Annotated in this window: 105 protein-coding genes (2 of these 105 running past the window's edge); 33 read left to right on the forward strand and 72 right to left on the reverse strand. The window is 68.4% G+C overall.

Annotation, left to right across the window (positions count from 1 at the left end; genetic code table 11):
* The 3 genes from pdxA to ACFIMZ_RS16480 form a co-directional block, all read right to left on the reverse strand.
* A protein-coding gene (gene pdxA / locus ACFIMZ_RS16470) for a 4-hydroxythreonine-4-phosphate dehydrogenase PdxA (protein ID WP_431820431.1) crosses the window boundary here: on the reverse strand, positions 1-806 show its 5' portion. Its footprint begins 199 nt before the window's first position; the window shows 806 of its 1,005 coding nt (coding positions 1-806); it begins with the start codon at positions 804-806; the stop codon falls past the left edge of the window.
* 11 nt (positions 807-817) lie between these two features.
* Positions 818-2,176: a peptidylprolyl isomerase gene (locus ACFIMZ_RS16475; protein ID WP_431820432.1), complete on the reverse strand. Its 1,359-nt coding sequence runs from the start codon at positions 2,174-2,176 to the stop codon at positions 818-820.
* Positions 2,177-2,248: 72 nt separating this feature from the next.
* A complete protein-coding gene (locus tag ACFIMZ_RS16480) occupies positions 2,249-4,612 on the reverse strand; it encodes an LPS-assembly protein LptD (RefSeq protein WP_431820433.1) in 2,364 nt (787 codons plus the stop codon).
* 207 nt (positions 4,613-4,819) lie between these two features.
* On the opposite strand from ACFIMZ_RS16480, the gene ACFIMZ_RS16485 reads away from it, so the two are divergent.
* Together ACFIMZ_RS16485 and murU are read left to right on the forward strand one after the other, a co-directional pair.
* Positions 4,820-5,854, forward strand: a complete 1,035-nt coding sequence (locus ACFIMZ_RS16485; RefSeq protein ID WP_431820434.1) for an aminoglycoside phosphotransferase family protein — start codon at positions 4,820-4,822, stop codon at positions 5,852-5,854.
* Positions 5,855-5,856: 2 nt separating this feature from the next.
* Positions 5,857-6,576 carry an N-acetylmuramate alpha-1-phosphate uridylyltransferase MurU gene (gene murU, locus ACFIMZ_RS16490; RefSeq protein ID WP_431820435.1) on the forward strand — a complete coding sequence of 240 codons (720 nt, stop codon included), beginning with the start codon at positions 5,857-5,859 and terminating at the stop codon, positions 6,574-6,576.
* Between the two features lie 33 nt (positions 6,577-6,609).
* On the opposite strand, the gene ACFIMZ_RS16495 is transcribed toward murU, so the two are convergent.
* Positions 6,610-8,481, reverse strand: coding sequence for an ABCB family ABC transporter ATP-binding protein/permease (locus tag ACFIMZ_RS16495; protein ID WP_431820436.1), 1,872 nt, complete (start codon positions 8,479-8,481; stop codon positions 6,610-6,612).
* A gap of 174 nt (positions 8,482-8,655) precedes the next feature.
* Between ACFIMZ_RS16495 and ACFIMZ_RS16500 the strand changes: the two genes are divergently transcribed.
* Positions 8,656-9,054 carry an acyl-CoA thioesterase gene (locus ACFIMZ_RS16500; protein ID WP_010090728.1) on the forward strand — a complete coding sequence of 133 codons (399 nt, stop codon included), beginning with the start codon at positions 8,656-8,658 and terminating at the stop codon, positions 9,052-9,054.
* A gap of 63 nt (positions 9,055-9,117) precedes the next feature.
* Here ACFIMZ_RS16500 and ACFIMZ_RS16505 read toward each other — a convergent pair whose 3' ends face one another.
* Positions 9,118-9,600, reverse strand: coding sequence for a nitrate reductase associated protein (locus tag ACFIMZ_RS16505; protein ID WP_431820437.1), 483 nt, complete (start codon positions 9,598-9,600; stop codon positions 9,118-9,120).
* A 125-nt stretch (positions 9,601-9,725) separates the two neighbouring features.
* On the opposite strand from ACFIMZ_RS16505, the gene fdhD reads away from it, so the two are divergent.
* A complete protein-coding gene (gene fdhD, locus ACFIMZ_RS16510) occupies positions 9,726-10,550 on the forward strand; it encodes a formate dehydrogenase accessory sulfurtransferase FdhD (RefSeq protein WP_431820438.1) in 825 nt (274 codons plus the stop codon).
* On the opposite strand, the gene ACFIMZ_RS16515 is transcribed toward fdhD, so the two are convergent.
* The 23 genes from ACFIMZ_RS16515 to ACFIMZ_RS16625 form a co-directional block, all read right to left on the reverse strand.
* Complete coding sequence (locus ACFIMZ_RS16515; protein ID WP_431820439.1) at positions 10,535-11,710, reverse strand: fatty acid desaturase; 1,176 nt, start codon at positions 11,708-11,710, stop codon at positions 10,535-10,537. The genes fdhD and ACFIMZ_RS16515 overlap by 16 nt on opposite strands.
* An 87-nt stretch (positions 11,711-11,797) precedes the next feature.
* Entirely contained in the window at positions 11,798-12,130 is a 333-nt protein-coding gene (gene cyoD / locus ACFIMZ_RS16520) for a cytochrome o ubiquinol oxidase subunit IV (protein ID WP_431820440.1), read from the reverse strand.
* Positions 12,131-12,742, reverse strand: a complete 612-nt coding sequence (gene cyoC, locus ACFIMZ_RS16525) for a cytochrome o ubiquinol oxidase subunit III (RefSeq protein ID WP_431820441.1) — start codon at positions 12,740-12,742, stop codon at positions 12,131-12,133.
* Positions 12,742-14,754 (reverse strand): cytochrome o ubiquinol oxidase subunit I, encoded by a 2,013-nt coding sequence (gene cyoB, locus ACFIMZ_RS16530; protein ID WP_431820442.1) that lies wholly within the window; start codon positions 14,752-14,754, stop codon positions 12,742-12,744. The genes cyoC and cyoB overlap by 1 nt, the downstream gene beginning before the upstream one ends.
* Before the next feature lie 3 nt (positions 14,755-14,757).
* Entirely contained in the window at positions 14,758-15,648 is an 891-nt protein-coding gene (gene cyoA / locus ACFIMZ_RS16535) for a ubiquinol oxidase subunit II (RefSeq protein ID WP_431820443.1), read from the reverse strand.
* Positions 15,649-16,020: 372 nt separating this feature from the next.
* A complete protein-coding gene (locus tag ACFIMZ_RS16540; RefSeq protein WP_431820444.1) occupies positions 16,021-16,788 on the reverse strand; it encodes an enoyl-CoA hydratase in 768 nt (255 codons plus the stop codon).
* A gap of 90 nt (positions 16,789-16,878) precedes the next feature.
* Complete coding sequence (locus tag ACFIMZ_RS16545) at positions 16,879-18,078, reverse strand: acetyl-CoA C-acyltransferase (protein ID WP_431820445.1); 1,200 nt, start codon at positions 18,076-18,078, stop codon at positions 16,879-16,881.
* A 26-nt stretch (positions 18,079-18,104) separates the two neighbouring features.
* On the reverse strand, positions 18,105-20,540 hold the full coding sequence (locus ACFIMZ_RS16550) for a 3-hydroxyacyl-CoA dehydrogenase/enoyl-CoA hydratase family protein (RefSeq protein ID WP_431820446.1): 2,436 nt from the start codon (positions 20,538-20,540) through the stop codon (positions 18,105-18,107).
* Between the two features lie 114 nt (positions 20,541-20,654).
* Positions 20,655-22,442, reverse strand: coding sequence for an acyl-CoA dehydrogenase C-terminal domain-containing protein (locus ACFIMZ_RS16555; protein ID WP_431820447.1), 1,788 nt, complete (start codon positions 22,440-22,442; stop codon positions 20,655-20,657).
* 57 nt (positions 22,443-22,499) lie between these two features.
* Positions 22,500-23,099, reverse strand: a complete 600-nt coding sequence (locus tag ACFIMZ_RS16560) for a TetR/AcrR family transcriptional regulator (protein WP_431820448.1) — start codon at positions 23,097-23,099, stop codon at positions 22,500-22,502.
* A 187-nt stretch (positions 23,100-23,286) separates the two neighbouring features.
* Complete coding sequence (clsB, locus tag ACFIMZ_RS16565) at positions 23,287-24,561, reverse strand: cardiolipin synthase ClsB (RefSeq protein ID WP_431820449.1); 1,275 nt, start codon at positions 24,559-24,561, stop codon at positions 23,287-23,289.
* Positions 24,558-25,034 (reverse strand): dihydroneopterin triphosphate diphosphatase, encoded by a 477-nt coding sequence (gene nudB, locus ACFIMZ_RS16570; RefSeq protein WP_431820450.1) that lies wholly within the window; start codon positions 25,032-25,034, stop codon positions 24,558-24,560. Before nudB ends, clsB begins: the two co-directional genes overlap by 4 nt.
* 156 nt (positions 25,035-25,190) lie before the next feature.
* Positions 25,191-26,993 (reverse strand): aspartate--tRNA ligase, encoded by a 1,803-nt coding sequence (gene aspS / locus ACFIMZ_RS16575; protein WP_431820451.1) that lies wholly within the window; start codon positions 26,991-26,993, stop codon positions 25,191-25,193.
* A gap of 61 nt (positions 26,994-27,054) precedes the next feature.
* Positions 27,055-27,705, reverse strand: a complete 651-nt coding sequence (locus ACFIMZ_RS16580) for a DUF502 domain-containing protein (RefSeq protein WP_010090712.1) — start codon at positions 27,703-27,705, stop codon at positions 27,055-27,057.
* Positions 27,706-27,766: 61 nt separating this feature from the next.
* Positions 27,767-28,099, reverse strand: coding sequence for an FmdB family zinc ribbon protein (locus ACFIMZ_RS16585; RefSeq protein WP_431820452.1), 333 nt, complete (start codon positions 28,097-28,099; stop codon positions 27,767-27,769).
* Between the two features lie 107 nt (positions 28,100-28,206).
* On the reverse strand, positions 28,207-28,842 hold the full coding sequence (locus tag ACFIMZ_RS16590; RefSeq protein WP_431820453.1) for a methyltransferase domain-containing protein: 636 nt from the start codon (positions 28,840-28,842) through the stop codon (positions 28,207-28,209).
* A 21-nt stretch (positions 28,843-28,863) separates the two neighbouring features.
* Positions 28,864-30,441 (reverse strand): ubiquinone biosynthesis regulatory protein kinase UbiB, encoded by a 1,578-nt coding sequence (gene ubiB / locus ACFIMZ_RS16595; RefSeq protein WP_431820454.1) that lies wholly within the window; start codon positions 30,439-30,441, stop codon positions 28,864-28,866.
* A 12-nt stretch (positions 30,442-30,453) separates the two neighbouring features.
* Positions 30,454-31,080 carry a ubiquinone biosynthesis accessory factor UbiJ gene (locus ACFIMZ_RS16600; protein ID WP_059612112.1) on the reverse strand — a complete coding sequence of 209 codons (627 nt, stop codon included), beginning with the start codon at positions 31,078-31,080 and terminating at the stop codon, positions 30,454-30,456.
* 137 nt (positions 31,081-31,217) lie between these two features.
* The gene (locus ACFIMZ_RS16605) at positions 31,218-32,222 is read right to left on the reverse strand and encodes a Tim44 domain-containing protein (protein WP_431820455.1); all 1,005 of its coding nucleotides are present in this window, start codon (positions 32,220-32,222) and stop codon (positions 31,218-31,220) included.
* A 41-nt stretch (positions 32,223-32,263) separates the two neighbouring features.
* On the reverse strand, positions 32,264-32,995 hold the full coding sequence (gene ubiE / locus ACFIMZ_RS16610) for a bifunctional demethylmenaquinone methyltransferase/2-methoxy-6-polyprenyl-1,4-benzoquinol methylase UbiE (protein WP_431822518.1): 732 nt from the start codon (positions 32,993-32,995) through the stop codon (positions 32,264-32,266).
* Between the two features lie 52 nt (positions 32,996-33,047).
* Entirely contained in the window at positions 33,048-33,461 is a 414-nt protein-coding gene (locus tag ACFIMZ_RS16615; RefSeq protein ID WP_431820456.1) for a gamma-butyrobetaine hydroxylase-like domain-containing protein, read from the reverse strand.
* Positions 33,458-33,901, reverse strand: coding sequence for an HIT family protein (locus ACFIMZ_RS16620; RefSeq protein ID WP_431820457.1), 444 nt, complete (start codon positions 33,899-33,901; stop codon positions 33,458-33,460). Before ACFIMZ_RS16620 ends, ACFIMZ_RS16615 begins: the two co-directional genes overlap by 4 nt.
* 36 nt (positions 33,902-33,937) lie before the next feature.
* Positions 33,938-37,957, reverse strand: coding sequence for a DUF3683 domain-containing protein (locus ACFIMZ_RS16625; RefSeq protein WP_431820458.1), 4,020 nt, complete (start codon positions 37,955-37,957; stop codon positions 33,938-33,940).
* 500 nt (positions 37,958-38,457) lie between these two features.
* Here ACFIMZ_RS16625 and ilvA point away from each other — a divergent pair, with 500 nt between their 5' ends.
* Both ilvA and queF read left to right on the forward strand, forming a co-directional pair.
* A complete protein-coding gene (gene ilvA / locus ACFIMZ_RS16630; protein WP_431820459.1) occupies positions 38,458-39,981 on the forward strand; it encodes a threonine ammonia-lyase, biosynthetic in 1,524 nt (507 codons plus the stop codon).
* An 11-nt stretch (positions 39,982-39,992) separates the two neighbouring features.
* The gene (queF, locus tag ACFIMZ_RS16635; protein WP_431820460.1) at positions 39,993-40,817 is read left to right on the forward strand and encodes an NADPH-dependent 7-cyano-7-deazaguanine reductase QueF; all 825 of its coding nucleotides are present in this window, start codon (positions 39,993-39,995) and stop codon (positions 40,815-40,817) included.
* 107 nt (positions 40,818-40,924) lie between these two features.
* Here the strand turns inward: queF and ACFIMZ_RS16640 are convergent, their stop codons facing one another.
* The 3 genes from ACFIMZ_RS16640 to ACFIMZ_RS16650 all read right to left on the reverse strand — a co-directional run bounded on the left by ACFIMZ_RS16640 (position 40,925) and on the right by ACFIMZ_RS16650 (position 43,806).
* Complete coding sequence (locus ACFIMZ_RS16640; protein WP_006751946.1) at positions 40,925-41,311, reverse strand: RidA family protein; 387 nt, start codon at positions 41,309-41,311, stop codon at positions 40,925-40,927.
* A gap of 81 nt (positions 41,312-41,392) precedes the next feature.
* Positions 41,393-42,874: an N-acyl-D-amino-acid deacylase family protein gene (locus ACFIMZ_RS16645; RefSeq protein ID WP_431820461.1), complete on the reverse strand. Its 1,482-nt coding sequence runs from the start codon at positions 42,872-42,874 to the stop codon at positions 41,393-41,395.
* Between the two features lie 2 nt (positions 42,875-42,876).
* Positions 42,877-43,806: a MurR/RpiR family transcriptional regulator gene (locus tag ACFIMZ_RS16650; protein WP_431820462.1), complete on the reverse strand. Its 930-nt coding sequence runs from the start codon at positions 43,804-43,806 to the stop codon at positions 42,877-42,879.
* A 119-nt stretch (positions 43,807-43,925) separates the two neighbouring features.
* Here ACFIMZ_RS16650 and ACFIMZ_RS16655 point away from each other — a divergent pair, with 119 nt between their 5' ends.
* A complete protein-coding gene (locus tag ACFIMZ_RS16655) occupies positions 43,926-45,206 on the forward strand; it encodes an amino acid deaminase (RefSeq protein WP_431820463.1) in 1,281 nt (426 codons plus the stop codon).
* 141 nt (positions 45,207-45,347) lie between these two features.
* Positions 45,348-45,929 carry a DJ-1/PfpI family protein gene (locus tag ACFIMZ_RS16660; protein WP_431820464.1) on the forward strand — a complete coding sequence of 194 codons (582 nt, stop codon included), beginning with the start codon at positions 45,348-45,350 and terminating at the stop codon, positions 45,927-45,929.
* Positions 45,930-45,972: 43 nt separating this feature from the next.
* Here ACFIMZ_RS16660 and ACFIMZ_RS16665 read toward each other — a convergent pair whose 3' ends face one another.
* The gene (locus ACFIMZ_RS16665; RefSeq protein WP_431820465.1) at positions 45,973-46,419 is read right to left on the reverse strand and encodes a MarR family winged helix-turn-helix transcriptional regulator; all 447 of its coding nucleotides are present in this window, start codon (positions 46,417-46,419) and stop codon (positions 45,973-45,975) included.
* Positions 46,420-46,453: 34 nt separating this feature from the next.
* Entirely contained in the window at positions 46,454-48,049 is a 1,596-nt protein-coding gene (locus ACFIMZ_RS16670; protein ID WP_431820466.1) for an MDR family MFS transporter, read from the reverse strand.
* Between the two features lie 106 nt (positions 48,050-48,155).
* On the opposite strand from ACFIMZ_RS16670, the gene ACFIMZ_RS16675 reads away from it, so the two are divergent.
* The gene (locus tag ACFIMZ_RS16675; RefSeq protein WP_431820467.1) at positions 48,156-49,001 is read left to right on the forward strand and encodes an EcsC family protein; all 846 of its coding nucleotides are present in this window, start codon (positions 48,156-48,158) and stop codon (positions 48,999-49,001) included.
* On the opposite strand, the gene ACFIMZ_RS16680 is transcribed toward ACFIMZ_RS16675, so the two are convergent.
* The 5 genes from ACFIMZ_RS16680 to ACFIMZ_RS16700 form a co-directional block, all read right to left on the reverse strand.
* Positions 48,968-49,933, reverse strand: coding sequence for an alpha/beta hydrolase (locus ACFIMZ_RS16680; RefSeq protein ID WP_431820468.1), 966 nt, complete (start codon positions 49,931-49,933; stop codon positions 48,968-48,970). The two genes, ACFIMZ_RS16675 and ACFIMZ_RS16680, sit on opposite strands and share 34 nt — an antisense overlap.
* Positions 49,934-50,029: 96 nt before the next feature.
* Positions 50,030-50,464, reverse strand: a complete 435-nt coding sequence (locus ACFIMZ_RS16685; protein WP_431820469.1) for a CHRD domain-containing protein — start codon at positions 50,462-50,464, stop codon at positions 50,030-50,032.
* Between the two features lie 305 nt (positions 50,465-50,769).
* Entirely contained in the window at positions 50,770-51,543 is a 774-nt protein-coding gene (locus ACFIMZ_RS16690) for a class II aldolase/adducin family protein (protein ID WP_431820470.1), read from the reverse strand.
* A gap of 249 nt (positions 51,544-51,792) precedes the next feature.
* Positions 51,793-53,418: a phospholipase D family protein gene (locus tag ACFIMZ_RS16695; RefSeq protein ID WP_431820471.1), complete on the reverse strand. Its 1,626-nt coding sequence runs from the start codon at positions 53,416-53,418 to the stop codon at positions 51,793-51,795.
* 219 nt (positions 53,419-53,637) lie between these two features.
* Positions 53,638-54,354, reverse strand: a complete 717-nt coding sequence (locus ACFIMZ_RS16700) for a FadR/GntR family transcriptional regulator (RefSeq protein WP_059845152.1) — start codon at positions 54,352-54,354, stop codon at positions 53,638-53,640.
* A 123-nt stretch (positions 54,355-54,477) separates the two neighbouring features.
* On the opposite strand from ACFIMZ_RS16700, the gene ACFIMZ_RS16705 reads away from it, so the two are divergent.
* From ACFIMZ_RS16705 to ACFIMZ_RS16720, 4 genes are read left to right on the forward strand one after another with little or no spacing between them, the layout of a single operon-like run.
* Positions 54,478-55,278 (forward strand): (Fe-S)-binding protein, encoded by an 801-nt coding sequence (locus ACFIMZ_RS16705; protein ID WP_431820472.1) that lies wholly within the window; start codon positions 54,478-54,480, stop codon positions 55,276-55,278.
* Positions 55,275-56,015, forward strand: a complete 741-nt coding sequence (locus ACFIMZ_RS16710; RefSeq protein ID WP_431820473.1) for a LutC/YkgG family protein — start codon at positions 55,275-55,277, stop codon at positions 56,013-56,015. The genes ACFIMZ_RS16705 and ACFIMZ_RS16710 overlap by 4 nt, the downstream gene beginning before the upstream one ends.
* A complete protein-coding gene (locus ACFIMZ_RS16715) occupies positions 56,012-57,457 on the forward strand; it encodes a LutB/LldF family L-lactate oxidation iron-sulfur protein (protein ID WP_431820474.1) in 1,446 nt (481 codons plus the stop codon). Before ACFIMZ_RS16710 ends, ACFIMZ_RS16715 begins: the two co-directional genes overlap by 4 nt.
* A 57-nt stretch (positions 57,458-57,514) precedes the next feature.
* Entirely contained in the window at positions 57,515-59,224 is a 1,710-nt protein-coding gene (locus tag ACFIMZ_RS16720; RefSeq protein WP_431820475.1) for a lactate permease LctP family transporter, read from the forward strand.
* Positions 59,225-59,305: 81 nt separating this feature from the next.
* Here ACFIMZ_RS16720 and ACFIMZ_RS16725 read toward each other — a convergent pair whose 3' ends face one another.
* The 8 genes from ACFIMZ_RS16725 to ACFIMZ_RS16760 all read right to left on the reverse strand — a co-directional run bounded on the left by ACFIMZ_RS16725 (position 59,306) and on the right by ACFIMZ_RS16760 (position 66,202).
* The gene (locus ACFIMZ_RS16725; protein ID WP_431820476.1) at positions 59,306-60,067 is read right to left on the reverse strand and encodes a M48 family metallopeptidase; all 762 of its coding nucleotides are present in this window, start codon (positions 60,065-60,067) and stop codon (positions 59,306-59,308) included.
* 178 nt (positions 60,068-60,245) lie between these two features.
* Positions 60,246-61,358: a dihydrolipoamide acetyltransferase family protein gene (locus ACFIMZ_RS16730; RefSeq protein ID WP_431820477.1), complete on the reverse strand. Its 1,113-nt coding sequence runs from the start codon at positions 61,356-61,358 to the stop codon at positions 60,246-60,248.
* Positions 61,359-61,360: 2 nt separating this feature from the next.
* Complete coding sequence (locus ACFIMZ_RS16735; protein ID WP_431820478.1) at positions 61,361-62,341, reverse strand: alpha-ketoacid dehydrogenase subunit beta; 981 nt, start codon at positions 62,339-62,341, stop codon at positions 61,361-61,363.
* Entirely contained in the window at positions 62,334-63,422 is a 1,089-nt protein-coding gene (gene pdhA, locus ACFIMZ_RS16740; protein ID WP_431820479.1) for a pyruvate dehydrogenase (acetyl-transferring) E1 component subunit alpha, read from the reverse strand. Before pdhA ends, ACFIMZ_RS16735 begins: the two co-directional genes overlap by 8 nt.
* Positions 63,423-63,799: 377 nt before the next feature.
* Positions 63,800-64,090, reverse strand: a complete 291-nt coding sequence (locus tag ACFIMZ_RS16745) for a GYD domain-containing protein (RefSeq protein ID WP_431820480.1) — start codon at positions 64,088-64,090, stop codon at positions 63,800-63,802.
* A gap of 143 nt (positions 64,091-64,233) precedes the next feature.
* Positions 64,234-65,019: a glycosyltransferase family 2 protein gene (locus ACFIMZ_RS16750; protein WP_431820481.1), complete on the reverse strand. Its 786-nt coding sequence runs from the start codon at positions 65,017-65,019 to the stop codon at positions 64,234-64,236.
* Between the two features lie 89 nt (positions 65,020-65,108).
* Positions 65,109-65,825 carry a 3-oxoacyl-ACP reductase FabG gene (gene fabG, locus ACFIMZ_RS16755; protein WP_431820482.1) on the reverse strand — a complete coding sequence of 239 codons (717 nt, stop codon included), beginning with the start codon at positions 65,823-65,825 and terminating at the stop codon, positions 65,109-65,111.
* Positions 65,826-65,941: 116 nt separating this feature from the next.
* Entirely contained in the window at positions 65,942-66,202 is a 261-nt protein-coding gene (locus tag ACFIMZ_RS16760) for a phosphopantetheine-binding protein (protein ID WP_029226252.1), read from the reverse strand.
* Between the two features lie 576 nt (positions 66,203-66,778).
* Between ACFIMZ_RS16760 and ACFIMZ_RS16765 the strand changes: the two genes are divergently transcribed.
* From ACFIMZ_RS16765 to ACFIMZ_RS16810, 10 genes are all read left to right on the forward strand, one after another.
* Positions 66,779-67,435 carry a hypothetical protein gene (locus ACFIMZ_RS16765; RefSeq protein ID WP_431820483.1) on the forward strand — a complete coding sequence of 219 codons (657 nt, stop codon included), beginning with the start codon at positions 66,779-66,781 and terminating at the stop codon, positions 67,433-67,435.
* 58 nt (positions 67,436-67,493) lie between these two features.
* A complete protein-coding gene (locus ACFIMZ_RS16770) occupies positions 67,494-69,242 on the forward strand; it encodes an AMP-binding protein (RefSeq protein WP_431820484.1) in 1,749 nt (582 codons plus the stop codon).
* Positions 69,239-70,210, forward strand: coding sequence for an acyl-CoA synthetase (locus ACFIMZ_RS16775; RefSeq protein WP_431820485.1), 972 nt, complete (start codon positions 69,239-69,241; stop codon positions 70,208-70,210). The genes ACFIMZ_RS16770 and ACFIMZ_RS16775 overlap by 4 nt, the downstream gene beginning before the upstream one ends.
* 3 nt (positions 70,211-70,213) lie before the next feature.
* Positions 70,214-70,822 carry an outer membrane lipoprotein carrier protein LolA gene (locus tag ACFIMZ_RS16780; protein WP_431820486.1) on the forward strand — a complete coding sequence of 203 codons (609 nt, stop codon included), beginning with the start codon at positions 70,214-70,216 and terminating at the stop codon, positions 70,820-70,822.
* Positions 70,822-73,305: an MMPL family transporter gene (locus ACFIMZ_RS16785; protein ID WP_431820487.1), complete on the forward strand. Its 2,484-nt coding sequence runs from the start codon at positions 70,822-70,824 to the stop codon at positions 73,303-73,305. Before ACFIMZ_RS16780 ends, ACFIMZ_RS16785 begins: the two co-directional genes overlap by 1 nt.
* Positions 73,302-74,168: a polysaccharide deacetylase family protein gene (locus ACFIMZ_RS16790; RefSeq protein ID WP_431820488.1), complete on the forward strand. Its 867-nt coding sequence runs from the start codon at positions 73,302-73,304 to the stop codon at positions 74,166-74,168. Before ACFIMZ_RS16785 ends, ACFIMZ_RS16790 begins: the two co-directional genes overlap by 4 nt.
* Positions 74,169-74,248: 80 nt before the next feature.
* Positions 74,249-75,460, forward strand: coding sequence for a beta-ketoacyl-[acyl-carrier-protein] synthase family protein (locus ACFIMZ_RS16795; RefSeq protein ID WP_431820489.1), 1,212 nt, complete (start codon positions 74,249-74,251; stop codon positions 75,458-75,460).
* An 8-nt stretch (positions 75,461-75,468) separates the two neighbouring features.
* On the forward strand, positions 75,469-76,287 hold the full coding sequence (locus ACFIMZ_RS16800; protein WP_431820490.1) for a beta-ketoacyl synthase chain length factor: 819 nt from the start codon (positions 75,469-75,471) through the stop codon (positions 76,285-76,287).
* Positions 76,284-76,775: a hotdog family protein gene (locus tag ACFIMZ_RS16805; protein WP_431820491.1), complete on the forward strand. Its 492-nt coding sequence runs from the start codon at positions 76,284-76,286 to the stop codon at positions 76,773-76,775. The genes ACFIMZ_RS16800 and ACFIMZ_RS16805 overlap by 4 nt, the downstream gene beginning before the upstream one ends.
* A 22-nt stretch (positions 76,776-76,797) precedes the next feature.
* Positions 76,798-77,100: a hypothetical protein gene (locus ACFIMZ_RS16810; protein ID WP_431820492.1), complete on the forward strand. Its 303-nt coding sequence runs from the start codon at positions 76,798-76,800 to the stop codon at positions 77,098-77,100.
* Between the two features lie 48 nt (positions 77,101-77,148).
* On the opposite strand, the gene ACFIMZ_RS16815 is transcribed toward ACFIMZ_RS16810, so the two are convergent.
* The 15 genes from ACFIMZ_RS16815 to ACFIMZ_RS16885 all read right to left on the reverse strand — a co-directional run bounded on the left by ACFIMZ_RS16815 (position 77,149) and on the right by ACFIMZ_RS16885 (position 93,708).
* Positions 77,149-77,343 carry a hypothetical protein gene (locus ACFIMZ_RS16815; protein ID WP_431820493.1) on the reverse strand — a complete coding sequence of 65 codons (195 nt, stop codon included), beginning with the start codon at positions 77,341-77,343 and terminating at the stop codon, positions 77,149-77,151.
* A gap of 181 nt (positions 77,344-77,524) precedes the next feature.
* Complete coding sequence (phbB, locus tag ACFIMZ_RS16820) at positions 77,525-78,268, reverse strand: acetoacetyl-CoA reductase (protein WP_431820494.1); 744 nt, start codon at positions 78,266-78,268, stop codon at positions 77,525-77,527.
* A gap of 223 nt (positions 78,269-78,491) precedes the next feature.
* On the reverse strand, positions 78,492-79,673 hold the full coding sequence (locus ACFIMZ_RS16825; protein ID WP_431820495.1) for an acetyl-CoA C-acetyltransferase: 1,182 nt from the start codon (positions 79,671-79,673) through the stop codon (positions 78,492-78,494).
* A gap of 188 nt (positions 79,674-79,861) precedes the next feature.
* Entirely contained in the window at positions 79,862-80,437 is a 576-nt protein-coding gene (phaP, locus tag ACFIMZ_RS16830; protein ID WP_431820496.1) for a TIGR01841 family phasin, read from the reverse strand.
* A 538-nt stretch (positions 80,438-80,975) separates the two neighbouring features.
* A complete protein-coding gene (locus ACFIMZ_RS16835) occupies positions 80,976-81,740 on the reverse strand; it encodes a ParA family protein (protein WP_431820497.1) in 765 nt (254 codons plus the stop codon).
* 144 nt (positions 81,741-81,884) lie between these two features.
* Positions 81,885-83,147, reverse strand: a complete 1,263-nt coding sequence (locus ACFIMZ_RS16840; RefSeq protein ID WP_431820498.1) for an MFS transporter — start codon at positions 83,145-83,147, stop codon at positions 81,885-81,887.
* 15 nt (positions 83,148-83,162) lie between these two features.
* The gene (locus ACFIMZ_RS16845; RefSeq protein WP_431820499.1) at positions 83,163-83,948 is read right to left on the reverse strand and encodes a peptidylprolyl isomerase; all 786 of its coding nucleotides are present in this window, start codon (positions 83,946-83,948) and stop codon (positions 83,163-83,165) included.
* A gap of 12 nt (positions 83,949-83,960) precedes the next feature.
* Positions 83,961-84,644, reverse strand: coding sequence for a respiratory nitrate reductase subunit gamma (narI, locus tag ACFIMZ_RS16850; RefSeq protein WP_431820500.1), 684 nt, complete (start codon positions 84,642-84,644; stop codon positions 83,961-83,963).
* Between the two features lie 27 nt (positions 84,645-84,671).
* A complete protein-coding gene (narJ, locus tag ACFIMZ_RS16855; RefSeq protein ID WP_431820501.1) occupies positions 84,672-85,367 on the reverse strand; it encodes a nitrate reductase molybdenum cofactor assembly chaperone in 696 nt (231 codons plus the stop codon).
* Entirely contained in the window at positions 85,367-86,893 is a 1,527-nt protein-coding gene (narH, locus tag ACFIMZ_RS16860; protein ID WP_431820502.1) for a nitrate reductase subunit beta, read from the reverse strand. The genes narJ and narH overlap by 1 nt, the downstream gene beginning before the upstream one ends.
* Positions 86,890-90,657, reverse strand: a complete 3,768-nt coding sequence (locus tag ACFIMZ_RS16865; protein WP_431820503.1) for a nitrate reductase subunit alpha — start codon at positions 90,655-90,657, stop codon at positions 86,890-86,892. Before ACFIMZ_RS16865 ends, narH begins: the two co-directional genes overlap by 4 nt.
* A gap of 407 nt (positions 90,658-91,064) precedes the next feature.
* The gene (locus ACFIMZ_RS16870; RefSeq protein ID WP_431820504.1) at positions 91,065-91,508 is read right to left on the reverse strand and encodes a hypothetical protein; all 444 of its coding nucleotides are present in this window, start codon (positions 91,506-91,508) and stop codon (positions 91,065-91,067) included.
* A gap of 550 nt (positions 91,509-92,058) precedes the next feature.
* The gene (locus tag ACFIMZ_RS16875; RefSeq protein ID WP_431820505.1) at positions 92,059-92,682 is read right to left on the reverse strand and encodes a hypothetical protein; all 624 of its coding nucleotides are present in this window, start codon (positions 92,680-92,682) and stop codon (positions 92,059-92,061) included.
* A 30-nt stretch (positions 92,683-92,712) separates the two neighbouring features.
* Positions 92,713-93,036 (reverse strand): RebB family R body protein, encoded by a 324-nt coding sequence (locus ACFIMZ_RS16880; protein ID WP_431820506.1) that lies wholly within the window; start codon positions 93,034-93,036, stop codon positions 92,713-92,715.
* Between the two features lie 114 nt (positions 93,037-93,150).
* Positions 93,151-93,708 (reverse strand): RNA polymerase sigma factor, encoded by a 558-nt coding sequence (locus ACFIMZ_RS16885; protein ID WP_431820507.1) that lies wholly within the window; start codon positions 93,706-93,708, stop codon positions 93,151-93,153.
* A gap of 296 nt (positions 93,709-94,004) precedes the next feature.
* On the opposite strand from ACFIMZ_RS16885, the gene ACFIMZ_RS16890 reads away from it, so the two are divergent.
* Complete coding sequence (locus ACFIMZ_RS16890) at positions 94,005-94,679, forward strand: Crp/Fnr family transcriptional regulator (RefSeq protein WP_431820508.1); 675 nt, start codon at positions 94,005-94,007, stop codon at positions 94,677-94,679.
* 160 nt (positions 94,680-94,839) lie between these two features.
* Here the strand turns inward: ACFIMZ_RS16890 and ACFIMZ_RS16895 are convergent, their stop codons facing one another.
* From ACFIMZ_RS16895 to ACFIMZ_RS16910, 4 genes are all read right to left on the reverse strand, one after another.
* Positions 94,840-95,163 (reverse strand): RebB family R body protein, encoded by a 324-nt coding sequence (locus ACFIMZ_RS16895; RefSeq protein ID WP_431820509.1) that lies wholly within the window; start codon positions 95,161-95,163, stop codon positions 94,840-94,842.
* Positions 95,164-95,358: 195 nt separating this feature from the next.
* Positions 95,359-95,730 carry a RebB family R body protein gene (locus ACFIMZ_RS16900; RefSeq protein WP_431820510.1) on the reverse strand — a complete coding sequence of 124 codons (372 nt, stop codon included), beginning with the start codon at positions 95,728-95,730 and terminating at the stop codon, positions 95,359-95,361.
* 150 nt (positions 95,731-95,880) lie between these two features.
* Complete coding sequence (locus tag ACFIMZ_RS16905; RefSeq protein WP_431820511.1) at positions 95,881-96,210, reverse strand: RebB family R body protein; 330 nt, start codon at positions 96,208-96,210, stop codon at positions 95,881-95,883.
* Between the two features lie 102 nt (positions 96,211-96,312).
* Positions 96,313-97,107 carry a hypothetical protein gene (locus tag ACFIMZ_RS16910; protein WP_431820512.1) on the reverse strand — a complete coding sequence of 265 codons (795 nt, stop codon included), beginning with the start codon at positions 97,105-97,107 and terminating at the stop codon, positions 96,313-96,315.
* A gap of 307 nt (positions 97,108-97,414) precedes the next feature.
* On the opposite strand from ACFIMZ_RS16910, the gene bamE reads away from it, so the two are divergent.
* Complete coding sequence (bamE, locus tag ACFIMZ_RS16915) at positions 97,415-97,762, forward strand: outer membrane protein assembly factor BamE domain-containing protein (RefSeq protein WP_431820513.1); 348 nt, start codon at positions 97,415-97,417, stop codon at positions 97,760-97,762.
* Between the two features lie 93 nt (positions 97,763-97,855).
* On the opposite strand, the gene ACFIMZ_RS16920 is transcribed toward bamE, so the two are convergent.
* Both ACFIMZ_RS16920 and ACFIMZ_RS16925 read right to left on the reverse strand, forming a co-directional pair.
* A complete protein-coding gene (locus ACFIMZ_RS16920) occupies positions 97,856-98,404 on the reverse strand; it encodes a single-stranded DNA-binding protein (RefSeq protein WP_431820514.1) in 549 nt (182 codons plus the stop codon).
* A gap of 102 nt (positions 98,405-98,506) precedes the next feature.
* Entirely contained in the window at positions 98,507-99,694 is a 1,188-nt protein-coding gene (locus ACFIMZ_RS16925) for an MFS transporter (RefSeq protein ID WP_431820515.1), read from the reverse strand.
* 261 nt (positions 99,695-99,955) lie between these two features.
* On the opposite strand from ACFIMZ_RS16925, the gene uvrA reads away from it, so the two are divergent.
* Both uvrA and ACFIMZ_RS16935 read left to right on the forward strand, forming a co-directional pair.
* Complete coding sequence (uvrA, locus tag ACFIMZ_RS16930) at positions 99,956-102,841, forward strand: excinuclease ABC subunit UvrA (protein WP_431820516.1); 2,886 nt, start codon at positions 99,956-99,958, stop codon at positions 102,839-102,841.
* 215 nt (positions 102,842-103,056) lie between these two features.
* Complete coding sequence (locus tag ACFIMZ_RS16935) at positions 103,057-104,142, forward strand: AI-2E family transporter (RefSeq protein WP_431820517.1); 1,086 nt, start codon at positions 103,057-103,059, stop codon at positions 104,140-104,142.
* Positions 104,143-104,231: 89 nt separating this feature from the next.
* On the opposite strand, the gene purU is transcribed toward ACFIMZ_RS16935, so the two are convergent.
* From purU to ACFIMZ_RS16960, 5 genes are all read right to left on the reverse strand, one after another.
* Entirely contained in the window at positions 104,232-105,116 is an 885-nt protein-coding gene (gene purU, locus ACFIMZ_RS16940) for a formyltetrahydrofolate deformylase (protein WP_431820518.1), read from the reverse strand.
* Positions 105,117-105,194: 78 nt separating this feature from the next.
* Complete coding sequence (locus tag ACFIMZ_RS16945) at positions 105,195-106,052, reverse strand: NUDIX hydrolase (protein WP_431820519.1); 858 nt, start codon at positions 106,050-106,052, stop codon at positions 105,195-105,197.
* A 10-nt stretch (positions 106,053-106,062) separates the two neighbouring features.
* Positions 106,063-106,677, reverse strand: coding sequence for a LysE family translocator (locus ACFIMZ_RS16950; protein WP_431820520.1), 615 nt, complete (start codon positions 106,675-106,677; stop codon positions 106,063-106,065).
* A gap of 26 nt (positions 106,678-106,703) precedes the next feature.
* Positions 106,704-107,270: an adenine phosphoribosyltransferase gene (locus ACFIMZ_RS16955; protein WP_431820521.1), complete on the reverse strand. Its 567-nt coding sequence runs from the start codon at positions 107,268-107,270 to the stop codon at positions 106,704-106,706.
* A gap of 76 nt (positions 107,271-107,346) precedes the next feature.
* Positions 107,347-109,353, reverse strand: coding sequence for a cation:proton antiporter (locus ACFIMZ_RS16960; RefSeq protein ID WP_431820522.1), 2,007 nt, complete (start codon positions 109,351-109,353; stop codon positions 107,347-107,349).
* Between the two features lie 126 nt (positions 109,354-109,479).
* Between ACFIMZ_RS16960 and kdsD the strand changes: the two genes are divergently transcribed.
* From kdsD to ACFIMZ_RS16990, 6 genes are all read left to right on the forward strand, one after another.
* Positions 109,480-110,463, forward strand: coding sequence for an arabinose 5-phosphate isomerase KdsD (kdsD, locus tag ACFIMZ_RS16965; RefSeq protein WP_431820523.1), 984 nt, complete (start codon positions 109,480-109,482; stop codon positions 110,461-110,463).
* Positions 110,463-110,999, forward strand: coding sequence for a KdsC family phosphatase (locus tag ACFIMZ_RS16970; RefSeq protein WP_431820524.1), 537 nt, complete (start codon positions 110,463-110,465; stop codon positions 110,997-110,999). Before kdsD ends, ACFIMZ_RS16970 begins: the two co-directional genes overlap by 1 nt.
* A gap of 3 nt (positions 111,000-111,002) precedes the next feature.
* Complete coding sequence (lptC, locus tag ACFIMZ_RS16975) at positions 111,003-111,617, forward strand: LPS export ABC transporter periplasmic protein LptC (RefSeq protein ID WP_431820525.1); 615 nt, start codon at positions 111,003-111,005, stop codon at positions 111,615-111,617.
* 20 nt (positions 111,618-111,637) lie between these two features.
* A complete protein-coding gene (lptA, locus tag ACFIMZ_RS16980) occupies positions 111,638-112,303 on the forward strand; it encodes a lipopolysaccharide transport periplasmic protein LptA (RefSeq protein ID WP_431820526.1) in 666 nt (221 codons plus the stop codon).
* The gene (gene lptB, locus ACFIMZ_RS16985) at positions 112,300-113,076 is read left to right on the forward strand and encodes an LPS export ABC transporter ATP-binding protein (protein ID WP_010090668.1); all 777 of its coding nucleotides are present in this window, start codon (positions 112,300-112,302) and stop codon (positions 113,074-113,076) included. Before lptA ends, lptB begins: the two co-directional genes overlap by 4 nt.
* Before the next feature lie 165 nt (positions 113,077-113,241).
* Positions 113,242-113,289, forward strand: the beginning of a protein-coding gene (locus tag ACFIMZ_RS16990) for an RNA polymerase factor sigma-54 (protein WP_431820527.1). 1,458 nt of this gene lie beyond the right edge of the window; only the first 48 of its 1,506 coding nucleotides appear in the window; it begins with the start codon at positions 113,242-113,244; its stop codon lies beyond the right edge, outside the window.

Here is a 113,289-nt window from a genome sequence, read left to right on the forward strand (position 1 = left end):
GGCAGGCCCTGATCGTGAAACATCGCGAGCACGCAGTCCGCATCGGCAAGGTAGCGCGGCTGGAACAGCGTGTCGGCCGGATACGGGCCGCGCGCGTCGATGCCCTGCGCCTTCACGCGCGCGAGCGCGGGCTCGATCACGTCGATCTCCTCGCGGCCGAGATAGCCGTTCTCGCCCGCGTGCGGGTTGAGCCCCGTGACGAGGATGCGCGGCGCGGCGAGACCGAAGTCGCGCCGCAGGTCGTGGTCGACGATCGTCAGCGTCTCGACCAGCCCGTCGATCGTCAGCGCGGCGGACACGTCCTTCAGCGGCAGGTGCGTCGTCGCGAGCGCGACGCGCAGCGGCTTGTCGCCCGTGCCCGCCAGCATCATCACGACGCGCGGCGTACCGGTGCGCTCCGCCAGGTATTCGGTGTGGCCGGTGAACGGGACGCCGGCATCGTTGATCGTGCTCTTCTGCAGCGGCGCGGTGACGATCGCGTCATATTCGCGCGCGAGCGCGCCGTCGATCGCCGCGTCGAGCAGCGCGAGCACGTAGCGGCCGTTGGCCGCGTTCAGCTCGCCCGCGCGCGCGGGCGCGGCGAGCGGGCGGTGCGCGACGGCAACCTGCCCCGCCGCGACGAGCGCCGCCCAGTCCACGCCGACCGCCGCGGCGCGCGCGGCGACCAGCGCCGCGTCGCCGAGCACCGTGAAGCGCGCGTCGGGCCAGCGTTCGCCGGCGTCGCGCAGCGCCTGCGCGGTCAGCTCCGGACCGACGCCCGCGGGCTCGCCGGTCGTGATCGCGATATGCAGCGCGGGCGTCGTCATCGTCGGCTCGCTCAGTTCGCCGCGCCGAAGTCGCCGAGCTTGAACTGCACGTACGACGAATCGCGCAGCTCGCGCAGCCAGTCGGCATACGCCTGTTCGGCCTTGCGCTGGCCGATCGCCTGGCGCGCGATGTCCATCTGCTGCTGCACCGAACCTTCCGATTCGCGGCGTTCGAGCACCTGGATCAGGTGATAGCCGTACTCGGTGCGCACCGGGATGCTGACCTGGCCGTCCTGCAGGTTGTTCATCGCGCGCTCGAACTCGGGCACCGTCTCGCCCGGGCTGATCCAGCCCAGGTCGCCGCCCTGCGACGCCGAGCCGTCCTGCGAATAGGTGCGCGCGAACTTCGCGAAATCGCCGCCGGCCTCGACCTGCTTGCGGATGTCGATCAGTTGCTGGCGCGCCTGGCCTTCGGACTTGCCTTCGCCGACGCGCAGCAGGATATGGCGCACGTGCGTCTGCACGATCTTCGGCGCGGCGGCCGACGCGCCCTGGCTCTGGCGACGGTCGACGAGACGCACGATCTCGAAGCCGTCCGGCACGCGGATCAGCGTCGGATTGACCTGGCCCGGGCGCAGCTGCGACGCGGCCGCGACGACGTCGGCCGGCAGCGCGCCGGGCGACTTGAAGCCGAGGTCGCCGCCCTTCTTCGCGTCATTCGCTTCCGAATTGTTCTTCGCGAGGCGCTCGAAATCCGCGCCCGACTGCGCCTGCTTCAGCAGCGCGTCGGCCTTCTTCTGCGCGGCCTCGATGTCGGCCTGCGGCGCGCTGGTCGGCGCCTTCACGAAGATGTGCTGGAAGCGCAGGTCCTGCTGCTGCGACGCGCTCGGCCCGCGCTGGCTCGCGATGTAGCTCGCGACCTCGGCGTCCGACACGGTGATCTTGCTGTCGACCTCGCGCTCGCGCAGCTTCGACAGCATCAGCTCGGTGCGCGCGTCGCCCGTGAAGATGCTCCACGGCACGCCTTGCGCCTCGATCCGCGCACGATACTGGTCGAGCGTCATGCCGTTTGCCTGCGCGAGCCGCTGCAGCGTCGACTGCACGGCCGCGTCGTCGATCCGGATCCCGTCGTCCTTGGCCTTCTGCACCTGGATGCGTTCGAGCACCATCTGGTTCAGCACCTGCGCGCGCATCTGGCCGAGCGGCGGCACCGGCGCGTTCTGCTGCTGCAGGCGGCGCGAGATCAGGCCGACGCGCTGGTCGAGCTCGCGGCCCGTGATCACGTCGTTGTTGACGACCGCGACGACTTCATCGGTGAGCTGAGCGCCACGCGAGCCGAGCGCCTGCGCCGCAGCCGGCGCGGCGACGAGCAGCGCGGCGGACGCGGCGAGGCTGGAGACGACTGCCGCGAAGCGAAGGGTTTTCTTCATTGCCACTGATACTCCATTGAATTCGGGCTGGTCCGGCGCCGGCGCCTTCGGCCGCTCGCGGGCGCCCCGGCGTTACTCGTAGTTGCTGAAGCGGGACAACGGCGGCGGCGCGGGCGGCAGCGGCGTGTAGCCCTGCACCCCGGCGCGGAACGCACTCACGAGGCCGTTGTCGATCGTCGACAACCCCTTGAGCGTAAGCTGCGCCATGATCCGCGACGACGAATTCCGCTGTCCCGACGGATTCACGCCGTTCGCGTACCGCTGGATACCGACCCCGAGCGCCCAGCAATCCGCGTCGTATTGTAAGCCGACCACGCTGTCGATCATCCGGTTGCCGGCGAAGTCGTAGTTGAAGCGGCCGACCGCGTACAGGCGGCGGGTCAGCGGCCACTGCCCGGACACCAGGAACTGGTTGATCGGCCGGCCGTCCAGCGTCGCGGTCGCCCGCGTGTAGCGATAGCCGACGTTGATCACCTTGCGCACCTCGGGGCTGTACGCGAAACCGATGCTCGACTTCGCGAGCTGGTTGTTGTTCTGGTTGTACTGGAACGCCGTTTCCGACGCGAAGCCGGCGCCCAGCTTGATCGCGGCGCCCGCGATCAGGTCCGAGTGCCGCGCCTGCGCGGCCGCCTGCGTCGGGGTGAGCGTCACGCGCTGGTCGGCGAAATAGTACTGCTGCGCGACCACGAAGCGCGCGCGCTCGTCGCCGGTGCGCGGATCGATGAAGCGCGACGTCAGCCCGGCCGTCAGGCGGTTCGCGTCGGCAATCCGGTCGTTGCCGACGAACGTGTTCGGCTGGTAGATCTCGGCGAGGCCGAAGTCCGATTCCCCGGTGTCGAACAGCGGCGCGCTCGACTGGTTGCGGTACGGCGTGTACACGTAGTAAAGGCGCGGCTCGAGCGTCTGGATGAAGTCCTGGCCGAACAGGCGCACCGAGCGGTCGAAGATCAGGCCCGTGTCGAAGCTCACGGTCGGGATCGATTCGGTGAAGCGCTTCGGATTGTTCGGCGTGCTCGTCGACAGGTAGTTCAGGTCGTACGACGCGATGTGGTACTGGACCTTCGGCACCGCGAAATAGCCAGGGCCGTAGACCCCGTACGCGATGTACGGGTTGAAGACGATCCGGTCGCCCTGCGTCGCGTCGGCCGTCGTGATGCGAAAGCGCGAATAGTCGGCTTCCGCACCGAAGTCGAAGCCGCCGACGTTGTACTTCGCGTACTTCACGTTCAACTGCGGCGCGCGGCTGTACGGCGCGATCGACGGCGGCATCGTCTGCCAGTGCTGGTAGCGCGCGAGCACCGACCACGGGCCGTTGTTGTACGTGAGGCCGGCCTCCTGCTGGTACAGCATCTGCGTACCGTTGACGAACTGGTTCGAGGCCGCCCCGAGGTTCTCGGAATACTGGCTGTCCGAGACCTTGTTGTAGGAGACGTAGCCGCCGAAGCCGCTGCCGAAGTTCTGCTGATGCTGCCAGTAGATCGCGTAGCGGTTGCGGTGCGCGAGCCGGTCGTCCGGCAGGAACTCGCCGGTGAACACGCCCGAATAGCTCGTCGACAGGTAGCGGAACGTCATCTGCGTCTGCACCCCGCGCTTCGCGAGAATCCGCGGCGTGAGCAACATGTCGCGGTTCGGCGCGATGTTGAAGTAGTACGGCAGCGACAGCTCGAACCCGTTGTCCGTGCCCGTCGAAAATGTCGGCGGCAGCAGGCCGCTGCGCCGGTCGCCCGACAGCGGGAACGTCATCCACGGGCTCGCGAAGATCGGCACGCCCTGGAAGAACAGCACGCTGTTGCGGGCCGTGCCCTCGTCGGCGCCGGTGTCGAAGTCGAAACGGCTGCCCTTGATGTACCACGCGGGATGCGCCGCGCACTGGCAAGCGGTGTAGGTGCCGTTGACGAACACCGAGCGCTCGGCGTCGAGCATGTCGACGCGCTCCGCGCTGCCCGACCCGCCCGTCATGTTGAAGTGGTACTTCGGCGCCGTCATGAAGCCCTGGTTCGATTCGACCTTCAGGTGCGCCTCGGGACCGGCGAACGACGTGTCGCCGTTGACCACCTTGACCTGGCCGTACGCATCGGCCATGTCCGTATCCTGATCGTAGTGGAGCGCATCGGCCTTCACGACCGCATTGCCGCGGCGGAGCTCGGCCGAGCCCTTCGCGGCCAGGTCCTGGTCGGTCGTGCCGCTCGTGTGGTCGGCGATCACGAAGGTGGCCGGCTTCGCCCCTTCCTTCAGCGACTGATCCTGGAGCTGGGGCGCGAGACGCAGATCCCACGGCGAATCGAGCGGCTGCGGCTGCGCGGCCGCGCCTGTCAGCTGCGCGTGCGACACCGCCGGCACGAGGCCCGGCACGGCCAGGAGCGCGAGCGCGAGCCGCCGTTTGCGCGGCGCCCCGTCACCGGGGAAAACAATCGGGAATAGCGGTTTGGGCGGCATCTATCGTTTGGCGAATCGCCCCTCGTCAACCCGTGCGGTCGCACATCGCGGCCCGCGCAATCGGACCCGGCTGAGCGCAACCCAGGGGAGGTGATCGGGCGAACGGCGCGACAGGCGGCGGGCCTGCACGGCGGATGCTGACGCGGGGCGCGTCAAAAAAGTCGTGGGGTATTATATGGCAAGACGTTCCCCCCTCCTCCGAGTTTCATGACGCCCCCATCCGACGATTCCCGCCTCGACGCGCTCACCGCCTGGCTGCACCCGCTCGCCGCGCGCCACGCCCTCGATCTCGCCACCCTCGCGCCCGCGTCCACGGACGCCGGCTTTCGCCGCTACTTCCGCGTCGCGTCGTCCGCAAGCCCCGGCGGCTCGCTGATCGCCGTCGACGCGCCGCCGCCCGAGAAGTGCCGCGAGTTCGTCCAGGTCGCGCAGATGCTCGCCGCCGCGGGCGTCCACGCGCCGCAGGTGCTCGAGCACGATTTCGACGACGGCTTCATGCTCGTGACGGACCTCGGCCGCACGTCGTACCTGTCGGCGCTCGACCCGGCCGCCCCGCTCGCCGCGCGGCCGCTGATGCGCGCCGCGCTCGACGCGCTGATCCGCTTCCAGCTGACGTCCGCGCCCGGCGTGCTGCCGGCGTTCGACGACGCGTTCCTGCGCCGCGAAATGGAGCTGATGCCCGAGTGGTACATCGGCCGGCACCTCGACAAGACGGTCACCGACGCGATGCGCGGCACGCTCGAGCGCACCTTCGCGCTGCTGATCGCGAGCGCCCGCGCGCAGCCGCAGAGTTTCATGCTGCGCGATTTCATGCCGCGCAACCTGATGGTCTGCGAGCCGAACCCGGGCGTGCTCGACTTCCAGGACGCGGTCGAAGGGCCGCTGACCTACGACGTCGTGTCGCTGCTGCGCGACGCGTTCGTCAGCTGGGACGAGGAATTCGAGCTCGACTGCTTCGCGTATTACTGGGAGAAGGCGAAGAAGGCCGGCCTGCCGGTCGATCCGGACTTCGGCGAGTTCTACCGCCAGCTCGAATGGATCGGCCTGCAGCGGCACATCAAGATCCTCGGCCTGTTCGCGCGCCTCAACTATCGCGACGGCAAGCCGCAGTACCTCGCCGACCTGCCGCGCTTCGTCGCGTATGCGCGCAAGGTCGCGCTGCGCTACCGCCCGCTCGCGCCGTTCGCGAAGCTGCTCGACGAGCTCGAAGGCGCCACCCCCGACGTCGGCTATACGTTCTGAAGATGAGCCCATCCCTCACCACGGCGATGATCTTCGCCGCCGGGCGCGGCGAACGGATGCGCCCGCTCACCGACACCTGCCCGAAGCCGCTGCTCGAGGCGGGCGGCAAGCCGCTGATCGTCTGGCAGATCGAGCGGCTCGCGCAGGCGGGCATCGAGACGATCGTGATCAACCACGCGTGGCTCGGCGCGCAGATCGAAGCCGCGCTCGGCGACGGTTCGCGCTGGGGCGTGCGGCTCGCGTACTCGGCCGAGGGCGACGCGCTCGAAACCGCGGGCGGCATCGCGCAGGCGCTGCCGCTGCTTGCACGCGACGGCCGGCCGACGGTGTTCGTCGCGGTCAGCGGCGACGTGTTCTGCGAATTCGATTACCGCACGCTCGCCGCGCGCGCGGCGCAGATGGCCGCGCTCGACGCGCCCGCGATGCATCTGGTGATGGTGCCGAACCCGCCGTTCCATCCGGCCGGCGATTTCGCGCTCGACACCGACGGCCGCCTGTCGCTCGACGGCGCCCGGCGTTTCACGTTCGGCAACATCGGCCTGTACGACACGCGGATGTTCGCCGATCTCGCGCCCGGCACGCGGCGCGCGCTGACGCCGTACTACCGCGCGGCGATCGAGGCCGGCCGCGCGAGCGGCGAGCTGTACGAAGGAATCTGGGAAAACGTCGGCACGCCCGCGCAACTCGGCGAGCTCGACAGGCGGATGCGCGGCGCGCGCTGACCGCGAACGGGCCGGGCGGGGCCGCAGCCCCGCTCAAACCTCCTCGGCCTCCTCCCCGCCCGCCGCCGCGCGCTGCTGCTGCAGCGCCCACATCTGCGCATAGAGCCCGTCCGCGCGCACCAGCTCGTCGTGCGTGCCCCGCTCGACGATCCGCCCGTGATCCATCACGAGGATCTGCTGCGCGTACACGACCGTCGACAGCCGGTGCGCGATCACGAGCGTCGTGCGATGCCGCGCGATCTGCTCGAGCTCGTGCTGGATCGCACGCTCCGAACGCGAGTCGAGCGCCGACGTCGCCTCGTCGAACAGCAGGATCGGCGGGCTCTTGAGCAGCGTGCGCGCGATCGCGACGCGCTGCTTCTCGCCGCCCGACAGCTTGAGCCCGCGCTCGCCGACCGGCGTGTCATAGCCCTTCGGCAGGCTTTCGACGAAATCGTGGATGTGCGCGGCGCGCGCGGCCGCGATCACCTCGTCGCGGGTCGCGGTCGGCCGGCCGTACGCGATGTTGTAGTAGATCGAATCGTTGAACAGCACGGTGTCCTGCGGCACGATGCCGATCGACGCGCGCAGCGAATCCTGCGTGACGTCGCGGATGTCCTGCCCGTCGATGCGGATCGCGCCGCCCGCCTGCCGGTCGAGATCGTAGAAGCGGAACAGCAGGCGCGACAGCGTCGACTTGCCCGAGCCGCTGTGGCCAACCACCGCGGTTGTCGTGCCGGCGTCGATCGTGAACGTCACGTCGTGCAGGATCGGCCGCGCCGGCTCGTACGCGAAGTTCACGTGCTCGAAGCGCACCTGCGCGCCGGCCACCGCGAGCGGCGCCGCATCGGGCGCGTCCGCGACCTCCTGCGCCGCCGACAGCAGCCCGAACATCCGGTCCATGTCGGTGAGGCTCTGCTTCAGCTCGCGATAGACGACGCCGAGGAAGTTCAGCGGAATGTACAGCTGCAGCATGAACGTGTTGATCAGCACGAGATCGCCGAGCGTCAGCTTGCCGGCGAGCACGCCCTGCGTCGCGCGCCACAGGATGAACACGAGCCCGGTGCCGATGATCGCCTGCTGGCCGAAGTTGAGCATCGACAGCGAGTTCTGCGAACGGATCGCGGCCTTGCGGTAGCGCTTCAGGTTCTCGTCGTAGCGCTGCGCTTCCCATTCCTCGTTGCCGAAATACTTGACCGTCTCGTAGTTGATCAGCGAATCGATCGCGCGCGAATTCGCGCGCGAGTCGAGCTCGTTCATCGTGCGGCGGAAATGCGTGCGCCAGTTGGTGACCTTCACGGTGAACACGATGTACGCGACCAGCGCGGCGAACGTCACGTACGCGTAGTACGCGTCGTACTTGACGACGAGGAAGCCGAGCACGAGGCCGACCTCGACGAGCGTCGGCAGGATGCTGTACAGCGAGTACGAGATGAGCTGCTGGATGCCGCGCGTGCCGCGTTCGATATCGCGCGACATGCCGCCCGTCTGGCGTTCGAGGTGAAACCGCAGCGACAGCCCGTGCAGATGCCGGAACACCTGCAGCGCGAGCCGCCGCACCGCGCTTTCGGTCACTTTCGAGAACAGGATTTCGCGCAGCTCGGTGAACAGCGACGTCGACAGCCGCACGAGCGCGTACGCGACGACGAGCAGCCCGACGCCGCCCGCGAGCACGATCCCGGCCGACTGCTCCGCGCGGCCGAGCGCGGTCAGCTGCTGCACCGCGGCGAGATGGTCGACGATGCGCTTCATCACGACCGGCACGCCGAGGTTCGCGACCTTCGCGCCGATCAGGCAGCCGAGCGCGAGCGCGACGCGCCACTTGTAGGTCGTCAGGTACGGCAGCAGCGAACGAATGGTCTGCCAGTCGTTGCGGGGCCCGGTGTGAAGCGGCGCGGGCTCGCCGGAAGCGGGAAATCGGCGCATGGGGGACGGGGCGGTCGGCAGTGCGGGCCGTGCTCGACGACCGCCGGCTCGCCCGCTTTCTCGTACAATTTGCGAACGTTGTATTGTCGCAGAAGCCGGTTCGCGCCGCTGTCGGCGGCCTCGCCGGCCGCGCGTGCGGGCCGGTGCGTTTTATTACAGGATGAAAGTATCGCCATGACCGACTCCCCGCTCGCCCTCCCGCAAAACCAGCCCGCCTTGCGCGTCGTCCCGCAGCCGTCCGACGCCAACGTCCATGGCGACGTGTTCGGAGGCTGGATCATGTCGCAGGTCGACATCGCCGGCTCGATCCCCGCGAGCCAGCGCGCGAACGGCCGGGTCGCGACCGTCGCGGTCAATTCGTTCGTGTTCAAGCAGCCGGTGTTCGTCGGCGACCTGCTGAGCTTCTATGCGACCGTCACGCGCACCGGCAACACGTCGGTCACGGTCGACGTCGTGGTCTATGCGCAGCGCATGCGCCTCGCGGGAGAAATCGTGAAGGTGACCGAAGCGACGCTCACCTACGTCGCGACCGGCCCGGACCGCAAGCCGCGCCCGCTGCCGCCGCTCGAATGAGCCTGCCTGAGCCTGCCGCGCTTTGGCGCGGCGTAACGTAACACCGGTACTACGGCCGCCGCGTCAGTGCGCGGCCGTCAGCCCGAACTCCCGCATCGCCGGCAGAAAATCGTGGTTCAGCTTCGGCTTGCGGGAGAGCTTCATCAGCACGTAGCGCTGGAACGGCGCGAGCCGCTGCCATTGCACGACGTCCGGCGCCGGCAGTCCCGCCAGCGCGCTCTGCTGCACCAGCGCGTCCGGCACCCGCTCGGTGCCGCGCCAGGCCGGCTGCTCGTCCGGCTGGAACCAGCTCGGCTCGAGATCGGCGTGCGTGCGCAGCATCTCGAACAGCGCGTGGTCGAAATTGGGCTCGATCTCGGTATCGTCGTCCGCCGGAAAGCGGGCGAGCAGCTTGCGGTCCTCGATCGGCAGCAATTGCCACTGCTCGAGCGAGATGCGCAACCCGAAGCGGTCGAGATTGAAGCGCACGATCATCGGGATGTACGTGAAATTCTCCGATGAATCGCGTTCGAAATTGAAAAGCAACGGTGCGTCGCTAAGTCCCATGGCATTACCCGAAGTGGCGGATGCCGGCGCGGCCGGCCTGCCTGAGGTATTTTAGAACCTCTGCGCACGAACGGCGGACGCGATCGTCGTCCGGCCGCGCGCCAGTCAACCGAACGGGAGTCCCAGTGAATCCGACCGAATCCGCCGAACCGCGCGGCGCGATCGAGCTGTCCGTGCGCCGCACGCGCGGCGGCGCCGCCGAAACGGCGCTCGACCACGTCGGCCAGGAATGGCCGGTCGCGCTCGTCTTCAACGGCATTTCGCACGCGGTGATGATGTGCACGCCGCGCGACCTCGAGGCGTTCGCGGTCGGCTTCGCGATTTCGGAGGGGATCGTCGCGCGCGGCAGCGACATCAAGGACATCGAGGTGATCCTGCACGCCGACGCGCCGCTGCCGCACGCCGAAGTCCACCTGGAAGTCGTGCAGCAGGCGTTCGCCGCGTTGAAGGACAAGCGCCGCGCGCTCGCCGGGCGCACCGGCTGCGGCGTCTGCGGGATCGAGAGCATCGACCTGCTCGACCTGGCGCCGGAACGCGTGCCCGATACCGGCTTCCTCGCGCGCCTCGCGCCCGATGCGCTCGCGCGCGCCGCCGGCGAACTGCCGGCCCATCAGGCGCTGACGCGGCTGACAGGCGGCCTGCACGCGGCCGCGTGGTGCGACGCAACAGGCGCGATCCGGATGGCGTTCGAGGACGTCGGCCGCCACAACGCGCTCGACAAGCTGATCGGCTCGCTGGTGCTCGCGCGCGCCGACGCGACCGACGGCTTCGTGTTCCTGTCGAGCCGCGCGAGCTACGAGCTGGTGCGCAAGGCGGCGCGCGTCGGCATCCCGATGGTCGCGACGATCTCCGCGCCGTCGTCGCTCGCGATCGCGATTGCGCAGCAGGCCGGCCTGCGGCTCGTCAGCTTTTGCCGCGAGACCGGCTACGTCGATTACGGCACCGCGTGAGGGCACGCGGCGGACGCCGCGCCCGCCGCCTCCGGCACGGCGGCCGGGGGTGCGTCCGTGGCGGCCGGCGGCAGCGGCTCGCTCGCCGGCTCGCTTGTCAGGTTGCCGACATAGTCGGTCCAGAGCTTGCGGTCGGTGTCGTAGAGCTTGCAGCGGCGCGCCGTGTCGAAATACCAGCGCCAGCTGAAGCGCTGCACGACGATGCGCCCGGGCAGCATGTCCTCCAGCTTCGCCTGCGCCGGCTTGAGCCGGTACAGCGGCACGCTCATGTCGACGTGGTGGGCCGTGTGCTCCATGATGTGGTGCAGCAGGCCGCCGATGCCGAACGGGAACGTCAGGTGCAGCGTGGTCGACACGAACGGCGCGGCGTTCGACCATTCGGCCCGGTTCGCATGCCACGCGATGCGCGGATCGGTATGGTGGACGTAGACGACGAACCCGATCATCGAGCACCAGAACAGGAACGGCACGAGCACGCCGGTCGCGAGCAGCAGCGCGACGGACTGCTGCGTCGCCATCGCGACCCAGACGACGGCGGCAATCCACACGGCCGCGAAGCCGGTCACCAGCAGGCCGTCGCGGCGGAACACGGGCCGCGACGCGCCGATATAGGTCTTGGTCGGGAAATACATCCGCAGCCACCAGATCTCGACGAAATAGTAGAGCCCCGGCGCCCAGCCGCTTCGGTAGATGCGGTCCAGCAGCCGGCGCGTCGGCGACAGCGCCGCGTATTCGGCCGGCGTATGCGGCGCCCACACGAAATCGAAGCCCTTCAGGTTCGTGTAGCCGTGGTGCACCACGTTGTGCCCGACTTCCCACAGGCTGTACGGCGTCAGCGACGGCAGGAACGCGATGCGGCCGAGCCAGCGGTTCAGCCGGCGGTTGGGCGTCAGGCTCTGGTGGCACGCATCGTGCCCGATGATGAAGAGCCGCCCGGTGACGAAGCCGGCCGCCATCCCGCAGACGATCTTGCCGATGATCGACGGGATCAGCAGCGCGCCCGCGAACATCGCGAACAGCAGCAGGTAGTCGAGCACGAGCAGGATGATCGGGCGCACGATCTCGCGTGCGGCGAACGGCACGAGCCACGAGCGGATGACCTTGCGATGCGGCATCGGCGCGTCGGCGCGAACGGGTGTCTGGGAATCGTTATTGACCATGATGCAGAAAGGCGCGCTGACCGCGCGCCCCCGAAAGGAAACCAGCCGTGCGACGGACACGGCGCGAATGCGTGAACGGAATGCCGGTTACCGCGACATCATGTTCATGCTGACGTTGTGCATCACCCACAGCGTCCCGACGATCAGGATCAGCGCGGTGAGCACCGTGTAGCTGAACGCCATCACGTTCCAGCGCTGGCTCGACGACGTGTTCATGTGCAGGAAGCACACCAGATGCACGAGGATCTGCGCGAACGCGAGCACCGCGAGCGCAATGATCGCCGCCTTCGGCGACAGCACGCCGCCCATCACGAGGCCGAACGACGCGGCCGTCAGCAGCACCGACAGGACGAAACCGACGATGTAGCCGCCGGCCGTGCCGTGCGCTTCATCGTGGTGAATGAGTTCCGAATGGGCCATTTAGATCACGCTCGCGAGATAGACGAAGGAGAACACGCAGATCCAGACGATGTCGAGGAAGTGCCAGAAGAGGCTCAGGCAGGTGAGGCGCCGGAAGTCGCGCTCCGTCATGCCGGGGCCGCGCGCGATCTGCACGGCGAGCACGACCATCCACAACAGGCCGACGGCCACGTGCAGCCCGTGCGTGCCGACCAGCGCGAAGAACGCCGACAGGAACGCGCTGCGCCCGGGCCCCGCGCCTTCCGCGATCAGGTGCGAGAACTCGCGCAGCTCCATCGCGAGAAACGCGACGCCCAGCACGAACGTCACCGCGAGCCAGACGAACACCGCGCCGCGCCGGCGGCGCTGCGCGCCGAGCATCGCGAAGCCGTACGTGATGCTGGAGAGCAGCAGCGCGGCGGTCTCGAGCGCGACGCCCGGGATGTCGAACAGGTCCTTCGCGGTCGGGCCGCCCGCAAACTGGTTGCCGAGCACCGCGAACGTCGCGAACAGCGATGCGAAGATCACGCAGTCGGTCATCAGGTACAGCCAGAAGCCGAACACCGAATGCGACGGCGGATGATGGTGCGCCGCCGGATGACGGGCGCCGCCCGTGAGAGATTGATACGACATCAGTTCGCCTCCAGTTCGGCTTCCGGCGACGGCGCGCGCATCCGCACGCCCGCGCGTTGTTCCTCGATCTTGCGGACGGTATCCGCCGGAATGTAATAGCCTTCGTTGTCCTGCGCGCTGTACAGCACCACCGTCGCGACGATGCCGACGAGCGACGCGATCGCGAGCCACCAGATGTGCCAGACGAGCGCGAAGCCGAGCAGCAGGCTGAACACGCCGACGAACAGGCCGGCGCTCGTGTTGGACGGCATGTGGATGTCCTGGTACGTGACGTTCTTGCCGAGCCCGATGCCGAGGCCCTTCGCCTTGCGATACGCGAGCTCGTCGAGTTCATGCACGTCCGGAATCACCGCGAAGTTGTAGACGGCCGGCGGCGACGACGTCGCCCATTCGAGCGTGCGGCCGTTCCACGGGTCGCCCGTCACGTCGCGATACTGCGCTTGCGCGCGGTTGCGCCAGCCGACCCACACCGACGCGACCTGGAACACCACGCCGAGCGCGATCAGCGCCACGCCGAATACGGCGACGACCAGCCACGGATGCCACGCCGGGTTGTCGTAGTGATTCAGGCGCCGCGTCATGCCCATGAAGCCGAGCACGTACAGCGGCACGAACGCGACGTAGAAGCCGGTGAGCCAGCACCAGAACGCGCGCTTGCCTTGCTTCTCGTCGAGCTTGAAGCCGAACACCTTCGGGAACCAGAAATGGACGCCCGCGAAATAGCCGAACACGACGCCGCCGATGATCGTGTTATGGAAGTGCGCGATCAGGAACAGGCTGTTGTGCAGCACGAAGTCCGCGCCGGGAATCGCCAGCATCACGCCGGTCATGCCGCCAAGCGTGAACGTGACCATGAAGCCGATCGTCCACAGTACCGGCACCGTGAACTCGACACGCCCGCGGTACATCGTGAACAGCCAGTTGAAGATCTTCACGCCGGTCGGAATCGCGATGACCATCGTCATGATCCCGAAGAACGCGTTGACGTCCGCGCCCGAGCCCATCGTGAAGAAGTGATGCAGCCACACGAGGAACGCCAGCACCATGATCGCGCACGATGCGTACACCATCGTCTTGTAGCCGAACAGCGGCTTCTTCGCGAACGTCGCGATGACTTCCGAATAGATGCCGAATGCCGGCAGCACGAGGATGTACACCTCCGGATGCCCCCACGCCCAGATCAGGTTCAGGTACAGCATCGCGTTGCCGCCGGCCTCGTTCGTGAAGAAGTGCATGTCGAGGTAGCGATCGAGGCCGAGCAGCGCGAGCGCCACCGTCAGGATCGGGAACGTCGCCATGATCAGCACGTTCGAGCACAGCGCGGTCCACGTGAACACCGGCATCTTCATCAGCGTCATGCCCGGCGCGCGCATCTTGATGATCGTCACGAAGAAGTTGATCGACGTGATCAGCGTGCCGACGCCGGAGATCTGCAGCGCCCACAGGTAGTAGTCGACGCCGACGCCCGGGCTGAACTGCAGCTCGGAGAGCGGCGGATACGCGAGCCAGCCCACCTGCGCGAATTCGCCGATCACGAGCGAGATGTTCATCAGGATCGCGGCGACCGCCGTCATCCAGAAGCTCAGCGAGTTCAGGAACGGGAACGCGACGTCGCGCGCGCCGATCTGCAGCGGCACGATCAGGTTGAAGAACGCGACCAGCAGCGCCATCGCCATGAAGAAGATCATGATCACGCCGTGCGCGGTGAAGATCTGGTCATAGTGATGCGGCGGCAGGTAGCCGGGGCCGTTGTACGCGAGCGCGAGCTGCAGGCGCATCATGACCGCGTCCGCGAAGCCGCGCAGCAGCATCAGCACCGCGACGACCAGGTACATCACGCCGATCTTCTTGTGATCGACCGACGTCAGCCATTCGCTCCACAGCCATTTCCACCGGCCGGTGACCGTCAGTGCAGCGACGATGCCCAGCACGACGAGCCCCATGAAGGCGCTCGCCCCCATGATGATGGGCTGATCGAACGGGATCGCCGAAAGTGTCAGTTTTCCGAACATGCGTTACCCCTTCGTCGTACAGGCGGCGTCCTTCAGATCGAGGACGTGGCCATCGTTGTATTTCGCGATGATGTTGTGAAACAGCTTCGGATCGACCGTCGAGAAGTAGCGCACCGGCGCCTTCTCGCTCGGCTGCGCGACCGTGCCGTACGCGGTCATGTCGAGCCGGTCGGACGACGCCTTCACCTTCTGCACCCACGCGTCGAACTGCTCGCGCGGCTCGGCGAGCGTGCGGAACTTCATGTCGGAAAAGCCGCGGCCGCTGTAGTTGGCGGACACGCCCGCGTAGTCGCCCGCTTCGTCGGCGATCAGGTGCAGGCGCGTCTGCATGCCGGCCATCGCGTAGACCTGGGTGCCGAGCTGCGGGATGAAGAACGAGTTCATCACCGAATCCGACGTGATGCGGAAATTCACCGGCGTACCGACCGGAATCGCGAGCTGGTTGACCGACGCGATGCCGAGCTCCGGATAGATGAACAGCCACTTCCAGTCGAGCGCGACGACCTCGACGTTGATCGGCTTGACCGACGATTCGAGCGGCTTGTACGGGTCGAGCTCGTGCGTGGTCCGCCACGTGAGGATGCCGAGGTACAGGATGATCATCGTCGGCACCGACCAGATCACGACCTCGATCGCGGTCGAGTGCGACCAGTTCGGCGCATACGTCGCGCTTCGGTTCGACGCGCGGTAGCGCCACGCGAAGAACAGCGTCAGCAGGATCACCGGGACGACGACGATCAGCATCGTCCACGTGGCCGTCGCGATCAGCGATTTCTCCGCGACGCCCACCGCGCCCTTGGGATCGAGCACGTGAAGGTCGCTGCATCCGGCCAGTCCCGCCAGTATCGCGATGACGGGGGCCGCCCGCGCACCGCCGGTGATTCGTCTGATCATGGTTCGTTTGCCTGAGTGTCGTTGAGAAGGACTGCCGGGCCGCGCGCCGCCAACGCGAGACGCATGACGACCACGGCAGCCTGCCGCGCGAACTGTACGGAAAGTTGCCGCAGTGCATCTTGACGATGAGCAAACTTCGCCGATTTGAGCGAAAACCGGTCGGGGACGGACGCGATGCCGGCGCGCGTGATGGCCGGCAACGGTAGATGGGGAAAGGCCGCGCGCCTTCAGCGCAAGGCTCGCGGATATCGGGGGAATGACCTCAAAGGGGGGAAACACTGCGACGATGCGCCGCAGCATGGCAGGCGCCGACGCGTCGAACCGCGCGCCGGCCGGCGGGAGGCGGGAGGCGCAGCCGGCGCCGAGCGCGCGTTACGGCAGCGAACGGAAGTCCGGCTTGCGCTTCTCGAAGAACGCGGTCATCGCCTCGCGCGCTTCCGGCCCGCGCAGCATCGCGCCGAATTGCTGCCCCTCTTCCGCCATCCGGTCGGCAATCGACACGCCGCCGGTGTTCTTCAGCAATGCCTTCGTCACGCGCAGCGACGCGGCCGGCAGCGCGACGAGCTTCGCCGCCTGCTTCGCCGCGAACGCGTCGAGCTCGGCCGCCGGCAGCACGCGGTTGACGATGCCGATCCGGTGCGCCTCGAGCGCGTCGAACGGCTCGCCGAGCAGCAGCTTCTCGGCCGCGACCTGATGCCCCGCGAGACGCGGCAGCAGCAGGCTCGACGCGGCCTCCGGGCACAGCCCGAGCTGCACGAACGGCAGCGAGAACGACGCCGTGTCGGCTGCGTAGACGAGGTCGCAATGCAGCAGCATCGTCACGCCGACGCCGACCGCGATGCCCGGCACCGCGGCGACGATCGGCTTCGACGCGCTGCTGATCCGCGCGAGAAACTGGAAGACCGGCGCGCTGTCGTCCTTCGGCGGCGCCTTCATGAAATCCTCGAGATCATTGCCCGCGCTGAAGATGCCGTCGCTGCCGCGCAGCAGGATCGCCCGAACCTCCTTGTCCTCCTGCGCTTCGCCGAGCGCGTCGGCCATCGTCTGGTACATCGCGGCCGTCAGCGCGTTCTTTTTCGCCGGCCGTGCAATGGTGATCGTCATCACGCCGTCGGCGCGTTCCACCTGGATGTCCGTCACAAGCGTCTCCTTGGCTGTATCCATTCCGAATGAAAAAAACGGTGCGCGAGCTCGTGGCCCGCGCACCGTCGTGCTGCTGGTTCGCCTCGCTTACAGGCGTTCGATGATGCCCGCGGCGCCCATGCCGGTGCCGACGCACATCGTCACCATGCCGTACTTCAGGTTGCGGCGGCGCAGGCCGTGCACGACGGTCGCAGCGCGGATCGCGCCGGTCGCGCCGAGCGGGTGGCCGAGCGCGATCGCGCCGCCCACCGGGTTGACCTTCGACGGGTCGAGGCCGAGGTCGCGGATCACCGCCAGCGATTGCGCGGCGAACGCTTCGTTCAGCTCGATCCAGTCGAGATCGTCCTGCTTCAGGCCGGCGGCCTTCAGCGCGGCCGGAATCGCTTCCTTCGGGCCGATGCCCATGATTTCCGGCGGCACGCCGCGCACCGCGAAGCTCACGAAGCGCGCGAGCGGCGTCAGGTTGAACTGCTTGAGCACCTTCTCCGACACGACGAGCAGCGCGCCCGCGCCGTCCGACGTCTGCGAGCTGTTGCCGGCCGTGACCGAGCCCTTGTTCGCGAACACCGTGCGCAGCTTCGCGAGGCCTTCGAGCGACGTGTCCGCGCGCGGGCCTTCGTCGAGCGCGATCTCGCGCGTCTTCACGTCGACCGCGCCGGTCGCGAGGTTCGGGAAGCGTTCGGTGATCGTGTACGCGGCGATCTCGTCGTTGAACTCGCCGGCCTGCTGCGCGGCGAGCGCCTTCCGGTGCGATTCGACCGAGAACGCGTCCTGGTCCTCGCGGCTCACCTTCCACTGCTCGGCGACGCGCTCGGCGGTCAGGCCCATCCCGTACGCGATGCCGAAGTCCTCGCTGCGATCGAAGATGTGCGGCGACATCGACGGCTTGTTGCCCATCATCGGCACCATGCTCATCGATTCGCAGCCGCCCGCGAGCAGCGCGTCCGATTCGCCGACGCGGATGCGGTCCGCCGCCATCGCGAGCGCGGTGATGCCCGACGCGCAGAAGCGGTTGACCGTCACGCCGCCGACCGTCTGCGGCAGGCCCGCGAGCAGCGCGCCCATCCGCGCGACGTTGAGGCCCTGCTCGGCTTCCGGAATCGCGCAGCCGATGATTGCGTCCTCGATCAGCTTCGTGTCGAAGCCGGGCACCTGCGCGACCGCCGTCTTGATCGCGTGAACCAGCAGCTCGTCGGGGCGCGTGTTCTTGAAGACACCGCGCGGGGCCTTGCCGATCGGCGTGCGGCTGGCGGCGACGATGTATGCGTCTTGCAATTGTTTGCTCATTTCAGACTCCTTGCCTTGTCGCTCGCTCAGTTGCGCACCGGCTTGCCGGTCTGCAACATGCCCATGATCCGTTCCTGCGTCTTCTGCGTGCCGAGCAGCTCGACGAACGCGCGGCGTTCCAGCGCCAGCAGCCATTCCTCGTCGACGAGGCTGCCCGCCTCGACGTCGCCGCCGCACACCGCTTCCGCGATGCGGCTCGCGATCAGGTAGTCGTGGTCGCTGATGAAGCGGCCGTCGCGCATGTTGACGAGCGATGCCTTGATCGTCGCGATCGCCGAACGCCCCGCGACCGGCACGTCCTTCGCCTTCAGCGGCGCGCGGTAGCCGGTGTCGGCAAGCGCGCGCGCTTCCTTCTTCGCGGTGTCGAGCAGTTCGAACACGTTGAACACGATCGTGTCGGACGGCTTCACGTAGCCCATCGCGCGTGCGTCGTGCGCGGAGGCCGACACCTTCGCCATCGCCGCGTTCTCGAACGACTTCGTGACGAACTTCAGGATGTCCGTGGTCGCGTTCGCGGCCGTTGCCGCGTCCGCCGCGCGCAGCGCCGCTTCCTTCAGCCCGCCGCCTGCCGGCACGAGGCCGACGCCCACTTCGACGAGGCCGATGTAGCTCTCGACGTGCACGACGCGCTTCGCGCTGTGCAGCATCAGCTCGCACCCGCCGCCGAGCGCGATGCCCGACACGGCCGCGACGACCGGCACGTTCGCGTACTTCACGCGCATCATCCCGTCCTGGAACTTCTTCACGAACGGCTCGATGCCCTTCGCACCGCCCATCATGAACGCCGGCATCGCCTCTTCGAGGTTCGCGCCCGCCGAGAACGGGCCGCCCGGCGCGCCGAGCTTCAGCGACGTCGGCTGCCAGATCACGACGCCCTTGTAGTCCTTCTCCGCGAGCTCGATCGCCTGCACGAGGCCGTCGATCACGCTCGGGCCGATCGTGTTCATCTTCGACTTGAACGACACGATCACGACGTCGTCCTCGCCCGCGCGGTCATCGACCCATGCGCGCACCGAGTCGGTCTCGAACAGCGTCTTGCCGTAGGTCTTCGGGTCGGCGCCCGCTTCGCCCAGCAGCGGCGCGCGGAACACCTGCTTGTTGTAGACGGCGAGGTCCGAACGCGGCACGAAGCGCTTCGACGCCGGCGCCCACGAGCCTTCGGCCGTGTGCACGCCGCCCTTCTCGGCGACCGGGCCTTCGAGCACCCACGACGGCAGCGGCGCGTTCGCGAGCGCCTTGCCCGCGGCGATGTCTTCCTGCACCCACTCGGCGACCTGCTTCCAGCCGGCGGCCTGCCAGCCTTCGAACGGGCCTTCGTTCCAGCCGAAGCCCCAGCGGATCGCGAGATCGACGTCGCGCGCGTTGTCGGCGATCGACTCCAGATGCACGCCGATGTAGTGGAACACGTCGCGGAAGATCGACCACAGGAACTGCGCGTGCGGATGGTCCGTCTCGCGCAGCAGCTTCAGGCGCTCGGCCGGCGGACGCTTCAGGATGCGGGCGACGGTCTCGTCGGCCTTCGCGCCCGAATCGACGTAGGTGCCGGTCTTCGCGTCGAGCACCTTGATCGCCTTGCCTTCCTTCTTGTAGAAACCGCCGCCCGTCTTCTGGCCGAGCGCGCCCTGCTTCACCAGCTCGGCGAGCACGGCAGGCGTCTGGTAGACCGGGAAGAACGGATCGTCGGCGAGGTTGTCCTGCATCGTCTTGATCACGTGCGCCATCGTGTCGAGGCCGACCACGTCCGCGGTGCGGAACGTCGCCGACTTCGCGCGGCCGAGGCGGCTGCCGGTCAGGTCGTCGACTTCGTCGAAGCGCAGGCCGAACTTCGCGGCCTCGGTGATCACCGCGAGGATCGAGAAGATGCCGACGCGGTTCGCGATGAAGTTCGGCGTGTCCTTCGCGCGCACGACGCCCTTGCCGACGACGCTCGTCAGGAACGTCTCGAGCTGGTCGAGGATTTCCGGGCGCGTATGCGCGGTCGGGATCAGCTCGACGAGGTGCATGTAGCGCGGCGGGTTGAAGAAGTGCACGCCGCAGAAGCGCGCCTTCAGCTCGTCGGAGAAGCCTTCCGACAGCGTCGTGATCGACAGGCCCGACGTGTTGGTCGCGAAGATCGCGTTCGGCGCGAGGTGCGGCGCGACCTTCTTGTACAGGTCGTGCTTCCAGTCCATCCGCTCGGCGATCGCTTCGATCACGACGTCGCACTCGGCGAGCTTCGCGATGTCGTCCTCGTAGTTCGCGGCTTCGAGGTATTTCGCGTCGTCCTTCACGCCGAACGGCGCGGGCGACAGCTTCTTCAGGTTCTCGATCGCCTTCAGCGCGATCGCGTTCTTCGGGCCTTCCTTGGCCGGCAGGTCGAACAGCAGCACCGGCACGCGCGCGTTGACGAGGTGCGCGGCGATCTGCGCGCCCATCACGCCGGCGCCCAGCACGGCCACCTTGCGAATGATGAAATTGCTCACGGGATGTCTCCGGATAGTGTCGCGTAGCGCGGGATGGTGAGGGCTACGCAGCGTAGTGAGTACCTGGACCGTATCGTCCCGGGCGGAGCGCGGCGCGCCCCGCCCGATGCCGCATCAGAACAGCGACTCGTCGACTTCCATCATCGTCTTCGAGCCGGCGCGCGCGGCGCGGATCGTCGCGGCCGTTTCCGGCAGCAGGCGCGCGAAATAGAAGCGCGCCGTCGCGAGTTTCGACTTGTAGAACGGATCGCCCGACGCTTCGTTGTCGAGCGCGAGGCGCGCCATGCGGGCCCAGAAGTACGAGAACACGAGGTGGCCGACGGTGCGCAGGTACGGCACGGCGGCAGCGCCGACTTCGTCCGGGTTCTGCATCGCCTTCATGCCGATTTCCATCGTCAGCTTCTGCACCTTCTCGCCGATGTCCGCGAGCGGGTTGATGAACTCGGACATCTCCGGCTTCACGCCTTCCGCCTCGACGAAGTCGGACACGAGCTTGCCGAACTTCTTCAGCTTCGCGCCCATGTCGCCGAGCACCTTGCGGCCCAGCAGGTCGAGCGACTGGATCGAGTTCGTGCCTTCGTAGATCATGTTGATCCGCGCGTCGCGCACGTACTGCTCCATGCCCCACTCGGAGATGAAGCCGTGGCCGCCGTAGATCTGCATCGCGTGGTTCGTGCACTCGAACGCGTTGTCGGTCAGGAACGCCTTGATGATCGGCGTGAGCAGCGCGACGAGGTCGGCCGCTTCCTTGCGCACCGCTTCATCGCCGTGCGACAGCTCCTTGTCGATCTGCAGCGCCGACCAGTACGTGAACGCGCGCGCGCCTTCCGCGTAGGCCTTCTGCGTGAGCAGCATGCGGCGCACGTCCGGGTGGACGATGATCGGGTCGGCCGGCTTGTCCGGCGCCTTCGGGCCCGTCAGCGAGCGCATCTGCAGGCGCTCCTTCGCGTACGTCAGCGAGTTCTGGTACGCGACTTCCGTGAGGCCGAGGCCCTGCATGCCGACGCCGAGACGCGCGGCGTTCATCATCACGAACATCGCGTTGAGGCCCTTGTTCGGCTCGCCGACCATCCAGCCCTTCGCGTTGTCGAGGTTCATCACGCAGGTCGAGTTGCCGTGGATGCCCATCTTGTGCTCGATCGAGCCGCACTTGACGCCGTTGCGCTCGCCCGGCTCGCCCGCCGCATCGGGGATGAACTTCGGCACGATGAACAGCGAAATCCCCTTCGTGCCTTGCGGCGCGTCCGGCAGGCGCGCGAGCACGAGGTGGATGATGTTCTTCGACATGTCGTGCTCGCCGCTCGAGATGAAGATCTTCGTGCCGCTGATCGAGTACGAGCCGTCGCCGTTCGGTTCGGCCTTGGTGCGCAGGATGCCGAGGTCGGTGCCGCAGTGCGGCTCGGTCAGGCACATCGTGCCCGTCCATTCGCCCGACACGAGCTTCGGCAGGTAGCGCTGCTGCAGCTCCGGCGCGCCGTGCGCGTGCAGGCATTCGTAGGCGCCGTGCGACAGGCCCGGATACATCGTCCATGCCTGGTTCGCCGAGTTCAGCATTTCGTAGAGCGCGTTGTTCACGAACGCGGGCAGCCCCTGGCCGCCGTAGTCCGGATCGCAGCCGAGCGCCGGCCAGCCGGCCTCGACGTATTGCTGGTAGGCCTCCTTGAAGCCGGTCGGGGTCTTCACGACGCCGTCGCCGACGTACGTGCAGCCTTCACGATCGCCGACCTGGTTCAGCGGGAACAGCACCTCGGAGCAGAACTTGCCCGCTTCTTCGAGGACCTGGTTGATCGTGTCGGCATCGAGGTCCGCATGCTTGGGCATTTGCTTGACTTCGGCTTCGACGTTCAGAAGCTCGTGCAACACGAATTGCATGTCGCGCAGCGGCGCGGCGTACTGTCCCATGACTCTCTCCAAAGTAGGGCAATCGGCTCGAGCTTCTGGCGGGCGGATCACGCGCCGCTAACGGCTCTCGCTCTGATACGAAACAATCGTTTTTTCCAGCGCGGCCCACGTGAGGCGCACCGCGTCCGGCGAATGCAGGAAGCGTGCGTCGTGATGCAGGCCGAGCGTGAAGCTGTACAGCTCGAAGAGCATCAGGTCCGGATCGCCGTCCGGGCGCAGATGACCTTCGTCCTTCGCCTGCGAAATGGCGCGCAGCAGCGCGGCACGCCACGCCGTCACGCTCGCGATCAGTTGCTCGCGCACGGGGCTGTCCGGCCGGTCGTCGTACTCGACGGCTCCGCTGATGTAGATGCACCCGGTCGTCACCTCCTGGATGCGCTTCTCGATCCAGCGCGCCAGCATCGCCCGCAGACGCGGCAAACCGCGCGGCTCGCGCAGGCTCGGAAAGAACACCTCGTTCTCGAAACGATGGTGATACTCGCGCACGACTTCCACCTGCAAATCCTCGCGCGATCCGAAGTGCGCGAACACGCCGCTCTTGCTCATCTGCATGCGCTCGGCCAGCAGGCCGATCGTCAACCCCTCCAGCCCGTCACGGCTGGCGAGGTCCAATGCAGCTTCGAGTATCGCGGCACGCGTCTGTTCGCCTTTTCGCATAGCTATTTCTGTAACCGTTCGGGGGTTCGAATAAAATCGAACGGCCGTACTATTATTGAGTGCGACCGTCCGCGAAACAAGGAAATTATTAGAAACCGGTGTCTAACCGAGACGCTATTTTGCGCGATTCGGGCCGCCTTGGAAGCGGTTTTCCGCACGGGCGTGCAGAAATGATTTAAGCGGGCGCTTAGTCGTAGCCGCCGACCGTCAGCACCTTCATCGCGGCGCGGTAGGCCGTGTAGGCCAGCCAGTTCAGCACGCGCTCGCCGAGCGGGCGCCGAGCGTAGCGCGCCGGGTCGATCTCGCGGCCGTCGGCGAACGCCGCGGCGATCGCGTCGCGCAGCTCGTTCGTGACCGTATCGTGCCGCACCAGCACGACGTTGGCCTCATTGTTCAGCATCAGGCTCAGCGCGTCCAGATTCGACGAGCCAACCGTCGCCCAATTGTCGTCGATCACGGCCACCTTGCCGTGCAGCATCGTCTTGTCATACTCGGCAACGCGCACGCCGGCGCGCAGCAGCGCGTGGTAGAGAAACGGCACCGCGGTGTCGAGCGCCGCGAACTCGTTGCGGCCGAGCAGGATCCGCACGTCGACGCCGCGCCTTGCCGCACCCGTCAACGCGTGGCGCAGCTTGCGGCCCGGCATGAAATACGGATTCGCGAGCAAGATCTGCTGCCGCGCCTTACCGATCGCGGCGAGGTACGCCTTCTCGATCGTGCGGCGGTTCACGACGTTGTCGCGTGCGACGAACGCGACGCTCGGCTCGGTCACGATCCGCAGCGCCCCGGCCTTGATCCAGCGGTGGCTGCGCATCCAGCGGCGGAACATGTCCGGAAACGCGTCGCCGCCGGCGAGCCCCGCCGCGTATTGCGCATACGGCTTGTGGCCGAAGCGGATGCGGTGCCATTGCAGCTCGAACGCGGCGCGCACGTCGGACACGACGGGCCCCGTCATCTCGACGCTGAAATCCCAGCGCGGGTACGGGAGCGTCGCGCCGTTCTGCGCGTAGTCGTCGACGATGTTGATGCCGCCGCAGAGCGCGTGCTCGCGATCGACGACTGCGAGCTTGCGATGCGTGCGCGAGAAGCCGAAGCGGCCGAACAGGTAGCGGTTGTAGATGCAGTGCTCGACGCCCGCGGCCGCCCACGTCTCGAACAGCGGCAGGCGCGCGGTGCCGATGCCGTCGGTGATCACCCGCACGCGCACGCCGCGCTGCGCGGCGCGCATCAGCGCGTCGGACACGGGCCGTCCGGCCGCGTCGTCGCAAAAGATGTAGGTTTCGAGCATCACGTGCTCGCGTGCGGCATCGATCCGTTCGATCAATGCGCCGAAGAACGCTTCGCCGCCCCCGCACAGCCGGACCGTATTGCCGGACGTGAACGCAAGCCGCGACGCGGAGCCCCGCTCCTGCAGGAACATCTGCCGCAACTGCGCGAAGCGCTTGCGGGCATCCGCGTTCATGCGGCGCCGAGTGCCATGCGCGCGGGCAGTTGCAGGATCGCTTCCGCGTTCGACGGCGAGAAGCAGCGCGCTGCCGCCTCGAGATACGGCAGCCACGCATGATCGACGTGCTCGCGCGGCGCGAGCGTCACGTCGACGCGACGCGGCACGCATAGCCCGAACCAGTGTTCGGTATTGCGCGTGACGCCCGGCGCGTAGCGGTGCAGGTATTGCGGATAGATGCTGTATTCGATCCGGTGATGCCAGTCGACGAGCGCGCTCGCCGGCACCTCCTGCGAGCCGACCACGATGCCCGTTTCCTCGGCCACTTCGCGCGCGGCGGTAACGGCGAGCGGCTCGTCGTGCGCATCCTTCGACCCGGTGACCGACTGCCAGAAATCGGGCTGGTCGGCGCGCTTGATCACCAGTACGTCGAGGTCGGGCGTGTAGATCACGACGAGAACGGATTCGGGAATTTTCGGCGGCTTCGTCATGTTTGTTTCATACGGCGCGAGGCCGCGCGCCGGTTGGGCCGGGCAGCGCGGCGGGTGCTGCGACTGTACCGCAAAAAACGAAAAAGGCGCACCGTTGCGCCTTTTTCGTCGTGCGACGCGCGTGTCGCCACGCGCGCGTTCAGGGTCAAGCGTGCATTACGCCTTCGGCTGCTCCGGCTGACGCAGGCGGATGTGCAGCTCGCGCAGCTGGCGCTCGTCGACCGGGCTCGGCGCCTGCGTGAGCAGACACTGCGCGCGCTGGGTCTTCGGGAACGCGATCACGTCGCGGATCGAATCGGCGCCGGCCATCATCGTGACGATGCGGTCGAGACCGAACGCGATGCCGCCATGCGGCGGCGCGCCGTACTGGAGCGCGTCCAGCAGGAAGCCGAACTTCAGCTGCGCCTCTTCCGCGCCGATCTTCAGCGCGCGGAACACCTTGCTCTGCACTTCCTCGCGGTGGATACGCACCGAGCCGCCGCCGATTTCCCAGCCGTTCAGCACCATGTCGTATGCCTTCGCGAGGCAGCGGCCCGGGTCGGTCTCGAGGTACTCGAGATGCTCGTCCTTCGGGCTCGTGAACGGGTGGTGCGCGGCGACGTAGCGCGCATCTTCGTCGTCGTATTCGAACATCGGGAAGTCGACGACCCACAGCGGCTTCCAGCCCGCCTCGACGAGGCCGTTCGCCTTGCCGAATTCCGAGTGGCCGATCTTCAGGCGCAGCGCGCCGAGGCTGTCGTTGACGACCTTCGCGCGGTCGGCCGCGAAGAAGATGATGTCGCCGTCTTCCGCGCCGGTGCGCTCGAGGATCGCCGCGATCGACGCGTCGTGCAGGTTCTTGACGATCGGGCTCTGCAGGCCGTCACGGCCCTTCGCCTTCTCGTTGACCTTGATCCACGCGAGGCCCTTCGCACCGTAGATGCGCACGAACTCGGTGTAGCCGTCGATGTCGCCGCGCGACAGCTCGCTGCCCTTCGGCACGCGCAACGCCGCGACGCGGCCGTCCTTCGCATTGGCCGGCGTGCTGAACACCTTGAACTCGACGTCCTTCATCGCGTCGGTCAGCTCGGTGAACTCGAGCTTCACGCGCAGGTCCGGCTTGTCCGAGCCGAAGCGCGCCATCGCTTCCGAGTACGGCATGACCGGGAATTTCGCATCCAGCTCGACGTCGATCGTCGTCTTGAAGATGTGACGGATCATGTCCTCGAACAGGTCGCGGATTTCCTGCTCGCCGAGGAACGACGTCTCGCAGTCGATCTGCGTGAATTCCGGCTGACGGTCGGCGCGCAGGTCCTCGTCGCGGAAGCACTTGGTGATCTGGTAGTAGCGGTCGAAGTTCGCGACCATCAGCAGCTGCTTGAACAGCTGCGGCGACTGCGGCAGCGCGAAGAACTGGCCCGCGTTCACGCGCGACGGCACGAGGTAGTCACGCGCGCCTTCCGGCGTGCTCTTCGTCAGCATCGGCGTCTCGATGTCGATGAAGCCCTGCTCGTCGAGGTACTTGCGCGCCTCGATCGCGACGCGGTAGCGCAGGCGCAGGTTGTGCTGCATCTGCGGACGGCGCAGGTCGAGCACGCGGTGCGTGAGGCGCGTCGTTTCCGACAGGTTGTCGTCGTCGAGCTGGAACGGCGGCGTGACCGACGCGTTCAGCACGGTCAGCTCGTGGCACAGCACTTCGATCTTGCCGCTCTTCAGGCCCGCGTTGACCGTGCCTTCCGGACGGTTGCGCACGAGGCCCTTCACCTGGACGCAGAACTCGTTGCGCACGCCTTCGGCGGTCGCGAACATCTCCGCGCGGTCCGGATCGCACACGACCTGCACGAGGCCTTCACGATCGCGCAGGTCGATGAAGATCACACCGCCGTGGTCGCGGCGGCGCTGCACCCAGCCGCACAGCGACACGGTTTGGCCCAGCAGGTGTTCGGTCACGAGACCGCAGTATTCAGTTCGCATCGACATGATGTTTGCTTTCGTTCGGTTTGATCAACGGGCGCCGCAACGCGGCCCGGGCAATGATTCTTTACAGCGGCGGCTCGACGGGACGGCGGGCGGGCGCCGGGGCCGGCGCCGGGGGCGCCACCACGCCCATCGAGACGATGTACTTCAGCGCGGCATCGACCGACATGTCGAGTTCGATGACTTCGCTCTTCGGCAGCATCAGGAAGAAGCCCGACGTCGGGTTCGGCGTCGTCGGGATGTACACGCTCACGTACTCTTCCGTCAGATGATTGAGCACGTCGCCGCCGGGCGTGCCGGTCAGAAATGCGATCGTATACGACCCGCGGCGCGGATATTCGATCAGGAGCGCCTTGCGAAACGCATTGCCGCTGCTCGACAGCAGCGTGTCCGACACCTGCTTGACGCTCGTGTAGATCGGCCCGACGACCGGAATGTGGCGCACGACCGCATTCCACCACGTGACGAGCTTCTGGCCGATGAAGTTCTGCGTCGCGAGCCCGACGATGAAGATGAACGCGAGCGTCAGCACCGCGCCGATCCCCGGCACGCGGAAACCGAACATCCGCTCCGGCTGCCACGATTCCGGCAGCAGCAGCAGCGTCTGGTCCATCGTGCCGATGATGAGGCCGAGCACCCACAGCGTGATCGCGAGCGGGACGAGAACCAGCAGGCCGGTCAGAAACACCGATTTCAGGGTCGTCTTTTTCATCATCTGCCGTCAAATAGTCGCACCGGCGGCGCGGAATGGGCGCGGCCCGGCGGGGCCGCGACAGTCAACTGCCGGCCGCAGGCGTCGCAGCCGGCGCAGGCGCCGGCGCGGCGCTCGCCGCACTGTCCGAGCCGGACGCGGACGCAGGCGCGGCAGCTGCCGGCGCCGCATCGCCCGAACCGGACGACGCCGCCGGCGCGCTCGCGCCGCCCGAGCCGCCGCGGAAATCGGTGACATACCACCCCGAGCCCTTCAGCTGAAAGCCCGCAGCGGTCAGCTGCTTGCGAAACGCATCCTTCCCGCATTCGGGGCACTGCGACAGCGGCGCGTCGCTCATCTTCTGGAGCACGTCCTTCGCGAAACCGCACGCTTCGCATCGATAGGCGTAGATCGGCATGGTATTTTTTCCCGCAGAAACTGGAAACGGCTTGCAAAACCTTGAATTATAGCCGAAACCGTGGCTCGCCCCGGCAACGGCCGGACGCGCCCGGGTAAGCGCCGGCATCAGCGGCGGCGCCACGTGAGCCAGCGCTCGCGCCCTTCGAACACGGGCAGCGAATCGGCGACCGGCAGATCCTCGATCAGCTCGAAGTGCGGCCCGAGCAGCGCGTCGAGTTCCGCCCGGTCGATGCCGAACGGCGGCCCCTTCGGCGTCGCGCCGACAAAGAAGTAGCCGGCCAGCAGCCCGCCGGCCGGCAGCAGCGCGGCCATTTGCGCCGCGTAGTCGGCGCGCCGGTCGCGCGGCAGCGCGCACAGGAACGCACGCTCGTAGACCCATTGCACGTCGAACGGCGGCGCATACGCGAAAAAATCCGCCTGCTCGACGACGTCCGCGTGCGCGCCAAGCTGCGCCTTCGCGGCGGCAACCGCCTGCTCGGCGAAATCGATTGCCCTGACGGGCCATCCGGCCTGCGCGAGCCATCCCGCTTCCTGCGCGCTGCCGCACCCGGGAATCAGCACGGCGCACGGCGCGCGGTGGCTCGCAAACGCGCGAAAGCCGTCGGGCACGCCGCCGAATTCCCACGGCGTCACGCCGCGTGCGAAGCGCTCGTCCCAGAACGACGCGTCGCCCGGGTCGCGCGTCGAGAAATCCGCGGCGCGCGGCGCGGCGGGCGGGGTTTCGCGGGTCGGGTCGGACATCGGATGGCCTCCAGGCGGGTGTCAGGCGCTGTACGCGAGCGCGAGCAGCACCCGCGCGACGAGCGCGCCGACGCCCACGGCCAGCCCGAAGATCAGCAGCGCCTGCAGCAGCCGGTTGGTGCGCTTCTGCTCGACCAGGATCTGCCGCATCAGGTCTTCGCTCGCGGCGCGCGGCGCGTCGTGGCGCGCGGCCATCGCATGGTGGATCAGGCGCGGCAGCTGCGGCAGCGTCTTGCTCCATTGCGGCGCCTCGACCTTGAAGCGTTCGTACCAGCCGCGCAGGCCGATCTGCTCGGTCATCCAGCGCTCGAGATACGGCTTCGCGGTCTTCCACAGATCGAGTTCCGGATCGAGCGAGCGGCCGAGCCCCTCGACGTTCAGCATCGTCTTCTGCAGCAGCACGAGCTGCGGCTGGATCTCGACGTTGAAGCGGCGCGACGTCGAGAACAGGCGCATCAGCACCTGGCCGAGCGAGATGTCCTTCAGCGCGCGGTCGAAATACGGCTCGCACACCGCGCGGATCGCGCTTTCGAGCTCCTCGACGCGCGTGTCCGGCGGCACCCAGCCCGATTCGAGGTGAAGCGTCGCGACGCGGTGGTAGTCACGCTTGAAGAACGCGAGGAAATTCTGCGCGAGGTAGTTCTTGTCGAAATCGGACAGCGCGCCGACGATCCCGAAATCGAGCGCAACGTAGCGGCCGAAGGAGTTCGGGTCGAGGCTCACCTGGATGTTGCCGGGGTGCATGTCCGCGTGGAAGAAACCGTCGCGGAACACCTGCGTGAAGAAGATCTCGACGCCCTCGCGCGCGAGCTTCTTGATGTCGACGCCCGCCGTGCGCAACGTCTCGACCTGGCTGATCGGCACGCCGGACATGCGCTCCATCACGAGCACGGTCGACGTCGAGAAATCCCAGAACATTTCCGGCACGAGCAGCAGGTCGAGCCCCGCGAAATTGCGGCGCAGCTGGCTGCCGTTCGCCGCCTCGCGCATCAGGTCCAGCTCGTCGTGCAGGTACTTGTCGAATTCGGCGACGACCTCGCGCGGCTTCAGGCGCCGGCCGTCGGCCCACATGCGCTCGGTCCACGTCGCGATGTCGCGCATCAGCGCGAGGTCGGAATCGATGACGGGCAGCATGTTCGGGCGCAGCACCTTCACCGCGACCGCCTTGCCCGCGTGCACGCCCTGCTTGAGCTTCGCGAAATGCACCTGCGCGATCGACGCGCTCGCGACCGGCTCGCGCTCGAATTCGTCGAACAGCTCGTCGACCGGCGCGCCGAGCGACTTCTCGATGAGTCCGATCGCGACCGACGACTCGAACGGCGGCACCTGGTCCTGCAGCTTGGCAAGCTCGTTCGCGAAATCGACCGACAGCAGGTCGCGGCGCGTCGACAGCACCTGGCCGAATTTCACGAAGATCGGGCCGAGGCTTTCGAGCGCGCGGCGCAGCCGCACCGCCGGCGGATCGGAATAGCGACGGCCGATCGTCGTGATCCGCAGCAGCAGCTTCACGCGCCGGTCGTCGATCCGGGACAGCATCACCTCGTCGAGGCCGAAGCGGATGACGGTGTAGATAATCTTGATGAAACGGAAAATGCGCATGCCCGGCGGCCCTCAGTGCGCGCCGCGCGGGCTGCCGCCCGTGCGCGCGCCAATTTTTTGTTCGAGTCGCTCGACCCGCTTCTCGACCCGGGCGAGCGCGTCCCGCGCGCGCGCCAGTTCGGCGTCGAGGTCCGCGAGCGACGCACGCCGGACAACTTGCGGTTTCTCGTCGAGCCAATATTCGACGACAGAATCGAGCACGTTGCGGCCGGTGCGGCGCGCGCGCGCGCCGGCGTCGCGCACGACCGTCGCGATCCGGTGCGCCGCCGCGTCGCCGACCAGCTTCGCGAGATCTTCTTCCGGTTCCCAGCGCAGGTGCTCGGCCAGCTTCGCGATCTGCGTCGCGAACTCGGCGTCGCCCTCGATCTTCACGTGCTTCATCACGGCCGCCTGCCCGCCCTGCAGGAACGCGGCCACGGTGTCGCCGGCCAGCGCGATCGACACATCGACGTGCTGCGCGTCCTGCGCATCGACCGCGGACAGGTAGCCGTCGGGCTGCACCAGCAGCGTGAGCGTGACGGGCGGCACGTCGAAGCGGGCGGTCTTGCCCGCGTAGGGAATCAGGCGGTCACGCGCCCAGGATTCGCGCGCGAGCAGGTGATTGACAGCAGCAGCAAAAGGCTTGGCGGCAAAGGTCATCGGGCTGGGAAAGAAAAACCCGCGCGGACCGGACGTCCACGCGGGTTTCTATTGTAACGTCGGATCGGGCAAGACCCGTGTCCGACCGCAAGCCTGAGCGGCAAGCGGTCGCAGCGACGCGGGCCGCCCGCCGGCGCTCAGTGCGTGTTGAGCTGCTGGATGCCCGCGAGCAACCAGCCCTGGCTACCCGACTTCGTCAGGTTCCACACCTCGTCGAACGGCGCGGCCGGCGCGTTCGCCGCTTCGCGGATCAGGCCATGGAAGCGCACGCTCGCCGACTGCTCGATGCCGCGATCCTCGATCGCGACCAGCTCGGCGTCGAGCTGCACGACGTCGGTCTGGTTCGCTTCGTTGCCGCGCGAATCGAGGTCGATCTTGATCTCGGCGAACATCTCGGGCGTCGTGAACTCGCGGATGTCGGTCAGGTTGCCCTGGTCCCACGCGGCCTGCAGGCGCACGAAGTAGACCTTCGCGCTGCGCAGGAACGCTTCGGTGTCGAAGCCGGCCGGGACCTGGATCGGCGCCGCTGCAGCGCCTGCCGCCGCAGCGGCCGCGCCGCCGCCGAACACGCCCTGCGCTTCGTTCGCGTAGGTGCTGCCGTTGCCGGCCTGGAACGACGGACCTTGCGAATAGTTGCCCGATGCCGACGCCGAGCCGCCGACCGAGTACGCCGGCTCGTTCGAGCGGCGGCGATTCATGAACTTGCGGATCAGCCAGATGCCGATCGCCGCGAGCAGCGCGATCACGATCAGGTTCGACATCATGCTGGCGAACGCGCCGCCGAGGCCGAAGTGCGACAGCAGCGCCGCGATGCCGAGACCGGCCGCGAGGCCGGCGATCGGCCCGAGCCAGCGCGAGCGGTTGGGCTGCGCGGCGGGCGCGGGCGCGGCCGGGTTCGCGCGCTGCGCCTGCGACGGCGCGGCCTGCTGCATCGGCTGCTGCGCGGGCGGCGTCGCCTGGCGCTGCGTGACGGTGGAGTTCTGGCGGCCGATGCTGCGCCCGCCGCCCACGCGCCTGGCTTCAGCGTCGAGCGATGCGAACGTGCCGGCCGTGAGCAGGCCGACCATCAGCAGCGTGCCGACCCGTCGAGCCCATGGCTTCGACGGCTTGCTACGGTTGAACAACGAACGCGATTGGGACATCAGCATCTCCAGATGTAAGGCAAATGTATGGAAAGAACCCCTTAGTACTTGGTTCCCAGGTGCAAAGCTACCACGCCACCTGACAAATTGTAATATTTGACGGCATCGAGGCCCGCTTGTTCCATCATCGTCTTCAGCGTGTCCTGATCGGGATGCATCCGGATAGATTCAGCAAGATACCGGTAACTGTCGGCATCTTTCGCGAACTTGTCGCCAAGCCACGGTAATACTTTGAAAGAATACAGATCGTACGCCTTTTTCAGCGGCTCCCAGACTTTCGAGAATTCGAGCACCATCACACGGCCGCCCGGCTTCGCGACGCGGCGCATCTCGGCGAGCGCGGCATCCTTGTGCGTCATGTTGCGCAGCCCGAACGCGACCGTGACCACGTCGAAGTAGTTGTCCGGAAAGGGAATTTTCTCGGCGTCGCACAGGAGCGACGGCGTCACGACACCCTTGTCGAGCAGCCGGTCGCGACCGACCCGCAGCATCGATTCGTTGATGTCCGTGTGCCAGACCTCGCCGGTCGGCCCGGCGGCCTTCGCGAACACCTTGGTCAGGTCGCCCGTGCCGGCCGCGATGTCGAGCACCTTGTAGCCCGGGCGGACGTTCGCCTGCGCGATCGTGAACGCCTTCCATGCGCGGTGCATGCCCGCCGACATCAGGTCGTTCATCAGATCGTAGTTGCTCGCGACCGAATGGAACACGCCCGCCACTTTCTTCGCTTTATCGTTTTCCTCGACGCTTTCGAAGCCGAAGTGGGTTTTGCTCATCGCGTTGATCCTCAGTAAATGGCAAGACGGCGCCGAGAGCCGGCGCCGTCGTTCAGTGGCAGTGGCCGTGCGGCGTGCCCGCCGCCGGCATCGGGGCATCGCGATCGACGCCCGCCGCCTTAAGTTTGTCGAAATAGTCGCGCCAGAGCGCATCCTGCTGCGTCGCCAGCTGGTACAGCAAGTCCCACGAATAGATGCCGGTCGAATGGCCGTCGGAGAAGGTCGGCTGCAGCGCGTAGTTGCCGACGCCCTCGAGCGCGGTGATCGTCACTTCGCGCTTGCCGGTCTGCAGGGTCTCCTGGCCGGGCCCGTGGCCGCGCACCTCCGCCGACGGCGAATAGACGCGCATCAGCTCGAACGGGATCCGGTAGTTCTCGCCGGTCGAATACTGCAATTCGAGCACGCGCGACACCGCGTGCACGACGACGCCCGACGGAATCGGGGTCGTGGAAGTCAAACCGCTCATGGTTGCCTCGAATCGGTCACTCGTTGAATCTCCTCACGTACCGCATTGTGCAACAGCGTGGCCTGCGCGGCGCGCGTGCGCAGCAGCGCCTCGGACACGCTGCGCTGCCGCGGCGCCCAGACGGGCTGCGGGAAATGCGCGTCGTTCGAGAAACGCGGAATCACGTGCCAGTGCACGTGCGGCACCATGTTGCCGAGGCTCGCGAGGTTCACCTTGTTCGGCTGCATCACGCGCCGCACCGCGCGCTCGACCGCGCAGACGACGTCCATCACGCGGGCGCGGTCGGCGTCGCCGAGATCGGAGAACTCGGCCACGTGCGCACCCCAGATCACCCGGCAAAAGCCCGGGTAGTCGTGCTCGCCCGTCGCGAGGACGACGCGCAGCACGTCGTCCTGCCAGAGCACCTCGCCGCCGTCTTCACGGCAAAACACGCATTCCATCGTCGCTCTCCAGTCGTGCGGTCGTCATGCCCCGCATTAGACCAGCACGCGCTCGATCCCGCCATGGTTTGCGCGTGCGACGTAGTCGGCCATCCAGTTCTCGCCGAGCACCTGGCGCGCGATCTCGACGACGATGTAGTCGGCCTCGATGTTCGCGTCCTCGTTGTAGCGCGACAGGCCCTGCAGGCACGACGGGCAGCTCGTCAGGATCTTCACGTCCGCGCCGCCGTTCCCGGCCGGGGCGGGCGCGTCGCCGGCCACGACCGGGATGCTGCGCAGCTTCGCCGCGCCCTTGCGGATCTCCTCTTCCTTGCGGAAGCGGACCTGCGTCGACACGTCCGGGCGCGTGACCGCGAGCGTGCCCGACTCGCCGCAGCAGCGCTCGTTCTTCTCGATCCTGTAGCCGTCCTTGTCCGAGCCCATCAGCTCGTTGACGAGCTTGACCGGGTCCATCGTCTTGATCGGCGTGTGGCACGGGTCGTGATACATGTAGCGCGTGCCCTTCACGCCGTCGAGCTTCATCCCCTTCTCGAGCAGGAACTCGTGGATGTCGATGATCCGGCAGCCCGGGAAGATCTTGTCGAATTCATAGCCGGCGAGCTGGTCGTAGCAGGTGCCGCACGACACGACCACCGTCTTGATGTCGAGGTAGTTCAGCGTGTTCGCGACCCGGTGGAACAGCACGCGGTTGTCGGTGACGATCTTCTCGGCCTTGTCGTACTGCCCCGCGCCGCGCTGCGGATAGCCGCAGCACAGGTAGCCCGGCGGCAGCACGGTCTGCACGCCCGCTTCCCACAGCATCGCCTGCGTGGCCAGCCCGACCTGCGAGAACAGGCGCTCGGAGCCGCAGCCCGGGAAGTAGAACACCGCTTCCGAATCGACGGTCGTCGACTTCGGGTTGCGGATGATCGGCACGATCTTGTTGTCCTCGATGTCGAGCAGCGCGCGCGCCGTCTTCTTCGGCAGGTTGCCCGGCATCTTCTTGTTGACGAAGTGGATCACCTGCTCGACCACGGGCGGCTTGCCGGTCGTGGCGGGCGGATGCTGGGTCTGCTTCGTCACGACCTTCTTCAGCATGTCGTTCGCGAAGCGCTGCACCTTGTAGCCGGCGCCCATCATCACGCTGCGCGCGAGGTTGATCGTCTGCGGATTGGTCGCGTTCAGGAAGAACATGCCCGCCGCGCTGCCGGGATTGAACTTCTTCTTGCCCATCTTGCGCAACAGGTTGCGCATGTTCATCGTCACGTCGCCGAAGTCGATCTTCACCGGGCACGGCGTCGCGCACTTGTGGCACACCGTGCAGTGGTCGGCCACGTCGTTGAACTCGTCCCAGTGCTTGATCGACACGCCGCGGCGCGTCTGCTCCTCGTACAGGAACGCCTCGATCAGCAGCGACGTCGCGAGAATCTTGTTGCGCGGGCTGTACAGCAGGTTCGCGCGCGGCACGTGGGTCGCGCACACCGGCTTGCACTTGCCGCAGCGCAGGCAGTCCTTCACCGAATCGGCGATCGCGCCGATGTCGGACTGCTGCATGATCAGCGATTCGTAGCCCATCAGCCCGAAGCTCGGCGTGTATGCGTTGCGCAGGTCCGCGCCGTCGAGCAGCTTGCCCTTGTTGAAACGGCCGTTCGGATCGACGCGCTGCTTGTACGCGCGGAAATCGGCCATTTCGTCGTCGGTCAGGAACTCGAGCTTCGTGATGCCGATCCCGTGCTCGCCGGAGATCACGCCGTCGAGCGAGCGCGCGAGCGTCATGATGCGCGCGACCGCCGCGTGCGCGTCCTGCAGCATCTCGTAGTTGTCGGAGTTGACCGGCAGGTTGGTGTGCACGTTGCCGTCGCCCGCGTGCATGTGCAGCGCGACGAACACGCGGCCGCGCAGCACCTGCTTGTGGATCGCCTGCGCTTCGTCGAGGATCGGCTTGAACGCGCCGCCGTTGAAGATCGCGCGCAGCTCCGCGCGAATCTCCTGCTTCCACGAGATCCGCACCGTGCGGTCCTGCGTGATGTGGAACACGTTCACGCCCGGCTGCTGGTCGACGCGGTCCGCGAACTTCTCGGCGAGCGCCTCGTAGCCGAGCCCGACGAGATAGTGCTGCGCCTCGCGCAGCGGCATGTCGAGCTTGTCGCGCACGAATTCCCAACGGGCGCGCACGCGCTTGAGCAGCTCGAGCGCCTGCTGCACGCGGTCTTCCAGCAGCTCGGCGCTCGGGATCTCGTTCGCGTCGTCGGTCTTGCCGAGCGGCAGGTTGCCGTTCGTGAAGAACGCTTCCAGCGCATCGACGAGCTGCAGCTTGTTCTTCAGCGACAGCTCGATGTTGATGCGCTCGATGCCGTCGGTGTACTCGCCCATCCGGTTCAGCGGGATGACGACGTCCTCGTTGATCTTGAACGCGTTGGTGTGCTTCGCGATCGCGGCCGTGCGGCTGCGGTCGAGCCAGAAGCGCTTGCGGGCCTCCGCGCTCACCGCGACGAAGCCTTCGCCGCTCTTGCCGTTCGCCATCCGCACGACTTCGGATGTCGCGTGCGCGACCGCGTCCGCGTCGTCGCCGACGATGTCGCCGATCAGCACCATCTTCGGGAACGCGTTGCGCTTGCTCTTCGTCGCATAGCCGACCGCGCGCAGGTAGCGCTCGTCGAGATGCTCGAGGCCGGCGAGAATCGCGCCGCCCTGCTTCGACGTCTCGAACAGGTAGTCCTTGATCTCGACGATGCTCGGGATCGCCTCGCGCGCCTGGCCGAAGAATTCGAGGCAGACGGTGCGCGTGTGCGCGGGCATCTTGTGCAGCACCCAGCGCGCGGACGTGATCAGGCCGTCGCAGCCTTCCTTCTGCACGCCCGGCAGGCCGGCGAGGAACTTGTCGGTGACGTCCTTGCCGAGCCCTTCCTTGCGGAACCGGCGGCCCTCGATCTCGAGCATCTCGCTCTTCAGCAGCTTCTCGCCCGGCGCATACGCGCCGTCGAACCACTTCAGCTCGAAACGCGCGACCGGGATGTCGTGGATCTTGCCCTGGTTGTGTTCGTGGCGCGTGACTTCGAGCCAGTTGCCGTCCGGGTCGACCATCCGCCACCAGGCCAGGTTGTCGAGCGCGGTGCCCCACAGCACGGCCTTCTTGCCGCCCGCGTTCATCGCGACGTTGCCGCCGATGCAGGACGCGTCGAGCGAGGTCGGATCGACCGCGAACACGTAGCCGGCCGCCTCCGCCGCCTCGGTCACGCGGCGCGTGACGACGCCCGCGCCGGAGAAGATCGTCGGCACCTTGTGAGCGACGCCCGGCAGCTCGGTCAGCTCGACCGCGCCGAGCTGCTCCAGCTTTTCGGTGTTGATCACCGCCGAGAACGGCGTGAGCGGCACCGCGCCGCCCGTGTAGCCGGTGCCGCCGCCGCGCGGGATCACCGTCAGGCCGAGCTCGAAGCAGGCCTTGATGAGGCCCGCGATCTCCGCCTCGCTGTCCGGGGTCAGCACGACGAACGGGTACTCGACGCGCCAGTCGGTCGCGTCGGTCACGTGGGACACGCGCGACAGCCCGTCGAAGCGGATGTTGTCCTTCTGCGTGCAGCGGCCGAGCGCCTTGGTCGCACGGCGGCGCAGCTCGGCCATCTTGTCGAATTCGTCCGCGAACTCGTCGACCGCGCGCTGCGCGGCGGCCTCGAGCATCCCGACGCGCACCGCGCGCTCGCGGCCCGCGTCGTCCTGGTGTTCGGTCAGGTCGGCGCGGCGGCGCTTCTCGATCTCGCCGAGGCGGTGGTTCAGCGCCTCGATCAGCAGCGCGCGGCGCTTCGGGTTGTCGAGCAGGTCGTCCTGCAGGTACGGGTTGCGGCGCACGACCCAGATGTCGCCCAGCACCTCGTACAGCATCCGGGCCGAGCGGCCGGTGCGGCGCTCGGCGCGCAGCTCGTCGAGCACGGCCCAGGCTTCCTCGCCCAGCAGGCGGATCACGATCTCGCGGTCGGAGAACGAGGTGTAGTTGTACGGGATCTCGCGCAGACGGGGTGCGGGGTCGGCGGCGACGGCGGCGGCCGCGCCATGCGGATCGAAAACTTGTGGTGCGTTCATGTTCGGACGACTCGGAGGGCCGAAACACCGGGCAACGGGCGTCGGCAAGCGCGTGGGCGCAATCTTGGGGAAATCTGTTCTATTACCAGGCGCGACACGGCCTGGCGGCGCTCGGAGCCATCAGCACGATCGCGCGCGGCGCGCATGCCGTTCCGCCGCGGGGCTGGCTGCGCGCGGCGACGGCTTCAAAAGGGCGATCCGAGGGTGCCTCTGCATCTTCCGATCCTTGATTCAAAACGGAATTCTAACCCATGATCGGGCCTCGCGTGAGACCTCGGACCGGCCTTGGGGATATCGGCGGAAGGCCCGCCGGCCGTGGCCCGAAGCGGTTTCGGGCCGCCATTCGCCGTCCGGCCGGTCGGTAACCGGCCGGTTAAGCCCGCCGGAGCGTCGTCGCACCGCCGGAAACGTACGCGACGCAGATGCAATCCGTATGAAAACAGACCCCAGGCGCTATCATTGATCTTTTACGTCTGCATCCGCACCGCACGCGAGCGCCCATGGCATCCCACGATTATCTGAAGAAAATCCTCACCGCGCGCGTCTACGACGTCGCGATCGAGACAGAGCTCGAACCGGCCCGCAACCTGTCGGCCCGGCTGCGCAACCCCGTCTACCTGAAGCGCGAGGACAACCAGCCGGTGTTCTCGTTCAAGCTGCGCGGCGCGTACAACAAGATGGCGCACATTCCGGCCGATGCGCTCGCACGCGGCGTGATTACCGCGTCGGCGGGCAACCACGCGCAGGGCGTCGCGTTCTCGGCGGCCCGGATGGGCATCAAGGCCGTGATCGTCGTGCCGGTCACGACGCCGCAGGTGAAGGTCGACGCGGTGCGCGCGCACGGCGGCCCGTCGGTCGAGGTGATCCAGGCGGGCGAGTCGTACAGCGACGCGTACAAGCATGCGCTGAAGGTGCAGGAGGAGCGCTGCCTCACGTTCGTCCACCCGTTCGACGATCCTTACGTGATCGCCGGCCAGGGCACTATCGCAATGGAGATCCTGCGCCAGCACCAGGGCCCGATTCACGCGATCTTCGTGCCGATCGGCGGCGGCGGACTCGCCGCGGGCATCGTCGCCTACGTGAAGGCGGTGCGCCCGGAGATCAGGGTGATCGGCGTGCAGGCCGAGGATTCGTGCGCGATGGCCCAGTCGCTGAAGGCGGGCGAACGCATCGAGCTGGCCGAGGTCGGCCTGTTCGCGGACGGCACCGCGGTGAAGCTCGTCGGCGAGGAAACCTTCCGCCTCTGCAGCGAACACCTCGACGGCGTCCTGACGGTCAACACCGACGCGCTGTGCGCGGCGATCAAGGACGTGTTCCAGGACACGCGCAGCGTGCTCGAACCCTCCGGAGCGCTCGCGGTCGCGGGCGCAAAGCTCTATGCGGAGCGCGAAGGCATCGAGAACCAGACGCTCGTCGCGGTCACGTCCGGCGCGAACATGAACTTCGACCGGATGCGTTTCGTCGCGGAGCGCGCAGAAGTGGGCGAGGCGCGCGAGGCCGTGTTCGCGGTGACGATCCCCGAGGAGCGCGGCAGCTTCAGGCGCTTCTGCTCGCTGGTCGGCGAGCGCAACGTGACCGAGTTCAACTACCGGATCGCCGATGCGCAGGCCGCGCACATCTTCGTCGGCGTGCAGATCAAGCGCCGCGGCGAATCCTCGGAGATCGCCGCGAACTTCGAGTCGCACGGCTTCCAGACCGTCGACCTGACGCACGACGAGCTGTCGAAGGAGCACATCCGCTACATGGTCGGCGGCCGCTCGCCGCTCGCGCGCGACGAGCGCCTCTTCCGCTTCGTATTCCCGGAGCGCCCGGGCGCGCTGATGAAGTTCCTGTCGTCGATGGCGCCCGACTGGAACATCAGCCTGTTCCATTACCGCAACCAGGGCGCGGACTACAGCTCGATCCTCGTCGGCCTGCAGGTGCCGCAGGCCGACCGCGCGGAATTCGAGCGCTTCCTCGCGGCGCTCGGCTACCCGTACGTCGAAGAGAGCGGCAATCCGGCCTATCGCCTGTTCCTGTCCTGAGCGAGCCCATCATGAATCCCGAACACTCCCCGCTCGGCAAGGCAACCGTCTACGCAAACCAGTACGACGCGTCGCTGCTGTTCCCGATCCCGCGCGCCGGCGCGCGCGAGCAGATCGGCATCACGTCGGCGCTGCCGTTCTTCGGCACCGACATCTGGAACGCATACGAGCTGTCGTGGCTCAACGCGCGCGGCAAGCCGCAGGTCGCGGTCGCGACGTTCTACGTGCCGGCCGAATCGCCGAACATCGTCGAATCGAAGTCGTTCAAGCTGTATCTCGGCGCGTTCGCGCAGACGAAGTTCGATTCGATCGACGCGGTGCGCGACGCGCTGAAGCGCGACGTCTCGGCCGCGTGCGGCGCGAGCGTCGCCGTGCAGCTCGTGTCGCCGCACGACTTCGGCAAGCTCGAGATGGACGAGCTCGACGGGCTGTCGCTCGACCGGCTCGATCTCGACACCGACATCTATGAGCCCGATCCGTCGCTGCTCACCGCCGCGCACGACGAGGCGCCGGTCGAGGAAACGCTCGTGTCCGACCTGCTGAGGTCGAACTGCCCGGTCACGGGCCAGCCGGACTGGGGCAGCGTGCAGATCCACTACGTCGGGCCGCAGATCGACCATGCGGGCCTGCTGCGCTACATCATCTCGTTCCGCAATCACACGGGCTTTCACGAGCAGTGCGTCGAGCGGATCTTCCTCGACATCCTGCATGCGTGCAAACCGGTGAAGCTCGCGGTCTATGCGCGCTATACGCGGCGCGGCGGGCTCGACATCAACCCGTTCCGCACCAACTACAACCAGCCGATGCCGGACAACGCGCGGACTGCGCGGCAGTGACGCGGGCGGGCGGCCGCCGGCGCCCCGCAACACGACACCCCGACCGGCTTGCGCCGATCGGGGTGTTGTTTCATACGACAGATGCGCGTACGGCGTAACTTCGCGCGTTACTTCGCCGGCGCCTTGTACGCGATGCAGTCGACCTCGACCTTGCAGTCGATCACCATGCTCGACTGCACGCACGCGCGCGCCGGCGGATGCTCGCCGAAGTACGACACGAACACCTTGTTGAACGACGCGAAATCGCGTGCGTCGTCGAGCCACACGCCGCAGCGCACGACGTGCTCGAGGCCGTAGCCGGCTTCCTTCAGGATCGCGATCACGTTCTCGATCGTCTGCTTCGACTGCGTGACGATCCCGCCCTCGACCACTTCGCCGTTCACCATCGGCGTCTGGCCCGACACGTACAGCCAGCCGTCGGCCTCGACCGCACGCGCAAACGGCATCACCTGCCCGCCCGTCCCCTTCGCTTCGCCTACGCCATATCGCTTCATCGTTTCACTCCTGTTTCGGTTGCCAATGCGCGCGCCGGTCACGACGCGCGCCGAAAAAATTCGCAGAACACCGCGCAACGCTCAGAACGCCGCATCGGCGCTCGCCTGCGCCCGCGCGCCGCGCGCGACGAAGCCGCCCGCACGTTCGCCGGTCGGCTGGCCGTCGCGGTAGGTCAGCACGCCGTTGACCCACACCGCGTCGATGCCGTGCGCGGGCTGCTGCGGCTTGTCGAAGGTCGCCGCATCGATCACGCGGTCCGGATCGAACAGCACGAGATCCGCGTGATAGCCCACGTGCACCTCGCCGCGCCGCGCGAGGCCGAAGCGGCGCGCGGACAGCGACGTCATCTTGCGGATCGCCTCCTCGAGCGGCAGCAGGCCGGTGTCGCGCGCGTAATGCCCGAGCACGCGCGGGAACGCGCCCCACAGCCGCGGATGCGGCAGCGGATCGTTCGGCAGGCCGTCCGAGCCGACCATCGTCGCCGGATGCGACAGGATCCGGCGCACGTCGTCCTCGGACATGTTGTGGTACACGGCGCCCGCCGGCCGGATCCGCTGCGCGGCTTCCTGCTCGGTCACGCCCCAGTCGGCCGCGATCGCCTTCAGCAGCTTGCCCGCCACTTCCGGATGCGGCTCAGACCACGTGATCGTGATGTCGATGTCGCCCGTCACCTGCTTCAGGTCGAGCGTCGACGAGCTGCGGCTGTACGGATAGCAGTCGCAGCCGACCGGCTGGTAGCGGCGCGCGCCTTCGAGCGACGCGAGCACCTCGGTGCTGCGCCCCCAGTTCGACGGGCCCGCGCATTTCAGGTGCGAGATCACGACCGGCACCCGCGCGTGGCGGCCGACGCGATACGCCTCGTCCATCGCGTCGAGGATCGCGTCGAACTCGGTGCGCATGTGCGTCGTGTACAGCGCGCCCGCGTTCGCGAGCGGCTCGGCCAGCGCCATCACTTCCTCGGCCGGCGCCGCGAACGCGGAGCCGTACGCGAGCCCCGACGACAGCCCGAGCGCGCCGTGCGCGAGCGCCTCCTCGAGCTGCGCGCGCATGCCGGCGATTTCCGCATCGGTGGCCGCGCGGTCGAGGCGGTCCATCTGGTTGTTGCGCAGCGCGGTGTGGCCGACGAGCGCGGCGACGTTGACGGCCGGCCGCGCGTCGTTCACCGCCTCGACGTAGTCGGCGAAGGTCGGGTACTGGAACGCGCCGCGCTCGCCGAGCAGGTTCATCGGGTCGGGCGGATCGCCCGCGAGCGTCACCGGCGACGCGCTGATCCCGCAGTTGCCGACGATCACGGTCGTCACGCCCTGCGTGATCTTCGGCAGCATCTGCGGCGAGCGGATCACGTGCGTGTCGTCGTGCGTGTGCACGTCGACGAAGCCCGGCGCAAGCGCGCGGCCGTTCGCTTCGACGACCTCCTCGGCCAGCCAGTTCGACAGATTGCCGATCGCGACGATCACGCCGTTGCGGATCGCGACGTCGCGCTCGACGGGCGGCGCGCCGGTGCCGTCGTACAGCTGCGCGCCGACGATCAGCGTATCGGCGGCTTCGGGATGCGAATGCATGGTCAGTCTCCTAGCGGTTGGCGGTCTCCGCCGCCGCGGTGCGCATCGAGCGCATGCTTGACGCGGCGCAGCGATTCGCGGCACGCGTCGCCGAGCCGCAGCGCGACCTCGGTGACGAGCACGTCGATGGCCATCATCATCGCGTAGCGCGAAGTCGACGGCTTGTAGATGAAATCGGTTTCGAACGCGACGACCGGAATCAGGTGGTCGGCAAGCCGCGCGAGCGGCGACGCCGGCGCGGTCACCGCGATCAGCGGCGCGCCGTAGCGCTTCGCGAGCGCGCAGCTTTCCAGCAGCTCCGGCACGCGCCCGCTCACCGACAGCGCGACCACGACGGAATCGCGCGTCGCCGTCGCCGCGACCATCCGCTGCAGCATGCTGTCCTGGTAGCTCGCGACCGGCCGGCCGAACCGCACGAGACGGAAGCGCAGCTCGTCGGCGAGCGCGGTCGACCCGCCGCCCTGCCCGTACACGTAGATCATCTTCGCGCCGGCGAGCAGGCCGGCGACCGCGTCGAACGACGTCTGGCGCAGCAGCTGGTGGTTGTGCGCGAGCGCGACCTGGATCTCGTCATAGACGACCGACGCGGGATTCGCGTCATCCTCGCCCGCGCCGTCGGACGGCGCGAGAAAGCGCTGGCCGACCGCCGCCGCCTGCGCGACGAGCAGCTTCAGCTCGCGCACGTCGCGGCAGCCGACCGCCTTCGCGAAACGCGTGACCGTTGCCACGCTCACGTCCGCATCGCGCGCGAGCGTGCCGATGCTCGCATGCGCGGCGCGCGCGAGATCGGCGAGGATGAACGCGGCCACCTTGCGCTCGGCGTCGCGCAGCACGGGCGCGCATTCGGCGATCCGGGCGACGATGTCGACAGCCGGCTGGGCGGCAGCGCCGGCAGCCGGCGGGACGGAAGACGAAGTGACGGACGAATTCATCTGCGGGAATGGGTGCGGCGCACCATGTTACTAAATAACATTACCGCGCCGATGCTACTTTCTGTACCATCGGCATGTCAACTTCGGCGCAATGCATATCAATGATGGAGCGGGATGACATGAAAGTTACAAACTATCAGGATGCGACGATCGATCCGTTCGGCAAGGGTCTCGGCAATCTGCCGAGCGCGAGCGTGCCGCTCGGCGACGCAAGCCGCCTCGAGTGGAACCTGCTCGCGGAGGACGTCAGCCTGCCGGCCGCGGTGCTGTACGAGGACCGCATCGAGCACAACCTGAAGTGGATGCAGGCGTTCGTCGAGGAATACGGCGTCAAGTTCGCGCCGCACGGCAAGACGACGATGGCGCCGCAGCTGTTCCGCCGCCAGCTCGACGCCGGCGCGTGGGGCATCACGCTCGCGACCGCGCACCAGACGCAGGCCGCATATCACGGCGGCGTGCGGCGCGTGCTGCTCGCGAACCAGCTGGTCGGCCGCCAGAACATGACGATCATCGCGGGGCTGCTGTCGGATCCCGACTTCGAGTTCTTCTGCCTCGTCGATTCCGCCGACGGCGTCGACCAGCTCGGCCGCTTCTTCGGCGACGCGAAGAAATCGCTCAACGTGCTGCTCGAGCTCGGCGTGCCGGGCGGACGCACCGGCGTGCGCGACGCCGCGCAGCGCGACGCGGTGCTCGCGGCGCTCGCCCGCTATCCGGACACGCTGAAGCTGGCCGGGATCGAACTCTACGAAGGCGTGCTGAAGGAAGAAGGCGAGATCCGCGCGTTCCTGCAGGGCGCGGTCGCGCTGACGCGCGAGCTCGCCGCCGCCGGCCGCTTCGCGCGCACGCCGGCGATCCTGTCCGGCGCGGGTTCGGCGTGGTACGACGTGGTCGCGGAGGAATTCGCGAAGGCGTCCGGCGCGGGCTTCGCGGAAGTCGTGCTGCGCCCCGGCTGCTACCTGACGCACGACGTCGGCATCTACAAGAAGGCGCAGACCGACGTGTTCGCGCGCAACCCGACCGCGCGCAAGATGGGCGAAGGGCTGCTGCCCGCGCTGCAGCTGTGGGCGTACGTGCAGTCGGTGCCGGAGCCGGATCGCGCGATCATCGCGCTCGGCAAGCGCGACTCGGCGTTCGACGCGGGCCTGCCCGAGCCGGCCCGTCATTTCCGCCCGGGCCGCGACAGCGCGCCGCGCGACGTCGCGGCAGCCGAAGGCTGGGCGATCACCGGCCTGATGGACCAGCACGCGTACCTGCAGATCCCGCCCGGCGCGGACGTGAAGGTCGGCGACATGATCGCGTTCGACATCTCGCACCCGTGCCTGACGTTCGACAAGTGGCGCCAGCTGCTCGTGCTCGATCCGCAGTTCCGCGTGACGGAAGTGGTCGAAACGTTCTTCTGACCGTCCTTCCGACGTGATCCGGCCGCCCCGTCGCGCGACGGGGCGGCTTTACGTCATACCCGTCATACCGGTTTCAGGCCGCCGGAGTACACTGCGCTTTCGTCCTGGGGCGTGCTCGCGCCCCGCTCATCGGAGAGCGCAATGGCAGCCAAGAAGATCCTGTTCCTGACCGGCGATTTCGCCGAAGACTACGAAACGATGGTGCCGTTCCAGGCACTGCAGGCCGTCGGCCACCACGTCGATGCGGTCTGCCCGGGCAAGCGCGCGGGCGACAAGATCAAGACCGCGATCCACGACTTCGAGGGCGACCAGACCTACACCGAAAAACCCGGTCACCAGTTCACGCTGAACGCGGCGTTCGACGACGTCGACGCCGCGCGCTACGACGCGCTCGCGATCGCGGGCGGCCGCGCGCCGGAATATCTGCGACTCGATCCGAAGGTGATCGCGCTCGTGCGCGCGTTCGCGGCTGCGGCCAAGCCGATCGCGGCGATCTGCCATGCGGCGCAACTGCTCGCCGCCGCCGACGTGATCCGCGGCAAGCGCATCTCGGCCTACCCGGCCTGCGCGCCCGAAGTGAAGCTCGCGGGCGGCGAATATGCGGACATTCCGGTCGATGCGGCGGTCACCGACGCGCCGTTCGTCACCGCGCCCGCGTGGCCCGCGCATCCGGCGTGGCTCGCGCAATTCCTCGCGCTGCTCGGCACGCGCATCGAGCTGTAACACGGCACGCCGGCGAAGCCGCTGGCCGCGCGCCGCCGCCCGCTCAGCGCGCCGCCGGCGGCGTGCCGACTTCGGCGATCCGTTCCTCGAGCATCGCCAGCGCGCCGGACAGCGCCGTCAGCACATCGTCCGGCAGCCGCGCGATCGTCTTGTCGAGGAACACCCGGCGGCGCGGCAGGCTCGCCTCGAACGCCTCGCGCCCGTCGGCGGTCAGCTTCACGTTCGTCACGCGGTTGTCGCGCTCGTCTGATTCGCGCTCGATCCAGCCGAGCGCGTCGAGTGCCTTCAGCTGGCGCGTGAGCGCGCCCGGGTCGATCCGCAGGATCTCGACGAGCCGCTTCTGCGACGACTCCCCACCCAGCGAGTGCAGCGCGACCATGATGCGCCAGCGCGGCATCGGCTGGCCGACGTGCGCCTCGAACGCGGTCAAGAACGCGCGATACGTCCGTCCGAATTGCTGCAAGATCGCGACGCGGTCCTGTTCTTCCATCCGTTCAGTTCGGTTCGTTCAATCGGTTGATCGGTCAATCGGCCGCGGCATGCGGTTCGATCTTGCGCCGCAGCGTGACGGGCGGCACGCGGCGGCACTGCCACACCGCATACACGGCCACCGCCGCCGCCACCGCGACGCCCACGTGAATCGCGCTGACGAGCGATTCGCGGGCGGCTTCCAGCAGCAGCGCGCCATTATGCCCGGCGCGCGTCAGCTCGCCGACGAGGCCGGCCTGCGCCGCGCGGTCGATCAGGATCTGCGGATCGGCGAGCTTCGCGTGCCATTGCAGCGCGTGGTCGGCGCCGAGCGCGTCGCGCACGCCGCCCGCATACATCTGGCTGACGAGCGTGCCCGTCAGCGCGGTGCCGGCCATCCCGCCGACCATCCGCAGCGACTGCAGCAGCGCGGTGGCGATGCCGAGATGCTCGCGTCCGGCGGTCTGCTGCGCGAACACCGTCAGGTTCGGCAGCACGAAGCCGAGGCCGACGCCGCCCGCGACCATCAGCGCCATCAGCAGCCAGCGGGGCGTCGTATGCGTCGACACGGCGACGCCGGCGCACGTGATCGCGAACAGCGCGAAGCCGACGTGCAGCATCGCGTTCGGGTTGCGGATGCGGGTGACGACGCGGCCGTTCATGATGCTGCCGATCGTGATGAACACGACGAGCGGCGTGATGACGAGCCCCGCTTCCTTCGGCGACATGCCGAACCCGCCCTGGAACAGGAGCGGCGCGTAGAACAGCAGCGAGAACATCGAGAAGCCGGCGAGGATCGCGAGCACGAACAGCGCGGACAGCGCGCGATTGCCGAACATGTCGAACGGCAGAATCGGCTGCGCGCAGCGCTTCTCCCAGCGCCACAGCCCGATGCCGGCGGCGAGCGCGACGCCGAGCAGCAGCGTCGGCCAGCCGGCGACGCCGTGCTTCGGCAGCCACTCGACGAACAGCTGCAGTGCGCCGAGCGACAGCGCGATCAGCAGCGCGCCCGGCCAGTCGAGCCGCATTTTACGATCGTGCTCGACGTGCCGCAGGTGCGGCAGGTAGCGCCACACGAACAGCAGCGACAGCAGGCCGACCGGCAGGTTCACGTAGAACACCGAACGCCAGCCCAGCGACTGGGTCAGCACGCCGCCGAGCGATGGCCCGATCGCGTTCGCGATGCCGAACGCGGAACTCATCATCACCTGCCAGCGCAGCCGCACGACGGAATCGGGGAACAGGTCGGGAATGCATGCGAACGCGGTGCCGACCAGCATCCCGCCGCCGATCCCCTGCAGGCCGCGCGCGAGCACGAGGGCGAGCATGTCGTTGGCCATCCCGCACAGCACCGACGCGCCCGTGAACAGGACGATCGACGCGATCACGAACGGCTTGCGCCCGTAGTAGTCGCCGAGCCGCCCGAAGATCGGCACGGTGATCACCGAGCTGAGCAGGTACGACGTCGCGACCCAGGCATACAGGTCGAATCCCTTCAGTTCGGCGACGATGGTCGGCAGCGCGGTGCCGACGACGGTCTGGTCGAGCGCGACGAGCATCGTCACGAACGAGATGCCGATCATCGCGAGCAGCGATTCGCGGAACGGCAGCACTTGCCCGCTCGAATGGTGGGCGGCGGTGTGGACGGCCATTTTTTGTCTGCGCAATTTTTGACAAGTCAAAGAATCTGAAAATTCTATCATTGGTGCGATAACCTAGCTGGCGGCCGCATTCCGGCCCGAGCTGCGAAGGAGAAAGATGGAACCGAATTCAAGCGGCGTCGCGACGACGCTGTCGGCAGACGATCGGGACGCGCTGCGGCGCGCGAAGCAGGTGCTGGAAAGCCCGTCGCTGGCGATGAAGCTGACGAGCCTGCTCGGCGCGCCGATCGAGAAGATGATCGGCAGGCTGCCGGATTTCGCGACCGGCAAGATCAACGACGCGACCCAGCTCGCGCTGCGCAAGTGCCTGAACCTCGCGCTGCGCACGCTCGGCAAGCCGCCGGCGCCCGACGCCGACGCTCACGACAAGCCGAGCAACCTGCTGCACAAGCTCGCGGTCGCGACGACGGGCGCCGCCGGCGGCGCGTTCGGCTTCGTCGCGCTGCCCGTCGAGCTGCCGGTCACGACGACGCTGATCTTCCGCTCGGTCTGCGACATCGCGCGCAGCGAAGGCGAGGACCTGTCCTCGGTGGACACGCAGCTGCAGTGCCTCGCCGTGCTCGGGATGGGCGGCAACCCGGACAAGAACGAAGAAGACGCCGACCTCGGCTACTTCGTGCTGCGCGGCGCGCTCGCGCAGGCGATCTCGAAGGCGTCGGCGGACATCACGTCGAAGGGCATCGGCGCGCACGGCTCGGCCGCGCTGTTCAGGCTCGTGCAGACCGTCGCGTCGCGTTTCTCGGTGCAGGTGACCGAGCAGATGGCGGCGAAGTCGATCCCGGCGATCGGCGCGGTGCTCGGCGCGACCGTCAACACGCTGTTCATCGATCACTTCCAGCAGATGGCGCACGGCCACTTCACCGTGCGGCGGCTCGAGCGCAAGTACGGCGCAGCGGCCGTCGAGGCCGCCTACCAGACGATCGACGCGTCGCCCACGCGCTGAACCGCCCGCTCGACCGCGACCCGGTGCAGGAACGCGGCCGCGCGGTCGAGCGCCTGCCGCGACTCCGGCACCATCGGCGCATACAGCTGCCACACGTGCGGCACGTCCGGGCAGATCTCGATCTCGACCGCGACGCCGGCTGCCCTCGCCTTGTCGGCGACGCGGCGCGAATCGTCGAGCAGCACCTCGTTGCTGGCGACCTGGATGAACAGCGGCGGCAGGCCCGCGAGATCCGCATAGAGCGGAGACGCGTACGGATGGGTCGGCGACGCGTCGCCGAGATACAGCTTCGCGGCCTTCGGGAACGCGGCGCTCGCGAACATCGGATCGATGCCGTCGTTGGTGCGCAGCGTGTCGCCGGTCGCCGCGAGGTCGGTCCACGGCGAGAACAGGATCGCGCCGGCCGGCAGCGGCTCGCCGCGATCGCGCAGCGCGACCAGCGTCGCGAGCGCGAGGCCGCCGCCCGCCGAATCGCCGCCGAGCACGATCGACTCCGGCGGCGTGCCCGCGTCGAGCAGCCGGCGATAGGCCGCGAGTGCGTCGTCCAGCGCGGCCGGGAAGCGGTGTTCCGGCGCGAGCCGGTAATCGAGCGAGAACGAACGCACGCCCGCGCGCTTCGTCAGCCCGAACACGAGCTGTCGATGCGTCCTCGACGAGCAGAAGTAGTAGCCGCCGCCGTGGAAATACAGCAGCGTGCGTCCGGATGCCTGCCCGGCCCCCGCCCCCATCCGCTCGAGCCACTCGCCGCGCAGCGGCGCATCGTCCGGGCCGTAGCATTCGCGCAGGCGATAGCCGGCAGGTGCGCGGCGCGGCACCCACATCCGCAAGTCCGTGAAGCGCCGCGCACGCGCGTGATCGAGCACGGGACGCGCCGTCTCGGGGCGGAACTGCCGGCGCAGCAGCCAGCAGGCGAACTTGCTTTGCCAACTCATCGGGCGCACTCCATCGCACGTTACGCAAATGTGACGATGGTACGTGCGATCGTTCCCGTGCCGGTCGACGAGTGGCTCTACATCAAACGCCGCCGCTCAGCCGGCCGGCAGCACCTGCCCGCGGATCTCGCCGGACGGATGCTCCTTCGTATGGATGTTGAAGTACCACTTGCCGGCCATCAGCTCGGTCACCTGCGCATCGTTCAGTTCCTTCGAACCCCTGATCGGGCTCGCGAGGCCGTCCTTCGGAATCGGCACCTGCACGCCGGCGTTCTGCCCGACGGGCGCCGGCCCGTGGAAATGCGCGGCGGCGGCCGGGCCGGTCAGGTCCTTGTAGGTGATCGTCCATTGCAACGTGCGGGTGGCCGTGTCGTAAGTCGCGTCGACCTTGCCGGAGCCGTGGCTGGTGGTGGGCGGCACCTCGCTCGACGGCTGAAGGTCGGCAGCCAGGCGAACCGTTTCGGCGGCGGCGCTGCCGGCGGCCAGCACGCCCGCGAGTAACGCCACCCGGAGGAAACGCAGCTTCGGCATGGAATCTCCTTGTACGACGGTGTGCGCCATCCGGACGGATGACGTCCCGCCCATGTTAGTCGATCGGCGTCGATCGGTGAGTGCGTCGCCAGCCTGGCGCATCCTGGAACAGACCTTTTCAGCCGGACGCCTGAATCCGCGCGCGGCCTTTCGCTACACTTCGTTTCACAGTTGCTTGTTTCCTTCGTCCGAAGGAGTCTGCGAGTATTTGCGCGGCCACCCGGCCGCGTTTTTTTTGCCTGCTCGACGGACATGGGGACACGGCATCGGCCTGCTTCGCTGCCGGACGTCGCACGGCCGGCGCGTCAGCCGCGATAGCCCGGATCGATGCGTTCGACGATGCGCTGCAGCGCGTCGAACGCATCCTGCCCCGCGCCGTGCTTCGGGTCGAAGTTCAGCGAGTCGCGCACGCACGCCTCGAGCACCGGCGGCGCGATCGGCAGCGGATCGCCGATCGCGTGCGTCGCGACCTGCACTTCGCACGCGCGATTGAGCAGCCACATCAGCGAAAACGTCTCGGCCAGCGTGCGCCCGATCGTGACCGGCCCGTGGTTCCTCAGCAGCAGCACGGGCCGCCCGCCGGCGCTCGCGACGATGCGCCGGCCTTCGTCGAGATGCACCGTGATCCCTTCGAAGTCGTGATACGCCACCTTGCCGTACAGCTGCGCCGCGTAGAAGTTCGAGAACGACAGGCCGCCGCGCGAACTGCACACGGCCATCGCGGGCGTCGTATGCACGTGCATCACGCAATGCGCGTCCGGCAGCGCGGCATGGATCGCGCCGTGGAACGTGAAGCCCGCCGGATTGATCGGCCAGTCGGAATGGCCGATCACGTTGCCGTCGATGTCGACCTTGACGAGATTCGATGCGCACACCTCGCGGTAATGCAGGCCGAACGGATTGATCAGGAAATGCCCGTCGGCATCCGGCACGCGCAGCGAAATATGGTTGTAGATCAGCTCGGTCCAGCCGAGATGATCGAAGATGCGGTACGCGGCAGCAAGCTGCACGCGCGCCTGCCATTCGGCGTCGGAGAAGCGGGCGGGACGGGAAAACGGCTGGTTCGGCACGTGATGCATGCGAGTGCTCCGGTTGAGCAGGCGCGTGCCAGGCCGCACCGCGGCGACGTCGCACGTCGTCTCCTGGCGCCGGGGCCGTGCGGGCCGGCGCATTGCGGGTTGAGTGTTGCGTATTGCTGCCGGGCATGCCGCACGCGATATGCGGCGATGTGCGGAGATTCCAGCAGCACCGTCATGATTCCCTGATAGTTGTGCACGCAACCATATCACCTTTCCGCGCGCACCGGAATGGCGACCGCGGACCGGCCCTTATAGCTGGTCGTCGACCGGCAGCAGCATGAACACGCCGGTCAGCAGGTTGCGCAGCAGCCCTGCATGCGGATCGACGTGATAGGTGCGCGGCACGCCGTCGTCGGCGCCGGCCCACATCAGCTCGGACGCGCCGGGCCCCGACGGCGCCGCGAGCTGCACGCGGTAGCTTTCGTCAGGCTGCGTCGCCTGCGCGAAGATCGTCGCGACCTGCTGCGCGAGCGCCGGGCTGTGGATCACGAGCGCCATCTCGGTATTGAGGTGCACGGAGCGCGGATCGAGGTTCATCGAGCCGATCACGAGGATCTCCCGGTCGATCACGTAGGCCTTCGCGTGCAGGCTCGCGCGCGAACGCGAGCCGAGCAGCCGCGGCCGCTGCCGGCCGGGCCGCGCCTTGTATTCGTAGAGTTCCACGCCGTGCTGCAGCAGCGGCACGCGGTACGGGCCGTAGCCGGCCTGCACGGCCACCGCGTCGGTCGCGGCGAGCGAGTTCGTCAGGATCGCGACGCGCACGCCGCGCGCGGTGGTGTCGCCGAGGATCTTCACGCCCGCGTCATGCGGCACGAAATACGGCGAGAACGCGAGGAATTCGTGCTGCGCGGCGCGGGTCAACTCGACGAGGCGCCGCATCGGCGGGCTCACGTAGCCGTCGGTGGGCTGCGCAACCTTGTCCGGCGCGTCGGCCTCGAACTCCGCCGGCGCCCAGACGAGGCCGAGCTCGTCGCGCGCGATCTGCTGCGCGAGCGGCGTCGCGTTCAGCGGCTTCGCGTTGTACGGCTCCGCGTTCTTGCGCCAGTGCGCGCGCAACTCGTCGCGCATTGCATCGAGATCCTTCGGAACGAACGTCTGACGATTCAGCACCCGCAGCGGATAGCTGCTGCCGCTCGCCCAGTACGCATCGAAGCTCGCGGAGACATCCCGCGTCACGGGGCCGGCCGCGAGCACGTCGAGATCTCGGAACTGCAGCGTCGGGCTCGCGCTGAAATATTCGTCGCCGAGATTGCGGCCGCCGACGATCGCGATCCGGTTGTCGGCGATCATCGCCTTGTTGTGCATCCGGCGCGTGAAGCGGTCGATCCGTGTGAAGAAATTCGTCGTGCGCCGCATCACGCCCTGCTGCGACGCGCCGAACGGGTTGAACACGCGGATCTCGATGTTCGGGTGCGTGCTCAGCGCGGCCATCACGCGGTCGATGTCGCGGAAGTTCAGGTCGTCGACCAGCATCCGCACCCGCACGCCGCGATCGGCCGCGTACAGCGCGGCGCCGAGCAGCAGCTTGCCGGTCGTGTCCTCGGTCGCGATGTAGTACTGCATGTCGAGCGTCCGGGTCGCCGCGCGGGCGAGCGCGATGCGCATCTGCAGCGCGGCGGCGCCGTCCGCGAGCAGGCGGAAGCCCGATTCGCCCGGATGGGCGGCCTCGGGCGCGGCAAGCGCATCGCGCAGCGGCGTCGCGGCATCGGCGGGCAATGCTTGCGACACCGTGCGCTCGAGCGTGGTGGCGGGCGGATGCGTCGCGCACGCGGCGACCAGCGACAGCAGCGCGCAGACGGCCAGCGCGCGGGTCGTGCGACAGGCGGCGCGCCACGCATGGGCGGCCGGCGCGCGCCGGATGACGGACATGAGCACGGGGCGTTCTCGACAGGCGGATCGACCATTGCGCACACGCTCTGGCGCGCGGTTGACGGGTGAATTCAGGCGAATTCGGGCGAATTCGGGCGATTCTAAGTGGCGCCGGATGACGCGGTCAATCGCGCGCGCCCGGCGCACGGGCGCTTGAACGAGCGGTCCGCACGGGCCGCAGCCGTCGGCGCATGCGTGACGCCGAGCGGCGTGGTCCAACCAATCTCAGCCCGCGTCGCCGCGCCGCTCGAAGTGACTGCGCACGTAGTCGATGTGCGTCTGCATCGCGGTGCGCGCCTCCTCGGGCCGCTGCGCGCAGATCGCGTCGCAGACGACCCGGTGCTGTCGCAGCAGTTGCTCCGCCGCGCCCGCGTCCTGCTCGCTCATCCCGGTCGCGTTGACCGTGATGTGCTCGCGCAGCATGCCGATCACGCTCGTATGCAGGTGCAGGAACATCGTGTTGTGCGACGCGAGCGCGATCGCCTCGTGCAGCTTCGAGTCGGTCGCCGCCTCGACCGCCCGGTCGTCATTCGCGTGCGCGGCTTCCAGCTCGCGCATCAGCGCGCGGATCCGGCGGCGGTCGCCCGCATCGGCGCGCAGCGCGGCGAAATACGCGGTCGCGCCCTCCAGCACGCGGCGGAACTCGAGAATGTCGTCGCGCAGCGCCGGATGGTCGGCGACGAGCTGCCCCCACGGCGACGCGATGCCGGCGCGCAGCTGGTCCGTCACGTACACGCCCGCACCCCGCCGGCTCTGCAGCAGGCCGCGCGCGACGAGCCGCTGGATCGCCTCGCGGATCGTATTGCGCGCGACGCCGTACTGCTCCGCGAGCACCCGCTCCGCCGGCAGCCGGGCGCCGGCCGGCCACGTGCCGTCGAGCAGCGCCGTCTCGATCTTGCGCATCACCACTTCGGTCCGGCCACGGGCCGCCATGCCTGCCATCGTCGGATCTCCAGAACGCTGGGCGACGCGATTGGCCCAACCAATTTGAGCCAACGCGCCGTCGCGGGAATTATGCAGCGAAAGCCGTCCCGCGTGCCGGGCCGCCGTCCCCTGGAGCGAGACATGAACGAAAGGCAGTACCCCCCGGCCGCGCCCGCGGACGTCTATCTGTTCGCGACCTGCCTGGTCGACCTGTTCGTCCCCGACGCGGGGCTCGACGCGGTGCGGCTGCTGGAGCGCGAGGGCCTGACCGTCCACTATCCGCGGGGCCAGAGCTGCTGCGGGCAGCCCGCCTACAGCAGCGGCAATCCCGATGAGGCGCGCCGCGTCGCCGCCGCGCAGCTCGACCTGTTCGCGCAACCGTGGCCCGTGATCGTCCCGTCCGGCTCGTGCGCGGGCATGATGCGGCACCATTGGCCGGCGCTGTTCGCCGATGATCCCGTGAACGGCGCGAAAGCCCGCGCGATCGCCGAACGCGTGTATGAACTTGCCGAATTCCTTGTCCATGTGCTCGGCGTGCAGCTCGACGCGCTCGCCGCGTCCGCTCAGCCGGACGAGCGCGTGGTCCTGCATACGTCGTGCGCGGCGCGGCGCGAAATGGGTACGCGTGCGGATGGCGTCGCGCTCGTCGACGCGCTGCCCGGCGTGACCCGCATCGAACACGAACGCGAATCCGAATGCTGCGGCTTCGGCGGCACGTTCTCGCTGAAGCATCCCGACATCTCCGGCGCGATGGTGCGCGACAAGGTCGCGTCGGCGTGCGCAACCGGCTGCGACCGGCTCGTGTCCGCCGACTGCGGCTGCCTGCTGAACATCGGGCATGCGGCGGCGAAGGCCGGTGCGCCGCTGCCGGTCGAGCACCTCGCGAGCTTCCTGTGGCGCCGCACCGCCGGCGCGACTTCGCTGCGCGGAGACGACCGATGAGCGCGCGCGAAGCCATCCTCGCGCGGCTGCGCGCCGCCGCGCCGGCTGCCGCATCTGCCGCATCTGCCGCCGGTGACGCCGCCCCCCTCGACGCCCGCATCGACCGCCACTACGCGGCCCGGCGTGCCGCCGCCCCGGCCGATCCGCACGCGCTCGCGCAAGCGCTGCAGGCCGCGCTCGCCGCGTCGCACGCCGACGTCTGGTGCGCGGACGCGGCCGCGTGGCCCGCGCAGCTCGCCGCGCGCCTCGCCGCGGCCGGCGTGCGCCGCCTGCTGCTCGACCCGGCCCGCGCCGAGTCGGCGGCGCTGGCCCGCGCGCTGCCCGGCACCGTCGCGACCGTGCCGTTCGACCGTCCGATCGACGCATGGAAGGCCGAGCTGTTCGACACGATCGACGCGGGCTTCACGGTCGCGCGCTCGGGCATCGCGGCGACCGGCACGCTCGTGCTCGCGCCCGACGCCGGCACGCCGCGCACCGTGTCGCTGGTGCCGCCGCTGCACGTCGCGCTCGTCCATGCGCGCACGCTGCACGCGGACCTCCATGCGGCCGTGCACGCCGAGCGCTGGCAGGCGGGCATGCCGACCAATCTCGTGCTGGTGTCCGGACCGTCGAAGACCTCCGACATCCAGCAGACGCTCGCGTACGGCGCGCACGGCCCACGTCGTCTGTGGGTCGTGATCGTCACCGATCCGGCCGACGCCGCGGACCCGCGTGATCGCCAAGGAGCTTCGCGATGAGCGACCACCCGATGCAGTTCGTCGCCCCGGGCGACTTCAAGGCCCGCGCGCGCCAGGCGCTCGACGATCCGAAGCTGCGCCGCAGCTTTCGCGGCGCGATGGATTTCCTGAGCGCCAAGCGCGCGACGCAGTTCCCCGACGGCGCCGAGCTGCAGCAATTGCGCGATCTCGGCGAAGCGATCCGGCAGCATGCGCTCGCGCAACTGCCGGCACTGCTCGAACGGCTCGAGGCGAAGCTCACCGAGGCCGGCGTGCGCGTGCACTGGGCCGAGACGGCCGACGAAGCGAACGCGATCGTGCTCGGCATCGCGCAGGCGAAACAGGCGCGCCGCGTGATCAAGGGCAAGTCGATGGCGAGCGAGGAAATCGAGCTGAACCATTACCTCGCCGAGCGCGGCGTCGACTGCATCGAATCCGACATGGGCGAATACATCGTCCAGCTCGCCGGCGAGAAGCCGTCGCACATCGTGATGCCCGCGATCCACAAGACGCGCGGCGACATCGCCGAACTGTTCGAGGCGCACATTCCGGACGCGCATTACACGGAAGACGTCGACGAGCTGATCCAGACCGGCCGCCGCGCGCTGCGCCAGGCGTTCGTCGATGCGGACATCGGCCTGTCGGGCGTGAACTTCGCGGCGGCCGACACGGGCACGCTGTGGCTCGTCGAGAACGAGGGCAACGGCCGCCTGTCGACCACGGTGCCCGACACGCACATCGCGATCATGGGGATCGAGAAGGTCGTCGCGAAGCTCGAGCACATCGTGCCGCTGTCGAGCCTGCTCACGCGCTCGGCGACCGGCCAGGCGATCACGACCTACTTCAACCTGATCACCGGCGCGCGCCGCGACGGCGAGCGCGACGGCCCGCGCGAGCTGCACCTCGTGCTGCTCGACAACGGCCGCACGCAGGCGTACGCGGACGAACAGCTGCGCGCGACGCTGCAATGCATCCGCTGCGGCGCGTGCATGAACCACTGCCCCGTCTATACGCGCATCGGCGGCCACGCGTACGGCACGACCTACCCGGGGCCGATCGGCAAGATCATCTCGCCGCACCTGCTCGGCCTCGACGCGACCGCCGACCTGCCGACCGCGTCGACGCTGTGCGGCGCGTGCGGCGAGGTGTGCCCGGTGCGGATTCCGATCCCGCAGCTGCTGGTGCGGCTGCGCACCGAGGCGAACCGCAAGCCCGACGAGCCGGTCGCGCATCCGCTGCGCGGCCAGGGCGCGAACTACAACCGCGCGGAAGACCTCGTGTGGCGCTTCTGGTCCGGCGCGTTCGCGCATCCGCGCGCGTACCGCGCGTTCCGCTGGGCGGCGACGCGCCTGCGGGCGCTCGCGCCCGCGCAGCAGATGGGCTGGACGCAGCACCGCACGCCGCTCGAACCGGCGCCGCGCAGCCTGTCCGACCTGCTGCGCGCGCGCGGCCAGCCCGAATAGCCAAGACCTTTCTGACCCGTACCGATAGACATATAGAGACATATGGAGGAGACAACCATGCAGGCCTGGCAACAGATCTATACCCCGCTCGGCAGCCTCGGGCTGTCGGCGTTCGTCGCCGCGATCCCGATCATCTTCTTTTTCGTCGCGCTTGCCGGCTTGCGGCTGAAGGGGCATGTCGCGGCCGCGATCACGCTGCTGCTGTCGCTCGGCGTCGCAATCCTCGCGTACCGGATGCCGGCGCCGCAGGCGCTCGCGGCAGCCGGCTTCGGCTTCGCGTACGGCCTCTGGCCGATCGCGTGGATCATCGTCGCCGCGGTGTTCCTGTACAGGATCGTCGTCAAGACCGGCCAGTTCGACGTCATCCGCGCGTCGGTGCTGTCGATCACCGACGACCAGCGGCTGCAGATGTTGCTGATCGGCTTCTCGTTCGGCGCGTTCCTCGAGGGGGCGGCCGGCTTCGGCGCGCCGGTCGCGATCACCGCCGCGCTGCTCGTCGGCCTCGGCTTTCGCCCGCTGCACGCGGCCGGTCTGTGCCTGATCGCGAACACCGCGCCGGTCGCATTCGGCGCGATGGGCATCCCGATCATCGTCGCGGGGCAGGTCACCGGCATCGACGCGTTCCACATCGGCGCGATGGCCGGCCGCCAGTTGCCGCTGCTGTCGCTCGCGGTGCCGTTCTGGCTGGTGTTCATGATGGACGGGCTGCGCGGCGTGCGGCAGACGTGGCCGGCCGCGCTCGTCGCCGGCGGCAGCTTCGCGATCACGCAGTACTTCACGTCGAACCACCTCGGGCCCGAGCTGCCGGACATCACGTCGTCGCTCGTCAGCCTCGTCGCGCTCGCCGCGTTCCTGAAGGTGTGGCAGCCGGCCAGCGCCAATCAGGCTGCCCGCGAGGCGGCCGGCGGCGTGGTCGCGTCGGGCGGCGGCGCAGCGGCGCTCGCGGGCTTCGGCGGCTTCGGTTCGTCGACGAGCCGGCAGGCGTCGCCGTACACGTTCGCGCAGACGGTGCGCGCGTGGTCGCCGTTCCTGATCCTGACGGGCGTCGTCACCGTATGGAGCCTCGCGCCGTTCAAGGCGCTGTTCGGCCCGCACGGCGCGCTCGCCGCGACCGTGCTGAAGTTCAAGGTGCCGGCGCTCGACCAGCTCGTCGTCAAGACCGCGCCGATCGTCGCGACGCCGAAGGCGCTCGACGCGGTGCTGAAGATCGACCTGGTGTCGGCCGTCGGCAGCGCGATCCTCGTGACCGCGCTGATCTCGATCGTGCTGTTGCGGATGAAGCCGCGCGACGCGCTCGTCACGTTCGGCGAAACGCTGAAGGAGCTCGCGCGCCCGATCCTGTCGATCGGCTTCGTGCTCGCGTTCGCGTTCGTCGCGAACTATTCGGGGATGTCGTCGACGCTCGCGCTGCTGCTCGCCGGCACCGGCGCCGCGTTCCCGTTCTTTTCGCCGTTCCTCGGCTGGCTCGGCGTGTTCCTGACCGGCTCGGACACGTCGTCGAACGCGCTGTTCTGCTCGCTGCAGCAGGCGACCGCGCACCAGCTCGGCCTGCCGGACACGCTCGCCGTCGCCGCGAACACGACGGGCGGCGTGACCGCGAAGATGATCTCGCCGCAGTCGATCGCGGTCGCGTGCGCGGCGACGGGCCTCGTCGGCAAGGAAGCGGAGCTGTTCCGCTTCACGGTCCGGCACAGCCTCCTGTTCGCGGTGATCGTCGGGCTGATCACGCTCGTGCAGGCGTATGTGCTGCCGGGGATGGTGCCGTAACCTGAAAAAAACAAAACCCCACGCTCCGGAGAACGTGGGGTTCGTCTGCAGACTGAAGCGCCGGCCTTGCCGGCGCTTTTATCAGTTGCCCTTCGCGAGGCGATCCTGGATGTGCTGCGCGCGGCTCGCCGACGACGGGTGCGAATCCATCATCGAGCTCTTGCCGCCGTCCAGCTTCGCGAGTTTCTGGAACGACGTGACGAGGCCCTTCTGGTTCATGCCCTTCTGCTTGAGCAGGTCGAACGAGTAGTCGTCGGCCGCGCTTTCCTGCGACTGCGAGAACTGCGCGTTGATGAACTTCTCGGTGATGTCGCCGAGCTGCGAGTTGGTCAGCGCCGCAACGCCCGGCGACGCCGCGCCGGCCGCGCTGCGCGCCGCGCTCACCGCGTAGGCGGTCTGCATCGCCTTCTTCGAGTGGCCGAGTGCGACGTGGCCCATTTCGTGGCCGATCACGCCGCGCAGCTCGTCGTCGTTCATCATGTCCATCAGGCCGCTATACACGCGCACGCAGCCGTTGCCCATCGCCCACGCGTTGACGTCCTTGGTCATGTAGACCTTGTAGTTGATCTTCTGGCCGTTCAGCGTCATGTCGCCGAAGCCCGCCATCACCTTCGTCAGCCGCTTCGCGTACGCGCTGCCCGGCGCCGCGATCTTCGACTGGGCGTCGCTCGACTTGCACGAGTCGTTCGACAGCGCGGCGATGTCGGCGTCCGACAGCGTCGCCGCCTTGAGCATGTTCGAGCCGGCCGACGCGAGGCCGTTTCCATCGAGACCCTGCACGCCGCCGCACGCGCTCAGCAGGAACGCCACGCCACAAGCCGCAACCGCATTCTTCAACTGCATGTTTGTACCCTCGGTAGTTGTCTTTAGAAGCGGCGATTTTGCATAAAACGGCAGAAAATTACCAGTTATTTACATCGTATGAGAGGCCAATTACCCGTAAGGTACGATGTAATCGACTCATGGCGGCCGCCATTACGCCGCAGGAATGTTGAAAAGCTTGAACGGCGCGCACGCGAATCTAGTCCGCCGCCTGCAAATCGGCGATCGCCGCCGCGAGAAAGCGCGCCGCCTCGCCGCCCGTGACGACCCGATGGTCGAACGTCAGGCTGAGCGGCAGGATCCGGTGCACGGCGGCCGCGCCGCCGACCGCCACCACGGCGTCGTGGATGCGGCCCGCGCCGAGGATCGCGACCGTCGGCGGCACCACGACGGGCGCCGCGTACTTGCCGGCGATCATCCCGAAGTTCGACAGCGTGATCGTATTGCCGCGCAGCTCCTCCGGCGGAATCCTGCGTGCGCGGATGTCGCCGCGCATCCGGTCGAGACCGGCCCGCAGGTCGGCGGCGTCGCGCTGCGCGACGTCGCGCAGCACCGGCACGAACAGGCCATCGGGCAGGTCGACCGCGATGCCGACGTCGATCTTCGCGAGCACGTGCCGCCGCCCGGTGTGCCCTTCGTACCACGCGTTGAGCCCCGGCTCGGCGCGGCAGCCCGCGACGAGCGCGCGGATCAGCCGGATCGTCACGTCGGCGCGCGGCGCCCAGGCGTGGATGTCGGCGTCGTCGATCACCGTCGCCGCGGCCACCTCGCTCTGCGCGCGCGCCATGTTCTGCGCCATCGCGCGCCGCACGCCGCGCAGCACTTCCGCCGGCCCGACCTCGGCGAGCACCTTCGCGACCCGCTGCACGTCCGCCGCGGTGATCACGCCGTCCGCGCCCGACGGCGTGACCATCGCGAGATCGACGTCGAGCTTGCGCGCGAGCGCGCGCACCGCGGGCATCGCCTTGATCGCGCCCGCGCCGCCGATCGCACCGCCGAGCGCCGCCGGCGCGTCGTGCACGACCTGCGCGCCCACTTCGACCTTGCCGACGACGGTGCCGGCATCCGCGTCGTCGCCCGCGCCTTCGAACGCGACGAGCGGCGCGCCGAGATGCACGAGGTCGCCCGCCTGCCCGAACAGCTTCGCGATGCGGCCCGCCTGCGGGGACGGGATGTCGACGATCGCCTTCGCGGTCTCGACCGACAGCAGCGGCTGGTCGGTCTCGACCGCGTCGCCCGCCTTCACGTGCCATTCGACGATTTCCGCTTCCTGCAGCCCTTCGCCGAGATCGGGCAGTTTGAAGATCTTCATGGTTATGACGCCTCCAGCGTCTTGCGGACTGCGTCGACGATCCGCTCGACGCTCGGCAGATATTGGCCTTCAAGCCGGAACAGCGGCACGACGACGTCGTAGCCGGTCACGCGCTGCACCGGCGCGAGCAGCGAATACAGCCCGCGCTCGGCGATGACCGCGGCGATCTCCGCGCCGAGCCCCGCAGTGCGCGGCGCCTCGTGGACGATCACGCAGCGGCCCGTCTTCGCGACCGACGCGAGGATCGTGTCGACGTCGAGCGGCTTGAGCGTCGCGACGTCGATCACCTCGGCCATCACGCCGTCCTGCGCGAGCCGGTCGGCGGCCGCCTGCACTTCCTGCAGCGCCGCGCCCCAGCTCACCAGCGTGACGTCGGTGCCGTCGCGCAGCGTGAAGCAGGTGTCGAGCGGCAGCGCCTCGCCGTCGTCCTCGACCGGCTGCCGGAACAGCCGGTACAGGCGCGTCGGCTCGAGGAAGATCACCGGGTCCGGATCGCGGATCGCGGCGAGCAGCAGCCCATATGCGCGTGCCGGCGACGACGGCATCACGACGCGCAGCCCGGGGATATGCGCGAACAGCGCCTCGGGGCTTTCGGAGTGATGCTCGGGCGCGTGGATGCCGCCGCCGCACGGCGAACGGAGCACGAGCGGGCACGACAGCCGGCCGCGCGTGCGATGCCGCAGCCGCGCCGCGTGATTGAGGATGTGATCGATGGCCGGGTAGATGAACCCGGTGAACTGGATCTCGGCGACCGGCCGCAGCCCCATCGCCGCCATGCCGATCGCGGCGCCCGCGATTCCCGACTCCGCGAGCGGCGTGTCGATCACGCGCTCGGCGCCGAAGCGCGACTGCAGGTCGACGGTCGCGCGGAACACGCCGCCGTTGACGCCGATGTCCTCGCCGAGCAGGACCACCGCCGGATCGTTCGCGAGTTCGAATGCGAGCGCGCGATTGACCGCTTCCACCAGGTTCAGGTCAGCCATGATGGCCTCCCGCGGCCGGCGCGAACGCGAGCGCCGTGTCGAGCTGCTCGCGCAGCGCGCGCGGCAGCGTCGCGTACAGATGGTCGAACATCGCGGACGTGTCGGGCGGCGCGACCGCCAGGTATTCCTGCACGGCCGCTTCGACCTGCGCGTAGCAGGCCTTGCCGAGCTCGGTGTCCTGCGCCTTGTCCCATACGTTCATCCGCGTCAGGTACGTGCGCAGCCGGATCAGCGGCTCGTGCTCCCATTGCTTCGCGACGGTGTCGGCGTCGCGATAGCGCGTCGCGTCGTCGGCGGTCGTGTGATCGCCGAGCCGGTAGCTGAGCGCCTCGACGAGCGTCGGGCCGCCGCCGCGGCGCGCCTTGTCGAGCGCTTCCGACACGACCTGCCGCACCGCGATCACGTCGTTGCCGTCGGCCTGCCGGCCCTCGATGCCGGCCGCGATCGCCTTCTGCGCGAGCGTCTGCGCGGCGGTCTGCCGGGTGCGCGGCACCGAGATCGCCCACTGGTTGTCGTTGACGACGAGCACGAGCGGCGCCTGCCATGCGCCGGCCAGGTTCATCGCTTCGTAGAAGTCGCCCTTCGACGTGCCGCCGTCGCCGAAGATCGTCACCGCGACGCGCGGCTCGCGGCGCAGCATGAACGCATAGGCCGCGCCCGCCGCATGGCACACCTGGGTGCCGATCGGCACGCAGTTCGGGAAGTCGTGGCGCGCCGCGCTGAAATCGCTGCCCCGCTCGTCGCCGCCCCAGTACAGCAGGCTTTCCGCCATCGTGACGCCGCGCAGCAATTGCGCCGCATGGTCGCGATACGACGGGAACAGCACGTCGTCGGTCTGCATCGCGCTCGCGACGCCGACGCCGATCGCCTCCTGCCCGACCGACGACGCGAACGTGCCGAGCTTGCCGGTGCGCTGCAGCGCGACGGCCTTCGCATCGAACGCGCGCGTCAGCACCATCGCGCGATAGAGCGGCAGCAGCGCCGCGGGGTCCTGCGCGAACTCGGGCAACGGCTGCACCGGCTCGCCGTCGGGCCCCAGATACTGCGTGTAGTCGACATGAAAGCGCGCGACCGTGCTCATGACTCGCCTCCGTGCGGGTGCGAAGCCTGGCGCGTCAATGCGGCGCGGCTCGGTGAAGTGATGCCGCCGAGGCGCACGCATCCGGCTCGGCGACGGATCGCGCCGCCGGCGGAAACGCGCCGCCGTTGCGGGGACACGCACGACGCACGCATGCGGGCTGCGCCCCCTTCCGGCCCTTTGACCGTCCTTCAACCTTAGTCAGTTATCGGGTGAAAGCAAGGCGGAACTGTACGCACGCAACGCGTGACGCGATGCGGCATCGAAGGCGTCACGTTGCGTGACGGGGGAAGCGAAAAGATAGCGCGCACGACGTGAAGCCGACTGCCGCGTGCCCCGATCGGCGGAGCCGCCATGCGCGCACGATGGCCGCGCGTGCACTACATTTTCGCGATGATTTCACCGACTTCGGTGCTCGTGAACGCGCGCAGCGTCTGCGTGCGGACGTTGCCCGCCGAGCCGAGCGCGAAGCCGAATGCGGTGAGGCTCTGCTCGTCCGGCGCTTCGACGATCGTGACGATGTCGAATGCGCCGAGCGTCCAGTACACCTCCTTTATGTTGCAGCCGAACGTCCGGGCCATTTCCGCGACCTGCCCCGCACGCTGCCGCGTGCTCTTGATCGTGCGGATGCCCTGATCGGTGAAGTTTGCAAGAACCACGTAAGTCGCCATGACGATTCCCCTTACGATTGAACCGTGTCGGGATTGCCTGCGCGCGAACGGTTTCGCACCTGATGCCGCGACTGCGCCGGCGGCGCCGCGTCGCGCGTAACTGGATTCTAGGCAGCGGGATCGGGGGTGAAAGACGATCTGGATCAACCGCGATGCGGGTGCGGACGCCGCGTGAGCCGGCGCGCGGCCAGCAGCGGCAGCCGCAGCACGAAGCCCGCGATCAGCCGCAGGTGCATCCACGTGAGCAGCGCGTTGTCGCGCCCGTAATGGAAGTGCGACACGCCGCCCTCGTTCTCGCGGAAATAGCGCACCGGCGCGTCGATGCGGATCGGGCGCACGCCGGCCCAGCACAACCGCACCGCGGCCTCGGGATCGAAGTCGAAGCCGCGCATCCACATCTGCCGGTGCATGATCGCCGCGAGCGGCGCGACCGGATACACGCGAAAGCCGTACAGCGAATCGCCGATGCCGGCCCACAGCGTCTCGACGTCGGCCCACACGTTCGACAGCCGCCGCCCCTGCACGCGCAACGGCGGCGCGGCGGCGTCGAACTTCGGCATCCCGAGCACCATCGCGTCGGGCGCGGCCTGCGACGCGGCCATGAACTCGGGAATCAGGTGGGCCGGATGCTGGCCGTCGGAGTCCATCGTCAGCACGTGCGTGAAGCCGCGCGCGGCGGCCGCGTCGAGCCCCGCGAGCACCGCCGCGCCCTTGCCGCGGTTCTCCGGCAGCACGATCACGTGCAGCCCCGGATCGCGCTCGGCCAGCGCCTGCAGGCGCTCGGCGCTGCCGTCGGTGCTGCCGTCCACGACGACCCACACCGGATTCCACTGCGCGCGGGCGCTGCGCACGGTCGCATCGACCCTGATGCCCGGGTTGTAGCTCGGAATCAGCACGAGATGGGTTGACGAAGCGCGCGGCGAGGACATGGACACGGCCAAGGTCGAAGACGGGGATACTGATGGAATTTTATGACCTGCCGACGACCCGCGGCATCGGGTTTCCACGTCGGGCATCGTCATGCGAGACCGCCGTTGACCGACAGCACCTGCCCCGTCACGTAGGCCGCCGCATCGGACACGAGATACGCGACCATGCCCGCGACTTCGTCGGGCCGGCCCGCGCGCTGCGCGGGCACGAGCTGCTTGATGCGCTCGGCGGGAAACGCGGGTTCGGCCATCGGCGACGCGATGATGCCGGGCGCGACCGCGTTCACGGTGATGCCGCGCGAAGCAAGCTCGAGCGACAGCGATCGGGTCGCGCCGATCAGCCCGGCCTTCGCGGCCGCGTAGTTGACCTGCCCGCGGTTGCCGGTCACGCCCGCGACCGACGCGATGTTGACGATCCGCCCCCAACGCGTGCGGATCATCGGCAGCAGCAGCGGCTGCGTGACGTTGAAGAAGCCGTTGAGCGTCACGTCGATCACGCTGCGCCATTGCTGCCGCGACATGCCGGCCATCGGCGCGTCGGCGTGAATGCCCGCGTTGTTGACGAGGATCTGCACCGGCGCGTCGTCGACGAGCCGCGCGAGCGCGGCGTCGACCGCGTCGGCGTCGGTCACGTCGAACGCGATCGCATGCGCGGCGCCGCCTGCCGCGACGATCCGCTGCGCGACCGCTTCCGCCTGCGCGAGATGGCGGTTCGCGTGCACCCAGACTTCATGGCCGGCCAGCGCCAGCGCTTCGCAGATCGCCTGCCCGAGCGCACCGCTGCCGCCCGTCACGAGCGAGCGCATCGACCGTCTCCTTCCATGTGCATTCCACTCCGATCGACGCGGCGGCGGCGAAGCGCATGCTCCGCACCCGGCCGCGTGCCGTTGTCACCGATTTCGCGCCGTGGCGGCGCGCGCCGTCATTTCGCGCGATGCGCGGCGACGTAGGCGGCGAGCGCGCCGAGCGTCGCGAAGATCCTTTCGTTATCCGGATTGTCCGAGCGCAGCTCGAAGCCGTACTTCTTCGAGATCAGCAGCGCGATTTCCAGGATGTCGATGGAGTCGAGCCCGAATCCTTCCCCATACAGCGGGGTGTCGGCGGTCACAGCGTCGAGCGACACGTCTTCGAGATTCAGTTCGCCGATGATCAGCGCGGCGAGCTCTTGTTCCAGTGCGTTCATCATGCTTGCAAACAGGCGGCGCACGGCAGCGGGAGCGCACCGGAACGGCCGTGTCGCGCACGCGTCGCCGCGTGCGCCGGTCCATTCCTCCGGCATCCGCCGTCCACCCCGCCCGTGTTTTTGGGGGATCGTTTGGTAAAAGTTACGCGGATTCTAGTCGACGGGTATCGGGGCGTATACGGTGAAAGGGTTACAGACGTGCGGGCGCGCGCCGCCCGCATTTCGGGACGCGAACCCACGGGACGCTTGAGCGGCTTTGGATGGAAATGGATCGGCCGCGCGGCGGGCTGCGCGCGGCGCCATACAATCGGTTACAAAACCCCTTCCCGCCCATCCGAAAGTCGACCGCCAGGCACCCTAAAATGTGCGTGCCATGACAGTCGGCCGGCCCCTTGCTCCGGCCGCCATTCCTATGACAATTGACGGCCCGACGCTCGCGTCGCGCCCCCGACCTGTACCGACGCACCCAGCCATGCCGTGCCCACCCGTTCGCCGCGTTACTGCGCCTGTTCCGATCCGCTGCCGCGCTGCCGCCGCACGCGCCGGCGGCGCGCGCCGTGCGCCCGGAGCCGCGCAATGAGCGCGCCGGAGCGCATCGCGCGCGGCGCGCTCGCCGCCGGCGCGGTGCTCGCCTACCAGGCCGGCGCGCATTACGCGGCCGCGACGCCGGGCGCGCATGGCTTCGGACTCGCGATGGCGCTCGTGCCGCCGCTGCTGCTCGCGCTCGGCGCGGCGCTGCGCTCGCCGCGGCGCGCGTGGCTCGTTCCGGCATGGATGCTCGCCGCCGCGGCGCTGTGGGCCGCGCGCGAACCGCTCGCGCGGCATTTCGGCTGGGGCCTGTATCTGGAGCACGCGAGCTTCAACCTCGCGATGGCGCTGCTGTTCGGCCGCACGCTGGCGGCCGGGCAAACGCCGCTCTGCACGCGCTTCGCGGCGATGATCCATGGCACGATCACGCCGGCCGTCGCGCGCTACACGCGGCAGATCACGGTCGCGTGGACGCTGTTCTTCGTCGCGATCGCCGCCGTGTCGACGCTGCTGTTCGCGACCGCGCCGATCGTCACGTGGTCGACGTTCGCGAACTACCTGTCGCTGCCGCTCGTCGCCGTGATGTTCGCCGCCGAGCATGCGTGCCGGCGCTTCGCGCTGCCGCACCGGCCGCGGCCGCGCATGCTCGACGCGGTGCGCGCGTACCGGCAGTCGACCGGGGCCCGCGCAAGCCATGCGCGCTGAATTCACGGCCGGCGCCGCGTGGCAGCGGCGCCGGCCCCGCTTTCGTTTCCGCTGACTTATGCCGACTTACCCGCTGGTTTTCCATTCGTCCCCGGACCAGACGATCGCGTGGCGCGACGGCGCGCGCGTGACCGTGCGCGCCTTCCTCGCCGACGTCGCGCGCGTGGCCGCCACGCTGCCTGCGGGCGGCCACGTGCTCAACGTGTGCCGCGATCGCTACCGCTTCGCCGTCGGCCTGTGCGCGGCGCTCGTCGCCGGCAAGGTCAGCCTGCTGCCGTCCACCCAGACGCCGGAAACGGTCCGCCGGCTCGCGTCGTTCGCGCCCGATGCGTTCTGCCTGCACGACGCGCCCGGCTGTGCGATCGACCTGCCGCGCTTCGCGTATCCCGACGCCGCGCCGGCGGACGGTATGGTCAATGCGGGCGCTGCGCCGTTCGTCGTCCCGCGGATCGACGCGTCGCGGCTCATGGCCTATGTGTTCACGTCCGGCTCGACCGGCGCGCCGGTGCCGCACGGCAAGACCTGGGGCAGCCTGGTCGGCTGCCTGCGCGCATCGGCCGAGCGCCTCGGGCTGCTCGACGGCCGCGCGTACACGCTGGTCGGCACCGTGCCCGCGCAGCACATGTACGGCTTCGAAGCGACGGTGCTGCTCGCGCTGGTTGGCGGGCTCGCGTTCAGCAACCGCCTGCCGTTCTACCCGCTCGACATCCGCGCGGCGCTCGACGCGGTGCCGCAGCCGCGCGTGCTCGTCGCGTCGCCGATCCACCTGCGCGCGCTGCTGTCGTCCGCGCACGCGCTGCCGCGCGCCGCGCTCGTGCTGTCGGCGACCGCGCCGCTCGCGGCGTCGCTCGCGCGCGAAGCCGAGGCCGCGCTCGACGCGCCGCTCGTCGAGATCTACGGCAGCACCGAGACCGGCCAGATCGCGACGCGCCGCACCGCGCGGGACGCAACCTGGCAACTGTTTCCGGGCATCCGCGTCGACGTGCGCGAAAGCGCGGACGATGACGGCGAGCCGACCGTGTGGGTCTCCGGCGCGCATGTCGACGCGCCCGTGCCGATGGGCGACGCGCTCGAACTGCTCGGCGACGGCCGCTTCCTGCTGCACGGCCGCAAGGCCGACCTCGTCAACATCGCCGGCAAGCGCACGTCGCTCGCGTACCTGAATCATCAGCTCACCGCGATCCCCGGCGTCGTCGACGGCGTGTTCTTCATGCCCGACGACGCGACGCGCGCCGGCCGCGCTGCGGGCCCCGAACCCGTCACGCGCGTCGTCGCGCTGGTCGTCGCGCCGACGCTGGCGGCCGCCGACCTGCAACGCGCGCTGCGCGAGCGGATCGACCCCGCGTTCATGCCGCGCCCGCTCGTGTTCGTCGATATGCTGCCGCGCAACGACACCGGCAAGCTGCCGCGCGACGTGCTCGCGGCGCTGGTCGCCCGGCATGCGCGCGCCGCCATGTCGTCCGTGCCCGGCCGCGACGCCGACGCGGCGAACGCGCTCGCCTTCACGATCCCCGCCGACCATCCGGCGCTGCCCGGCCACTTCCCCGGCCATCCGATCGTGCCGGGCGTCGTGCTGCTCGATCACGCGATCACCGCGATCGGCGCGGCGCTGAACCGTCCGCTGCACGCGTGGCGGCTCGGCTCCGCGAAATTCCTGAGCCCGGCCGCGCCCGGCGAGCCGCTCGACCTCGCGTTCGACGCGGCGGCGAGCGGCGCGATCCGCTTCACCGTGCGCGCCGGACGCCGCGACGTCGCGACCGGCGTGCTGTCCGCGCCGCCGGCCGCGCGGGAGGCGACGCCCGCATGAAGCGCACCGCATGGGCCCGGCGCCAGGAGCGCAGCAACACGCCGCTGCTGCGCGCGATGACGTGGATCTCGCTGCGCTTCGGGCGGCGCGCCGCGCGCGTCGTGCTGCATCTCGTCGCGGCCTGGTTCGTGCTGTTCTCGCCGACCGCGTGCGCGGCGTCGCGCGACTACCTGCGCCGCGCGCTCGGCCGGCCCGCGCACTGGCGCGACGTGTACCGGCACGTGTTCGCGTTCGCGTCGACGATCCACGACCGCGTGTACCTGATGAACGAGCGCTTCGACCTGTTCGACGTGCGCCTGCACGGCGAGGCGCACGTCAACGCCGCGCTCGCGGGCGGGCGCGGCGCGTTCCTGATCGGCGGGCACCTCGGCAGCTTCGAGGTCGTGCGCGCGCTCGGCCGCACGCAGCCGGGCCTGCGCGTCGTCATTACGATGTATGAAGAAAACGCGCGCAAGATCAACGCGACGCTCGCCGCCGTGAATCCCGCCGCGAAGCCGGACGTGATTCCCCTCGGGCAGGTCGATTCGATGCTGAAGGTGCGCGAGCGCCTCGACGCGAACTGCCTGGTCGGCATGCTCGCCGACCGCACGCTGCGCGACGACGCCGCCGCGTCGACTCGACGGCTCGACCTGCTCGGCGCGCCGGCCGCGTTCCCGCTCGGGCCGCTGTACATGGCCGCGATGCTCGGGCGCCCGGTGATCTTCATGACCGGCCTCTATCGCGACGGCAACCGCTACGACGTCCACTTCGAGCCGCTCGCCGATTTCTCCGGCGTGCGCCGCGACGCGCGCGCGGCCGCCGTCGACGCGGCGCTCGCGCGCTACGTCGCGCTGCTCGACAAGTACTGCCGCGCCGCGCCGTACAACTGGTTCAACTTCTTCGACTTCTGGCAGGACGGCGGCGCACCCGCCGCGCGTCGCGACGACGCGCCGGTGCACGCCGGCCTGCCCGCCACGAGGGATTCCTGACGCATGGCCGCCTTCCACCGATTCCCGCTCGCCATCGCCGCAGCCACGCTCGCCGCCGCCATCGCACTGGCCGCGCCCGCGCGCGCGGCGGACGCCGGCGCGCCATGGAGCCTCGACCGGCTGATGTCGACGCTCGCGCAGCACAAGTCCGGCCGCGCGACGTTCACCGAGACGAAAACCCTGTCGATCGCCGCGCAGCCGGTCGAGTCGTCCGGCGAGCTCGTGTTCGTCGCGCCCGATCATCTCGAGAAGCACACGCTGAGCCCGAAGCCAGAGCACCTCGTCGTCGACGGCGGCATGCTGACCGTCGAGCGCAACAACCGCAAATACACGCTCGCGCTCGACCGCTATCCGGAGCTCGGCGCGTTCATCGACAGCATTCGCGCGACGCTCTCCGGCAACCGCTTCGCGCTCGAGCAGGTGTACAAGGTCGCGCTGTCCGGGCGCGGCGACGACTGGACGCTGACGCTCACGCCGCTCGACGCGCGGATGCTGAAGGTCGTCAGCACGATCACGCTCGACGGCACGCGCGACGTGCTACGCAGCGTCGCGATCCGGCAGGCCGACGGCGACCATTCGCTGATGCGGCTGCAACCCGTTCCGGCGAACTGATGGACGACCGCACCCGACCCTCCCCCGTCGCCCGCGGCCTGCGCGTGCTGCGGCAGCGCGCGGTGCTCGTGTGGCTGCTCGGGCTGATCGCCTGCGGGTTCGCGATCAGCCGCGCAAGCTTCACCGCGGACCTGTCCGCGTTCCTGCCGCGCTCGCCGAGCGCCGGGCAGCGCGTGCTCGTCGACCAGTTGCGCGACGGCCTCGTGTCGCGGCTGATCCTCGTCGCGATCGACGGCGACACCGCCGCCGCGCGCGCGGTTCTGTCGCGGCGCGTGGCCGCGGCGCTGCGCGACGATCCGCAGTTCGCGGCAGTCAACAACGGCGAGCCGGTCAACGACGCGCGCGACCAGCAGTTCATCGTCGAGCATCGCTACCTGCTGAGCCCGGCCGTGACGCCGCAGCGCTTCACCGCCGACGGCCTGCACCAGGCGCTCGGCGACAGCCTCGACCTGCTGAGCTCGTCGGCCGGCCTCGTCGCGAAGGCGCTGCTGCCGCGCGACCCGACCGGCGAAGTCGCCGCGCTCGTCGGCCAGCTCGACAGCGGCGCGCTGCCGGCGTTGCGCAACGGCGTGTGGGCGTCGCGCGACGGCACGCGCGCGGTGCTCGTCGTGCAGACGGCCGCCGCCGGCTCGGACACCGATGCGCAGGCGCGCGCGATCGATGCCGTGCGCCGCGCGTTCGACGCGGCGCGGCAGGCGACGCCGGGCGCATCGTCCTGCACGCTCGCGATGACCGGGCCCGGCGTGTTCTCGGTCGACGCGCGCGACACGATCAGGCGCGACGTCGAGCGCCTGTCGACGCTGAGCGTGCTGCTGATCGTCGCGCTGCTGCTGACGCTGTACCGCTCGCCGCGCACGCTCGCGCTCGGGCTGCTGCCGGTGCTGTCCGGCATCGCGGCCGGGCTCGCGGCGGTCAGCGTCGCGTTCGGCACGGTCCACGGGCTGACGCTCGGCTTCGGCACCACGCTGATCGGCGAGGCGGTCGACTACTCGATCTACCTGTTCGTGCAGTCGGCGCAGACCGGCCCGCGCCCCGCGGCGCGCGCGGCCGACGCGACGCGCGCGTGGCTCGCCGCGTACTGGCCGACGATCCGGCTCGGCGTGCTGACGTCCGTCTGCGGCTTCGCGTCGATGCTGTTCTCCGGCTTCCCCGGCCTCGTGCAGCTCGGGCTGTATTCGATCGCGGGCCTGACCGCCGCCGCGCTCGTCACGCGCTTCGTGCTGCCGCATCTGCGCGGCGGCCATGTCGCGATCCGCGACGTGTCGCGCGTCGGCGCGGCGCTCGCGCGCGCGGCCGCCGCCGCGCCGCGCCTGCGCTGGCCGCTGGCCGCGCTGGTGCTCGCCGCGTGCGTGGCGCTCGCGCTGCATCGCGACGGCCTGTGGAGCCGCGAGCTCGCCGCGCTGAGCCCGGTGCCCGCGCGCGCGCAGGCGCTCGACGCGCGCCTGCGCGCCGACGTCGGCGCGCCCGACGTCCGCTATCTGGTGGTGATTCCGGCGGACGGCGAGCAAGCTGCGCTCGAAGGCGCGGAGCGCATCGCCGCGCAACTGCAGCCGCTCGTCGACCGCGGCGCGCTCGCCGGCTTCGAGAACCCCGCGCGCTACCTGCCGAGCGACGCCGCGCAACGCGCGCGGCAGGCGAGCCTGCCGGACGCCGGCACGCTCGCCGCGCGGCTGCGTGCAGCGGTCGCGCACCAGCCGATCACCGTCAGGCCGGACCTGTTCGCGCCGTTCGTCGCCGACGTCGACGCCGCGCGCCACGCGCCGCTCCTGACGCGCGCGGACTTGCGCGGCACGTCGATGGCGCTCGCGGTCGATGCGCTGCTGACCGAGCGCGCGGGCCGCTGGAGTGCGATGCTGCCGCTGCGCGCGCCGGACGCCGCACGCGCGGCGCACGCGGCGCAAGCCGCGCCGAGCCTCGACGCGGCGCCAAGCCTCGACGCGGCGCCGATCAGCGCGGCCGTCGCGCGCGCCGGCGTGCCCGGCGCGCTGTTCGTCGACATGAAGGCCGAGGCGGACCGCCTGTACGTGGACTACGTGCGGGAGGACATCCGCCTGTCGCTCGCGGGCTTCGCGGCGATCGCGGTGCTGCTGCTGATCGCCCTGCGCTCGCCGCGGCGCGTCGTGCGCGCGCTCGCGCCGCTCGTCGCGGCGGTGCTGGTCGTGGCCGCGGGCTTCGCGGTCGCCGGCGTGCCGCTGACGATCCTGCACCTGATCGGGATGCTGCTGATCGTCGCGGTCGGCTCGAACTACGCGCTGTTCTTCTGCAAGCGCGGCGATGCGCAACCCGTCACGTCCCACACGCTCGTGTCGCTGCTGGTCGCCAATCTCGCGACGGTCGCAGGCTTCGGGCTGCTCGCGCTGTCGAACGTGCCGCTGCTCGAAACCTTCGGCCTGACCGTCGGCCCCGGCGCGATGCTCGCGCTCGCGTTCGCCGCGATCCTCGCGCCGCCGGCCGCCGCACCGCTGCAGGGAGCCCGCACATGAACGCGCCGTCATCCGTGCCGCGTCCCGGCGACGCGCGCCGCTGGAAGCCGACGCCGCTCGTCGCGTGCGCGGCCGCGCTGCATGCGGGCGCGGCGGCGGCCGTCGTCGCGCAGCCGGTGAGCTGGCCGTGGGAGGCCGGCGGCGTGGTCGCGTCGCACCTCGCGCTGACGGCGGCGAGCCTGTGGCCGAAAAGCGCGCTGCTCGGCCCGAACTGGACGCGCCTGCCGGAAAGCGCCGGCCGCCGGATCGCATTGACGATCGACGACGGCCCCGACCCCGACGTCACGCCGCGCGTGCTCGACCTGCTCGACCGCTACGACGCGCAGGCGACGTTCTTCTGCATCGGCGACCTCGCGCGCCGCCATCCGCGGTGGATCGAGGCGATCGTCGCGCGCGGCCATGCGGTCGAGAATCACAGCCAGCGGCACCGGCACACGTTCTCGCTGTCGGGCCCGCGCGCGCTGCGGCGCGAGATCGAGGCCGCGCAGCGCACGCTGACCGAGCTCACCGGCACGCGCCCGCTGTTCTTCCGCGCGCCCGCGGGCCTGCGCAATCCGTTCCTCGAACCGGTGCTGTGCGGGCTCGGCCTGCAGCTTGCGAGCTGGACGCGGCGCGGCTTCGACACGCGCGAGCGGGATGCCGGCGTGGTCACGCGCCGCCTGCTGCACGGGCTCGCGCCACGCGACATCCTGCTCGTCCACGACGGCCACGCGGCGCGCGACGCACGCGGCGAACCGGTCGTGCTCGACGTGCTGCCGGCCGTGCTGCGCGCGGCCGCCGACGCGCAATTGCGCTGGACGACGCTGCGCGCCGCGCTCGCGCCGGAACCGCCGGCGGCGGTCGGCCCGACCGCGCCCGTTTGATAAAATTCAATGGCTATCGGCGCGCCGCGCGGCCTCACCACGCACCGCGGCGCCCGAACCGGCAACCGGATTCGACCCTCGTGAACCCTCTCCTGCTTTCGCATTTCACGGCCACCAGCTGCATCGGGCGCGGACTCGACGCGACCGTCGCCGCGCTGCGCGGCGCGCGCGGCGGACTCACGCGATGCGACTTCGAGCGCGCGGACCTCGACACCTGGATCGGCGCGGTGGACGGCGTCGACGCGCAGCCGGTGCGCGCCGACCTGAGCGAATTCGAGTGCCGCAACAACCGCCTCGCGCAGCTCGGCCTCACGCAGGATGGTTTCGCCGAACGGGTCGCGGCCGCCGTGTCGCGCTACGGCGCCGAACGTGTCGGCGTGTTCGTCGGCACCAGCACCGCCGGCATCCTCGAAACCGAGCACGCGTATCGGCGCCGCGACCCGCAAAGCGGCGCGCTGCCGGCCGGCTTCCACTACGCGCAGACCCACAACCCGTATTCGCCCGCCGCATTCGTGCGCGCCTACTTCGCGCTGCGCGGCCCGGCGCTGGCGGTGTCGTCCGCGTGCTCGTCCGGCGCGAAGGTGTTCGGCTCCGCGCGCCGCATGCTCGCCGCGGGCCTGATCGATGCGGCGGTCGTCGGCGGCGTCGATTCGCTGTGCCTCACGACGCTGTACGGCTTCAATTCGCTCGAACTGCTGTCGCGCCGGCCGTGCCGGCCGTTCGACGTCGCACGCGACGGGATCTCGATCGGCGAGGCCGCGGCGTTCGCGCTCGTCGAGCGCGTGCCTGCGTCGCCCGACGCGCTCGACGATAGCGCGATCCTGCTGCTCGGCATCGGCGAGTCGAGCGACGCGCATCACATGTCGTCGCCGCATCCGGACGGGCTCGGCGCGCGCGCCGCGATCGAGCAGGCGCTGGCGTCGGCCGGCCTCGGCGCGGGCGACATCGACTACATCAACCTGCACGGCACCGCGACGCCGAGCAACGACGCTGCGGAAGGCCGCGCGGTCGGCGCGCTGTTCGCGCAGACGCCGTGCAGCTCGACCAAGGGCGCGACCGGCCACACGCTCGGCGCGGCCGGCGCGCTCGAGGCGGTCATTGCCGCGGTCGCGCTGCGCGGCCAGTTCGTGCCGGCCGGCGTCAACACGACGCACCCCGACCCGGCGCTCACGTCCGACTACGTGCTCGCGAGCCGCGACGCGCGCGTGCGCGCCGTGCTCAGCAATGCGTTCGGCTTCGGCGGCACGAACTGCAGCCTGATCCTCGGCCGCGCCGACTACGCGCGCCGCTGACCACCGACATGACACTCAGCGCCTACATCGAGAGCATCGGCCTCATCGGGCCGGGATTGAACGACTGGCCGCACGCGGCCGACGTGCTCGCCGGCCGCGCGGCCTATGCGGGCGCGCGCACCGCGCTGCCGCCGCCGGCCGGCCTGCCGAGCGCCGAGCGGCGGCGCACCGGCCCCGTCGTGCGGGTCGCGCTCGCGGTCGGCCGCGAAGCGGTCGCCGCCAGCGGACGCGACGCCGCGACGCTCGCAACCGTGTTCAGCGCGTCCGGCGGCGACAGCCAGAACTGCCATGCGATCTGCGAAACGCTCGCGGGCGACGACCGGCTGCTGTCGCCGACGCGCTTCCACAATTCCGTGCACAACGCGCCGGCCGGCTACTGGAGCATCGCGACGGGCGCGACGGCCGCGTCGAACGTGCTGTGCGCGCATGACGGCAGCTTCGCCGCCGGGCTGCTCGAAAGCGTCTGCCAGGTCGCGGTCGATCGCGTGCCGTGCCTGCTGATCGCATACGACACCGACTATCCGGAGCCGCTGCGCGCGGTGCGGCCGATCGTCGATGCGTTCGGCGTCGCGCTCGTGCTCGCGCCCGAGGCTGGCGCGGCCACGCTCGCGCGCATCGACGTGCAGCTCACCGATGCGCCCGCGACGACGCTCGCGTCGCCCGCGCTCGAAGCGTTGCGCGTCGGCAATCCCGCCGCGCGCGCGCTGCCGCTGCTCGATGCGCTCGCCGCACCGCGCGCCACGCGCGTCGTGCTCGACTATCTGGCGGACCGGCGCGTGCAGGTCGACGTCATGCTGCCGGACGCATTCGCGGAGCCTGCGCGATGACAACCGTCGGCACGATGCGCGACCGCGCGTGGATCGCCGCGCACATTCCGCACGACGGCGCGATGTGCCTGCTCGACACGGTCGACTTCTGGGACGACGCGCGGATCCGCTGCACGGCGACGAGCCACCGCGATCCGCGCAACCCGCTGCGCGCGCACGGCCGGCTCGCGTCGGTCTGCGGGATCGAGTACGCGGCGCAGGCGATGGCCGTGCACGGCGCGCTCGTCGGCGCGCCGCGCGAGCGGCCGCGCGCCGGCTTTCTGGCAAGCGTGCGCGGCGTGGACGCGTTCGTCGAGCGCCTCGACACGTGCGACGCGCCGCTGACCGTCGAAGCCGAACGCGTCGGCGGCGACGACGTCACGGTGCTGTACGGCTTCACGCTTCGCTGCGGCGAGCGCGTGCTGCTGAGCGGCCGCGCCGCGGTGATGCTCGATGCGTCCGCGGCCGGTGCGCTTCGCCCGCCTGGCGGCGGCGCGGAGATTCGATGACAACGTTGGGAGGAATCTGGTTGTGAAAGGTCGTCAGTTCATTTTTGCCGCGCTCGTGTTCGCGACGGTTTGCCCGGCCGCGCACGCGGACCTGTCCGAGGTGAAGCAGGACATCAAGCGCGATTCGAAGGAAGCCGCGCACAAGACCGGCGAGGCCGCGCGCGGCTTCGGCCATGCAACGGCGAGCGCCGCGAAGACGGTCGGCCACGGCATCGCGCATGCTTCGCGCGAGGGTTGGGACGCGACCAAGCACGCATCGCGCGAAGGCTGGGACGCAACCAAGCGCACGACGAAGCGGGTGTTCCACAAGGACAGCAGCGACTGAGTACAGTCCGTGGCGACGCAGCGGCAGGCTGCGCCGCCACGTGGCCGCTCAGCCCGCCAGGCGCTTCGCCCTGACGCCGCGCAAGGCCGCCTTGCCGTATGCCGCACGCCAGCAGTCGCGATGATCGAAGTCGCGCAGCAAGCGCGCGCGGCGCCGCTCGAGCCAGTAGTGAACGATCGTCGCCGTCAGCGCGACGGCGAGCGCTGCCCCGCCGATCGCGAGCCCCATCGAGGTGTCACCCATGCCTGCTCCGGAATGTGAAGCCGCGGCGGCGCGCCGGGCGGGCGACGGCGAGCGGGCCGAGCGGGACGAGCGGGACGAGGCCCGCGTCCGTCATCGTCATCGCGCACGCGCACTGCCCCGGCGCTGGATACCGCTGGAGCACGACCCGGGCGCGCGACCGCGCGGCCCGGGCCGCCGCGCGTCAATGCATGTGCTGCCCGCCGTTGATCGCGATGTTGGAGCCGGTCACGAAGCCCGCCTCCTCGGAGCACAGGTACGCGACGAGCGCCGCGACCTCCTCGGGCTTGCCGAGCCGGCCGGCCGGAATCTGCGGCAGGATCTTGCTGTCGAGGACGTCCTGCGGAATCGCCGTCACCATCTTCGTCGCGAGATAGCCGGGCGACACGGTGTTCACCGTCACGCCCTTGCGCGCCACTTCCAGCGCGAGCGATTTCGTGAAGCCGTGCATGCCGGCCTTCGCGGCCGCGTAGTTGGTCTGGCCGACCGACCCCTTCGAGCCGTTGACCGACGAGATGTTGACGATCCGGCCCCAGCCGCGCTCGACCATCCCTTCGCACACCGGCTTGGTCATGTTGAACACGGAATCGAGGTTGGTGCGGATCACCGCGTCCCAGTTGACCTTGTCGAGCTTGCGGAACGTCATGTCGCGCGTGATGCCCGCGTTGTTCACCAGCACGTCGATCGGCCCGACGTCCTGCACGATCTTCGCCACGCATTGCTGGCACGAGTCGTGATCGGCCACGTCCACCGGATACGCTTTGAATTCGCGGCCCGCGGCGTGCATCTCGGTCAACCAGCGGTCGACGCCATTGTTGTTCGGCGAATACGTGACGACAACCCGGTAGCCCGCGTCGTGCAACCGGATGCTGATTGCCTCGCCGAGACCGCCCATTCCACCTGTCACAACCGCAATTCGCTTAGTCATCCTATAAAGTACCGACAAAAAGAGTAATCGATGATGTGGCGCGGCCGTTCGGTGCCGTTTGGGCGCCGTGTGCCTCCACATCGCTTCGATGCGCTGCACGCATCGTCGAATCGCGCGTTTTTGTTGTGAACTGCTTGTGCGGCGCGCATGCCGTCATGCGCCGCCGCGGTGCAGGCCTGCACCGCGGCGGCGCCTAGTCTCCGGAACCGCTGTCAGAAACCGCTCAACCGCGCTCGACCGCGAGCGCGACACCCATCCCGCCGCCGATGCACAGCGACGCCAGCCCGCGCTTCGCGTCGCGCTTGACCATCTCGTGCAGCAGCGTCACCAGGATCCGGCAGCCCGACGCCCCGATCGGATGCCCGATCGCGATCGCCCCGCCGTTCACGTTCACCTTCGACGTGTCCCAGCCCATCTGCTTGTGCACCGCCAGCGCCTGCGCCGCGAACGCCTCGTTGATCTCCATCAGGTCCAGGTCGCCCGGCGTCCAGCCCGCGCGCTCCAGGCACCGCCGCGATGCCGGCACCGGACCCATCCCCATCACGCTCGGGTCCACGCCCGCGTTCGCGTACGCCTTGATCCGCGCCAGCGGCGTCAGACCCAGCGCCGCCGCCTTCTGCGCCGACATCACCAGCACCGCCGCCGCGCCGTCGTTGAGCCCCGACGCGTTCGCCGCCGTCACCGTGCCTTCCTTCGCGAACGCCGGCTTCAGCCCCGCCAGCGCGTCCGCCGTCACGCCATGACGCACGAACTCGTCGGTCGCGAACTGCAGCGGCTCGCCCTTCTTCTGCGGGATCGACACCGGCACGATCTCGTCGTCGAAGCGGCCCGCCTTCTGCGCCGCTTCCGCCTTGTTCTGCGACAGCGCCGCGAATGCGTCCTGCTCCTCGCGCGTGATCCCGTATTCCTTCGCGACGTTCTCCGCCGTGATCCCCATGTGGTACTGGTTGTACACGTCCCACAGCCCGTCCACGATCATCGTGTCGACCAGCTTCGCGTCGCCCATCCGGAACCCGTCGCGCGAGCCCGGCAGCACGTGCGGCGCCGCGCTCATGTTCTCCTGCCCGCCCGCGATCACGATCTCCGCTTCGCCGGCAATGATCGCGTTCGCCGCCAGCATCACCGCCTTCAGGCCCGACCCGCACACCTTGTTGATCGTCATCCCCGGCACCGCGCTCGGCAGCCCGGCCTTGATCAGCGACTGCCGCGCCGGGTTCTGGCCCGAGCCGGCCGCCAGCACCTGGCCCATGATCACTTCGCTCACCTGCTCCGGCTTCACGCCGGCGCGCTCCAGCACCGCCCGGATCACCGTCGCGCCCAGCTCCGGCGCCGCGATCTTCGCGAGCGTGCCGCCGAATTTGCCGACCGCGGTCCGCGCGGCCGATACGATCACTACGTCCGTCATGTTCGATTCCTGCATCAGAGTCGCATTGCTGTTGTGCCGCCGGCCAGCGCCGGTCCGGCATCGGTTGCCGCACGACCGCTACGCGGCACGGCGGCTCGCGAACATCGCAGCCAAACGTCGCGTGGCACACGCGGCGTCCGGCGGCGGGTCGCGTCGATCGATGCGTCGCGCGAACGCGCGACGCGAGCTCAGGCCGCCGTTTCGCGCGCGCCCGCATCCTTGCGTGCGCCCGCCGCCGCCTTGCCGTTGCGCGCGGACGCGCCGACCGCGTCGAGGCCGCTTTGCGCCGCCTCGATCACCTGGCCCGTCGCCGCGCGCACCGATTCCGCCGCCGCGGTGGCCGCGGACAGCGCCGTGTTGAAGGCGGCGACCACCGGAGCCGTGCCGGCCGGCGCGTGCTTCGTCAGCTCGCTGATCACGTCCTTCAGGCGCTTGTCGTTCTGCTCGTACTGCGCTTGCGCGACCTTCGCCCACTCGGCCTGGGTCGCCGTCGCGATGTCGAGCAGATGGCGGCCATACGACGCCGCCTTGGTGACCGTCTGCTGCGACGCGCCCAGTTGATGCGTGATGAAGTCGGCGGGGCTGGCGCCGCCGAATGCGCCCCTCAGGCTGTCTTCGTATTCCGTCAGCGCCGTCTTGGTCGCCTGCAGGTTGAGGTCGACCACGGCCTCGAAACCGCGCAGCGCCGGATGGGCGACGGCAAACCAGGCAGCGACGCCGGATTGGTAATCGGCAATAAACTTCTCGGGGGCAAAAAAGGACATCGGGCACGCTCCTGTTTACAATGCGAGAGTTTGTGTAGGAAATAACGGATGCCGAACATTTCGTTCGGTTTCTTATTTATCGCACATCATACATTAATTGCGCGAAGTTTAGAGTGTCCACTCTACGACAATTAATTGTCAATCGAATGGCATCAATGCTACGTATAAACCCTAATTCGTAAACAGCCGCACCAATCGGGTCGGGCGGCAATTTATTTCAGGGACATGTCGCAAAGGCCCACCTGAAAACGATTTTCACATTCTTACTTCTTTTTTGCCGAACCGGCGGGAAAGTTTTACACGCCTATTATTATGACGAATGAAAATTAGTGCGCGTTTATAGATGGATCATTTATTGGTGAATTGCGGCGAATGAAATCGTTTTTCCTGATTTTCATCAAAATCGTTTTCACGATTATTTTCAAGATACAGGAATAAGGCCGGACGCATGGTCCCGGCAGCGAGAAATGGCGAGGGCGGGCGCCGCGCACGCGTGCGCGGGCGTGGATGGCGGTGATTCGGGCAGCGCGCGCCGGCGTCAGCCGGCCAGTTCCTGGTGCAGCGCGCGGAATTCCTGCGCGAGCTTGTGCCCCGGTTCGAGATGAATGACCGGGGTCGCACGCTGATGCGACTCACGGATCTTCACCGACGACGACAGCCGCGACGCGAGCACGGGCAGCCCTTCGCCGACGAGTTCGTCGACGAGCTGCTGCGGCAGGCTCGCGCGCGGCTGGAACTGGTTGATCACGATCCCTTCGACCTCGAGCCCCGCGTTGTGGTCCTGCTGGATCTCCTTCACGTTCTCGAGCAGCGTGTACAGCGCGCGGCGCGAGAAGTCGTCGCAGTCGAACGGGATCAGGCAGCGCTCGACCGCGATCAGCGCGGACCGCGTGTAGAAATTGAGCGCGGGCGGCGTGTCGATGTAGACCGCGTCGTACGCGTCGAGCTCGTTCAGCGCGTCGCGCAGCTTGTAGATCTTGTAGCGGGATTCGAGCTTGCCGTGCAGCGCATCGAGATCCGGATGCGCGGGCATCACGTCGAGGTTCTCGAACGGGGTCGGATGAATGTACGACGCGGCGTCGACCGGCCGGAAGTTGAACGTCAGCGCGGTTTCGAAGAAGTCGGCGACGGTCGGCGCGGTGTCTTCGGCGCGCTCGCCGAGCAGGTACTGGGTCGAGTTCGCCTGCGCGTCCAGGTCGATCACCAGCGTGCGCAGCCCTTCGCTCGCGCTGATCGCGGCGAGATTACAGACGATCGTCGATTTGCCTACGCCGCCCTTCTGGTTGAACACGACACGCCGCATGGTCCCCTCTCGATCGAAGCGCCAAAGGATGCAGCATAGCCGAACATTCGTGGCGGCGTCGTGACGTGACACAAACGCACCGGCCGCGACGAAGCGCGGCCGGTGCGGGAAAAACGGTGCGCGATCGTCGCGCCGTCGACGTCGTCAAGCGACGATCGGCTTGCGGCGCACTTCCGACAGGTAGATCAGGATCAGCGACACCCAGACGATCCCGTACAGGAACATGAAGCAGGTGGTCCGCACGCGCAGCAGGTCGAGCAGCATGCCGAACAGGATCGGCAGCAGGAACCCGCCGAGGCCGCCCGCGAGCCCGACGATGCCGGTCACGACGCCCATGTTGTCCGGGAAATCGTCGGCGACGTACTTGAAGGTCGACGCCATCCCGAGCGCGAACACCGCGCCGAGCACGAACGCGATCGCGACGAAGCCGGCGAGCGGCATCGCGAGATGCAGCGATGCGGTGCCGTCGATCGTGTGGATCACGAAGTCGGTCGCCGGATACGACAGCACGAACAGGCAGATCCACGCGACCCACAGGCCCCACCACGTGACCGCGTGCGCGCCGAAGCGGTCCGCGAGCGCGCCGCCGAGCGCGCGCAGCACCGAGCCCGGCAGCGAGAAGCCGGCGGCGAACGCCGACGCCGCGACGAGCGTCATCCCGTATTCGGCCATCAGGTACTGAGGAATCCACAGCGACAGCGCGGTGAAGCCGCCGAACGTGATCGAGTAGTACTGGCACAACCGCCACACGCGCCGGTCGCGCAGCACCTTGAACGAATCGAGCCACGAGCCGCCCTTCCTGCCCGCGCCCGGATCGGGCGCCGACGCGAGCCAGAAGATCACCGCCGTGACGAGCAGCGCGACCGCATAGACGCGCGGCACGACGCGCCAGCCGTACGCGGAGAGCAGCAGCGGCGTGACGAACAGGTTGACTGCGGCGCCGGACGTGCCCGCACCGAACACGCCCATCGCCAGACCGCGCCGCTGCGGCGGGAAGAAGCGCGCGACGTACGGCGTGCCGACCGCGAACGACGCGCCGACGCAGCCGAGGAACAGGCCGATCACGAGGAACTGCCAGAGCTGCGTCGCATAGCTGACGATGTAGACTGGCACCGCGCAGACGACGAGCAGCACCGTCATCACGATGCGGCCGCCGAAGCGGTCGGTCCAGGTGCCGAGCGGCAGGCGCATCAGCGCGCCGGTGAGAACGGGCGTCGACGTCAGCAGCCCGAACTCCGTGCCGTTCAGGCCGAGATCGGTGCGCAACTGCACGCCGAGCACGCCGAACATCATCCACACGACGAAGCACACCATGAACGCGAGCGTGCTCGCGGCGAGCACCGACCACGCGCGCAACGGCACCGCCTGCGCATTCGCGAGCGCGCCGGTATTACTGTGAGTTGCCATTCATCACACTCCGTTTCATTGAACGAGCGGGCCGTTCGCGCCGTCGAGCGCGATGCCTTCGACGCGCGCGCCGCCCGCGAGAATCGCCACGTACTGCCGCATCGCGTTGCGCCGCACGCGTTCCGCGAGAAACGAGGCGATGCGCGTGTCGACCTCGTCGAACGGCACGGCCTCGCCGGCCACGCGGCGCTCGACGCGCACGATGTGAAAGCCGTAGCGCGTGTTGACGAGGCGCGGCAGCACGCCGAGCGCATCCGAGTCGAACAGCGCCGCCTCGAATTCGGGCGCCGAGTCGCCGCGCAACAGTTGCCCGAGGCTGCCGCCCACCGTCGCCGACGGGCAGTTCGACGACGCCCGGGCGACCGCCTCGAACGTCTCCGGCGCCGCGAGCACGCCCGCCAGCGCGGCTTCCGCGCGGCCGCGCAGCGGCGCGAGCGGCACGCGGTCCGTCACCGCGAACAGGATGTGGCTCGCGTAGACGATGTCGTTGCGCCGGAACCGCGCGGGGTGCTGCGCGTAATAGCGTTCGCGGTCCGCGCGATCGGGCTGCGGCACGTGCGTCAGCTCGCATTCGAGCAGCGCGTCGAGCGTGGCATCGTCGAGCGGCGCGCCGTCGGCGGCCAGCCCGAGCGCGACCGCGCGCTGGCGCAGCAGTTCGCGCACGACGAGCGCACGCCGCGCGGCGTCGAGCGGGTCCGGCGCATCGCCGTGATGCGCGCGCTCGGCCTCGATCGCGGCGTCACCGATCGCGATGCCGTTGACGCTCAGCGGCGGCGTCAGGGCCTCCGATACAGCATTCATGTGGCTTCTCCCTCAGCGCTTGCGCACGAGCTGATACGGCCGGATCAGGTACGCGACCGACGCGATCCCGCTCCAGATGTGCACCATCCGCGTGAACGGCGACACGAGGAAGATCGTGAAGCCGAGCAGGATGTGCAGCCGGTAGGTCAGCGGCACGCCGGCGAGCAGGCTCGCGAGGTCCGGCCGGAACGTGACGACGCCCTTCACGTAGTCGGTGAGCTGCTCGAACATCGCGCCGTCCATGTGGCGCGTCGACAGCACGACGGTGCCGAGCCCGAGCGCGAGCTGCACCCACAGCATCAGCACGATCAGGAGGTCCGACTTGCGGCTGTTGCGCCGGATGCGTGGATCGCCGAGCCGCCGCGCGATCAGGATCGTCAGGCCGATGATCCCCGCGACGCCGGCCGCGCCGCCCGCGATCATCGCGACGAGCTGGTGCCCCGACGCCGACAGGAACGGCGACACGAGCCAGTGCGGCGCGAGGAAGCCCGCGAAGTGCCCGAGCACGACGACGAGCACGCCCCAGTGGAACAGGTTGCTGCCGAGCCGCAGCGCGCCGTGCCGCAGCAGCTGCGACGAATCGCTCTTCCACGTGTACTGCTCGCGGTCGAAGCGGATCAGGCTGCCGACCAGCAGCACGGCAAGACAGATGTACGGATAGAGTCCGAACAGGAATTGATGCAGGTAGTCGTTCATGGCTTTCCCCTGTTGATCCGGACGCGCCTATGCGCGCCGGGCGGGCCGTTGGTCGTAGAAGCGCACCGGCTCCTCGGCGGGCGTGGCCGCGCCGACGAAGCGCACCGCCTCGTCCGCATACGCGGCGTCGAGCGCGCGGTAGTCGGAGGCGCTCGGCCGTTCGGCCGCCGCGTCGTCGTCCGGCTCGGCGGGCGCATCGACCGGCGCAACGCCGGCGAGCGACAGCAGCGCGCCGACGACGAACCCGTAATGGCTGCCGCGCTTCGCGAGCTGCGCGGCGAGCGCGCGCAGGATCTCGCCCGTCTCGCCGAGCAGGCTGCGCGCGTCCGGCGCGGGCAGCCGCGACAGGTACTCGAGCAGCACCGGCAGGTGATCGGGCAGCTCGCCGGGCTGCAGGTACAGGCCGTGCCGCTCGTACATCTGCAGCAGGTCGACCATCGCCTGGCCGCGATCGCGCGATTCGCCGTGCACGTGCTCGAACAGATGCAGCGACGTCGCGCGGCCGCGATCGAACAGCGCGACGTAGTTTTCCTGCAGCGCCAGCAGGTCGCGCTCGCGCAGGTACGCGAAGAACCGTTCGAGCCCGGCGCGCGCCGGCTTCGGCAACTGCGCGTGGTCGCGCAGGTGCGCGTCGATCGAATCCAGCACATCGAGCAGCGCGTCGTCGGGATAGTCGAGCAGCGCGGACAGCGCCGCGTAGGTCGGATCGGTTGCCGCATTCATCAGGATGCCTCCCGGATCGGAATCGTCTTCCTGCCCTTTACCGGGCTGAACAGGCTCGCCTCCGACCGGCCGTCCGAGCAGCCGTTGCCGAACGAGAAGCCGCACGACGCGCGCAGGTCGTAGGCGTCCTCCGCGTATTCGCGATGCGTGGTCGGGACCACGAAACGGTCCTCGTAGTTCGCGATCGCGAGATAGCGGTACATCTCCTCGACCTGCGCAAGCGACAGGCCGACCTGGTCCAGCACGCCCGGCGCATCGACGCCGTCGACGTGGCGCGCGCGCATGAAGCCGCGCATCGCGAGCAGCCGTTCGAGCGCGAGCTTCACCGGCGCCTCGTCGCCCGCCGTCAGCAGGTTCGCGAGGTAGCGCAGCGGAATCCGCAGCGACTCGACGTTCGGCAGCCAGCCGTTCATCCCGAGCGCGCCGCTGTTCGCGGCCGAGTTGATCGGCGACAGCGGCGGCACGTACCAGACCATCGGCAGCGTCCGGTATTCCGGATGCAGCGGGAACGCGATCTTCCAGTCGATCGCCATCTTGTACGCCGGCGAGCGCCGCGCGGCGTCGAGCCATGCGGCCGGCACGCCGTCGCGTTCCGCCTGCGCGATCACCGCGGGATCGTGCGGATCGAGGAACAGCGACAGTTGCGACTCGTACAGGTCGGTTTCCTGCTCGACGCTCGCCGCTTCGCCAATCCGGTCCGCGTCGTACAGCAGCACGCCGAGATAGCGGATGCGCCCGACGCAGGTTTCCGAACACACGGTCGGCTGGCCGGCCTCGATGCGCGGATAGCAGAAGATGCACTTCTCCGCCTTGCCGCTCTGCCAGTTGTAGTAGATCTTCTTGTACGGGCATCCGGACACGCACATCCGCCAGCCGCGGCACTTGTCCTGGTCGATCAGCACGATGCCGTCTTCCTCGCGCTTGTAGATCGAGCCGGACGGGCACGACGCGACGCACGCCGGATTCAGGCAGTGCTCGCACAGGCGCGGCAGGTACATCATGAAGGTGTTCTCGAACTGCCCGTAGATCTCCTTCTGCACCGCGTCGAAGTTGGCGTCCTTCGCGCGCTTCTCGAATTCGCCGCCGAGGATTTCCTCCCAGTTCGGGCCCCATTCGATCTTCTCGAGCCGCTGGCCGCTCACCAGCGAGCGCGGCCGTGCGACCGGCATCGCGCGCGCGTCGCCGGCTTCCTGCAGGTGCGCGTAGTCGAACGTGAACGGCTCGTAGTAGTCGTCGATCTCGGGCAGGTGCGGGTTCGCGAAGATCTGCGCGAGCAGCCGCCACTTGCTGCCGAGCCGCGGCTCGATCCTGCCGTCGGCGCGCCGCGTCCAGCCGCCGCGCCAGCGCTCCTGGTTCTCCCAGTCCTTCGGATAGCCGATGCCCGGCTTCGTCTCGACGTTGTTGAACCACGCGTATTCCATCCCGGCGCGGCTCGTCCACACGTTCTTGCAGGTCACCGAGCAGGTATGGCAGCCGATGCACTTGTCGAGGTTCAGCACCATCGCGATCTGTGCGCGTACCTTCATGACGTTTCTCCCACGCGAACGTTCGCTGTTGCAGCGCCGTCGGCTTCGCCGTCGAGCCAGTCGATCCTGTTCATCTTCCGCACGATCAGGAACTCGTCGCGATTCGAGCCGACCGTCCCGTAGTAATTGAAGCCGTACGACAGCTGCGCGTAGCCGCCGATCATGTGCGTCGGCTTGAGCGCGACGCGCGTCACCGAGTTGTGGATGCCGCCGCGCGTGCCGGTGATCTCCGAGCCCGGTGTGTTCACGATCTTCTCCTGCGCGTGATACATCATCACCATCCCGGCCGGAATCCGCTGGCTCACGACCGCCCGCGCGCACAGCGCGCCGTTCGAATTGAAGCACTCGATCCAGTCGTTATCGGCGATGCCGATCGCCTTCGCGTCATCCTCCGACATCCACACGATCGGCCCGCCGCGCGACAGCGTCAGCATCAGCAGGTTGTCCGTGTACGTGCTGTGGATCCCCCACTTCTGGTGCGGCGTGAGGAAGTTGAGCACGCGCTCCGGGTTGCCGTTCGAGCGCTTGCCGAGCATGTGCGCGTAGCTGCCCGTGTCGATCGGCGGCTTGTACACGCACAGCGATTCGCCGAACGCGCGCATCCACGGATGGTCCTGGTACAGCTGCTGGCGGCCCGACAGCGTGCGCCACGGCACGAGTTCGTGCACGTTCACGTAGCCGGCGTTGTACGACACGTGCTCCGATTCGATCCCGCTCCAGGTCGGCGACGAGATGATCTTGCGCGGCTGCGCCTGGATGTCGCGGAAGCGGATCTTCTCGTCCGCGCGCGCGGCGGCTAGATGCGTGTGGTCGATGCCCGTGATCCCCGACAGCGCGCGCCATGCCTTCACCGCGACTTCGCCGTTGGTTTCCGGCGCGAGCGACAGGATCACCTCGGCCGCGTCGAGCGCCGTGTCGATGCGCGGCCGGCCCTGCGTCGCGCCGTCTTCACTGACGCGATAGTTCAGCTCGCCGAGCAGCTTCACCTCGGCCTTCGTATCCCAGCCGATCCCCTTGCCGCTGTTGCCGAGCTTGTCCATCAACGGCCCCAGCGACGTGAAGCGGCGGTAGGTGTTCGGGTAGTCGCGCTCGACCACCGTCACCGCCGGCATCGTGCGGCCCGGAACCGGCTCGCACTCGCCGCGCTTCCAGTCGCGCACGTCGAACGGCTGCGCGAGCTCGGCCGGCGTGTCGTGCGCGATCGGCGCGAGCACGACGTCGCGCTCGACGCCGAGATGCCCGTCGCACAGTTCCGAGAAGCGCTTCGCGATCCCCTTGAAGATCTCCCAGTCGCTCTTCGACTGCCACGCCGGATCGACCGCGGCCGACAGCGGATGGATGAACGGATGCATGTCGGACGTGTTCATGTCGTCCTTCTCGTACCACGTCGCGGTCGGCAGCACGACGTCCGAGTACATGCAGGTCGTCGACATCCGGAAGTCGAGCGTGACGAGCAGGTCGAGCTTGCCGCGCGGCGCGTCGTCGCGCCATGCGACCTCTTCCGGACGCGCCCCGCCCGTCGCGCCGAGATCGTCGCCCTGCACGCCATGTGTCGTGCCGAGCAGGTGCTTCAGGAAATATTCATGCCCTTTGCCGGACGAGCCGAGCAGGTTCGAGCGCCACACGAACAGGTTGCGCGGGAAGTTCTCCGGCGCGTCGGGGTCCTCGCACGCCATCTTCAGCGCGCCCGACTTGAATTGCCGCGCGACGTCGGCGCCCGCGTGCGCCGGGTCGGCGAGCTGCGCGCCGACCCGCAGCGGGTTCGTGCCGAGCTGCGGCGCGGACGGCAGCCAGCCCATCCGCTCCGCGCGCACGTTGTAGTCGATCGGCGAACCATGGAACTGCGTCTTGTCCGCGAGCGGCGACAGCAACGCGGTCGGGTCCATCGTGTCGTAGCGCCATTGGTCCGTATGCGCGTAGAAGAACGACGTCGCGTTCATCTGCCGCGGCGGGCGGTTCCAGTCGAGCGCGAACGCGAGCGCGGTCCAGCCCGTCTGCGGGCGCAGCTTCTCCTGCCCGACGTAGTGCGACCAGCCGCCGCCCGGCTTGCCGACGCAGCCGCACATGATCAGCATGTTGATGATCGCGCGGTACGACATGTCCATGTGGAACCAGTGGTTGATCCCCGCTCCGATGATCACCATCGACTTGCCCTGCGTCTTGTGCGCGTTCTCCGCGAACTGCCGCGCGACCGAGATCACGTCGGCGCGCTTCACGCCGGTAATCGCCTCCTGCCACGCGGGCGTGTACGGCAGGTCGTCGTCGTAGCTCGTCGCGACGTCGCGCCCGCCCAGGCCCTGGTCGAGCCCGTAGTTCGCGACGAACAGGTCGTAGACGGTCGCGACCAGCATCTCGCCGTCGCGCGTCGCGACGCGGCGCACGCCGATCCGGCGCGACAGCTCCGACTGGTGCGGCGTGTGGTTGAAGTGCGCGTGCGGCTGGTTGCCGAAGTAAGGGAACAGCACGTCGACCACCTCGTCGTGCGCGGCCGTGCACGACAGCCGCGGCGCGAGCGCCGCGCCCTTCGACGTCTCGGCGCGCAGGTTCCACTTGCCCTTGTCGGCGTCGTCCTGCTGCCCCCAGCGAAACCCGGCCGAGCCGACCGGCACGACGAATTCGCCGGTCGCGTCGTCGATCATCACGCTCTTCCATTCCGGCAGCGCGGCCTCGCCGAGCGCGCCGTCGAAATCGGACGCGCGCACGAGCCGCTCGGGTACGTAGCCGTCGCCGTGCGGGACGAGCCGCACGAGGCACGGCATGTCGGTGTAGCGCTTGCAGTAGTCGACGAAGTAGTCGCTCTGCCCGGCGAGGTGAAATTCCTTGAGGATCACGTGCCCCATCGCGAGCGCGAGCGCCGCGTCGGTGCCCTGCTTCGGATGCAGCCATAGATCGCCGAACTTCGCGCCTTCCGAGTAATCGGGGAACACCGACACGACCTTCGTGCCGCGATAGCGCGCCTCGACGAGGAAGTGCGCGTCCGGCGTGCGGGTCTGCGGGACATTGGAGCCCCACATCATGATGAACGTCGAGTTGTACCAGTCGGCCGATTCGGGCACGTCGGTCTGCTCGCCCCAGGTCTGCGGCGACGCGGGCGGCAGGTCGCAATACCAGTCGTAGAAGCTGAGGCACACGCCGCCGATCAGCGACAGGTAGCGCGAGCCGGCCGCGTACGACACCATCGACATCGCCGGGATCGGCGAGAAGCCGACGACGCGGTCGGGGCCGTGCCGCTTCACCGTGTAAACGTTTGCGGCGGCGACGATCTCGTTGACTTCGTCCCAGCTCGCGCGCACGAACCCGCCGAGCCCGCGCCGGCTCTGGTACGAACGCCGCGCGTCGTCGTCCTCGACGATCGCGCGCCACGCATCGACGGCGCCAAGCGTCTTGCGGCGCTCGCGCCACAGCTTCACGAGCGCGCTGCGCACGAGCGGATGCTTGAGACGGTTCGCGCTGTACAGGTACCACGAGTACGACGCGCCTCGCGAGCAGCCGCGCGGCTCATGGTTCGGCATGTCGGCGCGCGTGCGCGGATAGTCGGTCTGCTGGGTCTCCCACGTGACGATGCCGCCCTTCACGTAGACCTTCCACGAGCACGAGCCCGTGCAGTTCACGCCATGCGTCGACCGGACGATCTTGTCGTGCTGCCAGCGTTTTCGATAGCCGTCCTCCCATTTCCGGTCCTCGTCGGTGACGACGCCGTGTCCATCGGAGTACTGAGTTCTTGTGGTCGTGAAGTAACGCAGCCGGTCAAGGAAATGGCTCATGGGGATCTCGTTTTCCGGTCTTTTCGGCAGACCCTGGTCATTTGAAGAAGTCGAATCGCCGCCTTAAAGGCGAATTCATTCTGCATCTTTTACGTCGTGCGTTTCGATGCGGTGTACTGACAGGTCGATTATTGCGGGCCTCGGACGGGCAGATGTTGATCCAGGTCAGGCCGGACGGCGCGGCATCCGTCATGTCGTGGATCAACCCGCCCGGCGCGCCGGCTTCTCGTCAGTATCGGTGCGCAACATGACGGAATCGTTGCGCATCGATCGCGATCATCGCGGATTGCGAATGGGTCCGCGCCGGAACGGATCACGCGTTTCTTGCTTCAGATCAAGAAACAGGGCAATGAATTGAGCACGAATCCGAAGTCATGGTGTAGACCGCACACCGGCGCGCATCGGGCTTACACGTCGACCCACGCGCCGCCCTGCCGATACTGGATGGCCCCGTTGTGCATCCGCACTCGCAGGTTGCCGTCGGGCAACTGTACCCAGTCCAGGATATTCAGCTGCTGCATCAGCCCGACGAAGAAGTTTCGCACCTGGGCCGACGCGTTGTTCTGCCAGATGTCGATCCGCCCGAGGCATGCAAGCTGGTTGCCGTTCGCCTGCATGATCGCGCCGACCTGTCCGGCGACGTTCGACGCCGGATCGTAGACGGGCGTGCCGTCGGCGCTGACGATCGACAGGTGGATCGCGCGCACCGAAAGCGGCTGGCCGGGCGTTTCCTCGACCAGCGCGATGCAGCTCGTCATCGCGCCGAAATCGATCTCCGCCGCGTCTCCCCAGACGCGTTCGCCCACCGGCAGCGGCGCGAGGCCTTGTACGTGCTGAAGGATGTAGGGCATGTTTTCCTCGCGTGAGTTGAACGGACTTCGGAAATGAATGCATCGACGGCGCCGTTGATCGAGTGTTGTCGCCGGCCGGGTCGACGTCAATCGGCGCGTTTTCACGGGCATCATTTCCCGGAACGTTCGTCATCCCGAATGTCCGTTCGCTTGTGCGAGTCAGTACAGTACGGATCGTTCCGCGCCGCGCGGTAATAGGCGTCGGCATCTCGCGCGCCGCATTCGGCTCATCGGAAGGCGGTGCGAGGCCTGCCTCCGCTGCGGCACGCCACGCGCCGGGTCAACCGGCAGCGCGCCTGCGTCGGCGAACCGGTCCGCATCGCCGGCGGCAAACGGCTCCCGGGCTCGAAGGTCGGACTCGCGCCCAGCGCCGCCCGACGCCGGGACTTCGATCGCTGCAGATCCGTCGCCATCCGGGCAGGCGTATCGCCGCAGCTTGCGCCAATACGAATCAGGCAATTCATTGACGCCTCCTCGCCCTCGAGCAGGGTGTTGAAACCGGAATGCAACCGCGACCGGCACGTCACCGCCGAACCATCGCAAAACAAACCTAGCCGCCCTTCTTGTCCAGCAGCGCCTGATACTTCTGCAGGCTTTCGTCGATCTTGTCGAGCGCGATGCTGGCCGCCTCGCCTTCGATCGCTTCGGCGGCGCCCGCCACCATCGCCGCGGTCGCGACGAACAGATCCGTCAGCAGCAGCCCCATCGCGTCCATCGCCATCCCCTTGACGTTTTCATCGACGGTCTTCTGCGCCAGATCCTTCATCAGCACGCTCTTGCCGGCGATCGCCAGCGACGTGGACGCCTCGAAGTAGTTCGCCGCCGCCTGCGCCACCAGGCCACCGGCCTGCGTGATCATCATGTTCGGGCCGACGGCGATCTGGGTCGTCGCGTAGGACGCCGCCTCCGCATTGATCGCCTGCACCGACTGCATCGACGCACGGCCCGGCCATTCCGGTTCGCGGATCTGGTTCGGCGCCTTCAGCGAATCGGTGAGCCGCCGCAGACGACTGACCGGCCACGATCGTGCGCCCGCCTTCGACGCGCCCGCGCGCGGATCGGCCGCTGCCGGCGCCGTCGCTCCGGCCCCGTGTTGCGCGACGTCGCGCTTTGCCGCATGTGCATCGGTGGCCGCGTCGTCGTCCTGCCCGCCCAAGTTGCCTGTCGTGTTCATGGTTCACGTGTCCTGGAAATCGTCGCAGTCCTACTGCGGCAAGCCCGGCGGCAGCACGCCGTGCTGCGCGCCTGCGCCCGGAGCGGCGCCCGGTGCGGCGCCGGGCGCGCCGCCCTGCGCGCTCTTGGGCGACGCCTCGACGGCCAGAATCATCGCCACCGCCTTGGACACGACCGCGTTCGAAATCTGGTTCAACGCCGCCTGCTGCTGCGTCATGTTCTGCGCCGATATGCCGACGGCCTGGCTGAACATCTGGTAGAGCGTGCCCAGCGCCTGAGCGGGAGATCCCGCGACGACGTTGACGTTGGACTGCGTCACGGCGTCGGTGATCTGTTCATTGACTTTGTCTGCCACGAAGCCTCCTTGGATCCCGGGTCCCGCATACGGTGGAAGAAACGCGCAGGCCGCAATTGCGTCGACGCCGCATCTGCCGTTACGGACGCTGCGAGCCTGGGTTTGTGAACGCGCTCAGGCCAGTTCCTCGCGCAACTTCTTGCGCAGCAGCTCCACGCGCTTTCTCGCCAGCGCTTCGTTGATGCCGAGCGTGGCGGCGATGTGCAGGTACGGCCGGTCTTCCTCGAACTTCAGCACGAACAGCGTCTGCTGCTGCTGCGGGAGCAGCGACAGCGCGTGCTCGAGACGCAGCAGCTGCTGCCTGAGCAAGAGCTGCTGCTCGACCGACGGCGTATGGCCTGCCAGCTCGACGACGTGATCGTCATCCCAGCTCGCATCGAATTCGAGCACGCAGTTTTCGCGGCGCCGCCGCCGCGCGCAATCGAGAAACGCATGGTTCAGCGCCAGGAACAGAAAGCCGGCGAGGTTCTGCACACGGTCGGGCGAACGCTGCAGGTAGATATGGACCTTGAGCGCCGTATCTGAAAGCAACTCGTCGGCGCGATGAATATCGCCCTTGCACAGGAGGCGCGCGCGGCGGCGCAACTTGCCCTCCATTTCCCGCCAGGTGCTGTCGAGCCGTTGCGTCGATGAGGCATCGGCTGGGGTCTCGCGCTGGTTTGAGGTTTTCATCCCGTGCCTTCCTTTCTTATGGAAAACACAGAATCGATTCGAAGCCGCGGATAACGCTGTTACCCGCGTAACAACGAAATTAAGCGTCTCGATTTAATGAATATTCTTGATTATTATGAATGGAAATTCTTAATCCCCTGCCCCGGCCGGATCGCCGTTTTCCAATGTGCGTCGGGAGCGACCGCCCGGGACGTGACCGACTATTACGTCATCTTGATTATTCCGCTTTCACGCTGCTCACAAGGCAACGTTTTCCGCTAGGTGGCTGCACTGACAAACAACCGCGCACGGGAAACATGTCTGCCTTCGCCAACATTCAAGCGCTGCGCAATATACCGATACTCACGGAGCTTCCTGAAAGCCTTCTCGCGCATATCGAGCGGCACCTCATGCCCTGGCCCGAGCACGGCAACCGCCTGCTGTTCTTCAAGGGAGACCCGGAGGATTTCGTGGCATTCGTGCATCGCGGCCGCGTCTACAAGACGCTGCACGAACCCGGCGGCCGCGAAATCATCCTGGGCCATTCGCTGCCGGGCGAGCTCATCGGCGAAAGCACGCTGCTGCGCGCTCAGCGGCGCAGCTTTACCGCCCAGATGAGTTCGGACTGCCGCATTTCGCTGCTGCATCGGCAGTATTTCGCACCACTGCTGGCGAACGCCGAGTTCATGGAGCGCATCTACGAGCAGCTGTGCCGGCACCTCCATCAGCTGAGCGATTTCGTCGAGTCGGCGTGCCTGTACCGGCTGGAGGCAAGGCTCGCGCGCCATCTGCTGAACCGCATGCAGGGCGGCGATCAGGAGGTGCCGTTACCGGAGAATCAGAGCATCCTCGCGGCCATGCTCAATGTCAGCCGCCCGCGGCTGAACAGCAGCCTGCAGAAGTTGCAGCGCGAAGGCGTGATCCGGCTGCACGGGCAACGCGTGACGATCGAAAAGCCGGAGTTGCTGCGGGTCATCGTCGACGCCAATTGACGTGCCGGCACGAACGATGGCGATCCGGCAAAGCGCCGCATCGCCCGGCGACACCGCTGCGGCGCGGCGGAACGCGTCGAACGCGCATTCCGTGGCCGGATGCGCGTACCGGGCAAAGCCCCCTTCAATTCCCTGCTGCACACCCGGAGCACTGCGAAGGTCATCCTCGCCAGTGTCTGAGTGCATTCATGAGTTGCGCGATCGCGGCCAGCTGCGACGTAAAGGAGGGGTTCGCCGCCTGCGCCGCGGCGGCGATCGCGGCCGGCGAGTTGCTGTAGAGCTGCATGATGCCGACGGTCGTCGCGGCCTGGTTGGATGCGGCCTGGTTCGCCTGCATCTGCACCGCGTTGTGAAGCAGGATCGACGTCGCATGGCTGTTCGACTGCAAGAGCGTGCCCAAGGCCATGGCGGGCGCCTCGCCGACCACCTTCGTGTTGACCTGCGTGACGGCATCGGTGATCGCAGGGGAAACCTGTTCCGGCATGTCGTTACTCCTGGTTTGCCTGCGGCCGCCGACGAGGCCCTGCGCAAGCATCGGTGGATCGGATGGCGGCGCGCGCCGGCCGGCGTCGTCATGGCGGCGCGGGCGACTGCCTTTGCATGGATCGGTGCGGCGTCATGCGTCGACGGCGGCCACGGTGACCGGGCCGCCGCCCGACGTCGGCGCCAGGGCAGCGCGTCAGCCGCGGGGCCTGCTCGCCATCTCCTTGCCGATGGCGATCACGTCGGCCAGCACGGAAAGCACGCCGTTCGCCCCGATTTCCGTGGCGGCGGCGCCCGCGCTCGCCGGCCCGAGCGTATAGAGCTGCATGATGCCCACGTTCGTGGAGGTCGGGAGCTGCACCGCCGATTGCGACTGCTGCTGCACCGCGTTCTCGAACAGGATGCTGAGCGAATGGCTCTGGGCCTGATAGAGCGAGCCCATCGCCATCGCCGGCGCTTCAGCGACCACCTTGACGTTGGCCTGCGTGACGGCATCGGTAATCGCGGGGTTGACGATGCAGGTCTTGCAATTGCAAGGGGCCTGATCGGGGATGACGGGTCCTGGCATGGTTGTTTCTCCTGGTTGGCTGACAGCCGCAACGAGGTCTCGGCGCAGCGCAGTTGATCAGTTATCCGGAACGATGAACAGCATGACATCGGCGGTGGCGGCGGCTCGCGCCACTGAGCCGCCGCTCAACCCCGGCGTCGCGGTAACGCCTTAAGCGAATGCCTTCGTGATCGCGACCACGTCGGCCAGCACGGAAAGAATCCCGTTCGACCCGATTTCCGTGGCGGCGGCGCCCGCGCTTTCCGGCCCGATGGTGTACAGCTGCATCGTGCCCACGTTCGTCGAGGTCTGCGACTGGATCGCCGCCTGCGACTGCTGCTGCACCGCGTTCTCGAACAGGATGCTCAGCGAATGGCTCTGGGCTTGATAGAGCGAGCCCATCGCCATCGCCGGCGCTTCGGCGACCACCTTGACATTGGCCTGCGTGACGGCATCGGTAATCGCAGGATTGACGTGGCAGACATGGCAGTTTTCGGACATCTCTTGCTCCTTGGTTCACGTGACGGTTACGAGGTCGCACGTCGGGGGCTCGCTGACTTGGTGTTGGTCCGCTTGGCCCGCTTGGCCCGCTTGGCCCGCGTGCTACTTCAAGGACGCTTGGCCGGAGGTATCGTGAACGGGCGGCGACGCGATATCCGGCGACGCTGCCGGAGCCGGGGCGGGTGCGGTCGCATCCGGCTCCTTCAGGCATGCGTCGAGGTTCTGCAGCCATTCGTGGATGGCCAGCACGCGTTCGGAGAGCGGATCGACGTATTGCCGAAAGCACGCTTCCATTTCCTGCTTGATGAGGCCGGTCAGCTGCTCGCCGATCAGCATCAGCGCCTGGCGCGTACTGTCCTGGATATCGGCCGCGCCCGACGGCGGATTCGCGGCGGGCGGCCCGTCCACCGGCTCGCGTGTGTCGAGCATGCCGGCAACCTTTCTCTGCTCCGTTGCCAGCACGCCGAGCGTCGCCTCGTTCTGCGCGTCGATCGACTGCAGGATGCCGCGCATCTTCTCGTAGGCTTTCTGCTGATTGAGCTGCAGGAAGTGCTTGATCTGCTCCCGCACTTCCTGGCGGGTCTTCAGCGGCGGAGCCGGCGGGTTCGAGGCGGGCGACTGCCGCGCAGGCTGCGAGCCCGGACCGGCGGCCGGCGCGTGCGGGTCGGCAGCCCGGCGCGACAGCCGCTCCAGCAGCACCTTCTCCTCCGCCGCCGCCAAAGCCCGTCCCAATTGTTTCTCGGCGAATTGCCGCAGCAGAGGGTCGAGCGCTTCGTTACTCATGGCTCGTTCCTCCTCGATGTGTGCCGGCGGCGCCGGCCGACGGCGATGCGGGCGGGTTGCGGAGTTTGAAGCGACGTAACGCTGAAGCAGCTTCGCAGACGCGATTCGGTGCATCTCGCATGGTGTTCTCCCGGTATGGATGCGCGACAAGTCTTGTCGGAAATCTCGGCAGGACTGTTGCAGGGACGAACGGGGCGAAGGGGCTGTGAAGCCGGCTGGAATCCTGAATCCCGGACAAGAAAAAGAGAAACCCCACTGCAAGGCGGGGTTGATCTTTACCGACTCCGGTTTCCCGTCTCGCACCGACTAAATAAAGTTCCACCGCCATCTGCCGATATCTGCAGATGGCGAGTATTCAAGCCGTATTGAAACTTGCCGCCGGGCATCAAGAATAATTCTGTAAATCAAAAGACCAAACAACATGAAAAAAATCATTGCAAGCGTGCTGATCGCCGCCGCGGCCGGCCTGACATTGGGCGGATGCGCCACCGGCAGCACGTCGATTACCGACGAACAGAAAATCTCGTCCATTCGGGTAGGCAAGTCGACGACCCAGGACGTCGAAAGGACGCTCGGCAAGCCGGGCGAGGTCCAGCTTGAAGAAAGCGGCGCACAAGTCTGGACCTACCAGACGGTCAAGACCAATGCCATCGCCTTCGTCCCGTTCGCGAACATGCTCGGCAAGTCGATGCAGGAAGACAACCTCACCGTGCGCTTCAACAAGAAGGGCGTCGTCACCGCGTTGGGCCGCGGGCAGCACAAGATGTAATGCCGGCACGATAGAGAATCGTAAAGGCCAAACAAAAAGCCTGTAACCGCAAGGGTTACAGGCTTTTTGTTTACGCGAAGCAGGAGCTGATCGTCAGAACGGAATATCGTCGTCCATCTCATCGAACCCACCGCCGGCCGGCGCGCTCGGACGGCTCTGTGCGCCGCCGCCGCTACCGCCACGGGCCGCGCCGCCGGCACGACCGCCGCCGCCACCGCCACGCTCCATCTGCTCGCCACGGCCGCCACCGCCGCCGTAGCCGCCACCGTAACCGCCTTCGTCACCACCACCGCCGCCGCCCGAACCACCGCGGCCGCCGAGCATCTGCATCTGGTCGGCGACGATTTCGGTCGAGTAGCGGTCCTGGCCGTCCTGGCCTTGCCACTTGCGAGTGCGGATACGGCCTTCGATATACACCGACGAACCCTTCTTCAGGTATTCGCTGACGATTTCCGCGAGGCGGCCGAAGAACGCGACGCGATGCCACTCGGTCATTTCCTTGAACTCGCCGCTCGCCTTGTCCTTGTAGCGGTCGGTCGTCGCGAGACGGATGTTCGCAACCGCGTCGCCGCTCGGCAGGTAACGGACTTCAGGATCGGCGCCGAGATTGCCGACGAGGATGACCTTGTTGACGGATGCCATGTGTTTCTCCAATAGATTCGATGCCGGGCCGCTCGCGGATCACGTCGAGCCGGCCCGCCGGGCTGCCCGGCAAGCCCCGCCGATGCGAGCCCGGATAAGGGGTCAGGCCTTGCGCGGCGGCGCTTTCATGCTGGCCGCGATTATAAGCCACGCGGCCACGAGGCCCGAGCACGCGTAGAACACCGTGTTCGCGCCGCCATGCTTGAGCAGCCACCCGCCCACGACGCCGCCGAGCGCGAGCCCGATCGATTGCGTCGTGTTGTACACGCCCGTGGCCGCGCCCTTGCGCGAGCCCGGCGCGAGCTTCGAGACCAGCGACGGCTGCGACGCTTCCAGGATGTTGAATCCGAGGAAATAGACGAACAGCACCGCGGCCACGATCAGGATGGTATGCGGCGTGCTGCCCAGCAGCAATTGGCCGATCAGGATAGCGAGGATGCCGCCGAGCAGCACGGGTTTCATCTTGCCCTGCTTTTCCGCGACGATGATCGCCGGCACCATCATCACGAACGCGAGCCCCATCACCGGCAGGTAGACCTTCCAGTGCGACGCGACCGGCAGCCCGCCGTCGACGAGCAGGCGCGGCACGACGAGGAACAGCGCGGTCTGCGTCGCATGCAGCACGAGCACGCCGAAATTGAGGCGCAGCAGCTCGGCGTTGTGCAGCACTTCGGAGAACGGCGCGGGCACGTGCACGGGCTTCGCCGCATTCGGCACGACCCACAGCACGACGCCGATCGCGAGGATCGACAGCACGCCGACGAGCGCGAACAGCCCGTTCATCCCGACCCAGTGGAACACGATCGGCGCGCCGACGATCGCGACCGCGAACGACACGCCGATCGAGCCGCCGACCATCGCCATCGCCTTCGTGCGGTTCTGCTCGGACGTCAGGTCCGCGATGAACGCGAGCACCGCGGACGACACCGCGCCCATCCCCTGGATCACGCGGCCGACGATGATCCACGTGATGTCGTGCGCGAACGCGGCGACGAAGCTGCCGATCGCGAAGATCAGCAGGCCGGTCGCGATCACCGGCTTGCGGCCGAACCGGTCGGACGCCCAGCCGTAGAAGATGTAGAGCAGCGACTGCGTGACGCCGTAGGCCCCGAGCGCGAGGCCGACGAGCAGCACGTTGTCGCCGCCCGGGATGGTTTTCGCGTAGACCGAGAACACCGGCATGATCATGAACAGGCCGAGCATGCGCAGCGCGAAGATCGCGGCGAGCGACGTGGTCGCGCGCAATTCGGGCGCGGTCATGCGGGAAGACGTGGCGGACGGATTGGACATCGGGAGTGAATTTCGAATGATCGGAATGTCCGCCCGGCAGCGGGCGGCGGAAGATCACGGCCGTCGGCCCGGGCGGCCGGCCGGGTGCGACGCGAGCCATCGGCAGGCCGCTCCGGCACACGCAAGGCCGTGCGGCGGGCAGCCATCCCGGCACGGGCGGCGGCCTTGCTGACAGCTGCTGCAAAGGTTGGGAGCCCCGAACGACGGTCTCGAAAAGCCGTTATAGTAGCAGGTTTGGTTCCCCTCCTTTTCGCCAGGTTCATGGAACAGATCCGTATCCGTGGGGCGCGCACCCACAACCTGAAAAACGTCAATCTCGACCTGCCGCGCCACAAGCTGATCGTGATTACCGGGCTGTCCGGGTCGGGCAAGTCGTCGCTCGCGTTCGATACCCTTTATGCGGAAGGGCAGCGCCGCTACGTCGAAAGCCTGTCCGCGTACGCACGCCAGTTCCTGCAGCTGATGGAGAAACCGGACGTCGACCTGATCGAGGGCCTGTCGCCCGCGATCTCGATCGAGCAGAAGGCGACGTCGCACAACCCGCGTTCGACCGTCGGCACGGTCACCGAAATCCACGACTACCTGCGACTTTTGTACGCACGGGTCGGCACGCCGTACTGCCCGGACCACGACATCCCGCTGGAAGCGCAGAGCGTGTCGCAGATGGTCGACGCGGCGCTCGCGCTGCCCGAGGACACCAAGCTGATGATCCTCTCGCCCGTCGTCGCGAACCGCAAGGGCGAGCACGCGGACCTGTTCGAGGACATGCAGGCGCAGGGCTTCGTGCGCTTTCGCGTGCGCTCGGGCGGCGGCACCGCGAACGAAGGCGTCGCGAAGATCTACGAGGTCGACTCGCTGCCGAAGCTCAAGAAGAACGACAAGCACACGATCGACGTCGTCGTCGACCGCCTGAAGGTGCGCCCGGACATGAAGCAGCGGCTCGCCGAGTCGTTCGAGACGGCGCTGCGCCTGGCCGACGGCCGCGCGATCGCGCTCGAGATGGATACCGACAAGGAGCACCTGTTCAGCTCGAAGTTCGCGTGCCCGATCTGCTCGTACTCGCTGCAGGAGCTCGAGCCGCGGCTGTTCTCGTTCAACAACCCGATGGGCGCGTGCCCGGAATGCGACGGCCTCGGCCAGATCACGTTCTTCGACCCGAAGCGGGTCGTCGCGCACCCGTCGCTGTCGCTCGCCGCCGGCGCGGTGAAGGGCTGGGACCGGCGCAACCAGTTCTACTTCCAGATGCTGCAGAGCCTCGCGGCGTTCTACGAATTCGACATCGACGCCGCGTTCGAGGATCTCCCCGAGAAGATCCGGAAGGTGCTCCTGTACGGCTCCGGCAAGCAGACGATCCCGTTCTCGTACATCAACGAGCGCGGCCGCACGACGATCCGCGAGCACGTGTTCGAGGGGATCATCCCGAACCTGGAGCGCCGCTACCGCGAGACCGATTCGGTCGCGGTGCGCGAGGAGCTGTCGAAGTACCAGAACAACCAGCCGTGCCCGTCGTGCGACGGCACCCGCCTGCGCCGCGAGGCGCGCCACGTGCGGCTCGGCGCGGGCGACTACGCGCGCGCCATCTATGAAGTCAGCAGTTGGCCGCTGCGCGACGCGCTCGGCTACTTCGACGCGCTGACGCTCGACGGCGCGAAGCGCGAGATCGCCGACAAGGTGATCAAGGAAATCGTCGCGCGGCTGACCTTCCTGAACAACGTCGGCCTCGACTACCTGTCGCTCGAGCGCAGCGCGGAAACGCTGTCGGGCGGCGAGGCGCAGCGCATCCGGCTCGCGTCGCAAATCGGCTCCGGCCTGACCGGCGTGATGTACGTGCTCGACGAGCCGTCGATCGGCCTGCACCAGCGCGACAACGACCGCCTGATCGCGACGCTCAAGCACCTGCGCGACCTCGGCAACTCGGTGATCGTCGTCGAGCACGACGAGGACATGATCCGCACCGCCGACTACGTGGTCGACATGGGCCCCGGCGCGGGCGAGCACGGCGGCGTGGTGGTCGCCGAAGGCACGCCGAAGCAGGTGCAGGCGAACGCGCAGTCGCTGACCGGCCAGTACCTCGTCGGCAAGCGCACGATCGAGTATCCGGACGAGCGGATCGCGCCCGAGCCGGACCGGATGCTGCGCATCGTCGACGCGCACGGCAACAACCTGAAGCACGTCGACCTCGAGCTGCCGGTCGGCCTCCTGACCTGCATCACCGGCGTGTCCGGCTCCGGCAAGTCGACGCTGATCAACGACACGCTGTATCACGCGGTCGCGCGCCACCTGTACGGCTCGTCGGCCGAGCCGGCGCCGCACGAGGCGATCGAGGGCCTCGAGCACTTCGACAAGGTGATCAACGTCGACCAGTCGCCGATCGGCCGCACGCCGCGCTCGAACCCGGCTACGTATACGGGCCTGTTCACGCCGATCCGCGAGCTGTTCTCCGGCGTGCCGACCTCGAAGGAGCGCGGCTACGATCCGGGCCGCTTCTCGTTCAACGTGAAGGGCGGCCGCTGCGAGTCGTGCCAGGGCGACGGCGTGCTGAAGGTCGAGATGCACTTCCTGCCGGACGTCTACGTGCCGTGCGACGTCTGCCACGGCAAGCGCTACAACCGCGAGACGCTCGAAGTCCAGTACAAGGGCAAGAACATCAGCGAAGTGCTCGACATGACGGTCGAGCACGCATACGAGTTCTTCAACGCGGTGCCGGTCATCGCGCGCAAGCTGAAGACGCTGCTCGACGTCGGCCTCGGCTACATCCGCCTCGGCCAGTCGGCGACGACGCTGTCGGGCGGCGAGGCGCAGCGCGTGAAGCTGTCGCTCGAGCTCTCCAAGCGCGACACGGGCCGCACGCTGTACATCCTCGACGAGCCGACCACCGGCCTGCACTTCCACGACATCGCGCTGCTGCTCGAAGTGATCCACCGGCTGCGCGACCAGGGCAACACGGTCGTGATCATCGAGCACAACCTCGACGTGATCAAGACGGCCGACTGGGTGATCGACCTCGGCCCGGAAGGCGGCGCGGGCGGCGGCCAGATCATCGCGCAGGGCACGCCCGAGCAGGTCGCGAAGACGAAGGCGAGCTTCACCGGCAAGTACCTCGCGCCGCTGCTCAGGCGCACCAGCCGCAAAGTCGCGGCGGGCTGATCCCGCCGCACCGCGCGCGGCCGGACGGCCGCGCGCGCCCCCCTTCTCCGCCGCCGTTCGGCGCCGTGTTCCCTTCTGCGTGACACCCTGCGCCAAACGCCCGGTTGCGGCCCATAATGGCGGCTATACTTTACGGTCGTAAGGTTTGCCATCCGCACCAATCCGGTGCGGCGACAGGCAGACGCCGCCCGGCCGGGCTGACACAGGAAAACACGATGGAGAAGCAACACGAGTCGCCCAGCGACGCGCAGAACAAGGAGCCGCACCTGCGCAGCGTCCGGCTGACGAGCGACTTCAGCCTGCCGAAACTGTCGGCGATCGAGATCGGCAGCTACCTGCTGGCGCTCCTCTCGATGTTGCTCGTCCTCGAGCTGAAGCTGCTCGGCGGCATGCTGGCCGGCCTGCTCGTCTACCAGCTGATCCACACGATCGCGCCCGTGATCGAACGGCATACGACGAGCATGCGGGCGCGCTGGGTCGCGGTCGTGCTGCTGTCCGTCGCGATCGTCGGCGCGCTGACGGGCCTCACGATCGGCATCATCGAGCACTTCGAGCATGCGGTGCCGAACCTGCAGGGCCTGCTCGGCCAGCTGATGCAGATCGTCGAGCAGACCCGCGCGCGCACGCCGGCCTGGATCGCGAACCTGCTGCCCGTCGACGTCGAGCAGATGAAGACGAAGGCGGCCGTGCTGATGCACGCGCACATGGACCAGCTCCAGCAGAGCGGCAAGAGCGTCGCGCGCGGCTTCGGCCACGTGCTGTTCGGGATGATCATCGGCGCGATGATCGCGATCGGCGTCGAGCACGGCAAGGTGCGCAGGCCGCTGTCGACCGCGCTCGTCACGCGCGTGTCGCGCTTCGCCGACGCGTTCCGCCGGATCGTGTTCGCGCAGATCAAGATCTCGGCGATCAACGCGTTCTTCACGAGCCTGTACCTGCTCGTCGCGCTGCCGATCTTCCACGAGCGGCTGCCGCTGTCGAAGACGCTCGTGCTCGTCACGTTCATCGTCGGCCTGCTGCCGGTGATCGGCAACCTGATCTCGAACACGCTGATCGTCGCGGTGTCGCTGTCGGTGAGCATGGGCACCGCGATCGCGTCGCTCGCGTTCCTCGTGATCATCCACAAGCTCGAGTACTTCCTGAACGCGAAGATCATCGGCGGCCAGATCGAGTCGCGCGCGTGGGAACTGCTGCTCGCGATGCTCGTGATGGAAGCCGCGTTCGGGCTGCCGGGCGTGATCGCCGCGCCGATCTTCTACGCGTATTTGAAGCGCGAATTGCACACGCTTCGGCTGATCTGATTCGCACGGCCCGGGCCCGTCCGCCAGGAAAAAACGCCGCGCCCTTTGCAGGGCGCGGCGTTTTGCTTGTTGCTCAGGCGAACGGCGACTCAGCGGAACACGACCGTCTTCGTCCCGTTCAGCACGATCCGGTGCTCGACGTGCCACTTCACCGCCCGCGCGAGCGTCACGCACTCGACGTCGCGGCCGATCGCGGTCAGCTGGTCCGGCGTCATGCTGTGATCGACGCGCTCCACTTCCTGCTCGATGATCGGGCCTTCGTCCAGGTCGGTCGTCACGTAGTGCGCGGTCGCGCCGATCAGCTTCACGCCGCGGTCGAACGCCTGGTAGTACGGCTTCGCGCCCTTGAAGCTCGGCAGGAACGAATGGTGGATGTTGATCGCGCGCCCGGCGAGCCGCTCGCACATGTTCTGCGACAGGATCTGCATGTAGCGCGCCAGCACGACGAGGTCGGCCTGGTGCTCGTCGATCACTTCCAGCACGCGCGCTTCCTGCGCGGCCTTCGCGGCGTCGGACGAGCCGCCGACGAGCGGGAAGTGATGGAACGGAATGTCGTAGCTCGCGGCGAGCTGGTAGAAGTCCTTGTGGTTCGACACGATCGCCGGGATCTCGATCGGCAGCTGGCCCGTGCGATAGCGGAACAGCAGGTCGTTCAGGCAATGGCCGATCTTGGACACCATGATCACGACCCGCGGCTTCACCGCCGCGTCATGCAGCTCCCAGCGCATCGCGAACTGCTCGGCGAGCGGCGCGAACTGCGCGCGCAGCGTGTCGAGCGTCGTCGCGACGTCCGCGCCGCTGCCGTTCTGGTCGAAGTGCACGCGCATGAAGAATTCGCCGGTGCGGCTGTCGCCGAACTGCGCCGAGTCGAGGATGTTGCTGCCGCGCTCGAACAGGAAGCCCGAGACCGCGTGGACGATGCCGTGCCGGTCGGGGCACGACAGTTTCAGGATAAAGCTGTGATCGGCCGACATGACCGTACTCCCTTCGTTTCCGTATTCGTGAAAATGCTGGCGCGCGCAGCTGGCGCGCAGCCGGCGCCGCGCGTCGCGTCAGGCCGCCGGCGCGAACAGCGCGTCGATGCCCGCCGCGTCTTCCGGCGCGAGCCAGCGGTGGCGCAGCAGCGTGTCGAGCATCGCGAGGCTCGCATCGAGCGTCGCCTGGCCGTCCCGCAGCCACCCGATCACCTCGGGCACGCCGGCCAGCAGGTGCTCGGCGACTTCGCCGTCCTGGTTGTGCGGCGCGAAGTCGCGCGGCAGCGGCAGGTCATAGACGAACAGCAGTTCCGACTGCGTGCCCTCCGGCAGCGAGCAGAGCACCTGCACCGCGCGGCCCGCGATCGCGCGCGCCGCCAGTTCGGGCGGAATGCCGGCTTCCTCCCAGCACTCCTTGGCCAGCGTCTCGTGAACGCCGAGCCCCCAGCCGATGCCGCCCGCGACGACGTTGTCGAGCATGCCGGGGTCGGTCGCCTTGGTCGCGCTGCGGCGGCCGAGCCACATCTGCGGCGCGGCCGGCGCTCCCGGCCGAGCCGCATATTCTACGATGCCGTTCAAATGCACCGCATAAGTCTGCGTGCCGAAGAACCGCGACGCGGCCCGCTCGATGTACGCGAGCGGCGGATCGTCGAAGCGGTTGCGGATCGCATAGATCTCGTCGCGCCAGCCGGGAATCGCGCCTTCGGCCGCGAGCGCGCCGATCGCGCTCGCGAGCGCCATGCTGCGCGCGTCGACCGTGTCGTAGCGGTCGGACAGCGTGACGCGGTCGTCCGACAGATCGAACACGTCGGGCCAGCGGGTCAGCCGCGCTGCGTCGGAACGACGCACCCAGCCTACGGCCTGGCCGGCGATCACGAAACGCAGGTGCGCAGCCGGGTCGAAGCGGCGCGCGGCGGCAATGCAAGGAAACGTCATCCGGCCCCCTTCAGTCCTTCAGCGCGACGCGGATGCCGATCGCGACGAACGTCGCGCCGGCGAGCCGGTCGAGCCACACGCCCGCCTTCGGCCGGCGCTTCAGCCACGTGCCGATCGCCCCGGCGCACACACCGAACAGCGAGAAGATCGCGGCCGTCTGCAGCATGAACAACGCGCCGAGCTCGAACATCTGCAGCGCCACGCTCTGCGTGCCGTGGGCATCGACGAACTGCGGCAGGAACACGACGAAGAACAGTGTCACCTTCGGGTTCATCAGGTTGCCGATCACGCTCTGGCGGAAGATCGACCACAGCGGCTGCGGCGGGCGCGCGTGCGCGGTCGCGAGGCCCTGGCTGCGCAGCGCCTTGATGCCGATCCAGATCAGGTACGCGGCGCCCGCGAGCTTCAGGATCTGGAACGCGACCGGCGACGAACGCAGCACCGCCGCGACGCCGAGCGCGGCGAGCGTCGTGTGGAACGTCACGCCGGCGGCGAAGCCGAGCGCGGCGACGAGGCCGGCCGCGCGGCCCTGCGAGATGCCGCGCGCGAGCACCTGAAGGTTGTCCGGGCCGGGCGCGAACGTGATCGCGATCGACGTGGCGAGAAACAGCATGAAGTTCGGCATCGTGACCTCGCAGCGTAAGCCGGCGCTCAGTGGCCGGCGAATTCGGTGACGTTGTAAACCGGCAGCCCTGCATTGCGCAACAGCGCCGAGCCGCCGAGATCCGGCAGGTCGATGATCGCCGCGCCCTCGACGACGACCGCGCCGAGCCGCTGCAGCAGGTTGCGCCCCGCCATCATCGTGCCGCCGGTCGCGATCAGGTCGTCCATGATGATCACGCGGTCGCCGGGCCGGCACGCATCCTCGTGGATCTCGACGGTCGCGCTGCCGTATTCGAGGTCGTACGATTCGCGCTGCGTCCTGTACGGCAGCTTGCCGACCTTGCGGATCGGCACGAAGCCGACGCTCAGCTCATACGCGACGATCGGCGCGATGATGAAGCCGCGCGCGTCGAGGCCCGCGACGTAGTCGAGCTTCGCGTCGACGTAGCGCTCGACGAACAGGTCGACCAGCACGCGCAGCGCCTTCGGGCTTTGCAGCAGCGTCGTGATGTCGCGGAACTGCACGCCCGGCTGCGGCCAGTCGGGCACCGTGCGGATCTGGCTGTGGATGAAGGCGGCCGGATCGACCGGCGCCCCCGACGACGAATGCGGCATGAAACTCTCCGAAAAAAACGGTGCGCGACGTTTCGGGCACCGTTCAGAAAATACGGGTCAGGTTATGGATCGCCGCTCACGCGGCCGTGGCCGGCGGCTCGCGCCGATGGCGCGACAGGCGCTCCTCCGCGAGCGCCAGCGCTTCCGGCAGCCCGCGCAGCACGACGATGTCGCTCGCGCGCAGCTTGGTCTGCGGATCCGGCTCGACGCCGCGAATCCCGTGCCGGCGGATCGCCGTGACCTCGAGCCCGAGCGCGAACAGCCCGAGCTCCTCCAGCGAGCGCCCGACCGCGTCCGCGCGCGCGTCGACCGGCACCGATTGTAGCCGCACCTGCTCGTGGTCGTCGTCGTCCGCGTCGTCGGCGCCGCGGAAGTAGCCGCGCAGCAGGCTGTAGCGCTCGTCGCGCATCTCCTCGACGCGCCGCACGACCTTGCGCATCGGCACGCCGACCAGCACCAGCGTATGCGACGCGAGCATCAGGCTGCCCTCGACGATTTCGGGGATCACCTCGGTCGCACCGGCGGCGAGCAGCTTCTCCAGGTCGGCGTCGTCGACGGTGCGCACGATCGCCGGCAGCGTCGGCTCCAGCTCGTGCACATGGTGCAGCACGCGCAGCGCCGACGGCGTGTTCGCATAGGTGATCGCGACCGCCGCCGCGCGGTGGATACCGGCCGCGAGCAGCGACTCGCGGCGCGCCGCGTCGCCGAACACGACCGACTCGCCCGCGGCCGCGGCCGCGCTCACGCGATCGGGGTCGAGGTCGAGCGCGACGTACGGAATCCCTTCCTGCTCGAGCATCCGCGCAAGGTTCTGGCCCGCGCGGCCGTAGCCGCAGATGATCACGTGGCCGCGCTGCTTGAGGCTCTGCGTCGCGATCCGGGTCATCTGCAGCGACTGCTGCATCCATTCGGTCGACGACAGCCGCATCACGATCCGGTCGGCGTTCTGGATCAGGAACGGCGCGGCGAGCATCGACAGCAGCATCGACGCGAGGATCGCCTGCAGCAGCGTCGCATCGACGAGGTGCCGGTCGAGGATCAGGTTCAGCAGCACGAAGCCGAATTCGCCGGCCTGCGCGAGGCCGATGCCGGTGCGCATCGCGACGCCCGGCGTCGCGCCGAACAGTCGTGCGAGCCCCGTGATCATCGTGCCCTTGAACAGGATCTGCCCGACGAAGAAGCCGAACACGAGGAGCGGATGCTCCCAGATCACGCGCGGATCGAGCAGCATCCCGGTCGTCACGAAGAACAGGCCGAGCAGCACGTCGCGGAACGGCTTGATGTCTTCCTCGACCTGATGGCGGAACGGCGTCTCGGCAATCAGCATCCCCGCGATGAACGCGCCGAGCGCGAGCGACAGGCCGAACTTGTCGGTGAAGAACGCGGCGCCGAGCGTGACGAGCAGCAGGTTCAGCACGAACAGCTCCTGCGAGCGGCGCCGCGCGACGACGTTGAGCCAGCGGGTCATGAAGCGCTGCCCGACGATCAGCAGCAGCGCGAGCGCGATCACGATCTTCACGGCCGCGAACCCGAGCGTCAGCATCAGGTCCTTCGACGATTCGGCGCCGAACGCGGCGATCACGATCAGGAGCGGCACGACGGCCAGATCCTGGAACAGCAGCACGCCGAAGATGTTGCGGCCGTGCTCGGTCTCGATCTCGAGGCGCTCGGCGAGCATCTTCGACACGATCGCGGTCGACGACATCGCGAGCGCGCCGCCGAGCGCGATGCAGCCCTGCCACGTGATGTGCATCCAGCGCTCGAACAGCGCGCCGAGCACGAGCGCGAGCACGAGCGTCGCGACCACCTGCAGCAGCCCGAGGCCGAACACGAGCCGCTGCATCGCCCGCAGCTTCGCGAGCGAGAACTCGAGGCCGATCGAGAACATCAGGAACACCACGCCGAATTCCGCGAGATGCTCGGCCCGCTCGAGGTCCGCCGCGACGCCGAACGCGTGCGGGCCGACCAGGATGCCGACGGTCAGGTAGCCGAGCATCGGCGGCAGGTTCAGCGAACGGAATACGACGACGCCCACCACCGAAGCCAGCAGCAGCAGAAGCGTCATTTCGAGCGGGGAAATCACGGGCGAAGCGTCCTCGGTCGTCGGGGCCACGGCAAAGCAGGCGCGGCATGGTGGCGGGAGACAGGCGACATCGGACGAGTCCGAACGGCCGGCGCGGCGAACAAACGCCTTTGCTATACTCCGCGCATGATAGCGAAAATCAATGATGATCGGGCGCTCGCGCTCGCCCGCGACGTGCTCGACATCGAGGCGGACGCCGTGCGCGCGCTGAGCGACCAGCTCGACGGCGACTTCGTCAAGGCCGTCGCGCTGCTGCTCGGCTGCGGCGGCCGTGTGGTGGTCTCCGGGATCGGCAAATCGGGGCACATCGCCCGCAAGATCGCGGCCACGCTGGCCAGCACCGGCACGCCCGCGTTCTTCGTCCATCCGGCCGAGGCCAGCCACGGCGACCTCGGGATGGTCACGGCCGACGACGTGTTCATCGGCATCTCGTACTCCGGCGAGTCGGAAGAACTCGTCGCGATCCTGCCGCTCGTGAAGCGAATCGGCGCGAAGCTGATCGCGATCACGGGCCGCGCCGAATCCAGCCTCGGCCAGCTCGCCGACGTCAACCTGAACGCCGCGGTCGCGAAGGAAGCGTGCCCGCTCAACCTCGCGCCCACCGCGAGCACGACCGCCGCGCTCGCGCTCGGCGACGCGCTCGCGGTCGCGGTGCTCGACGCGCGCGGCTTCGGCTCCGAGGATTTCGCGCGCTCGCACCCGGGCGGCGCGCTCGGCCGGCGCCTGCTCACCTATGTGCGCGACGTGATGCGCACCGGCGACGAGATTCCGTCCGTCGGGCTCGACGCGACGCTGTCCGACGCGCTGTTCCAGATCACCGCGAAGCGGCTGGGAATGACGGCCGTGGTCGACGCCGACGGCAAGGTCGCCGGGATCTTCACGGACGGCGACCTGCGCCGCGTGCTCGAGCGCGACGGCGACTTCCGCCGGCTGCCGATCGTCGACGTGATGACGCGCCAGCCGCGCACGATCGGGCCGGATCACCTGGCGGTCGAGGCGGTGGAACTGATGGAGCGCCATCGGATCAACCAGATGCTGGTGGTCGATGCCGGCGGTGCGCTGATCGGCGCGCTGAACATGCACGACCTGTTCTCGAAGAAGGTGATCTGATGACCGCTGCGCTGACTGCAGCCGAGCGCGCGAGCCGTGTGAAGCTGATGATTTTCGACGTCGACGGCGTGCTGACCGACGGCGGCCTGCTGTTCACGGCCGCCGGCGACGCGATGAAGTCGTTCAATTCGCTCGACGGGCACGGCGTGAAGCTGCTCGGCGAGGCCGGCATCGCGACCGCGATCATCACGGGCCGCAAGTCCGAGATCGTCGCCGCGCGCGCGAGGGAAATGAAGATCGCGCACCTGTTCCAGGGCGTCGAGAACAAGCTTGCCGTGTTCGGCGAGCTGGCCGCGTCGCTCGGCATCGCGCCGGACGCATGCGGCTACATGGGCGACGACTGGCCCGACCTGCCGGTGATGCTGCGCTGCGGCTTCGCGACCGCGCCGGCGAACGCGCACCCCGAGGTGATCGCCCGTGCGCACTGGGTCGCCGAGGCCCGCGGCGGCCAAGGCGCGGTGCGCGAGGTCTGCGACACGATCCTGCGCGCGCAGCGCCGCTACGACGCGCTGCTCGCGCAAGCCTGCGGGGCCTGACGGATGAATCCTCAATTCCGCTGGACCCAGCTGCTGCCGCTCGCCGCGGTCGCGGCGCTCGCGGGCATCACGTGGTGGCTGCTGCAGGCGACGCTGCCGCCGCCCAGCGAAGGCGCCGCGCAGCAGAAGCAGCACACGCCCGATTATTTCGCGGACAACTTCTCGGTGACCGAGCTCGACCAGTCGGGCACGACCCAGTACCGGCTGACCGCGGCGAAGCTGATCCACTACGAGGACACCGAGTCGAGCGACCTGACCACCCCGGCGATGCGTGCGTTCCAGCCCGGCAAGCCGGTCGTGACGACCACCTCGAAGCGCGGCACCGTCAACGGCGACGTGTCGATCGTCGACCTGTACGACGACGCGCGCATCCTGCGCGCCGCGGGCGGCGGCGATCCGCAGATGCAGGCGGATTCCCAGCATTTCCGGATCTTCGTCAATGACGATGTGATCCAGACCGAAAAGCCGGTTAAACTTCAGCGCGGCCTGTCGCTCGTCAACGCGACCGACGGCATGAAGTACAACAACGTCACCCGGGTCATCGAGCTTTACGGCAACGTGCGCGGCACGATCGCCGCGTCGGACGCGTCCGGCGGCTCGAAAGGTCAACCCAAGTAACTCATCCCACGCGTGACTGCATGAACGAATCGTTCCCGTGTCAGATTTACGGCGGCGCCCGGCGCGTCGCCCGCGCCGCGCTCGCCGCGACGCTCGTGGCGCTCCCGCTGGTCGGGCTGGCGCCGCTCGCCCATGCCGAAAAGGCCGATCAGGGCAAGCCGATCAACGTCGAAGCGGACAACCTGACCTACGACGACCTGAAGCAGGTCACCATCGCGACCGGCAACGTCGTGATCACGAAGGGCACGATCATCATCAAGGGTGATCGCGTCGAAGTGCGGCAGGATCCGGAAGGCTATCAGTACGCGACCTCATACGGCAGCGGCAAGAAGCACGCGTCGTTCCGCCAGAAGCGCGAAGGGCTCGACGAATACATCGACGGCGACTCGGAACGCATCGACTACGACGGCAAGCAGGACCTGACGACCCTCACGACCGCCGCGACCGTGCGCCGCCTGCAGGGCACGTCGACGATCGCCGACACCGTGCACGGCAGCGTGGTCACCTACGACGGCCAGCGCGACTTCTACACCGCGCGCGGCGGCAAGGACGTCGCGGCGCCGGGCAACCCGAACGGCCGCGTGCGCGCGATGCTGTCGCCGCGCAGCGGCGGCCCCGCCCCGCTGAACGGCGCGCCGGCCAAGCTGGCGCCGTCGACCACGATCCAGGGGGCGCCGGGCCAATGAATGCGTTACCGAACCGCCAGCCGGCCGGCACCAGCAGCTCGCTCGTCGTCCGCAACCTGAAGAAGCGCTACGGCTCGCGCACGGTCGTCAAGGACGTGTCGCTCGACGTGAAGAGCGGCGAAGTCGTCGGCCTGCTCGGCCCGAACGGCGCCGGCAAGACCACGTCGTTCTACATGATCGTCGGGCTCGTGCCGCTCGACGCGGGCGAGATCTCGCTGAACGGCAGCTCGATCAGCCTGCTGCCGATCCACAAGCGCGCGTCGCTGGGGCTGTCGTACCTGCCGCAGGAAGCGTCGGTGTTCCGCAAGCTGACCGTCGAGGAGAACATCCGCGCGGTGCTCGAGCTGCAGCACGACGACGGCGGCAAGCGCCTGTCGAAGGACGCGATCGCGTCGCGCACCGAGGCGCTGCTCGACGAGCTGCAGATCGGCCACTTGCGCGAGAATCCGGCGCTGTCGCTGTCCGGCGGCGAACGTCGCCGTGTCGAGATCGCGCGCGCGCTCGCGACCAACCCGAGCTTCATCCTGCTCGACGAGCCGTTCGCGGGCGTCGACCCGATCGCGGTGCTCGAGATCCAGAAGATCGTCAAGTTCCTGAAGCAGCGCAACATCGGCGTGCTGATCACGGACCACAACGTCCGCGAAACGCTCGGCATCTGCGACCACGCGTACATCATCAGCGACGGCACCGTGCTCGCCGCCGGCGCGCCGAGCGAAATCATCGAGAACGAAAGCGTGCGCCGCGTCTATCTCGGCGAACATTTCCGCATGTAACCCGTTGTCGAGAACGCGCCCCGCCCGGTCACGCCGCGCGGGGCCGCGCCCCGTTTTACAGTCCCGTTCGCGGTCCATTCCCGGCAGGACTGACGCCGCGCGTAATCGCGGATGGCTCAAGGCGCCTGGGTCGTGGCAAACTCCCGGTATGACTCCCTCCCTGCCATGAAAGCCAGCCTTCAACTCCGCCTGTCGCAACACCTGGCGCTGACG

This window comes from Burkholderia sp. F1 (genome assembly GCF_050813845.1).
Lineage (GTDB): Bacteria > Pseudomonadota > Gammaproteobacteria > Burkholderiales > Burkholderiaceae > Burkholderia > Burkholderia ubonensis.

Bases quoted from the DNA above. Each gene is read 5' to 3' on its own strand.
- ACFIMZ_RS16475 (WP_431820432.1), bottom strand. From the start codon at position 2,176: ATGAAGAAAACCCTTCGCTTCGCGGCAGTCGTCTCCAGCCTCGCCGCG.
- ACFIMZ_RS16480 (WP_431820433.1), bottom strand. From the start codon at position 4,612: ATGCCGCCCAAACCGCTATTCCCGATTGTTTTCCCCGGTGACGGGGCG.
- ACFIMZ_RS16485 (WP_431820434.1), top strand. From the start codon at position 4,820: ATGACGCCCCCATCCGACGATTCCCGCCTCGACGCGCTCACCGCCTGG.
- murU (WP_431820435.1), top strand. From the start codon at position 5,857: ATGAGCCCATCCCTCACCACGGCGATGATCTTCGCCGCCGGGCGCGGC.
- ACFIMZ_RS16495 (WP_431820436.1), bottom strand. From the start codon at position 8,481: ATGCGCCGATTTCCCGCTTCCGGCGAGCCCGCGCCGCTTCACACCGGG.
- ACFIMZ_RS16500 (WP_010090728.1), top strand. From the start codon at position 8,656: ATGACCGACTCCCCGCTCGCCCTCCCGCAAAACCAGCCCGCCTTGCGC.
- ACFIMZ_RS16505 (WP_431820437.1), bottom strand. From the start codon at position 9,600: ATGGGACTTAGCGACGCACCGTTGCTTTTCAATTTCGAACGCGATTCA.
- ACFIMZ_RS16515 (WP_431820439.1), bottom strand. From the start codon at position 11,710: ATGGTCAATAACGATTCCCAGACACCCGTTCGCGCCGACGCGCCGATG.
- cyoD (WP_431820440.1), bottom strand. From the start codon at position 12,130: ATGGCCCATTCGGAACTCATTCACCACGATGAAGCGCACGGCACGGCC.
- cyoC (WP_431820441.1), bottom strand. From the start codon at position 12,742: ATGTCGTATCAATCTCTCACGGGCGGCGCCCGTCATCCGGCGGCGCAC.
- cyoB (WP_431820442.1), bottom strand. From the start codon at position 14,754: ATGTTCGGAAAACTGACACTTTCGGCGATCCCGTTCGATCAGCCCATC.
- cyoA (WP_431820443.1), bottom strand. From the start codon at position 15,648: ATGATCAGACGAATCACCGGCGGTGCGCGGGCGGCCCCCGTCATCGCG.
- ACFIMZ_RS16545 (WP_431820445.1), bottom strand. From the start codon at position 18,078: ATGAGCAAACAATTGCAAGACGCATACATCGTCGCCGCCAGCCGCACG.
- ACFIMZ_RS16555 (WP_431820447.1), bottom strand. From the start codon at position 22,442: ATGGGACAGTACGCCGCGCCGCTGCGCGACATGCAATTCGTGTTGCAC.
- ACFIMZ_RS16560 (WP_431820448.1), bottom strand. From the start codon at position 23,099: ATGCGAAAAGGCGAACAGACGCGTGCCGCGATACTCGAAGCTGCATTG.
- clsB (WP_431820449.1), bottom strand. From the start codon at position 24,561: ATGAACGCGGATGCCCGCAAGCGCTTCGCGCAGTTGCGGCAGATGTTC.
- nudB (WP_431820450.1), bottom strand. From the start codon at position 25,034: ATGACGAAGCCGCCGAAAATTCCCGAATCCGTTCTCGTCGTGATCTAC.
- aspS (WP_431820451.1), bottom strand. From the start codon at position 26,993: ATGTCGATGCGAACTGAATACTGCGGTCTCGTGACCGAACACCTGCTG.
- ACFIMZ_RS16580 (WP_010090712.1), bottom strand. From the start codon at position 27,705: ATGATGAAAAAGACGACCCTGAAATCGGTGTTTCTGACCGGCCTGCTG.
- ACFIMZ_RS16585 (WP_431820452.1), bottom strand. From the start codon at position 28,099: ATGCCGATCTACGCCTATCGATGCGAAGCGTGCGGTTTCGCGAAGGAC.
- ACFIMZ_RS16590 (WP_431820453.1), bottom strand. From the start codon at position 28,842: ATGTCCGACCCGACCCGCGAAACCCCGCCCGCCGCGCCGCGCGCCGCG.
- ubiB (WP_431820454.1), bottom strand. From the start codon at position 30,441: ATGCGCATTTTCCGTTTCATCAAGATTATCTACACCGTCATCCGCTTC.
- ACFIMZ_RS16600 (WP_059612112.1), bottom strand. From the start codon at position 31,080: ATGACCTTTGCCGCCAAGCCTTTTGCTGCTGCTGTCAATCACCTGCTC.
- ACFIMZ_RS16605 (WP_431820455.1), bottom strand. From the start codon at position 32,222: ATGTCCCAATCGCGTTCGTTGTTCAACCGTAGCAAGCCGTCGAAGCCA.
- ubiE (WP_431822518.1), bottom strand. From the start codon at position 32,995: ATGAGCAAAACCCACTTCGGCTTCGAAAGCGTCGAGGAAAACGATAAA.
- ACFIMZ_RS16615 (WP_431820456.1), bottom strand. From the start codon at position 33,461: ATGAGCGGTTTGACTTCCACGACCCCGATTCCGTCGGGCGTCGTCGTG.
- ACFIMZ_RS16620 (WP_431820457.1), bottom strand. From the start codon at position 33,901: ATGGAATGCGTGTTTTGCCGTGAAGACGGCGGCGAGGTGCTCTGGCAG.
- ACFIMZ_RS16625 (WP_431820458.1), bottom strand. From the start codon at position 37,957: ATGAACGCACCACAAGTTTTCGATCCGCATGGCGCGGCCGCCGCCGTC.
- ilvA (WP_431820459.1), top strand. From the start codon at position 38,458: ATGGCATCCCACGATTATCTGAAGAAAATCCTCACCGCGCGCGTCTAC.
- queF (WP_431820460.1), top strand. From the start codon at position 39,993: ATGAATCCCGAACACTCCCCGCTCGGCAAGGCAACCGTCTACGCAAAC.
- ACFIMZ_RS16640 (WP_006751946.1), bottom strand. From the start codon at position 41,311: ATGAAGCGATATGGCGTAGGCGAAGCGAAGGGGACGGGCGGGCAGGTG.
- ACFIMZ_RS16645 (WP_431820461.1), bottom strand. From the start codon at position 42,874: ATGCATTCGCATCCCGAAGCCGCCGATACGCTGATCGTCGGCGCGCAG.
- ACFIMZ_RS16650 (WP_431820462.1), bottom strand. From the start codon at position 43,806: ATGAATTCGTCCGTCACTTCGTCTTCCGTCCCGCCGGCTGCCGGCGCT.
- ACFIMZ_RS16655 (WP_431820463.1), top strand. From the start codon at position 43,926: ATGAAAGTTACAAACTATCAGGATGCGACGATCGATCCGTTCGGCAAG.
- ACFIMZ_RS16660 (WP_431820464.1), top strand. From the start codon at position 45,348: ATGGCAGCCAAGAAGATCCTGTTCCTGACCGGCGATTTCGCCGAAGAC.
- ACFIMZ_RS16665 (WP_431820465.1), bottom strand. From the start codon at position 46,419: ATGGAAGAACAGGACCGCGTCGCGATCTTGCAGCAATTCGGACGGACG.
- ACFIMZ_RS16670 (WP_431820466.1), bottom strand. From the start codon at position 48,049: ATGGCCGTCCACACCGCCGCCCACCATTCGAGCGGGCAAGTGCTGCCG.
- ACFIMZ_RS16675 (WP_431820467.1), top strand. From the start codon at position 48,156: ATGGAACCGAATTCAAGCGGCGTCGCGACGACGCTGTCGGCAGACGAT.
- ACFIMZ_RS16680 (WP_431820468.1), bottom strand. From the start codon at position 49,933: ATGAGTTGGCAAAGCAAGTTCGCCTGCTGGCTGCTGCGCCGGCAGTTC.
- ACFIMZ_RS16685 (WP_431820469.1), bottom strand. From the start codon at position 50,464: ATGCCGAAGCTGCGTTTCCTCCGGGTGGCGTTACTCGCGGGCGTGCTG.
- ACFIMZ_RS16690 (WP_431820470.1), bottom strand. From the start codon at position 51,543: ATGCATCACGTGCCGAACCAGCCGTTTTCCCGTCCCGCCCGCTTCTCC.
- ACFIMZ_RS16700 (WP_059845152.1), bottom strand. From the start codon at position 54,354: ATGGCAGGCATGGCGGCCCGTGGCCGGACCGAAGTGGTGATGCGCAAG.
- ACFIMZ_RS16705 (WP_431820472.1), top strand. From the start codon at position 54,478: ATGAACGAAAGGCAGTACCCCCCGGCCGCGCCCGCGGACGTCTATCTG.
- ACFIMZ_RS16710 (WP_431820473.1), top strand. From the start codon at position 55,275: ATGAGCGCGCGCGAAGCCATCCTCGCGCGGCTGCGCGCCGCCGCGCCG.
- ACFIMZ_RS16715 (WP_431820474.1), top strand. From the start codon at position 56,012: ATGAGCGACCACCCGATGCAGTTCGTCGCCCCGGGCGACTTCAAGGCC.
- ACFIMZ_RS16720 (WP_431820475.1), top strand. From the start codon at position 57,515: ATGCAGGCCTGGCAACAGATCTATACCCCGCTCGGCAGCCTCGGGCTG.
- ACFIMZ_RS16725 (WP_431820476.1), bottom strand. From the start codon at position 60,067: ATGCAGTTGAAGAATGCGGTTGCGGCTTGTGGCGTGGCGTTCCTGCTG.
- ACFIMZ_RS16730 (WP_431820477.1), bottom strand. From the start codon at position 61,358: ATGAAGATCTTCAAACTGCCCGATCTCGGCGAAGGGCTGCAGGAAGCG.
- ACFIMZ_RS16735 (WP_431820478.1), bottom strand. From the start codon at position 62,341: ATGGCTGACCTGAACCTGGTGGAAGCGGTCAATCGCGCGCTCGCATTC.
- pdhA (WP_431820479.1), bottom strand. From the start codon at position 63,422: ATGAGCACGGTCGCGCGCTTTCATGTCGACTACACGCAGTATCTGGGG.
- ACFIMZ_RS16745 (WP_431820480.1), bottom strand. From the start codon at position 64,090: ATGGCGACTTACGTGGTTCTTGCAAACTTCACCGATCAGGGCATCCGC.
- ACFIMZ_RS16750 (WP_431820481.1), bottom strand. From the start codon at position 65,019: ATGTCCTCGCCGCGCGCTTCGTCAACCCATCTCGTGCTGATTCCGAGC.
- fabG (WP_431820482.1), bottom strand. From the start codon at position 65,825: ATGCGCTCGCTCGTGACGGGCGGCAGCGGTGCGCTCGGGCAGGCGATC.
- ACFIMZ_RS16760 (WP_029226252.1), bottom strand. From the start codon at position 66,202: ATGAACGCACTGGAACAAGAGCTCGCCGCGCTGATCATCGGCGAACTG.
- ACFIMZ_RS16765 (WP_431820483.1), top strand. From the start codon at position 66,779: ATGAGCGCGCCGGAGCGCATCGCGCGCGGCGCGCTCGCCGCCGGCGCG.
- ACFIMZ_RS16770 (WP_431820484.1), top strand. From the start codon at position 67,494: ATGCCGACTTACCCGCTGGTTTTCCATTCGTCCCCGGACCAGACGATC.
- ACFIMZ_RS16775 (WP_431820485.1), top strand. From the start codon at position 69,239: ATGAAGCGCACCGCATGGGCCCGGCGCCAGGAGCGCAGCAACACGCCG.
- ACFIMZ_RS16780 (WP_431820486.1), top strand. From the start codon at position 70,214: ATGGCCGCCTTCCACCGATTCCCGCTCGCCATCGCCGCAGCCACGCTC.
- ACFIMZ_RS16785 (WP_431820487.1), top strand. From the start codon at position 70,822: ATGGACGACCGCACCCGACCCTCCCCCGTCGCCCGCGGCCTGCGCGTG.
- ACFIMZ_RS16790 (WP_431820488.1), top strand. From the start codon at position 73,302: ATGAACGCGCCGTCATCCGTGCCGCGTCCCGGCGACGCGCGCCGCTGG.
- ACFIMZ_RS16800 (WP_431820490.1), top strand. From the start codon at position 75,469: ATGACACTCAGCGCCTACATCGAGAGCATCGGCCTCATCGGGCCGGGA.
- ACFIMZ_RS16805 (WP_431820491.1), top strand. From the start codon at position 76,284: ATGACAACCGTCGGCACGATGCGCGACCGCGCGTGGATCGCCGCGCAC.
- ACFIMZ_RS16815 (WP_431820493.1), bottom strand. From the start codon at position 77,343: ATGGGTGACACCTCGATGGGGCTCGCGATCGGCGGGGCAGCGCTCGCC.
- phbB (WP_431820494.1), bottom strand. From the start codon at position 78,268: ATGACTAAGCGAATTGCGGTTGTGACAGGTGGAATGGGCGGTCTCGGC.
- ACFIMZ_RS16825 (WP_431820495.1), bottom strand. From the start codon at position 79,673: ATGACGGACGTAGTGATCGTATCGGCCGCGCGGACCGCGGTCGGCAAA.
- phaP (WP_431820496.1), bottom strand. From the start codon at position 80,437: ATGTCCTTTTTTGCCCCCGAGAAGTTTATTGCCGATTACCAATCCGGC.
- ACFIMZ_RS16835 (WP_431820497.1), bottom strand. From the start codon at position 81,740: ATGCGGCGTGTCGTGTTCAACCAGAAGGGCGGCGTAGGCAAATCGACG.
- ACFIMZ_RS16840 (WP_431820498.1), bottom strand. From the start codon at position 83,147: ATGGCAACTCACAGTAATACCGGCGCGCTCGCGAATGCGCAGGCGGTG.
- ACFIMZ_RS16845 (WP_431820499.1), bottom strand. From the start codon at position 83,948: ATGAATGCTGTATCGGAGGCCCTGACGCCGCCGCTGAGCGTCAACGGC.
- narI (WP_431820500.1), bottom strand. From the start codon at position 84,644: ATGAACGACTACCTGCATCAATTCCTGTTCGGACTCTATCCGTACATC.
- narJ (WP_431820501.1), bottom strand. From the start codon at position 85,367: ATGAATGCGGCAACCGATCCGACCTACGCGGCGCTGTCCGCGCTGCTC.
- narH (WP_431820502.1), bottom strand. From the start codon at position 86,893: ATGAAGGTACGCGCACAGATCGCGATGGTGCTGAACCTCGACAAGTGC.
- ACFIMZ_RS16865 (WP_431820503.1), bottom strand. From the start codon at position 90,657: ATGAGCCATTTCCTTGACCGGCTGCGTTACTTCACGACCACAAGAACT.
- ACFIMZ_RS16870 (WP_431820504.1), bottom strand. From the start codon at position 91,508: ATGCCCTACATCCTTCAGCACGTACAAGGCCTCGCGCCGCTGCCGGTG.
- ACFIMZ_RS16875 (WP_431820505.1), bottom strand. From the start codon at position 92,682: ATGAACACGACAGGCAACTTGGGCGGGCAGGACGACGACGCGGCCACC.
- ACFIMZ_RS16885 (WP_431820507.1), bottom strand. From the start codon at position 93,708: ATGAAAACCTCAAACCAGCGCGAGACCCCAGCCGATGCCTCATCGACG.
- ACFIMZ_RS16890 (WP_431820508.1), top strand. From the start codon at position 94,005: ATGTCTGCCTTCGCCAACATTCAAGCGCTGCGCAATATACCGATACTC.
- ACFIMZ_RS16895 (WP_431820509.1), bottom strand. From the start codon at position 95,163: ATGCCGGAACAGGTTTCCCCTGCGATCACCGATGCCGTCACGCAGGTC.
- ACFIMZ_RS16900 (WP_431820510.1), bottom strand. From the start codon at position 95,730: ATGCCAGGACCCGTCATCCCCGATCAGGCCCCTTGCAATTGCAAGACC.
- ACFIMZ_RS16905 (WP_431820511.1), bottom strand. From the start codon at position 96,210: ATGTCCGAAAACTGCCATGTCTGCCACGTCAATCCTGCGATTACCGAT.
- ACFIMZ_RS16910 (WP_431820512.1), bottom strand. From the start codon at position 97,107: ATGCACCGAATCGCGTCTGCGAAGCTGCTTCAGCGTTACGTCGCTTCA.
- bamE (WP_431820513.1), top strand. From the start codon at position 97,415: ATGAAAAAAATCATTGCAAGCGTGCTGATCGCCGCCGCGGCCGGCCTG.
- ACFIMZ_RS16920 (WP_431820514.1), bottom strand. From the start codon at position 98,404: ATGGCATCCGTCAACAAGGTCATCCTCGTCGGCAATCTCGGCGCCGAT.
- ACFIMZ_RS16925 (WP_431820515.1), bottom strand. From the start codon at position 99,694: ATGTCCAATCCGTCCGCCACGTCTTCCCGCATGACCGCGCCCGAATTG.
- uvrA (WP_431820516.1), top strand. From the start codon at position 99,956: ATGGAACAGATCCGTATCCGTGGGGCGCGCACCCACAACCTGAAAAAC.
- ACFIMZ_RS16935 (WP_431820517.1), top strand. From the start codon at position 103,057: ATGGAGAAGCAACACGAGTCGCCCAGCGACGCGCAGAACAAGGAGCCG.
- purU (WP_431820518.1), bottom strand. From the start codon at position 105,116: ATGTCGGCCGATCACAGCTTTATCCTGAAACTGTCGTGCCCCGACCGG.
- ACFIMZ_RS16945 (WP_431820519.1), bottom strand. From the start codon at position 106,052: ATGACGTTTCCTTGCATTGCCGCCGCGCGCCGCTTCGACCCGGCTGCG.
- ACFIMZ_RS16950 (WP_431820520.1), bottom strand. From the start codon at position 106,677: ATGCCGAACTTCATGCTGTTTCTCGCCACGTCGATCGCGATCACGTTC.
- ACFIMZ_RS16955 (WP_431820521.1), bottom strand. From the start codon at position 107,270: ATGCCGCATTCGTCGTCGGGGGCGCCGGTCGATCCGGCCGCCTTCATC.
- kdsD (WP_431820523.1), top strand. From the start codon at position 109,480: ATGATAGCGAAAATCAATGATGATCGGGCGCTCGCGCTCGCCCGCGAC.
- ACFIMZ_RS16970 (WP_431820524.1), top strand. From the start codon at position 110,463: ATGACCGCTGCGCTGACTGCAGCCGAGCGCGCGAGCCGTGTGAAGCTG.
- lptC (WP_431820525.1), top strand. From the start codon at position 111,003: ATGAATCCTCAATTCCGCTGGACCCAGCTGCTGCCGCTCGCCGCGGTC.
- lptA (WP_431820526.1), top strand. From the start codon at position 111,638: ATGAACGAATCGTTCCCGTGTCAGATTTACGGCGGCGCCCGGCGCGTC.
- lptB (WP_010090668.1), top strand. From the start codon at position 112,300: ATGAATGCGTTACCGAACCGCCAGCCGGCCGGCACCAGCAGCTCGCTC.